This window comes from Leuconostoc mesenteroides subsp. mesenteroides (assembly GCA_009676745.1).
GTDB lineage: Bacteria > Bacillota > Bacilli > Lactobacillales > Lactobacillaceae > Leuconostoc > Leuconostoc koreense.
Genome location: CP046062.1, coordinates 1,646,010 through 1,761,352 on the forward strand (window position 1 = coordinate 1,646,010; position 115,343 = coordinate 1,761,352).

Genomic DNA, 115,343 nt, shown 5'->3' on the forward strand with positions numbered 1-115,343 from the left:
AACCATCACAATAACATCAGCTTCATTAATTGCTAATTCTACTTGGCCACGTATCTCGGCTAAAAACGGTGCATCACCGATTTCGATTCCACCGGTATCAATCATTCTAAATTCATAATTTAACCATTCAGCTGGTGCATACAAGCGATCTCGTGTAACTCCAGGCATGTCTTCAACGATTGCAATTCTTTCTCCCGCCATACGATTGAAAATAGTTGATTTACCAACGTTTGGTCGACCGACAATTGCTACTATTGGTGCTGACATTTTGGCACCTCCTTTGTATAAATAAATTTACCATAAAAAAAGAACTGGCGAACCAGTTCTTTTCAATAAAATTCTTAGAACTTACCATCAAAGAGGTCGCCCAATGTTGCAGCGGAATCATCTTGTTGCTTATAAGCAGCAATATCTGCACGTGATGCTGAACTATCCTTTGAATTTCCACGATCTTCACGTTCTGGCTTTTCTTCCAATGCCTTCATTGACAATGAAATACGTTCTTCAGCAGGCTTAACATCCAAAACTTGAACTTGAACTTTGTCACCTGACTTCAAAACTTCTGAAGGGTTTTCGATACGCTTGTGTGAAATTTGTGATACGTGAACTAGTCCTTCGATACCAGGGAAAATTTCAACAAATGCGCCGAAGTCTTTTACACGCTTAACAGTTCCTTCAAGAACTGTTCCGGCAGGAGCTTCTTCAGCAACTTTATCCCAAGGTCCAGGTTGTGTAGCCTTGATTGACAATGAGATACGTCCCTTTTCAGCATCTAAGGCTAAAATCTTAACGTTAACTGTTTCACCCTTTGTCAAAACATCAGCAGGGTTCTTAACACGATCATGAGAAATTTCTGAAACGTGTACCAAACCATCGACGCCACCCAAGTCAACGAATGCGCCGAAGTCAGTCAAACGAGCAACTTTACCTTCAACAACTTCACCAACGGACAACTTTTCAAATGCTTCTGCTAGTTGTGCTGCACGTTCTTGTGCTGCAACTGCCTTACGTGACAAAATCAAACGTGCCTTGGCAGCATCAATTTCAATAACTTGTGCTTTGATATCTTTATTCTTAAACTGGTTCAAATCTGATACGAAACGATCAGCAACCATTGATGCAGGCACAAAGCCACGAACACCATTAACATCGACAACTAAGCCACCACGTACAGCATTGATAACCTTGGCATCAACAGTATCACCTTCACCAAATGATAAGTTTTCCCATGCCTTACGTGCTTCTAAGCGCTTCTTTGACAACAAGTAAGATACGCCTTCCTTGTCGCTTGTTACATTAGAGATGACAACAGCTTCAACACTGTCACCAACCTTCAATTCGTCTGCCAGATTAATGTTACGATCGTCTGAGTACTCACGCGCTGGCACAACTCCTTCTTCACCGGTATGCAAACCAATAACTGCTTGGTTATCGTTATCAACGGCTAGTACTTCACCCGTAACGACATCTCCTACCTTAATTTGATCTGCACTCTCGAGAGCTGCTAAAAGCTCGTTGTTTGTTTCACTCATGACGTCAAACGTCCTCCTACAATTTACACTATGAATATAGTGTACCAAATATTTTAGTTCTTGTATAGTAAAAAACACGGTTTAACCGTGTAAATTAGAAACTAATTTTATTTTTGATAATATTGGCTATTTTAGTCACAACATCTTCAATGCTGTGGCCAGTTGTATCCACTAAAATTGCATCATTTGCTTGTGTTAATGGGCTAATTTGACGATGAGAGTCTTTATAATCTCTCGCTTCAATTTCACGCTTCAATGTTTCGAGATTGGTCGTCATTCCTTTAGCAATGTTTTCTTTATAACGTCGTTGGGCACGTTCATCAACACTGGCTACAAGAAATATCTTGACGTCTGCGTCAGGTAAAACTGTTGTACCAATATCACGGCCGTCCATAATCACACTGTTATTATTAGCTATTTCACGTTGACGATTGACTAAATTAGAGCGTACGTCCGCAAAGGAAGCCACCACAGATACATTGTTTGTTACTTCAGCAGAACGTATTTCATCCGTGACATCAATATCATTTAAAAATACACGTTGAACTGGTGTACTAGGTTCAAAGCGTATTTCCGTTTCTGATAATAAGTTTTTTATTTTTTCTTCATCATTGTAAGAAATGCCATTCTTTTTGGCAGCTAAAGTTATTGTTCTGTACATTGCACCTGTATCAACATACACACAATTTAGTTTTGTTGCTAAAATTTTGGCGATAGTAGACTTGCCAGCAGAAGCTGGGCCATCAATGGCAACTTGAAAATTCGTCATAATAATAAAAAGTCCTCTTACTGAATGTTTAATGCAGTACCAGCATACCGTGTATAATTATCCACCGTTAACCCTGGGTTTAACGCCATAACTTGGCTAGTTGTCATTCCGTGTGTAACTGCAAAGTTATACAATGTTTGACTACTACCCAAAACAGCAGTGGTAGTTGTAGAACTACTTGATGCTGAACTTGATTCAGTCACCTCAGTAGAAGATGAGCTAGCAGGTTCCTCATTGGAAGTATCTTCACTACTGCTTACTGGTTCTTCTTCAGAAGAACTTGATACGCTTGTTTCAGAAGATGTTGATTCAGAAGATGTTGATTCAGAAGATGTTGATTTAGTAGTTGATGATCGCTTCGTACTTGATGAAACGGCTGTTTGTGGTTTTGATGATTTTTGATTAGTAATCATCCCGTACACAGGTACAAAAGATATAATTGCAAGCGCCAATACAACAAGCAGAACACGAAACCCTTTATTCGAGGATTGTGAATCTGACTTTCGAGAAAATTTTGGTTCAAGCTTATCTTTTTTTGGCCGCTTTGATCGGCTCATGTTGTTTGGGTCAAAATCGTTCATAGAAACGACCTCCATTTTATTGGTTCACATAAAATTTTACCACACCAACAGCGACTTTGCTCATAATGTTTTGTTAAGAATGAAACCTTTTCTGAAGCGGTTGCACTGCTCTTAATATGACCATACTTATGATAAACCATATAATACCCTCAAGAAGATTAAACGGCAGCACCATACCAATAAAATAGTTTTTTAAACCAATGAATTTAGCAATATCGAAATTAGCAAATTTCGCATACAGAGGGATAGCTACAAACCAATTGATGATAATCGCAACAATTGTCATGACGATTGTGCTGCTCGTTAACGGTATAATTCTTTTTTTCCAGCTACCGTACTCCTCAAGGTTAGGCATGGTTACTTTTAAAATTGTGATAAAGGCTAATACGACCAATAAATTAACTGGTAGTCCTAAATAGGTATTAACACCCTCATTTGCCAAAATTAACTTTAATAAGGTACGAATTAATACAATCCATAGTGAAGCAGAATAATTTAACCAATATAAACCAATGACAACTGGTACGATTGAAAAATCTAGCTTTAAAAAATCAGCGCCGGGAACAATCGGCACTTGGGGAAACAGCATCAAGCCAAATGAAATAGTACTTAGTATTGCAATTAATGCAGTACGTTGCACTCGCGTTACTGGAACAATTAACATATTTCTTTCCTCTTGTTTGCTCACCTAATTGGTGGACACAAACAAAAAAACTACAGATTTTGTCAGGGTACAACAAAAAAATGTAGCTTTCACTTTCTTTTTTTAGACTTCTTTATACCCGACTTTACGGTCGGCTCTGGATTTTGACCAGATCAGCTGCCAAAGCAGGTCGCGGGCTTACCATGAAGTTCATGTCTCACCGCCGGTTGGGATTTACACCCGACCCTGAAGTTACTATTCAATTTGAAACTATTGTATCATGATGTTACTTACGACGCAACAATTTATAGTCTTGTGCTTTTAAGCGTTTGATCTCTACACTTGTTAATTTACGGTATTCGCCTGGCTGTAAACCAGTGACATCAAAAAAAGCATACTGCTCGCGCTTGAGCTTTTGTACCGGTAAACCAACCTTTGCGAGCATATTTTTAACCTGATGGTTACGCCCTTCATGGATAGTTAGACGGACCATACTTGTTCTTTTAGTCGGCTCAACTCTTTCAATAGAAACACGAGCCGGCGCGGTTTTACGACCTTTTAAAACCACGCCACGTTTTAGAGGAGCTAATTTTTCTTCAGTTGCAATACCTTCAACCTTTGCAACATAAGTCTTGTTGACTTTAGTTTTAGGATGCATTAATTGATTAGCCACCACACCATCATTTGTCAATAACAAAACGCCAGTTGTATCATAATCTAGACGGCCAACTGGATAAACACGTTGATCGACATCCTCTAAAATATCCAACACCGTACGACGCCCTTTTTCATCATCATTGGTGGTCACAACCCCACGAGGCTTATTTAACAGGTAATAAACTAACTTCTCACGCCCTTCAATTGGCGCACCATCGACCTGTACTTTATCATTTGTGGTAACTTTTGTACCTAATTCAGTAACCGTTACCCCATTAACTTGGACACGCCCGTTGATAATTAATTCTTCAGCGCCCCTTCGTGACGCTAGACCAGCTTGGGCAATAATTTTTTGCAGTCTCTGTGCTTCTTCAGACATTTTCTTTTTCACTTTCTGATTGATGTACATCAAATGCACTCGTAAATAAATCTTCATCAATATCATCACCTAAGTCTAACTTATTAAAATCAGGTAACGGAGGTAGTTCTTCAATCTTTTTCAACCCAAAATAATCCAAAAATTCATCGGTGGTACCGAACATGATAGGGCGTCCTGGTTCATCCTTTCTGCCAACTTCGTGGATTAACTGTCTTAACGCCAGTTTCTGTAATGTTCCTGAGGATTGCACCCCACGAATTGAATCAATTTCAACACGTGTAATTGGCTGTCGATAAGCGACAATAACTAATGTTTCGAGTTGTGCTTGCGATAATGTTGCATTTACAGGTGAATCAAAATACTTTTTTACTGTGCCACCGAGTTCCGGTTTAGTCACTAGACGATACACATCGTCATTTTCACGAATTTGTAATGCACTGCTTAGGTCAGTATCATACTTTAACACAAGTTCTTCAAGTAAGCCTTGTATTGCTGAACGATCAAATCCAGTGATCATGCTCATATTTTTCATGGAAATGCCTTCATCACCAGATACGAACAGTAGTGCTTCTATTTGACTTAAATTATTCATCTTCGTCAAATGCCTCAATTTCTACATAAATTTCTTGTTGTTGGTACTCTTGATGTAACTTTAACTTTTTATCTTTGGCCATTTCTAATAACGCTAAAAAAGTGACTACTAAATGCTCTCGCTCATAAATATCATCAAAAAAAGAAACAAATGGAATCATATCACCCGCTTGATACTGTAAGACATGTTTATTGATGTTGTTAACTGCTTCCTCTAGAGAATATGTTTCTGCAGTAACGTGCCTTCTGGTAGGGGTTTCCTGTTTTTTTCGCCGTAATAGTTGAGCAAATGCTGTTTGTAAATCTCCTAAGGATAAACCAGGAGTTAAAGCTATTGGGTGTTCCAAATGGTCAGGTGCCTTCATTTGAGCACGTGAAAAAGATTGTTGTTTTAATTGTTCCCGTTCACGCAAAGATTCACTTGCTACTTGAAATTGTTTGTAGGTCAATAATTGTAACATCAGCTCTTCACGTGGATCAGCATACTCTTCATCTACAGCATAATCTTCTGGTTCTTCTTCTGGTAACAAATCAGCTGATTTTATCTTAACTAAAGTAGCAGCCATCACCAAATATTCACTTGCTACATCAAGTTGCATTGCCTGCTGTGCATGAATAAAATCTAAATATTGAGATGTAATATCAGCAATTTGCAAATCAAAAATATTCATCTCGGATTTCTTAATTAAGTGTAATAGCAGATCAATTGGTCCTTCAAAATCACTTAATTTAATTGTTAGACCGTTTTTCGCGATGTTGATTTTCTCCATTTGTTAATTAACTTTTGATTATCCAAGGTACCCATTAGGAAAGCTTCAAGATGCTGCTCTTGATAATCAGAAAGCATATCAAAATAGTTTCTGACACTACGTGACTCTGGTGTTAGGGCAACATGGCGGATTATGGCGATGTTATTACTATAATCTTCAACACCTAAAACACCAAGGACTTGTCCTTGGGACTCTTTTTGCCAAATATATAACGATCTCGCTTTATTATCATGATACCATGCTATTTCCGCATTTAAATGAGATATTTCACGTAGCCCTGGCAGCAACGATAAAATACCCATAACGGTTTTTTCATCTGATTGTCTTGATTGTGTCAACATAATTTTCACGCTCTGGGGTGGTATTCATCATACACTTCACTAAGTCTTTTTTTCGAAATATGGGTATAGATTTGTGTTGTTGAGATATCCGCATGCCCCAATAATTCCTGAACTATACGCAAGTCAGCACCGTTCTCTAAGATATGAGTAGCGAAAGAATGCCGAAGCGTATGAGGAGAAACATCTTTAGTTATTCCAGCAGTTATGACTAACTTTTTTATAATCTTCCATATTCCCTGTCGTGAGATTTGATTTCCACGATCATTTAAAAAAACATACGGGGATTCATTGCCTTTAAGTAAAACAATGCGACTTTCATTAAAATATCGGGTCAGCCAATCGATTGCAATTTCACCAATTGGAATAATACGTTCTTTATCACCCTTTCCGAGCGTTTGAATCAATCCCAATTGTAAATGGAGGTCACTCATTTTTAGATTAACCAATTCACTGACACGCAATCCAGTGGCGTACATCACTTCTAACAATGTTCTATTTCGAAGACCAAGTGGTGTATCTTCTATCGGCGCTTGTAATAAACGATCAATTTCCTCTATACTCAAGACTGCGGGTAAGTGCTCTGCTTTTTTTGGTGGGCGAACATCATTCATCGGATTATGAGCAATAATTTTTTCTCGCACTAAATAACCAAAAAAGTTACGCAATGTCGTAACCATTCTAATCACTGAACTATTGGATTTGCCTAAATTTCTGAGTCGATTTAACCAGGACAAAATAATAATATGATCGACCTGCTTAAGTGTCAGTTTCTCGCTTTTTAGATATTCACCAAACTGTACCAAATCTTGGTGATAACTCTTAATCGTATTTTCAGATAAACCACGTTCAATTCGAATGTAGTGTAGATAATCCACTACCGCATTGTCAATTTCTTGCATTATTTCTCAACTAATTTTATACCATCGTCAATTTGTTCAATGAGTCTATCCTTGTATAAATGGCCTAAGGCTCGTTTGAACTGACTTTTACTAAAGCCGAATTGACGCTTAATAGCTTCTGGATTACTTTTATCATTAAATGGTAGAAAATGATCCGCCCGTCTTTGCAATTGCAATAATAAGAACTGTGCATCCTCATCCATTGTCTTATAAGCCAAAGGTTTCAGTGAAAGATTTAATGTACCATCATCACGGACACCAATAACACGCGCATCAACAACTTGTCCTAAACGCGGTTCATCATCACGTTGCGAAGGATGAATAAATCCGAGATAATATTCGTCAGTAATAACCAAAGTACCTGCCATTTTGTTACGATAAACTGTGGCTTTAACCGTAGTCGACTTCATACTTTCGGGCGCACGACGCGACACAGCACTAATAATATGCTGTTGTGCTATTTCACCCCACAAACGGCCCTTATGATCCTCTTTAATAGCAATCATTAACTTGTCACCTTTTTGTGGCCAAAGTGTTGAAATTGTTGGTAGGTCGTCAAGAGAAACAACAATATCTTTATTGGGTAAACCAATTGAAACGAAGACGCCCAAATCATGTCGATTAGCTACAACCGTTCCCCAGCCGTATACTGATTTCTGTGCAGCAGGTGTTTTCTTGGTAATTTGTAATTTGTGTCCTTCATTTTCATATGCAAAACCAGTCACAAATCCACCGACTTTGAGTGGCTTCTCAAGTTCTACCTTATCAATTTCATACGTAAAGCCATCAACTTGTGCAAAGAAATATTTGTCATTTTCATCAGTAACGTTTGCTTTAATTATTGTGCCAACTTTTGGATTCATATTGTTTTCCTTAACGTACGCAACATCACGCACTTTTTATAATACTTATAGTCTACCATGTGTAGTTTACATAATCTATAACGAGCACTTAAGCTTTCAACAGATTTTTCACTTGATTAGCAACAAATTTGCCATCTGCTTTTCCCTTGACTTGAGGTGTGATAATCCCCATCACTTTACCCATATCTTTGGGAGATGTAGCACCCGTCTTTTCGATTGCGTCCTTCACGAGTTCAATGATTTCTTCGTCACTCAATGGCTCTGGTAAATACTTTGCTAAAACAGCTAGCTCTGCGTGAATACCAGCAGCTAAATCTTCTCGATTCCCTTTCTCGAATTCAGCCAACGAATCTTGACGCTGTTTAACTTCACGTGAAAGTACTGTTAATTCTTCTTCCTCTGTTAAATCATGGCCTAAATTAATCTGTTCGTTCATAACCGTTGATTTAACCATACGAATCACCGATAAAACATCCTTATTCTTGTCTTTCATAGCCTGCTTCATATCAATATTTAACTCTTCTAATAAACTCATGTGTATCAACCTTTCAAAATTCAATCTACTGTTATTCTACCATAAAAGAAAAACGCCACCTAAGTGACGTTTTAGAATCGAATTAACGACCCTTCTTCTTGTTACGCTTTTGAGCTGCTTCAGACTTCAATTTACGAGCAACTGAAGGCTTAACATAGTATTCGCGCTTACGGTATTCTTGGAGAGTACCGTCTTTTGAAACACCACGCTTGAAGCGACGCAATGCATCATCCAAAGATTCGTTCTTACGTACGATGACCTTTGCCATGTGATAACCCTCCTTTCTCGCATTTTATTTCGTTAAACGACATGCAGTAAATACTTATCTATTATGACAGACTTCCGCGTAATCGTCAATACTATAAACACTTTACTCATGCATTTTATAGCAATAATTAGTAATCAAGCTTGGATGTATGCTTTGTATCCGTCATACGATAATAAACTAGCAAACTAATAAGTACAACTACTGTGACATAGACGAAAAAAAGATTTTCGTGATTTATTTTTTTCAAGTACAAGGCAACATATTCGACTGTGCCACCAAAAATGGCAACCGTCAAACCGTAAGGTAACCCAACACCTAAAGCCCGAATTTCAGTTGGAAACATTTCAGCTTTAACAATCGCATTAATTGAGGTATAACCTGTAACGATGATTAATCCAGCCAACATGAGAAAGAAAGCCCCAATCCCCGTTTTCACATGTTGTAAAGTGAGAAATATTGGAATTGTAAATATCGTCCCCATAACTCCGAACCAAAACAATAAGGGTTTGCGACCTATTTTATCTGATAATGCACCAGCAATAGGTTGTAAAACCATAAAAATAAATAATGCTGCAAAGTTAATCAACGTAACTTCTTGTGTTGGTAACCCAACAGAATTAATCATAAACTTTTGCAAATACGTCGTATAAGTGTAGAAAGCGATTGTCCCACCGAGTGTTAATCCAACTACCGTCATGACGGATTTTGGATACTTTAACAAAAGTCGTAGACTACCATTATTGTTTTTCTTTTGTAACTTAAATTGGTCAGATTCTTCCATGCTCAAACGGAGGAACAATACTACAATAGCTCCCAGAGAACCAATAACAAATGGAATACGCCAACCCCAGTCAATCAACATATCTTCTGATAGCATCGACTGTAAAATTATTTGAACACCTAGGGCAATGAGCTGACCACTAATTAATGTCACATATTGAAATGAGGCATAAAAGCCACGGTGCCCACGGCTGGCCATTTCGGAAAGGTAGGTTGCTGAAGTACCATATTCTCCACCCAACGATAATCCTTGTAATAGCCTTGCTAGCACCAAAATGATTGGCGCAGCAATGCCTATTACATGGTAGCCAGGTGTTATCGCAATGACAAGCGATCCTGCAGCCATAATCAATACTGATAAGGTTAATGCTGCTCGGCGACCATGTTGATCTGCATATTTACCTAACACTAGACTTCCCAGAGGTCTCATCAAAAATCCGATTGCGAAAATTCCTGCCGTACTTAATAGTGCAGCCGTTTTGTCATGGCTAGGAAAAAATGATGGGGCAAAATAGATAGAGAACGATGCGTAAACATACCAATCAAACCACTCAATTAAATTACCTAAGGATCCTTTTAAAATATTGCTAACAATCTTCTTTTCTGTACGTTGCATACACTCACCTCATAATGTTTCCTTTACTGTAACGAACCCCCAAAAAATAATCATCGTCATATTGCACAACTTTTTAATTTTTATTTGTACATAATAATTAAAAATGGCATAATAGTAACAAAATAATTGGAGATTAATTATGAATGTTAAAGAGTTGTTATCTAATTCAGTACTAGCAGACTACCCAATTTTAGCAGGTGCCGAAGGACTCAATCGTGAGATCAACCAAGTGGGTATGATTGATGCACCAGATTTTGATGAATATATTGCTCCAGGTCAATTATTACTCACTACCGGATTCTTGTTCAAGGAAGATTGGACATTACTACGAGACTTAATTATCGCACTAGATTATCATAATGCGGCTGGCTTGGGAATCAAAATGAATCGTCATCTATCACAATTACCTCGTGATATTATCATATTAGCTAACAAACGTCGCGTACCAATTCTCATGACCCCAACTGATGAATTGATGCCACAAACAATTCAAAATATTACTGATATCATTCTGAACACACATACAGGTGAATTGCATCAAATTGTTAATATTAATCATCAGTTGTCAACGATGCAAACTAATAATACTTACCAGCATCTATTAAATCTTAGCGCGGAAATTTTAGGAGCACCATTAACCTTACTGGACTCACATTTTCGCGCCCTATATGCTAGCACTGATTTACTGCCACAACGTGATTTTTTCACCAAATTTTTACGAGAAGAATCTGAGATTGATTATTTAAATTTAACTCAAAAAGTTCACGTTACTTTCAATAATACAATTTTTGAGATTTCTCCAATTTTTTCTGCTCTAAACGAAAACAAAGCCTTTGTAGCAATTATGAGTCCAAATAAGACATTATCAGATTTTGAAATTTTAAAACGCGAACAAGTAATCACTGCATTAGGATTCTCGAATTCGAGAACTGATTTGTTAAATGAAACTGAGTTTCGGAACCATTCAGGATTCTTTTTGAACATTATGCAACACGGACTAAGCGATGATGCAATTGACAATTATCTAAAAAACGCAAATATTGACTCTAAAAATCCCTATCGCGTAGCGGTTATTGATTTTACAGTTAAAAAAGCAGTCATTGAAACGCATCAATTTGAAATATTACAAGCACTGACACGCTGGTTCGTTAACGAATCAAATTGGTCTGTACTCCTTTTTTCTTACAAACAACAACTGATTTTGTTAGTTGATAATAAAATTGACACACGCACATTTCTCGAAGAATTATACGATTTTCTAACATCGCAATCCAAATTAGCACATAATTTTACTATTGGCTTTTCCCGAGTTGCTGAACCTATCCGTGCATTAGCAGAGCTTCATGAACAGGCAAACCACGCACTTCAATTAACATCAGTAGCACATCCGATTATGCAGTTTAGACCTAAAAGTGCACAAGAAATGTTAAATTTGTTACCCAAGCAAGAGAGTGATGCTTTCGTGGATAGGATACTGGGCCCAATTTCAGATAACCCTATTCTCCTCAAAACTTTGAAAACCTATATGTTTTTACACCAAAATGTGACAGCCGTGGCCTCTGATTTGTTTGTGCACAGAAACACCATTAATTATCGCTTAAAAAAGATATCTGAATTATTAGATGTTAACCTCGACATGCCCGATGTTTTAGTTGATATTCAATTAGCTTTTTTGTTACTTGATTAAGCACAATGCACAATAAATCATATTATCTTTGTTCACTTGTTAATGAGTAATTGATGATAAAGATGTTAGAATTGTTATCAATCGAGGAGGCATGATATTTATGAATCAACAAAAAAACACAACAATGAATGCCGATGGCACCATACGTGGTTTGAAAAAAAAGCATGTGCAAATGATTGCCATTGGAGGTACAATTGGTACCGGACTTTTCTTGGGAGCTGGAAACTCTATTGCTAAAACCGGGCCATCAATTTTGATTGTATACGCGGTGCTTGGTGCATTTTTCTTTATGATGATGCGAGGAATTGGCGAAATGCTTTATGCAGATCCTTCCCAACATACATTTGTTTCTTTTATTAGTAAGTATGTTGGTGCTGGAGCAGGATATTTCGCTGGATGGTCCTATTGGATTGGACTACTTTTCGTAGCTATGGCAGAATTAACAGCCGTATCAACTTACGTTAAGTTTTGGTTCCCAAGTTGGAAGACGTGGATAATTCAAATTTTATTTTTGTTAGTTTTAACTATGATTAACTTAATTGCCGTCAGAGTATTTGGGGAAACAGAATACTGGTTTGCCATGATTAAGATCATTGCTATTGTGGCAATGATTGTAACAGGTCTAGTATTAATTTTCACAGGATTCAAGGCGCCCGCAAGTGGAGGTCATACTGTCGCGTCATTTGGTAATGTATTCTCAAACTTTTCACTATTTCCAAATGGCGCTTCGATGTTCTTCGCAGCTTTTCCAATGGTATTTTTCGCTTTTCAAGGTATGGAATTTATTGGTATCACAACAGCTGAAACGGAAAACCCACGTGAGGTTCTGCCAAAAGCCATTAATACAATTATTATCCGTATTTTGATTTTCTACTTAGGTGCTATGATTATTATTATGTCAATCATTAATTGGCATGTCATCGCTAAAACGCCTGAATCAAGTCCCTTCGTCATGGTATTCCAGTTGGCTGGATTCAAAGCGGCTGCTACGATAATTAACTTTGTCGTATTAACATCTGCTGCTTCAGCATTAAATTCCGCCATCTATTCCGCCGGTCGACATTTCTACCAATTAGCCGAGGAATCAAATTCACAATTTATGATTAATTTTCGTGAAATTTCATCAAATGGTGTTCCAGCTAAGGCAATTATATTCACAGCCATTTTAGTGTTACTATCACCTGTAATTAATTCAATACCACAAATTACTAGTGCATTCGGTTTAATCACGTCAATTTCTTCAAACATGTACATTATCGTTTATGCAATGACAATGTATGCTCATCGTAAATTCCGTGAATCAACTAATTTCGTACCAGATGGTTTCCTGATGCCAGGATACAAGTGGACTAGTCCACTAACATTACTGTTCTTCGTCAGTATTTACGCCAGTTTGTTCTTTCAAGCTGACTCTCGAGTGGCTGCCATCGGGGCAATCCTTTTCACAATAGTATTCGGTTACTTTTCTCACCGAAAGTTTTCCACTAAAAATGCAGTAACCGTATAAAAATAAAAGATGAGACAACACGATGTTGTCTCATCTTTTTACTATAACTCTGGCTCGTAGAAACGTCCCACAGTATGTTCAATTTTCCAAGTGGAAGAGAAAGCTTGTTCATCAACCTCTTTGATTGCTTCTCGTAACTCAAATCTTTCCTGCTGCGTGATGACGGTTAGTAACACCGAACGCTCTCTTCCAGTGTAACCACCACGCGCTTCATCGATAATAGTTACACCCCGCCTAAGCTTATTTTGAATACTATCCACCATTTCATCTGGTTTAGTAGTAATAATCATCACTTGCATTTGCTGCTGGCGTGTGTAGAAAACATCAATCATTCGTGAACTAATAATGACACCTACAATTGAATACAAAGCATACTTCCAACCATATGTTAGACCGGCACCAATCATAATCAAAGCATTGAAAGATAAATTGATCGGTCCCATTTTAAAACCATAATGCTTCTTAACTAAGAGTCCGATGACATCTAAACCACCTGTTCCGACACCATAACGTAGTGCAGTACCAACTGCCATACCATTAAGCGCACCACCAAACATAGCATTTATTAACGGATCAGTCGTTAAAACACGCGTGGTATCAAAAACGGGTATCAACGCTGAACTAAGCAAAACTGCTAACGTTGTAAAGATGGCAAATCGCCATGACAGCTTCCACCATGCAATGGCTAACATTGGTAAGTTAACCAAAGCTAGCGCCAAAGCAACGGGAACCCTATCGCCTGTTAGAGTTGAAACGAGCTGTGCAAATCCTGTGAATCCCGAGGAGTAAATATGTCCTGGATGCCAGAAATAATTCATGGCAAAAGCAACAATTGCACCGTAAAATACCGCACCACCAATACGACTAGCATATTGGTTTTTCATAAAATTGTGAACTATTTTTTGCATAATCAATATGCATGTTACACGAAAAAATCCAGTGTGTAACAGACATTTATCTCCAAGTTTTATCTAAACTAATAATAACACGAATTTGTATGATGACAATCACTCTTCGTCTGGAACAAATAATCCTAATTCGTTTAGTTGCTTGTCTTCAACGCGAGTTGGTGCCTCAGTCATTGGTTCAGTAGCTCGTGAATTCTTTGGGAAAGCAATCACTTCACGAATATTTTCTTGGCCAGCTAGTAGCATTGCTAAACGATCTAGCCCTAGTGCAATACCACCCATTGGTGGGAAACCATATTCCATACCTTCAAGCAAGAATCCGAAAGCTTCATGTGCTTTTTCAGGAGTAAATCCAAGTGCTTTTAACATTTTCTCTTGAACATCCATACGATGAATACGAATTGATCCTGACCCTAGTTCGTAACCATTTAGTACTAAATCGTAGCTTTGCGCATGGGCCTTATGAGGGTCTTCACCATCATTCAAATAGTGTAAGTCTTCTTCATTTGGCATCGTGAATGGATGATGGGCAGCAATCCAGCGATCAAAGTCTTCAGAGTATTCAAACAGTGGCCAATCAACAATCCAGGCAAATGCCCAAGGGTTTGTTTCATCAATCAAATCTAATACTTTAGCTGTTTCACGACGCAAATAATCTAGCGTTGCTGAGACGATATCAGCACGTCCAGCACCAAATAACAATAAATCTCCGACTTGAGCATCTGTCGAAGTAATCAGATCTGCCTGTGCTTCATCATCAAAGAATTTAGCAATAGGACCGGTCAAACCTTCTTCCGATACTTTCATCCAAGCCAACCCTTTCGCGCCAAAACGCTCAATGTATTTTGTTAACTTGTCAATGTCTTTACGTGAATAACGGTCAGCTCCACCGGGAACGGCCAATGCCTTAACAACACCGCCACTTTTAATAGCATTTGCAAAAACACCAAATTCACTATTTTGTACCGTTTCAGACAAATCTTTGATTTCGTAGGCTATACGTAAATCTGGCTTATCAGTACCAAAACGATCCATAGATTCTTGCCATGTCAAAGTTGGAATTTTAGATGTATCAAGATCAAAATTTACAACATCATGCATCATCGACTTAACCCATTCATTGACCAACTCACGGATTTCATCGGCTGTCATAAATGACGTTTCTACGTCCATTTGTGTGAATTCTGGTTGACGATCACCACGCAAATCTTCATCACGGAAGGCACGGGCAATTTGGAAATAACGATCGAACCCTGCCCCCATCAACAATTGTTTGAATAACTGTGGTGATTGTGGCAAAGCGTAAAATGATCCTGGGAAAACACGAGATGGCACTAAATAGTCACGAGCCCCTTCCGGTGTTGACTTTGCCAATACTGGAGTTTCAATGTTGATAAAATCATGAGTATCCATAAAATGCATAGCACTACTCATAATTTTTGAACGAATACGTAAGTTTTTTTGCATCTCAGGGCGGCGCAAATCTAAGTAACGATACTGTAGCTTCAATTCTTCATTGGCATTCACATCATCTTCTATATAAAATGGTGGTGTTTTTGACGTTGACAAAATTTCTGCCTCTGTCACATCGACTTCGATTGTGCCAGACTTTATTTTTGTGTTAATTTGATTTTCAGCACGTTCAATAACATGACCAGTAATCTTTAGAACATATTCACTACGAACTTTTTCCGCCACTGCTAATGCATCTGCATTTGTTGCGTTAAAAGTTAATTGAACGATACCTTCTCGATCACGTAAATCAACGAATATTAAGTCTCCAAAATCACGTCTTTTTTGTACCCACCCGGTCAATGTGACTGTTTGACCTAAATAAGTTTCATCAATTAATCCTGCGTAATTAGTACGTTTCATTCCTTATTCCCTTCTGCATCCATGATAACTGGTAAATTAGTATATAGTTCTGACAATTGGACAGATTTTTGTTCGCCATTTGTCATATTCTTGATGTTAACAATTTGTGCTTCAAGTTCTTGCTCACCAATTGTTATGACATATTTGGCATGATGACGATCAGCTGCTTTGAATTGTGCTTTCGCTGATTTTGACAAATAATCCCGTTCTGCAATATAACCAAATGAACGAACTGCTTGAACAATTTTTGTGGCGATAACATCCGTAGTCTCTCCAATGTTAACTACGTAAAAATCTAAATGGGGTTCGCTAGTTGGGGCAACATTTTGTGCTTGCAATAAATCTAGCAAACGTTCTACACCAATACCGAAACCAACCCCTGGTGTTTCCGGTCCACCAAATTCCTCGACTAAACCAGAGTAACGACCGCCACCAGCAATTGTTGCAGCGCCTTTTAAGCTTTCATCTGTAGTCATAATTTCAAAAATTGTGTCGTTATAATAATCCAACCCTCGAACCATCGTTGGGTCAATATCAAAGTCTAAATTCAATGCGGTTAAAATATCTTGTAACTTTTCCCAGTGTTCGGTCGATTTTTCAGACAAAAGGTCTAATATTGATGGTGCATCTGCAACAAAAGCCTGATCACGGGGATCTTTAGAGTCCAATACACGTAGTGGATTTTTTTCTAAACGAGCTTGTGAATCTGCGGATAGTTCATCAAAATGTGGCTTCAGATAATCAATTAATGCTTGTCGGTAAGCATCTCGGGACTCTTTGTCCCCCAATGTGTTAATCGCAACTTTCAAATTTTTTAACCCAAGTGTTTGGAAAAAGTCAATAATCATTGCTATTACTTCAGCATCTAATGCGGGCGAATCAGATCCAAATACCTCTGCACCTATTTGATGGAATTGTCGGAAACGACCAGCTTGTGGTCGTTCATAACGAAACATCGGTCCCATATAAAATGCCTTATAAGGTTTGTCAAATTCCGGCCCATATAATTTATTTTCCACATATGCCCGGACAACACCTGCGGTACCTTCTGGACGTAAAGCAATATGACGATCGCCCTTATCATGAAAATCATACATTTCTTTTGTCACAACATCAGATGTGTCGCCAGCTGATCGTGAAAAAACTTCGAAATTTTCAAATAATGGTGTACGCATTTCTTTGAAATTATAGTCACCAAACAAAACACGAGCAACTGCTTCTACATGTTGCCACTGTGCTGTCTTCTGCGGCAGTAAATCTGCTGTTCCTTTGGGACGTTGAAATATTGGTTTTGCCATAACTGCTATCGTTTTTAGTGTTTCTTATCAGAATTTCGAAGTATACAATATATCCATCGTTATTCAAAAATACTCAACAACTAAAAACGTATTTCCTCCATTATTTTTCATCTTACTATTTAATTAAAACCCGAAAAAAACGCCCTCAACGATTTCTCGTTAAGGGCGCAAATGCACGGTACCACCTTAGATTTTAACATTTTCATGTTACTTTAATTGCTTAACGCGCAACCACGAGCTATCTTGATCAATAGCAACCTCCAAGGTGTCCAAAATTACGTCTTTGTTTTGCTCGCATCTTCCGCAAAATTTCTTTATGTCCAGACGATAATTTTTCCAATTCATCGGTTCTAATATAAATAATCATAGCTGTAAGGCTGAATAATGTCAAGTAGAATATTTAATCTGTTATCTTACAAGTCAGCGTATGTGCTTTCATTTGATTAATTGGTAGCGCAATTTCTTCCTATCTCTGGCAATTCATGGATTTCGGCAATGGCTTGAATACAACAGCAACTAAAACTATAATGAAGGAATTAGGTATGTTGTCTTAATTTTATTGATTCGTTGGAGGAAATAATGGACAAAAATAGTAATCCACACGTATTAAAAAAAATACCTTTATCTTTACACCACCATATGACGATTCCTTGGGCTAGTTTGATCAAAAGCGAAAATATTCCAGCTAAAAGCGCTAGTCTTCAGGAACGCGCATCAATTGTTGGTCGGATTGGTATTCTCATGCTATCTTGCGGCACTGGCGCATGGCGTGTACGAGATGCAATGAATAAAGTGGCTAGAAAACTAAATCTCACATGCTCTGCCGATATCGGACTAATTTCATTGGAGTATACTTGTTTTAGCAATAATCAGAGCTATACTCAAGTATTATCCCTACCAAATACAGGCGTAAATACCGACAAGCTAAATATTTTAGAGCATTTTGTTAATAATATTCAAGATGATTTTTCATCTTTAACTATCGGTCAAATTCATCATACGATTGACGACATTCAAAATCGCCCCAAACAATATACACCACTCATCTCCGGCCTTGCTGCTGCTCTGGCATGTAGCGCATTCATTTTTTTACTTGGCGGCGGTATTCCAGAAATGATCTGTTCATTTATTGGTGCGGGAATTGGAAACTATGTCCGTTCAATTTTAGGTAAGCATGCGATAACGACTATTGTAGGTATCTCTATCAGTGTTGCCACAGCATGTGTCACCTATATGATTGCATTTAGAACATTCGAATTCTATTTTCATATTTTAGCTCAGCATGAAGCCGGATATATTGGTGCCATGCTCTTCGTTATCCCTGGCTTTCCTTTTATCACTAGTATGTTAGATATCTCGAAGTTAGACATGAGATCCGGTTTAGAAAGACTATCTTATGCCATAATGATCACGTTAATTGCTACATTAGTGGGCTGGTTAGTCGCATCGCTAGTCCATTTTCGCCCAGAAAATTTTTCGCCACTTGGCTTGTCATCAATCACACTAATGCTACTTCGTATTCCTGCTAGTTTTTGTGGTGTATTTGGTTTTTCGATCATGTTTAACAGCTCAAAAAAAATGGCTGCTGTGGCTGGATGCATTGGTGCAATTGCCAATACTTTACGACTAGAATTAGTCGATTTAACTACTATTCCTCCTGCAGCAGCAGCATTTATTGCCGCTCTGATTGCAGGATTAATCGCATCAATGGTCAATCGTTACAATGGTTACCCAAGAATTTCCTTAACTGTTCCTTCAATCGTCATTATGGTGCCAGGTTTGTATATCTATCGTGCTGTATATAATATCGGCAACAATCAAATTGGCACTGGCGCGCTATGGATGACCAAAGCTGCTTTGATTATAATGTTCTTGCCACTTGGGTTGTTTGTAGCACGCGCTCTATTAGATAAGGACTGGCGGCATTTTGACTAATATAAACAAAGAAGCAGTGACACGTTAAATTAGCGTATCACTGCTTTTTGTAACAAATTCAATAGCCTTTGTCTAGATTAACGACATTTTGGATAAATGTACCGTCAGCCATAAATGAAGGAACATTTTTTTCAAACAAACGAAATAATCCACCGACACGGCCAGCACTTTCGTGTTCCCCCCAACTTGTATGTTGTGTCAATAAAATTTGTGGTCGCTCAAATAATGGATGATCCATTGGTAAAGGTTCAGGTGTTGTAACATCTAATGCAGCATATTTAACACGAGAATCATCAATTGCTGAAAGTAAATCGTCCTGATTCAAAGTTGTGCCTCGCCCAATATTGATAAACAAAAATAATTGATTAAATTGTTGGAAAAAATGATCATCAAAAAAATTTTCAGTTTCTTTTGTACCGGGTAACCCGTCAACAATAACTTGCGCTTTAGCTAGCGCTTCTTGATAGTCAGAAATTGGATAAATTGCATCAAAACCTTCAACTGGACGACCTGTGGTATTCACACCAAAAACTACACCGCCCAATGATTTTACAGCACGAGCAATTTGTTGTCCAATTCGACCCGTACCAAACACCAAAACTGGCAGTTCACTCATCAAATACTGATCTGTAAATGGCTCCCAATGTTTTCGTGTAGCGTAAACATTTAAACCACGAGCAAAATGAAGAATATAGCCCAAAACAGTTTGAGCTATAGGGACAGCTTTCAATCCACTTGCATTTGTCACGATAATCTGTCGCTCTTTTAGTGTCTTCAAAGGTAAGTAGTCAACACCAGCAGATTGCGCTTGAATCCATTTTAACTTAGATTCTGGATTAGCAAGGATTTTACGCCCAATTTCTGTGTCCCACGCATAACTTATCAATACTTCAGGTATTTGCTCATCCGTAATCGTGTCCGGTGTCACAACGCTAATATCATATTGGGCAAGAAATTTTCTGTTTTCTTGCGTTATTGCTTTCACTGCTAATAATAATGCCATTTTAATTCATCTCCAATAATAATTGATTTATCATTGATATGACAAATCAATTTAGTGATGTTGTGCAATGAGCCGATTCATAGGCTTCATCCCCATCTTTAATTATACGAGATTTCTAAATAATTAACATTAAAAAGATTTATGGTTAGCTATTGCACAATTCTCTTCTAAGGGTTATAGTAGTTTTATCATATTTTTCTAAGAAAGAAGGACGTATTATGTCAGAACAGCGAAAGGCTAAACCTGAGGATTTTGATTGGAATAACTTGGGATTCGAATATCACGATCTTCCTTATCGTTTTCGTGCCTACTATAAAGATGGCGAATGGAGCGCAGGCGGTCTTGAAACAGATTCAACCATTCCAGTCAATGAGGCAGCAACCGGACTTCATTATGGTCAAACTATTTTCGAAGGGTTGAAGGTTTATCGCCGTAAGGATGGCGGTGCAAACATTTTCCGTCCTGACCGTAATGCAAAGCGTCTACAAAATTCAGCCGCTCGCTTGATGATGGCTCCCGTCCCCGAAGAACTTTTTGAGCGTGCTTTAAAAGAAGTTACGAAAGCAAACAAAGATTTCATCCCTCCTTATGGGACTGGTGCAACACTTTATCTACGTCCTTTTGAATTTGGTGGTGGCCCAGTTGTCGGCGTGCAGCCAGCAGATAACTATGTCTTTGAAGTATACGCAACCCCTGTTGGTGCTTACTACAAGGGCGGATTAACACCAACAGCTTATGTTACTAACCATTATGATCGTGCTGCTCACGGCGGTACTGGTGCAGCCAAGGCTGGTGGTAACTATGGTGCTTCAATGCTTGCTGGCCATGAAGCTCATGCTGCTGGTTATTCTGATGTTGTTTATTTAGATCCTCGTTTGCACGAGAATATTGAAGAATTGGGATCAGCCAACTTTTTCGGTATCACCAAGGATGGTCGCTTCTTAACACCAAAATCGCCCTCAATTTTACCCTCTGTAACCAAGTATTCATTGCTTCAAGTAGCCGAAGAACTTGGCCTAAAAGCTGAAGAAACAACTATTTCCATCAATGACCTAGATCAATTTGCCGAAGCTGGTGCGATGGGAACTGCTGCAGTCATTTCTCCTGTAGGTTCAATCACACATAACGGTAATAAGCACGTATTCTATTCTGAAACAGAAGTTGGTCCTTGGACACAAAAGCTTTATGATCGTTTGACGGCCATCCAATATGGTGATCAAGAAGGTCCTGAAGGCTGGGCAATCAACGTACCGCTTGATTAATATACTAAAAAACATCTTAGTGATGTTTTTTTATTTTTGTACGTAAGAAGTATTGACAGTACTGTGAATTCTTGATATTATAATATAGTTGTTTGATTCAAGCAAATAACAATTGATCATGGCTCGTTGGTCAAGTGGTTAAGACGCCGCCCTTTCACGGCAGAATCGAGAGTTCGATTCTCTCACGAGCTACTAATTAAGTTACAACTTTGGTTGTAGCTTTTTTGTTTCTATAAATTAAAAAATAAGAGCCTAGCGTAGGCTCTTATTTTTGCTTAATCACAAATGATTTTTTGTTTTTTTGTTTAGCTGCAGTCACTTTTGCCCTTGATTCTTTTTTATGAGTTGCAGGCCGATGATGCTTACTTTTATTTTTATTTTTGGGCCGTTCACTTATCTCAGGAACGCGCGGATTAATATTTTCTAGAACGAAGTACGGTGCACCAAAATTCACATATTCATACAGATAATCCTGTAAATGTTGAATTGTATCATGATTGTTCACTGCTCTATCATTGTTATAGAAGCCCTTCAAGCGTAATTGCTCAGCGGAAATATCCCCCACAATATAATCATACTGCGCCAATAGCGGTGTGTATCTTATAGCCAATTTATCTTCATCAAAGGCATCTTTAAAATCTTCAACTATTTCTAGCGTTAAACGGTCAATTTCAACCTCGTTACCCAGCTTTTTAACTTTATAACTCCCTTTACGTTCCTCTTGTTGTTTTCGTGTACGTTCTTTTAATGTGTCGTGATCCATTATTTATCCTTATATTTATTCGCATAATATTTTGCCATCAGTTCACGCAAAAGTAGATTTAATTCTATTTTTGCCGGCGCTTGTGCTACATCTGGGAAAAAAGAAATCCACTTGTAATGATCGAGTGTTGCTATCTTATACAAATTGTCTTTATCGATTGTCTCTCCATTATACAAAACTTTACCATTCTTTTGTCGTTCAATGCCATCAAAGCGCATATAACCGAAAACTTTGCCTCGAAATCCACTACCTTTCATATGATATTGTGCTAGGTTTGTCATCTGTTCGTCAATACTATGCAACAAGGAGAGTAATTTGTCTCCAGATAAGGTAATTAACATTGGGTTAATTGAGTGCGGCATACTTTCTAATAGTTCATATCGACTTAGTTGTCCCTTTGGTAACTCCTCACTAAACATTCCTGTAGAAATCATCGATACTGGTACATTATAGTACTGTTTCAACGCACGTAGACCATCATAAACTTGTTCATCTGGCGTTATTTCACGAGGCAATGTGCACACGTACTGTTGTTCAAGTAATTCTCGCCCTTTAACAATCCAACTCCGTATTGTTTTATAATCATCATCATTTTCTGCTAATTCATAAGTAGGCGTTGTTATCGCTGACTTATGAATAATTCGATGATTCTTAATGGTTATTGCGATATCACCAACATTTTCGCCATAACGTCCTGCCGCTGCTAATAGAGTACCATTAACCATTTTACCTTGCGGTAACAAATGATGCGTATGGGCACCCATAATAACATCTACATCATATTTCTGAGCAATATGTTCATCTGTTGGCAAACCCAAATGAGAGAGTAACAAAATAATATCTACTTGCTTACGCAAAACTGGTAGGTACTTGTCTAACGTCAAATCAACAGCAACAGGATTCCAGCCAAGTGCCGGATAAGTTAGTTGGTATGGTGCCGTTAATCCGATGACACCTATTTTCGTGTTATTTTTAGTGGTTAAAATTTTATAATTTTTAGCCCATTTAGGTTGTGTATCATGAGGCATTTCTTTTAAATTAGCCAATAATACATCAAAATTAGCATTATCGTACAAGTGATTCATGGTGTCATGTGAGAAAACAAGTCCCTCGTTGTTCCCAATAGTCACACCGTCATAATGTACGTCGTTCATTAACGAAACATTGCTCCATCCCTGGGTTGCTTCAGTCAATGGATGCAACCTATCGATTGCATCACCAATATCAAACGTAAAAGTTTCATCATACTTAGCCTGGCTTGCTAATAGATAACGTGATACACGAGGCCAATTTTCGAAATGCGAATGCATGTCATTTGTATGTAATAAGTGAATTGTCCCCATTGGTTTCCTCTTTAGATGATCACAAAATGATTTATATTTTAATTTTACACCTATCTACGCAAAAAGACGTCAACTGACGTCTTTTTATTGTCCAAAACGATACAAAAAATGACTAAAATCGTCCAAATTTGCAGGAAAAGCATTTAACCCCCAAATGAATTGCTCTTTTTCTCCTGGTACTTTGAAACGAACACCCCACTCATCATTTTTACTAGGATCATCATAAGATGGACCACGGTACTCAGTCATCCAAGTCGCAATATAAGCCATTGCCTCTTCTGAAAAATGGTCCCAAACCTTTGTCATATCAACCCAATCCTCACGATAGCGCCAGTTAAAAGGCTCCCCTTTGTCATTTAAATGCGGATTATAAAACATAAAGTCCTTATCTAAGATATCCTTTGCTTCCTGCGCTTTAATATCACTTTGCCAAAAAGCATGCCCTTCTTGACGTTTTACGTATATGTAATCAAAGCCCGTAACCAAATTACCCCGATAAAATACTAAAAAGTCTAATCGTTCTTGTACCATTCTATTCCTCAATAACTACTAAGTCCTTAGACAACGCCGCTGTCAAATTTTCAAAACCGTCAGCTGTCACAACAACGTCATCCTCAATACGAACGCCCCCCTGATTAGCTAGATAAATCCCAGGTTCAATTGTTAACAAATGTCCAACTTGCATTTCATCACTAGAACGGGGGCTAATTGCTGGACCTTCATGAATATCCAAGCCAACGCCATGACCACCACCGTGATTAAACTGCTGTCCATAGCCATGTTCTGTAATATAATCACGTGCCACTTTATCAATTTCGCTACCCGATATTCCTGGTTTAACAACATCAATAGCATTTTGATTAGCCTGTTTAACAATTTCATAGATATTCTTCAGCTCATCACTGACATTTCCCACAGCAATCGTTCGCGTTACATCTGAAGTATAGCCATCAACATAGTATCCAAAATCGATGGTTACTAACTCGCCATTTTCAATTACTTTGTCAGTCGCTTCACCGTGTGGTAACGCTGATCGGTATCCAGAAGCAACAATTGTATCAAAGGATGCTTTTTGTGCACCGTATTTTTTTTGTAGTCTGTCTAATTCATTAGCAACTTCACGTTCTGTCTTGCCCGGCTTTATAAAGGATAGCAAGTCTTTAAATGCTTTCACTGACGCATTGGCTGCCTTACGTAAAGCTTCTAATTCTTGTACATCTTTGACCTCACGTAACACCTCAATAGCTTTTGGCAATGCATCAAAATCAATATCCGCTGGCAATAACTCATCCAAATAATCATAAATATCATAAGGTAAACTTGCTTCGAAAGCTAACTTTTTGATACCAAATTCTTGCGCTGTTTTTACGGCGACACCATAATAATCACGTGTGACTTTAAAATCAACACCTTCAGGTAACCTATTCTTGTAATCCTCTTCATAACGGGCATCTGTAATTAAGCGAGCATTCTTCTTGCCGACAACGACAATGCCATCACCAGTGCCACCTTCAAATCCAGTTAAATATTTTGTGTTAAAACCTTGATAAACAATCATACCGTCCAAGTTAAGTTTGGCCAGTAGCTTCTGCAATTTAGCAATACGCGCTTCATAGTACTTCGACATAAAAATCCTCTTTCCTATAACTGATTTAATTATACCATCTGTAATCTTAATCATAAGTAAATAAAAAGGCTAACATATTATCTGCATAATACGCTAGCCTTTTCAATAATTATTACTTACTTTGCAGCAGCAACAATTTCGTTATATTGTTCACGTGTGTAAACAGATACTTGACGCTTTTCGCGACCTTTACGTTCAAACTTAACAACACCATCTGTCAAAGCAAATAATGTGTCATCGCCACCCTTTTTAACGTTTACGCCTGGATAAATATGCGTACCACGTTGGCGGTAAATGATTGAACCAGCAGTTAAGTCTTGTCCGTCAGCAACCTTAGTTCCTAAACGACGACCAGCTGAGTCACGACCGTTGGCTGAAGATCCGCCACCTTTGTGGTGCGCGAACATTTGTAAGTTTTCTTGATTCATCAACATAAGTCTATTCTCCTTTACAAGTAATGATTACGCGATTGAATCAATCTTCACGCGTGTATATGGTTGGCGGTGGCCTTGCTTAGTATGTGAATGCTTCTTGGCACGATACTTGAAAGTAACAACTTTCTTTTGCTTGCCTTGCTTTTCCACAGTACCTTCGACCTTTGCACCTTCAACAAAAGGTGTACCAATCTTTGAATCAGTTAATACAACTTGGTCAAAAGTAACCTTTTCACCTGCTTCTGCATCTAACTTCTCGACGAAGATTGTGTCGCCTTCAGCGACTTTGTATTGTTTGCCGCCAGTTACAATAATTGCGTATGCCATTATTGGTTTCTCCTTATACTTAGACTCACCATCACAGGCGGTTGGGCCCTAGTCCCAAGCATGCTTTGACCTGTTCTGAGTGGTTGTAGCTATGCTAACAACCGTTTAATTATACCAAAAATAGATTATCCAGTCAATAATTTCCAAAAAAAATTTCCAGGTATCCATAAGAACCCAGTAACCATCATATCAATTCATCGCCATTACTAAAGTCGAATAAGTTTAATCCATTACTGGCAACCGTATTGGTATTGATTCGCCATAACTCTGTAAATTCTCTGAACAAGTCAGATTGCGAAATGTTCATATTGTCTGCCAACCATTTAGCCATGATAGCCCAAAAGCCAGCATTGATAACTTCCCATTGATATTGTTGCGCCCTTCGTTCTTCATCATTTAACGTACTAGTGCGGGTTGCCATTTGGGTACGTAGTCTAGTATATAAAGCATCACTGAATGGTTTGTCAATATCATGGTTCAAAACAGCATTATAAAAAGCCGCTTGTTTACTCACAGTGTTGATCATATCGGTTATTTTGAAAGTTTGTTGTGTATGCTCTAGTAAGTCATTAATCAAAGAATCATTAATCTCAGATATAAGATGTTCTTTGTTACGATAATATTTATAAAATGTTCCTCGCGTAATATTCGCACGATCCAATAGGGTTGTGATAGAAAAGTCTGGCTGCGTTGAAAGTAATATAATTGTTTCAGCTTGGATAATGTGTTTCGTACGTAAAACACGTGCATCAGTTTTATTTGACATAAGTTTACTCCTGACTAAAATATTATGGCTATCCCCCACTTCATTTGATATATTCTTTAATCATTAACTTCAGTTAATAATTATTAGCCAATCAGATAATCTAATGGTTCACTCTTAGTAAATCATAACATATTGAAATCAAATGAATTGTTACTTTTTAAGTCAAAGGCATCGATTGGATACTCAATAACCTTTGCCAATAAAAAAGCGCCTTGATCCGGCACTTGTTACATAGTTTACTATTATGTAATAAACCACTGTATTAACAGACATAATTATCCCCGTCTATGTATGGTGATCCCCCAATAATGAAATGAATAAGGATCTTATGAAATAAAATAGAATATAGAAAAGATCACCCTATGCTTATGATAGCACTATTTTTTAAAAAGGTACAAATTAATTTGACGAGTATTCTAAAATTTCAATTATTTAGGTAAAAATCGTGAGACTTATTTTAAATATTTTTAACTAATATGATAAAAGTTGTGATTTTATTCACTTCGTTGTATTATTAAAGCGTACAATAATAAAAAGGGAGAAGAGTATCATGCAAGAAACAAATTTCATCAAGTATTTAAGCTGGATTGCGACCATCATGGCTGTATTAATGTATGTTTCGTATATCCCTCAAATAGCAGATAATTTAGCTGGATCTAAGGCAAACCCCTTACAACCGCTGGTAGCAGCTATCAATTGTACCTTGTGGGTTATATACGCACTAAAAAAGAAACACCGCGATATACCTGTTGCTTTAGCTAATTTTCCAGGTATAATATTTGGCTTAATCACCTTCGTAACCGCCATTTAATTTTTGAACAACTTATATTGTGAATTTTTAAACATTTACAACGTTTGTGTTCATTAAAATCAGGGGAATTTTTTTATAATGTTTCCCTGATTTTGTATTGTTTTGTTTGTGAGATTTTTTATAAATAACATGATAACTAATAAATGTCGTAATTATAAAAACTTGCATCAAAAATTCAAACCTTGATAGATCAATAAGTATGACAAGAATGCGACTACCAACCACTTTAAAAACTATTATTCTGACTAATTCATAAAAAATAACTTTAGTACTAAAGTGTGTAAAAGTAAAGCATTAAAAATATCGTAATAAAAAGGCCGGCTAGATTAATTTCTAACCGGTTTTACTATATCATTGTACAAATAAATGTTCGTTACCATTAAGCATAATTTATTGTTTTTGTATCTCTTCAATGGTATCTTAAAGGGTATATGTTTATTATTATGTGGGAGAATAAGCTATTATTTACTATTTGTCATTGTTTTTCAAACAAAGTCAATTAAGATTAACATCAGTAAGCTCTTTAACATGCTGAAATTCATTTTTGTAGTAAATAAAGTGCTTAATGGAGATGACGATGTTTCATACACTAAAAAAGTGCATAACAACCAACAATATATTTAATGTAATTATTATAATTTTATCGGCATGTTTACTATTTGGTATTTCAATTTGTCAGTCTACATTGACGTGGAGAACTGATACTTACTTTCATTTGAGCCGTATATACGATGTGACAACTTATATCAAATCTTTCCATCAGCCACTAATGGTTGATATTCACGCCTTTGCTAATACTGGCCAAGCCATAAATGGTATGTATCCAGGTTTTAGTTTATTGCCATTTATTATTTTGACAGCTTTCCTAAAACCAATTGCTCAATACGAAACAATTATTTTTCTTTTTATTTTATTAGGTAGTATCCTAAACTACTTTGTATTCCAAAAGCTGCATGCATCCAAAATTCAATCACTTACTAGTGTATTGGCAACGTTCACTTTCATTAATATTTTTTATTCGTCATCTCTGAGTCTTTTTGGTGCATGGAGCGTTTACTTTTTGTTACCTTTATCAGTATTATCATTAAAAAAATTAGCTGAAAACAGCAGTTTGATATACGTAACCAGCTTAGCATTTGCAGTGTCCTTTGTATTAAACACCCACCTTGTTAGTGCAATTATATTAGTTTGCATCCTTTTTATTTATTTTGTTTTCTTAATGGTAAAAAGTAATAGTAAATCAATTTTTTTATTTCAAATAATTAGCGCAGCATTATTCAGCATCGTGCTATCTCTGCACACTTTGACGAGCATCCTCTCTTTTTCTAAAACACACCTGTCAACTGTCCAAGAAATGCCTTTAACATCTGGTACGTTAAATATTGAATCCATGATTCATTCTTTAACCAATCCTACAATATTTGGCTCCGCAACACCGCCCATATTTGGTATTTTATTGATTGCTGACATATTACTGTTGTCAAATCTTAAACAGTTCAATAAAAATGCCAAGATTATCATATTCTTTATTTTTGTTGCTCAATTGCTAATTTCACCATATTTCCCATGGGCATTGCTTCAAAATACACCAGTGTCAATCATTCAATTTCCGACCAGATTAGTACCATTTATATTAGCTATCATGACACTTGTTTTATTCACAGCAAAGAAACTGGACAAAGTAGGATTTCTAGTTCCTATTATCTTTTTTAGCCTCAGTATAACATTCAGCTATCAGACGAGTAATTACGTCGCAAAAAAAGCCTTCCCTAACTTTAAAGACGTTAAAACGTTAAAAGAAAATCATCTCGATTCAATTCCTAAATACCGAGAAAATACAAAAGTTGATAATGAAACGCTGTCTGACCCAGTATTTTACAGCTTATATTCGTACCCTGAGTATATACCTCAGACAAAAGCTAAAAATGATCCTGAATTTTATTCGCGCATGAATTCTGTTAATAATCACGAAGTGTTCGTTAATAACAAAAAAATTTCCAATGTTGAAACGGCATTTGAAGCCAACAAAATCAAATTCACTTTTGATAAAACAGAAAAGGGCATAATTAATTTACCCGTTTGGTATTATCCCAATATGAATTATGTTATTGTAACTGATACTGGTAAAACCTCTGTCAAAACAAATCATAGACATACTTTAGAAATCAGAAATATTGCGACCAAACACGTGACAGTTATAATTAATAACCCTAAATTCATAAAATACTCTTATATCATTTCAATTGTAGGATGGTCTGCTGGCCTCTTTAGTTTAATAATTGGTTTGTTTAAAACATATGGGAAATCAAAAAACACAATATTCAGCCATAAACATTAAAGTTTTTTTACACTTGTAAAAAACTTTAACAAATAATAAAAAACCGCCCACTCGAATTATCAGTTGGCGGTTTTTTATTATTTACTTTTCTTATCTTCTGACTTACCAAATCTATCAATAATCAGTATGATTGATTTAGTTCATGTTTAAATAAAACGATAGCTTGAACTGTTGCTTCGACTTAAAAATACGATTCTTATAACTCTTGCAACACTAGCATTATTGCTAGTTAGCGTTCAATTAATAGTTAAAATACCTAAAAATTTATTCTGACAAAGTAACTACTTTCAAAATTCAGAACCAAATAAAATGTCACTGTACTCATCAATTTGTAGTAAAAAATACGATTTCCGACAATTTTAAACGATTTAGAAAGAATTACAAAACGTCTCACAAACGCCTACATAGCAATACTTAAGCAAACAAAAACCGTCTTATCAACATACGTGATAAGACGGTGTAAATGCGCTGAGGGGGATTCGAACCCTCGACCTGCCGGGTAGAAACCGGCTGCTCTATCCAGCTGAGCTACCAGCGCGTACTATAATATAATAACATTTTATTACGTTATATGAAAGTGTTTTTTTTAATCTTAAATTGATTTATACTAACAGTAGATAACATTGGGAGAATACTACATGAGAAAAGCATTTATTGCCTTGGGTGTCGTGATTGCAGCGCTGCTCATCGCCTTTATAACTTTTAATCAACAGCCAAAGTACGCAGATGTTTCCATGCCAAGATCTGACTATACTCATTTACAAGAATCACGTAAAAATATAAAAAGGTTGATTAATGATTTAAGCAAATTTAATTACAAAAAAGACAGCACAATGGCAGCAATTGAAAAAGATGCTAAAACCATTGCTAACGAAAACAGCAAAGATTTAAGTAGCTCTGATGCACAGACACTTCGTGATGCCTTGTATGGCCAAAATGGTATTGTCACGATTGTTAAAGCTGCACAAACTGGTAAATACAACATTGACGCTAGTGTCGCATCCCGTTTCCATACTGGATTTGATTCGATTATAACCATGTCTGTCAATGCAATCAATAAGAGTTCTGCTCAGCGTGCAAATATTGTTACTCAAATGAAAAAAGACTTAAATATCGAAGAAGCCATATACCAAATTGGTGCTAAGCATGAAGAATAAAAAGTGATTTTAATCAATCACTTTTTTTATTTTTGCTTTTTTATAATAAACGAATCTTATTTGAAAATAACCCCTACTTCCTTGAACAGATTGACTACATTTAACTATTTATTATCCTGATATCTCATGTTAAAATGATTACCTATTATTTTTTATCCCAAAACTAGGAGTGATAATATGATGAATGTCCGCACGGTGAAGTTAGCAGACGCACCGACACTATTAAGTATCTACAAACCTTACGTCGAAAAGACAACCTCTACTTTCGAGTACAATGTTCCTACTATCCAAGATTTTAAAGACCGAATCACTAATACGGTTGAGAAATACCCTTATATCGTTATAGAAGAAGACGACACAATTTTAGGTTATGCATATGCTCATGAGTTCAATAGCCGTGGTGCGTACAAATGGACCGTTGAAATTAGCGTATACGTCGCCCAAGAGGCTCGTAATCGCGGAATAGGTAAAATGCTATATTCCGAAATTGAAAATATATTAAAAAAGCAAAATGTTGTTCATATTGTTGCTTGCATTACTGAAGAAAATGAAACAAGCAAAAAGTTCCATGAGAGAATGGGTTATGAAAATGTTGGTTTATTTAAAAAAATAGGTTTTAAATCTGGAAAATGGTTAGATAACTTTTGGATGCAAAAAACACTCTGTCCTTCTGATCAACCGAAAGAGTTTGTGCCTTTTAGCGCATTATAATTTATCCACAGCAATTTAATACCTAACATAAACTTGGTCAATGGTTTGCCACAAGTAGTATTATAATAGTTATATTTAATTTGGGAGTATAGCTATGGAAAATAAACATCTAGGTATCATTTCTGGCCTGTCTGCATACCTTCTATGGGGCATGCTGGGTGTGTTCTGGGAACTATTAAGTGTTGTTCCAGCAATGGATACACTAGCTTATCGAATTGTTTGGTCACTTGTGACCATTAGTGTGGTGTTGACTTTTCAAAAAAGCTGGAAAGAGGTTTGGCACGTCATTATCCAATTAATCGAAAATCATAAGATAGGTTGGATTATATTGAGTGCCTTCCTAATCTCAATTAACTGGTTTTTATATATTGATATGGTAACTCATGAGCAAGCTACTGAAGCAAGTCTTTCTTACTACATCATGCCATTAATGAATGTGGTTGTCGCGGTTATTTTCTTACATGAAAAACTATCAAGGTCCAAAATGGTCGCCTTAATACTTGTTATTATTGGCGTTGTCATCCTAACTATTCAAACGGGATCACTACCTTTAAATACGCTACTAATGGCGGCTACATTTTGTTTCTATGGCTTAATCAAAAAACAAGTACCCTTACCAGCTACAATTTCATTAACACTGGAAACCCTCTTCGTTGCACCTATTGCTTTAGTTTATCTGTTCTTATCTCCACATGTGATGATACAAAATGAGCCTAAGATTACAATTCTATTGATTATGAGTGGTATCTTAACGGTTATCCCCTTACTCTTATTCGCTGTTGCCAATAAAAATACTGACTTTATCACGTTGAGTTTTATTCAATATCTTAATCCAACTATTCAATTGCTTATGGCCATTTTTGTTTTGCATGAAGCCTTTAACTGGCATAAGGTCATTGTGTTTGCTTTTATTTGGACTGGCATACTCGTATTTATTATTGGTAGTTTGAATAGCTATCATAAATTGAAAAAAACAATTTCATAATAAAAAAAGCATCCATCATATCAGTTGGATGTTTTTTACATGTCGCTGCATTGATATTTACTTGTCACAACTCAAAGCCAATTTTATATGCTATTCTCCTGCTGTCATCTTTATTCCAATAATTGCAATAATTAGCAGAACAACAAAGAACCATGTCGCACTTGAAAATTTATCGTGAAAAAGGATAACCCCTACAAGGACTGAACCAACAGCGCCAATCCCTGTCCAGATTGGGTAAGCGAGACTAAATGATAAGTGTTTAACAGCTTGCAGCAGACAAAGCATGCTAGTAATTAGACCTACTACAGTAATAATAGCCCAACCCACTTTAGAAAAACCATCACTTAACTTCATAGCGGTTGACCATAATATTTCCGAAATACCGGCAAATAACAAAAAGATCCAAGACATGGGTTATTCTCCAAAATTAAAATAGTTAAATAATCTAATGCGTTCGATGGCTTTTAAACAATGTTAACCGTTTAATCAATATTTTGTTTTTTAAAATAATTAAAGTTAGCAATGTAAAGGTACTGATCAAAAATGAAATTATTTGAACCGGCGTCCTCACATATTTCACATCAATTTTACTAATACCTTTTTCTATAGGAACAACGATGGCATTGTTTTTATTATATTTTTCAGGCATTTTTTCCCCATTCACGTATACTGTGAATCCAGGGTAAAAAATATTTGGCAAAACAACATTAGTATACTTTTGTACTGAATCAATGCGATAATGTATACTACCATATTCTGTTTTCCAACTTGTTTGTTGTATATCTTTCTTTGGATTCATCAAAGGAATAGAATGTTGTTCTAACTTATCCTTGATTTTGAATGCATTATGTGGCAAATAATCATATACATAATTATTTAGTGTAGCATTTTGAAAATCATCCCAAGAAACTATATTAACAGCATTGCCATTCGGGTTCCGCTTAATACTAAAATTAAGACTAGTTACTGAGAGCAATCCAATAAAACAAAATAGTGTTATCAGAACATAGCGACTTTTTCTATTTTCAACAATGTTAACGATGGCAATTGCGCCAAGAAAAGCTGAAATAAAAGTTGCAGTATAAAGAAATCTACCAACGAACTGTATGAACCCTAAATATTTATCAAAAATTGGCCAAGGAAAAATATTAGTAACAAGTATTAAATTAATCAGTAAAACAACTGATAAGTATTTCAAAGCAGGGTGGAACTTGCTCCAACCATTAATAATAAAGAATACAATAATTAACCCTGATAAACCTAAGCTGTACGAAGCCAACTTATCTGTCAAAAATACACTCATTGTAGGTAAAACGGTATTTGACAGCAGCAGTTTATTGACAGAAATATTTTTAACAAACAACAAATTTTGTAGAAGTGGCGCTAAGAAAAACGCTGAAAGTAACGCTGAAAGTATTCCTGCATAAAATAACTTTAATATACGCGTTAATTTGATCTTCTTGGCTTCTTTAACAGTAAATGTCATTGAGAATGAAAAGACCATCATCAGGACAACAACTACCGCATCAGGTAGATCACATAAAATGAGTCCAGCAACCCCTAAAGACAGTATCCACCATTTTTTATGGTCTTTTAATGCAATCTGATACATTCCATAAAAAGCAATTGGCATAAAAATAAAAATAAAAGATCCACCAAAGCTACGGTAAAACAATGTTATAGAAATCGTAAAATGACTAAATCCATATAGCGCGCTACTTAATAACGCAATGAACCGACTTTTTGTTATTTTTAATGTACAAATATACATTGACATAAATGTTGAAAAAAAGATTAAAGCAATAAATGCTAAATAACCGGCGTACGCATTTCCAAAGATTATGTGCAAGAACACCTCTGGCAGCATAGTTATTACTGGGTAAAAAAGATTTTGTGGATATCCAAATGATCCAAAAGTTTTAGTCATCACACTGGGAATTGCTTGATCCAAATGACCATGACTTATATTTAAATAACTTTCTGCGACACGAGCCATATGGAAACGCCCATCCCACCCCTCTTGATGAACATAGGCCGGTCCATGCAAATAAGGTAAAATAATCAAAAGACTGAATAATGAAAAAAGTAAGCACACACTTATGTTTAAATGCTTACTGACTATATACTTAACTTTATTTATCATACTATTCTACTTTCCCCAAAAAGAGCGAAATAACTTTCATTAACATTTTCCAAATAACAAATAAACTCATCTGTATCATAACAGAAGTAATAGTATTTTTAAAGAAAAAGTTACTGTAGTATTTTCTGAAGTAATTTAAATTTAATTTTTAATATTGAAAAAATAAATTCCATATAGAGTACCCCATATACCATTTTTATGATATCCTTTATTTATTGGTACCAAAATGATACTGACTTTAAAAAGGAGACAATTTCATGGATTGGAAAAATTATTCTTTGCAAACTCAAAATGCTGACTGGGCTTTTTTGGACGAAATGTTAAGACGATCAAAAAGTCAAAAATTCGAGTTATCAAATTTTTTTGAAAATTATCAACACAAAAGATATGTCCTTGAAAATTGGAGTCGCAACCATTTACACAAGCATGTACTCTTTTCAAATTTTGATGAAACTATTCAGATTGAATGATTTTAAGAATAACCTTTTCACAATCTTTTTTTGTAATATGAGTGAGGAAGACCGTTTTTGTCTTCTACCGTGCTACTTTCTAACCTTGTATTAAAGTTATTCAAAATAAAAAAGCGTTAATATAACAACGCTTTTTTATTTTGAATACTGGTAAGAAAGGAGCTAGCGGGATTTGAACCCGCACACCGCGAAATGCGGCTCGACGGATTTCGAGTCCGTTGCAGTACCAGATTGTGCCATAGCTCCATAACGAAGCATCTGATTAGATGCTTACTAATTTAAAATAAATGTTAATTTGCTGATGCCTTACGACGCTTTGCAGCCTTTTCACGTTCAGCTGTGTTCAAGATAGCTTTACGGATACGTACATTTTCAGGAGTTACTTCAACATATTCATCATCATTCAAGAATTCCAAAGAAGCTTCCAAATTCATGATACGTGGTGTCTTAATTGAAGCAGTTTGGTCCTTGTTTGATGAACGAACGTTTGACTGTGGCTTCAACTTTGTAACGTTGACAGAGATATCATTGTCACGCGCATTCATTCCAACAATCATTCCTTCATAAACTTCAACACCAGCACCAACAAACATTTGTCCACGATCTTCGACACCCATGATGGCATAGTTTGAAGTTGTTCCTTGGTTAATAGAAACCAAAGCACCATTACGACGTCCTGGTTCCCAGTTACGAACAACTGGACGATATTCAGCATACGTATGGTTAAAGATACCATATCCACGCGTAGCTGACATAAATTCAGTTGAGTAACCAATTAAGCCACGTGAAGGTGCCATATAAGTCAAACGTGTTTGTCCATTACCAACAGACTCCATATTGACCATTTCACCCTTACGTTGGTTTAATGAATCAATAACTGTTGATGAATACTCATCAGGTGTATCAATTTGAACTGATTCATAAGGTTCTGATTGAACCCCATCAATTTCACGGTAAATAACCTGTGGACGAGAAGCTTGCAATTCAAAGCCTTCACGACGCATTGTTTCAATCAAAATTGACAAATGTAACTCACCACGACCAGACACTGACCAAGCCCCAGCTTGCCCAATATCTTCAACTCGCAATGACACATCAGTATGCAGTTCACGACGCAAACGGTCTTCGATTTGACGTGCAGTAACAAACTTACCTTCTTTACCTGCAAACGGACTATCATTTTGACGGAATGTCATTTGCAAAGTAGGCTCGTCGATACGTAAAATTGGTAGTGCATCTGGATGTGCAGGATCTGCAACAGTTTCACCAACAGAGATATCTTCCATACCAGAGACAGCAATCAAATCACCAGCTTTAGCTTCTTGAATATCTACTTGATCTAATCCAATGAAGCCAGCAAGCTTAGTTACACGGAAACTTTGTGCTGAACCATCTAACTTCAAAACTTCAACGTTGTCACCAATTTTAATTGTTCCACGCTTAACACGACCAATGCCGATACGACCAACGAAGTCATTATAATCCAGCATCGCAACTTGGAATTGTAGTGGTTCATCTGAATTATCAACTGGTGAAGGAATTGTATTAAAGACAGCATCAAAAATTGGCTTCATTGTATGTTCTTGATCATCAACATTTGGTGACAAAGAAGACGTACCGTTCATTGCTGAAGCAAAGATAACTGGGAAGTCCAAATCTTCTTCATCAGCACCTAATTCAATAAACAAATCCAATACTTCGTCAACGACTTCTTCAGGCCGTGCACCAGGACGGTCGACCTTGTTAACGATAACGATTGGTGTTAAATGTTGTTCGAAAGCTTTTTTCAACACAAAACGAGTTTGTGGCATTGTACCTTCAAAAGCATCAACGACCAATAAAACACCATCAACCATACCCATGATACGTTCAACTTCACCACCGAAGTCCGCGTGTCCAGGTGTATCCAAAATGTTAATTTGCTTGTCCCCAACCTTCACGGCTGTGTTTTTTGACAAGATAGTGATACCACGTTCTTTTTCAATATCGTTAGTATCCATTGCACGATCACCCAATTCCTTGCGTGAATCCAATGTGTCTGATTGCTTCAAAAGTTCGTTAACCAGCGTCGTCTTCCCGTGATCGACGTGGGCAATGATAGCGATGTTACGAATGTCTTCGCGATTTGCCAATTTTCTAGTACTCCTTTAATTTAAATGCTGCCACATACAAAAGCTAGGGACACTTCGTTCCCTAGCTTCTATGCAACGCCAAAATATCGCGATGCGCTCGATTCGTAGCAACTAATACTATGTTAGATGATAACATATCTAACTGCTTTCCGTCAATGTCTGAAACGATTAATCCTAAAGTTTTTGCTAAAACCTGGCCAGCAGCAAAATCCCATGACATCATTTTTGAAGAATAGCCTACAGCCTGGCCTCTTAAGACACGGATAAAAGACGGGCCAGCAGCACCAATAACACGGTATCCCAAAGCATTTTTAGCAATTTCGTCATATCCAAACATACCATAGAGCAAGCGCGCACCACTCAATAACACAATTCCTTGGTTGAGTGCATCATTTTCTGGCGGATCTAAACGCAATTGATTAGCGAAAACACCGATTTGAGGACCACCATGATAAACAATATTATTTACCACATCCATAATCCATCCCAAAATAGGCTGATTATCAACATAAAGTGCTATCATAATCGCAAAGTCATCGTGCTGCTTATAAAAATTCATAGTACCATCAATTGGATCGACAAACCATACATGACCAACCATACTAATTGGTCTATCACCAAATCCTTCTTCGCTCACAATTTGTGCATCCGGATCGAAATTTCGAATATACGTGTTGATTACTTGCTCATTGCTTTTATCAACATTCGTTACTAAATCACGTGCATCGTTTTTAGTAGCTACGTCTAAATGCTGATTCATCGCTGCCATTGTAGACTTTTGTAATTCATCAAGCCACGTTAACACAGTTTGGTCGATTTCTTGAATTTCGAATGAGCTTATTGTTTTCATAAACGTACTCTGTCTTTCGTCGAATTTTGAACAAATTTTATAGTTTTGTATATACTATGTCCAGTTTGGCGTTCAAAATCTTTATCAAATTTTTTCTGCTCACTTTTGGCAGGCATTATTTTTCTATATGCATCGTAATTTTTTAATACCTCTGCACGAGAAGTTCCTTTTTCATAAATATCTAATACACTATTTATAAAATTTGTTACAATAATAATATCTTGGGTTGTCCAATCACCATCGATTGGTAATACATAATTTTCATTCATAATGTTATTTTAACATGTTATAACGTTTGATATACTAGATTATGAGGTAAAAAAAATGACAATCAGATTTACTATGGATAAAATCACACGGGACGGAGATCCCGTCCTGCGAAAGACGGCTGCGTCCGTTCCTTTCCCTTTGAATGAAGAACATGCACAACTTGCTAAAGATATGATGGCATATTTAGTTGTATCTCAAGATGAAAAACAAAATGAGAAATACGGTCTACGTCCAGGTGTTGGATTAGCTGCTCCACAAGTAGGCTACTCTTTGAGCATGTCATCAATTTTAATACCTGCACTCGACCCAGAAGACACAACCGGCGAACCTTATTTTAAAGGTACAATTTTCAATCCGGTAATTATTTCAGAATCCGTCAAACGCGGTGCCTTAAATGTTGGTGAAGGTTGCCTGTCAGTTGATGAAGATGTACCAGGCTTTGTTCCTCGTGCTTATCGAATAACGGTTCGCTATCAAGATGAAAACGGTAATAAACAAACAATTAAATTGCGCGATTATCCTGCTATTGTTTTTCAACATGAAATTGACCACTTACACGGGCACTTATATTATGATCACATCAATATGCAATCGCCTTGGGAAGTCGATGAAGATACAAAATATATTGACTAATTTGGCCAATCAAAAAGCTCTGCAGTAATTCTCTGCAGAGCTTTTTGATTACAACTTATCGAAGAAACTTTTTTTCTTAGTTGTACCGTCAGTCGCTTCTTTGAAAGCCTCCAACGCTTTTTTCTGATCTTTATTAAGTCGTGTCGGTACTTCGACAGTTACAATAACAAATTGATCTCCGTGTCCATTTCCACGCAAACGTGGAGCACCCTTACCACTCAACCGGAAACGTTTGCCTGTTTGAGTACCTGCTGGGATTCTCAATTTCACTTCACCGTGAACGGTCTTGACTTGAATTTCATCACCCAATGCTGCTGTCACAAAGCTTATCTTTTGTTCTAAGTAAACATCTGCACCATCACGTTCAAACCCATCTCTTGATGGTGATACTTGGAAGACAACGAACAGGTCTCCTTGTGGTCCACCATTAACACCACTTTCACCTTGTCCACTCAAACGCATTTGCTGACCGGTTTCAACACCAGCTGGTACAGTAACCTTAATTTCGTGTTGCTTACCATCTCCACGATTAAACTTAATAGTCGTTTCTTTACCAAAAATGGCTTCCTCAAAAGTCAAATTCATGCGATATTGCAAGTCTTGTCCTTTGCGTGGTCGATTAGGATCAAAGCCGCCACCGAACATTTGACTGAAAATATCACCCAAATCTGAAAAATCATTGAATCCGCCTTGACCACCAAAACCACCTTGACCGCCGAAGCCACCTTGCCCACCATTTGGGCCAAACTGATCATACTGAGCTCGTTTTTGTTCGTCACCGAGTGTCTCAAAAGCTTCTTGAACTTCTTTATACTTTTCTTCAGCACCAGACTCATGGTTCAAATCCGGATGGTATTTTTTGGATAGCTTACGATAAGCCTTTTTTATTTCATCTTGACTAGCGTCTTTACTAACGCCGAGACGGTTATAATATTCAGTGTTATTCACGCGCCCGCTCCTTCTAATTTATGTACACAAACCGCACTCAATGAATGCGGTTTGTTTTAAAATATATTACTTCTTGTCATCCTTGTTTGGATCAACTTCTTCAAAATCGCCATCAACTGTGTTATCGTCGGCAGAATTTGCATCTCCTTCAGCACCGTCCTTTGGTGCTGCTTGTTGATACAATTTCATTGCCAATTCTCCGGCTACCTTAGTCAATTCTTCTGACTTAGCCTTCAAATCTGTCAAATCAGCATCATCAGCTGCGGCATCTTCTTTAGCTTTCTTCAAAGCTTCCAAAGCGTCTTGCGTTGGCTTCTTTTCATCATCACCCAACTTGTCACCAACTTCTTCCAAAGTCTTTTCAGTTTGGAAAATCAATTGATCGGCTTCGTTACGTGTATCGACAGCTTCTTTCTTCTTAGCATCAGCTTCTTCGTTCGCCTTGGCGTCATTCATCATCTTTTCAATTTCTTCGTCTGACAAACCACCAGCAGCTTGGATTGTAATCTTTTGTTCCTTCTGCGTTCCTAAGTCCTTAGCAGAAACATTAACAATACCATTACGGTCAATGTCAAATGTCACTTCAATTTGAGGCACACCACGTGGTGCGGCTGGAATATCTGCTAATTGGAAACGACCCAATGTCTTGTTGTCGGCAGCCATTGAGCGTTCACCTTGCAACACATGGATATCAACGGCTGGTTGATTGTCAGCTGCTGTTGAGAAGACTTGTGACTTTGAAGTTGGAATTGTTGTGTTACGTTCAATTAACTTAGTGAACACACCACCCATTGTCTCAATACCCAATGACAATGGTGTAACATCAAGCAAAACAACATCCTTAACATCACCAGTAATGACTCCACCTTGAACAGCAGCACCCAAAGCAACAGCTTCATCAGGGTTAATTGAGTGGTTAGGTTCCTTACCTGTCATCTTCTTAACAGATTCTTGTACGGCTGGAATACGAGTTGAACCACCGTTCAAGATGACCTCATCGATGTCAGAGAATGATAATCCAGCATCTTTCAAAGCACTCAAAACAGGTTGTTCAGCCTTCTTAATCAAATCGGCTGTTAATTCGTTAAACTTTGCACGTGTCAAAGATGTTTGCAAGTGCAAAGGACCGTTATCACTTGAAGCAATGAATGGCAAATCAATTTGAGCTTCGTTTGCAGATGACAAAGTCTTCTTAGCAGATTCTGCGGCATCTTTCAAACGTTGCAATGCTAATTTATCATCCGTTAAATCAACACCATTTTCTGACTTAAATTGTTCTGCCAAATAGTCAATAACCTTGTTATCAAAGTCATCACCACCAAGATGCGTATCACCATTGGTTGACAAAACTTCAAACACGCCATCTCCTAATTCGAGAATTGAAACATCAAATGTTCCACCACCCAAGTCATAGACGAGAATCTTTTCATCCTTATCCAACTTGTCCAAACCATATGCCAACGCAGCAGCTGTAGGCTCGTTAATGATACGTTCTACTTCCAAACCAGCAATCTTACCAGCATCTTTAGTAGCTTGACGTTGTGCATCGTTGAAGTACGCTGGGACGGTGATAACGGCTTTTTCGACCTTTTCACCTAAGTAATCTTCAGCATAACCCTTGATATATTGCAAAATCATCGCTGAAATTTCTTGTGGTGTATAGTCCTTACCATTGGCATTAACTTTATACCCGGCTTCACCCATGTGAGACTTGATTGAGATAATCGTATCAGGGTTTGTAATTGCTTGACGCTTTGCCACATCGCCGACTTGGTTTTCACCATTTTTAAATGAAACAACTGAAGGTGTTGTACGACCACCATCTGGGTTTGTAATAATCTTGGGTTTGCCACCTTCGAGGACGGCAACAGCTGAATTTGTTGTTCCTAAATCAATACCAATAATTTTTGACATATGTATATTCTTCCTTTACTTTTAAAATCGTTTTTAACTTTTTAAGGTGTAGTATCTCATCGATTGAATCACCATGCAAAATAGTACTTATTTTGCCACTGCAACCATTGCTGGTCGAATTACGCGATCTTGTAGTACATAACCTTTTTGCAAAACTTGTGCAATCTGATCAGATTCAACTTCATCTGACTCAACACTTTGAATTGCTTGATGTTTGGTTGGATCAAAAGGCGCACCAACTTTACCTGTTGACGTAATACCATTGTCAGTTAAAGCTTGATTCAGCGTCTTAAGTGTCATCTCCACACCTGCTTTAATTTGCTTCGACACTTCATCGTTAGCGTCAACTTGAAGCGCTCTTTCCAAATTATCAACAGCTGGCAATACTGCACTGGCTAATTTTTGTCCATCATACTTGCGTACACTTTGTAGTTCACGTGCATTACGTTGTTGTATATTTTGAATCTCTGCTTGTGAACGTAATAACTTTTCTTCAAGGTTGGTAACTTGTTCTGTTAGCTTATCAATTTCCGCTTGTTGTGGATCAGGTTCCACCTGTAAATCATCAGCTTCAGATTCAATTTCCTCAGTTAACTTTTCATCAGTTTGATTGGAAATGTTCTTATCTTCTACAATTTCTTCGTTTTTTTCTGTCACAGGTGTGACCTCCTAGCTATGTATATTCAATCATTTTGCGACTTAACGCTTCACCAAACGCGTCTGTAATCAACGTATTGGTACTATATGGCATCGGAATCGGACCAAGTAAAGCAATAATACCACTTCCTTGATTAGGTACCAAAAATCCACGCGTAATCAAACTGAATTCTGAAAGTAATGGTTCACCAATCTCACGTCCAATTTTGACTTGAACATCTCTCGTTGGCGAAGCAATTTGTCTAACATCCTCAGCATTGTTCAAAAATTCCAACAGAGGTTTCACATCAGTGATATCTGTTTCTTTACTAAAGTCTAAAACATTTAAACGTCCGCCTATATGAACGTTATCACCATTCGATCGTGCCAATACGTCGCCAAAGAGTTGCAAAAAAGCAGCGGGTGTTTTAATCACGCGACTCATTTGCGTAGGTAACTCATCAGACTGCATCATACGCAGTACATCATTGATTGGTCGACCGACCATCTGGTCATTGATGTATGAGACCATACTTTCTAACGATTCAATCGCCATTTCATTTGGCAATTTAAATGTCTGGCTAGTTACTTTACCATCATTAGTGACCAATACTGCAATCAACTGGTGCCCCTCCAAGGGGACCAATCGAAAACCTGAAACCTTGATATCAATTCGCCTTGGCTTTAAAATCAAGGCAGTATAGCCAGTTAAATTTGATAATGTGCTAGCTGCTTCGTCTAGTAAATCATCTATCTCATGGAAGTTCCCACGGAATGATTGAATGACAGCTTGCACATCGCGATTAGTGGCTTTGCGTGTCATCATCAGGTGATCTAAATAATAACGATACCCTTCATATGATGGCACCCGACCAGCAGAGGTATGCATTTTTTTTATAAGATCATCGGATTCTAATGCCGCCATTTCATTACGAATTGTAGCGGAACTGATTTTAATGTCTAGATGTTCTTGCAAACTCTTTGAACCAACCGCATGCTCACGCTGTGTATACTCATAAATAATGGCGGTTAAGATTAACTTTTGTCGTTCTGTTAGCGCCATATTATCGACTCCTTTTAGCACTCACTATATCTAACTGCTAACACTTATTATAATACACTATTTAAGAAAAAATGCAAGTACTATTAGCACTCTTTTTATAAGAGTGCCAATAACCTGCACTTTTACACTTTTGTATTAAAATAATGCCTTGTTTGTCTTGCATCTTCATTCAGTTGATTTATCAGTAATTGAGTATTTTCAAATTTTTCTTCACCGCGCAAATAGTGACACCATTGTATTTGAACAAATTCACCATATATTTCTTCTTGATAATCTAGAATGTTAATTTCAACTGTAATTGGACGAGCATCACCAAACGTGACATTACGTCCGATGCTAGCCATTCCTATATACCAAGTATCATATATTTTTATTTTTACGGCATAAATACCAATGCCGGGCAACCATTCTTTTTCCGGCGTTTTTATATTAGCAGTTGGGAAGCCTAATTCACGACCTCTAGCCTCGCCATGAACAACTATACCTGTTGTCGAATGAAAGCGACCAAGTTGCTGTGCGGCGCCATCTACATTCCCCTGATCTAGCATAGATCGAATTGTTGAAGAGGAAACCTTTTGATTGCAGTCATCAAATTCTGACACAACAACAACGTCAAAACGATTAGTTGCATATGTCGCTAAATGTGTCATATCACTATATGTCCCAGCGGCACCATATGAATGATCAAACCCTGCTACCACCGTAACAGGGTTCAGTTGCATAATTACCTCATCTACAAACTGTTGACCATCTAATTTGGCAAGTTTAGAAGTAAACTGCATGACGTAAACACGATCAACACCAAGCTGACTCATAATGGACTTCTTTTCAGCTAGCGGTGTTAAATAACGCAATGGTTGCTTCAACGTCTGAAAAGCTACGATTGGATGTGGATCATAGGTCAGCACGGCTAAAGGCACTCTCTGTTTTTTAGCTTCTGCTTTCGCACGAGCTAAAACAGCTTGATGCCCGCGATGAACACCGTCAAAAAAGCCCATTACAACGACCTGTTGAACCGGCTTTTTAATATCTAAGTTTGGATAATGTAAACGAATTAATTCTGTCATAGTCATTGGTTATCAAATACATAACGAGAACGCCATAATTGCTCAGTCTCATCATAGTGATATACTGCTTTCAGTTTGTTTTGATAGTATAGTTGTAAATAACTGTTGTTTTCGGGCCAACTAGAAATTTTCTGACCATTTTTTACAGCAAACCATTCACTTTCACTCAAATTTTTAGTTGGCCACTTCAATACTTCTTTAATAGGTATTACATGTTTTAATACTTCTTCGTACGCTAATGTGGACAAAAAATCAAGGTCGTGGGCTTTAGAAATGTTAAAGCCGCTTCCCATCGTTCGAGTTAATGCTGTCATTGTTGCCGGGACAGCAATTGTTTTACCTGTGTCTACAGCTAAAGTACGAATATACGTACCTTTGGAAACAGTGGCTTCAAAATTGAATATCTGCTTACCATCGATAAATTTAATACTAGACGTCCGTTTAAAGTCATGGATTACTGCTTTACGAACTGGACGTTCAACAGTCTCACCATTTCGGGCATACTCATAGAGACGCTTACCATTAACTTTTACAGCAGAGTACATAGGTGGTTTTTGTGTGATTTCACCATTTAATTGCTGTATCGCTTGATCAATTTTTTGGTTTGAGAAAGGAGTTACGATATCCTGTTGATTAACAATCCTACCATCAAGGTCTTCTGTTTCTGTTGAAAAACCTAAGGTAATTTCACCAATATAACTTTTGGGCCGTGTTTGCAGTTCATCAATCAATTTCGTTGCTTTCCCTAAAGCAACTACTAGGACACCATCAACATTGGGATCTAAAGTCCCCGCATGACCAACCTTTTTTTGCCCAATAATACGGCGTACTTGACTGACAACATCAAAAGATGTCATACCACGGGGCTTATTGATAACTAACAAACCATCAACTATCTGATTCTCTGTCATTTTGCAATTCCCCTACTTGCCAAACATTTTGACCTGCGTACACGGAACCATACCGAATATTTGGTAGAGCTTGGTTAGCCCAAACAACATAAATACGCAGTGCATCATGATCAGCAGATAATACCTTCTGATTCGTCGTTCCAATAACATCACCTGCATGTAGTTGTTGTCCCACACCATATTGAGCCAACCGTACAACATTTGATGTGCCCACGACAGTTACAATTACCGTTTGTTCTGAAATATCAGTTAACGTCAAATAATCATTAGTGGATTCACTAACAATTCCCGAAACTGGTGCCATTAAATTACCACCGTGTGGCACTAACATAACGCCGGTTTTAGTTTTGAATTGTTCATCGTGACTATCAGTAATTTTTTGCAAATCCCCAGTCACTGGTGCCACTAAAACAGGTACATCATTGTTGCGCACTAATCTATTTGCATTGATTTGACCTGTGCTCTTCAATTGTGATAACTTTTTTTCTGAACCAAAAAGTCGTTTCCAGAAGTTCATCTTTAGCTGCGTACCTTTTCAATATATTTTGTCATTCGTTTCATTCCTTCTGCCAAGTCTTCATCGGATGCAGCGTATGAAATACGAATGTAAGCTTGTGCTGTATCGCTGAAGGCCGAACCAGGAATAACCGCCACTTTACCTTCTTTTGCTAACCGTAAAGCAAACGCATCACCGTCAGTACCTAAATCAGCAGGTAATTTAGCAAATAAATAAAACGCACCTTCTGGCTCAACCACATCAAATCCTAATGCCTGCAACTGTGCTAACACCTTATCTCGACGTTGACGATAAATATCACGCATTTTTATTGGTGTATCAGTGACATCACGTAAAGCGACCAAAGCTGCATCTTGAACAAATGTAGGTACAGCAAAAACCAACGCTCCATGTGTCTTTTGCAATTGTGCAATTGTTTCAGCTTGACCTAAAATAAATCCTACACGGTAGCCTGTCATTGCATGAGATTTTGATAAACCATTAATATAAATTGTACGTTCAGGAATATACTCAGCAAAAGATACATGTTCTTGATCGTAGGTCAGGACGGAATAAATTTCGTCCGAAATAACCCACAAATTATGCTTTGTAAATGTTTCAGCTAATGCAACAATCTCATCACGTGAATAAGTTACTCCTGTAGGATTCGTTGGATAATTCATTAAAATCGCTTTAACAGGTACTGTCGCATTTTGGATGGCTTCTTCAACCATGTCAGGTGTTAGTTTGAAATCGTTTACTGTCGTATCAATGGACAAACGCACACCATGTGCCAAATCAAGAGAAGAAAAATAAGGTCCGTAGGCTGGTTCTGGTACCAATAATCCATCGTTATCATTCAAGAGAGTTTGAAATGTAACGTTTATGGCTTCACTCACACCTTGTGTAATGATAATATTTTCTGGACCATCATAATTTAAATGATACTCACGATTAAAATACGCAACAGCAGCCATTCTCAGATCTGTTTCACCTTGGCTTTCAGCGTAGTGGGAGCGATCGTTTGTAATCGCATCAGTAGTCGCTTGCTTGATACGTTCATCAACAGCAAAACCAGGCTCACCAAAGGTTAACCGTAAAATATCTGGAATATCACGAACTTTTAATTGAAAATCCAATAGTTTGTCAGGCGCCATATCCAATACTATAGAATTGAAGGGTTGAGTTGGATTAGTCATATTAAGTCTCATTTTCTTTCAAAATTAATTGTATAGAACTATTTTAACACAAAAAGCGCTCATCCTAATGGAGAGCGCCCAATATTTCATAATTTATTAATTTTCAGTATGCAGCTTGCGAATCAAGTCCTCAATATGATTGCCATATTGAACAGACGTATCACGCACAAACTTCAATTCCGGTGTTTTGTAAACTGTCAATCGTGAACCTAATTCTTTACGAATTAATCCACTGGCAGCTTCCAAGCCGGCTTGAGTTTTCTTAGCATCACTGGCCAAATCAGATAAAATGGAATAATAAATTGTTGCTATCTGCAAGTCACCAGACAATTCAACGCTTGTTACTGTAACCTCTTTTACTCGCGGATCATTAATACGCTTAAGTAATAAATCGGTAACATCACGTTGTACTTCTTGAGCGAGACGACCTGCACGTTGTGGATTTGCCATAACTATTTTGCCTTCTCTTTCTTTTTATTAACAGACACAACTGACCAAAATATTCAACGTAGTTGTTCTCTTACTTAGGTTTAACTTCTTCCATTACGTAGGCTTCAACAACGTCCCCTGCGTGAACATCATTAAATTTGGCCACTGTAAATCCGAATTCAAATCCCATCTTTACTTCGTTAACTGCATCTTTACCACGCTGCAATGAACCAACTTCACCGTCAAACACAACTACATTATCACGTATAACACGTACCTTAGAGTCCTTAGTAATTTTACCTTCTTCAACCATGGCACCGGCAATTGTTCCGACCTTAGAGAATTTGAACAATTCTTTAACTTCGACTTTTCCAATAACCTTTTCTTCGTATACAGGTTCAAGTTGGCCCTTCATAGCTGCTTCAACATCGTCAATTGCGTTATAGATAACATTGTAGAAACGAATATCAACTTTTTCAGAATCAGATTGTGATTTTGCCAAAGGTGTAGGACGAACATTAAATCCAATAATAATTGCGCCAGATGCTTCAGCCAAAGTAACATCGGATTCATTAATCGCACCAACAGCAGTATGGATAATATCAACACGGACACCGTCAACTTCAATCTTTTTCAGTGATCCAGAAAGTGCTTCGACTGATCCTTGAACATCAGCTTTAACAATAACTGGAACCGTCTTCATCGCTTTTTCAGCCATTGTATTGAACAATGTATCCAAAGTAACAACTGATCCTGAATTGCGGACTGCTTCTTGTGCTCGTTTTGCACGTTCTTCACCTGCTGCACGAGCTGTCTTTTCATCAGCCATAACGATGAAACGATCACCAGCCTGTGGCACGCCATTCAAACCAGTAATTTGGACAGGCGTCGCAGGCAAAGCTTCTGACAGCTCAACACCACGCTCGTTTGTCATTGTACGTACGCGACCATACGTATTACCAACAACAATCGGATCACCAACATGCATTGTTCCTTGTTGTACAAGAACAGTAGAAACTGGTCCACGTCCCTTATCCAAGCGAGCTTCAATTACTGAACCACGCGCTGGCATATCAGGATTTGCTTTCAATTCCAAAACTTCAGCTTGCAACAAAATCATTTCAAGTAGTTCGTCAACATTTTGACCAAACTTAGCCGAAATTTTAACGAAAATTGTGTCACCACCATACTCTTCAGGCACTAAGTCATAAGCCATTAACTGATTCATGACATCGTCAGGATTTGCTCCAGGCTTATCAATTTTGTTAACAGCAACAATGATTGGTGTTCCCGCTGCTTTAGCATGATTAATGGCTTCAATTGTCTGTGGCATAACACCATCATCAGCAGCAACAACAAGAATTGTCAAATCGGTTACATTAGCACCACGTGCACGCATTTCTGTAAAGGCAGCGTGTCCTGGTGTGTCCAAGAATGTAATTAATTTATCACTAATACGTGTTTGGTATGCACCAATATGTTGTGTGATACCGCCCGCTTCACCTTCAGTAACATGGGAATTACGTAGATAATCCAACAATGTTGTCTTACCATGATCAACGTGTCCCATGATCGTCACAACTGGCGGACGAGAAACTAACTTGCTCTCATCAATATTTTCATCATCAAAGAATCGGTCAATATCGGCAACATCTTCTTCTTCTTTTACTTGTGCTTCGATACCATAGTCAGCTGCCAAAATTTCGATTGTGTCTTCATCTAAACTCTGGTTTTGATTTGTAACAATGCCTAGTAAGAATAACTTTTTGATAATTTCTGCTGTATCGCGATGCAACAACTTTGACAAATCTTGTACGTTCATACCAACACGATATTCCAAAACTGCTGGTAACGGTTGTTCTTTACGTACTGTTGCTGGAGTTGTTGGCTGGTGTTTGGCAGCAATACGACGTGACTTTTTAGAACCACGTGGACGATCATTACGGCGTGGTGTTTGTTGACCAGTACCATTAGTATTACGCTTACGTGAGTTATTACGCGCAGAATTGTTGCCAGAAGCAAGCGCACCACCAAACTTTCCAGTACCAGTGGTTGCTGATGCAGTAGCTGGTTTAGCTGCACTAGTTTCCTTTTTTACGACTGGTTTAGTTGCTGTAGCTGGTTTTTTAGGCTGTTTAGCAGCTGCAGAAGCTTGACGCTTTTTTTCATTTTCATTCACATATTGCTTCAAGCTGTTATCCGGCTTAGCAGAATAATCGACTTGCCCTTCACGTGGCTTTGTTGACCAATTTTTCTTCTCTCGAATCATTGGACGACCTTCAGCAGGCGCAACACGTGATCCTGGACGATTATTACGATTTCCACCATTATTTGGACGGTTTTGGCCACCAGTAGATGTATTCGCACGGCCCTGGTTATTACGATTTTGGTTTTGGCCACCAGTATTTGGACGATTATGATTGCTATTGTTAGGACGTGCAGGACGACTTGGACGTGAGCCTCCTTGGGCTGGCGTCGTACCATCTGCTAACTTTGCCGCATGACGACGTTGTGATGCGGGCAATTCCTTACGTTCTGGGACTGCCTGTTTTCGTGCAGGACGGTTTGAACCTGAGAATTTCTTTTCTTCTGTCATTTAGTTCCGCTCCTTTTCTGAAATTAATTGTTTGATTTTGCGACTAAAACCTTGATCAGCAATGGCGAAAACGCCTCGGTTAACACCAATAGCATCTGTTAATTGCTTTTTAGTATAGTCTTGTACTAGTTTGATATTATAGAAGTTTGATTTGTCGGTGAATTTTTTTGCTTGGCTTTTGCCACCATCACTAGGAAAGAAAACTAGAAAAACCTTTTGTCCACGAATAGCTGATAGCGTAGGTTCTGTTCCAAGTACCAGTTTACCAGCACGCATTGCTAAACCAACTAAATTCAATATTTGGTCATCTTTATTTATCACCAAACAACTCCCGACGTGCTTGTTGATGGTCAACGTAAGCAATGAGTTCATCGTAGAATTCATCTGCGACTTTCACACCAAATGCGCTATCAAAGATACGCTTTTCCTTAGCCATTTTTGCATTTTTCACATCTAGGCTAACATAAGCGCCGCGACCATTGGCTTTACCAGTTGGATCTAAAGTCACGTCACCTTCTTTACTACGTACAACTCGAACGAGTTCTTTTTTAGGAAACATTTCACCCGTTACAATGTCTTTTCTCATTGGTATTTTACGAGGTTTCATATGTACCAGTATGATCATAAATCAAGGAATTTATAATCATATTTCCTTTCAAATTATTCTTCGTTTTCGTCAACAGTTGTAGCAGCTGGTGTTGGATCTAAGCTAGTTGCTGCTTCACTTTCAGATTTAATGTCAATCTTGAATCCGGTTAAACGTGCTGCTAAACGAGCATTTTGACCTTTTTTACCGATTGCTAGAGACAGTTGATTATCTGGAACAATAACCGTTACCGCACGGTCGTTAGCTGGATCAAAAATGACATCGGTTACTTCTGATGGATTCAAAGCGTTCGCAATGTATTGTGCTTCGTCTTCAACCCACTCCACAATATCCATATTTTCACCAGCTAGTTCGTTAACAACGCTTTGTACGCGTGTGCCACGTTGACCAACCATGGCTCCAACTGGATCTAAGTCAGCATCATGCGTATAGACGGCAATTTTTGAACGGTCACCAGCTTCACGCGCAATTGACATAATTTGAACGGTACCATCATAAACTTCAGGCACCTCTTGTTCAAACAATCGCTTAACCAAATCAGCCGCTGTCCGCGATACAAAAACTTGCGGTCCTTTAGCATTGTTTTCGACTTTGTTAACCAATACCTTAATACGATCTCCCATATGATAACGCTCATTGGGCATTTGATCGTTCGGTGCCATTACGGCTTCTTGATTACCAGGCAAATTCACATATAGGAATCGTGCATCTTGTCGGTCCACTTCACCCGTTATAATTTCATCTTCGTAATCAGAAAACTTATTATAAATTGCTTGTCGACCAGCTTCACGCATTTTTTGTACAATCACTTGCTTTGCGGCTTGTGCCGCCATACGACCAAAGTCTTTTGGTGTAACATCAAAGCGAATCTCATCTCCCGCTTCATATGCTCGATTAATTGTCAATGCATCGGATAATGAAATTTCTATTTCTTCATCTTCAAAATCATCATCTAAAACAACGTGTTTTACTTGTTTAATACTAATGTTGCCCTTTTTATCGTCAAATGTTGCTTCGACATTATCAGCAGTATTGTATTGCTTCTTGTATGCAGCTTTCAGTGCATCCTCAAGTGCTTCGACAACAACTAAACGATCAATTCCTCGTTCTGATTCAAGAGCATTAAGTGCTTCCACTAATTCTTTACTCATTTGATTTTCTCCATTTTTAACGATTTAAAACTGGACATCCAGTATTGCTTTAGCTATTTCGTCAAAGGTTAATGGCAAACGCCCATTGGTTGTCGTCAGCGTCAAGCCGTCTTTGTTTAAATCAGCAATTTTTCCTTGCCACTTTTTTTGACCTTCTTTGGCAACAAACAAGGATACTAAAATATTTTCATTGGCCTCTTTAGCCCACTCAAAATGCCATAATTCCTTCAATGGCCGATCAGCGCCTGGTGATGAAATATCTAAAACATAGGCTTCGGGAATTGGATCTGGATCTACAGCATCTAACAAGTCATTAACTTCTTGCGTGAATAGTGTCAGATCATTCATCGTAATAAACTGATGATCAGGTTTATCCAGCAAAATTCGTAGAACTCTCTGTCCACCTTCTTTGGTAAACGTTAAATCCCACAGTAAATCATTATTTGCCTCAATGATTGGCGAAATCAAGTCAGTAACTGTCTGTTCGGTTTTGTTTGCCATTTATTTTCCCCTTTCGATGAATAGTTTTGTCAATTACGTTTACTAATATAGCGTTAACACTATCTTATATTGACAATAAGCGTGCTAATCCCATAAAAAATGAGCCGGCCACTTTTTCAAGTGACCCGCCCATTTACAATTGCTATGTAAATTAACTATATTTAGTATACCCTATTTATTAAAATAGTGCAAATTACAGCGAATTTACTTCAATAACGTAAAAAAGCCCGCAAGCTGGGGCTTTTTACTAGACCTTCAGATAAAGGAACTAAAGATAGACTACTAGTTCTTTTTACCAAGAAGCCTTACGAACACCAGGAATTTGACCCTTGTGTGCTAATTGACGGAAGTTCAAACGTGACATTCCAAATTCACGCATGTAAGCGTGTGGACGACCATCAATCCAATCACGGTTATGAACACGTACTGGAGATGAGTCCTTTGGCAAAGCTGCCAATCCAATATAATCACCTGCAGCCTTCAATGCTGCACGCTTGTCAGCATACTTTGCAACCAAAGCTTCACGCTTTTGTGCCTTAGCAATTTTTGACTTCTTTGCCATTACTTAATCTCCTTAAATGTTACTACTTTGCGAAGTTTTGGTGAGTACTTCTTTAACTCAAGGCGGTCAGGCGTATTACGACGGTTTTTAGACGTCAAGTAGATACGCTCACCAGTTTCATCATTTCCTAGAACGACGTGGATACGCATAATCCTTACTCCTTAGTGTTTTTCTTAAAATTTTTATTTGCTTGTCAATACAAATAACTATTATACATGAACCGATTACCAGTGTAAAGGTCTATGAATAAATTTATTAACATTTTATCCACAAAAAATTCACAATTTGAATGGATCGTATTTATTACTTATTTTTTAGAATTGGTTTTCCAATGGTGGAACTACTTGCTTTTTTCTAGAAACAACACCAGGTAGATCAATTACATTATTGTCAAGCTTTTGATCAAACGCTGCTTCGATTGATTGAGCAGCATCCCCAATGTACAAGCCTTTAGAGTTTGAATTCAAGATATCAGTAATCACAAACAAAAAGTCTTCATAACCTTCCTCTGCAATTGCTGCTTCAATTCCTGCCTGACGAGATAATACTTCATCAATATCAACAGTATTGACTTGACCAATTCGGAACTGGTGCCCACCCATTTCAAATGATTTGGCATCACCATCAATTAATTCTTTGTCAGTGCGTGACGATAAATCTGTTCCAGCTTTCAATAAATCTAAACCATAGGCAACATAATCTTCAAGACCGGCAATCTTAGCTAATTCTTCCAAAGCAGGTTGGTCGTATGATGTTGTGGTTGGACTCTTGAGTAATAACGTGTCAGATATAATTGCTGAAGCTAATAGACCGGCAATTTCTGCAGGGATAACAATATTTGCTTGTTTGAACTCATAGTACAAAATAGTTGCTACAGAGCCCCATGGCTTAGCAGTGATATACAGGGGTGTAGAATTTGTGAACGAAAACTTGTGATGATCGTAAATGTTTTCCACGGTAACGTCAGCTAAATTATCAATTGACTGTGCAGCTTCATTATGGTCAACTAAAACAACTGTCTCTGTATCAGCCTCAGAAATCACACGAAGTGGCTTAACTTTAAAATAATCTAACGCGAATTGCGTTTCAGCGTTGGGTTCACCTTGTGCGACTGCTTCTGTATCCTGCCCTTGTTGGTTCAATAAATAACTTGCAGCGATTGCTGATGCGATTGTATCTGTATCTGGGTTCTTGTGCCCAAAAACTAAAGTCTTAGCCATTAGTTTATCTCCTAGCATTTTATATTCTTATTTTAACAAAAACTAATCATTTTGTCTCAGAAATTGTTAGCGGTTTTATAATCCACGGTTCACCATTTTTATCAGTGTCAATAACGTACTGTCCATTGCCAATACGTTGTGACTCATGATAATCGCTTAATTGTAATTCTTGAACTTGATAACGCTTTGTCAAAATAGACAGTGCTTTCACATCGCTATCAAATATTGTCGCCGTGGCAACTTTATAAGCCACAGTTTTCTTCTGTGTGAAAATGAGAACGCCTTTATTACCACGCTTTGAATGATTAATTAACGATACTGGCATATACTTAAATGCGCCATTTTCAGCAACAATAGCAACACTTTGTTCATTATCAGTAATAAACAGTGCAGCTTTGATTGTGTCATCAGCACGTAAATCCATTGCTTTGACACCAGAGGTACGGGAACCGATTTCTGGCACCTCTTTTATCGCATACCGTAAACCGACACCATTATGTGACAACAATAGTACATTTTGGTTTTGAACATTTTGGAAGTATGTAACATTAACAACGTAGCTCACATCTTTTTTAAGCTTAATGGCCATCGAAGACTTCTTTTTATAGGCTTTTGGCACTATATCTGCTAAAGTTGTTTGTTTAATAAATCCATCATTTGAAACTATTGTAAATGCGCCACCCTGTTCGATACTGTCTACAGCAATTGCTTTAATCACAACTTCGTCTTTATCCCAATTCGAAAGTTGCTGTGAAAAATGTTCGCCAGTATCTTTCCACTTTGTATCAGGCAATTCATGTACCGGTCGATAAATAACATTTCCCTTGTTAGTGAACATAAACAAATGATTTGTGGTGTTTAGAGTCCCTTGGAAAACAACTAAATCATCTTCTGCTAAACCATTTTCATTATCCGAAGCTTTGAAGGAACGCAAAGATGAACGTTTGTAGTAACCATTGCGTGATACCAGCACTTGAACATCTTCTTCAGCAATCGTTACTGCTGTATCAATTACTAAATTCTCAACTTCTGCTTCAATGACACTGCGTCGTGGTGAAGAATAGGCCGCAGTAATTGCTTTAATTTCTTCACGAATAACATCTTTCAACGCTGACTCTTCGTGAATAATTTGGTTCAAACGATTAATTTTATCATTCAACTGAGAAAACTCTTCTTCTAATTGCGTCACATCTGTGTTAGTCAATCGATACAATTGTAACGTAACAATGGCTTCAGCTTGTGCTTGTGTAAACTCAAAACGATTAATTAAGTTTTGTGTAGCATCTTTACGATTTTTAGAGGCTCGAATGGTAGCAACAACTTCATCTAATATAGAAAGCATGCGGATTAAGCCTTCAACAATATGTTGCCGTGCTTGAGCCTTGGCTAATTCATACGCTGAACGCTTTAGTACAACCTCTTTTCGGAACGAAAGGAAAGCTTCTAAGCCAGCCTTCAAACCAACGTGTACGGGTCGTTGGTTATGAATAGCAACCATATTGAAGTTATAAGATATCTGTAAATCAGTTTTTTTGAACAAATAAGTCAAAATACCGTTGGCATTTGCTTCCTTGGATAGCTCAATAACAATAGACATTCCTTCACGATCGGATTCATCGCGGACTTCTGCAATACCAGTTACTTCCTTATTCAATCGGATAGCATCAATTTTTGATACCAAATTTGACTTAACAACCTCATAAGGCAATTCAGTAATTTCAATTTTCTTCTTGCCAGCGCGCAGATCAGATATTTCTGTCTTAGCACGAACAACAATTTTACCACGTCCTGTTTTGTAAGCTTTTTTTATACCATCTAGTCCCTGAATAATCCCGCCAGTTGGAAAATCAGGACCTTTTACATAGCGCATTAATTGCGATAAAGTAGCGGTTGGGTGGTCAAGTAAGTAGATTAATGCGGCATTGATTTCTTTCAAGTTATGTGGCGGAATTTCTGTTGCATATCCCGCTGAAATACCAGTTGCACCGTTAATAAAAAGACTAGGAATACGGGAAGGTAACACCGTTGGCTCATAAGTTGTGTCATCAAAGTTCAAAACCATATCTACAGTTTCTTGCCCTAAATCCGCCATCATTTCACCAGCAATTTTTGACAATCGTGCTTCTGTATACCGCATTGCCGCAGCCGGATCATTGTCCACTGAACCATTATTACCGTTCATGTCTATCAGCGGTTCACGAACTTTCCAATCCTGAGATAAACGTACCATGGCTTCATAAATTGATGAGTCACCGTGCGGATGGAAATTACCCATTACGTTACCCACAGATTTTGCTGATTTGCGATATGGATGATCATAGGTGTTTCCATCCTGATCCATTGCAAACAAAATACGCCGTTGCACTGGCTTCAATCCATCTCGAATGTCTGGCAAAGCACGTTCTTGAATTATATATTTTGAATAGCGCCCAAAGCGCTCCCCCATCACTGCTTCAAGTGAGAGTTCGGTTATACGATCTGCCATCTAAGTGCGGTTCTCCTTGATTAAAACATCTATAAAATAATTAATTACAAAAAAATGTAATAGCAAATTTTATCTAAAATATTAAGTAATACCTAATCATCTTTAAATAGTCAGCCATTCTTATCTAGTGACGATTGAAATCAATTGTCACCATTCTGCCAAGTCTTAATGACTGGCACACTTTTTTGTTCTTTAAATTTTGTGCCAGATTCATGATTGCGCGCTTTTTCAAAAACATCACTAGATTTTGTATCATCTCCATCAACAGTGTCTAGAATCGACCCAGCTTCATCCAATGTAAAATGAACATTGGCTTCAATCCATTCACGTCGCGGATCGACTTTATCACCCATCAACGTAGTGACACGTTTTTCAGCTGATACAGCATCATCAATTTTAACACGTATTAATGTTCTTGATTCGGGATTCATGGTCGTTTCCCATAATAATGGCGCATTCATCTCACCAAGTCCCTTGAAACGTGTTAATTCATAACGCGCGTCATTTTGATTCGTGATTGATTCTAACTCATCATTAGTCCAGGCAAATTGATCTGCCAGTTTCTTGGAAGAGTACTTGACGCGGTATAATGGTGGCAAGGCTATGTAGACACGTCCTGCTTCAATTAATGGCCGCATATACTTATAAAAGAATGTTAATAGCAAGGTTTGAATGTGCGCCCCATCATCATCGGCATCTGTCATAATGATAATTTTGTTAAATGAAGCATCTTCAACTTTAAAATCATTTCCAACACCACCACCAATTGCATAAATCAATGTTGATATTTCTTCATTTTTTAGAATATCTGCTAACTTAGCTTTTTCAGTGTTTAGTACTTTTCCACGTAGTGGCAAAATAGCTTGAAATTTACGGTCACGTCCTTGCTTTGCAGAGCCTCCGGCTGAATCACCCTCGACTAGAAAAAGCTCATTTTTATCAGCATTTTTAGACTGAGCAGGTGCTAACTTACCAGAAAGCAGACGATCTTTCGCCCCTTTAGTTTTACCTGTGCGACTTTCATCGCGAGCACGGCGAGCTGCTTCTCGAGCTTCGCGCGCACGAAGTGCCTTACGGATTAAGTTTTGTCCGAAGTCACCATTTTCCATTAAGAAGCGTCCAAGAATTTCATTAACAACAGAGTCAACGATACCACGTGCTTCCGGTGTTCCTAACTTATCTTTAGTCTGCCCCTCGAACTGCAAAAATTGTTCTGGAACACGCAGTGAAATAACAGCCGATAAACCTTCTCGGACATCCGTTCCTTCTAAGTTTTTATCTTTATCTTTCAGTAAGTTGACTTTACGCGCATACTCGTTAAATGCTTTTGTCCATGCAGTTCTGAAACCTACTTCATGGGTACCACCATCTTGCGTGCGAACATTATTAACAAATGATAGAAGCGTTTCTGAGTAGCCATCATTATATTGCGCAGCTACATCGACAACAATTCCTTCCTGCTGACCTTCAAAAGTCATAACGGGTCCGATAGTCTCTTTGTCTTCATTCAAAAAGCCCACAAAAGCTTCGAGACCTTTTTCATAATGATATTCTTCAGCACGGATTGGGTCAACGCGCTCATCCGTTAGTATAAACTTAACACCACTCATCAAAAATGATGATTCACGCAAACGTTCTGCTAAAATATCAAATTTATAAACTGTCGCACTAAAAATCTTCGCATCTGGCTTAAAAGTAACTGTCGTCCCTGTTGGTTCCTTAGTTTTACCCAAATCTCGTAAGGTGCCAACTGGCTTACCACCATCGACGAAATCTTCTTGCCATTTATGGCCTTCGCGAACAATAGTTACCGTTAAACTTTCTGATAATGCATTAACAACAGAAGAACCAACACCGTGTAACCCACCTGAAGTCGCATAGCCGCCTTGACCAAACTTTCCACCAGCATGTAAAACTGTTAAAATAACTTCTGGTGTGGGTTTTCCAGACTCGTGCATACCAATTGGCATGCCACGACCAAAGTCCTGTACTGTGATAGCATTATTCTTATGTATCGTAACACGAATTTCATTTCCATAGCCACCAAGCGCTTCATCAACAGCATTGTCTACAATTTCATAAACTAGGTGGTGCAAGCCACGACCATCCGTTGAACCGATATACATTCCTGGACGCTTACGAACGGCCTCAAGTCCTTCTAAAATTTTTATTGAATCTGAATCATAATGATTTTTTTCTGGCATATTAATCTATCCTTCGATACACGAACCAGTGTTCGTGCGCTAATGTCAATCTACTTTATCATAGATGAAAATTTTGTTTCTGACAAGTGTCAATATTTTATTTTTAACTAAGTTATGCCATATACTACTTAAATATATGGTAAACTTGTACTTGCTTTTATATTAAAGGGGTTTTTTATGTTTACTACTATATTAATGTTTATACTCTCTTACTTGGTAGGATCTCTTGTTCCAGGATTTTGGGTAGGTAAGATTTTTTACCATAAAGATATTCGTGATGAGGGGTCTGGTAACATTGGTACTACCAATTCATTTCGTGTTTTGGGTGTCCGAGCCGGTATAACTGTATTGGCACTTGATATGCTTAAAGGTACTGCAGCTGGCTTGCTGCCTTTATTATTCCATAGTAGCATTAATCCAATGTTAGTGGGTATTGGCGCTATACTGGGACATACGTTCTCCATCTGGATTGGCTTTAAAGGCGGTAAAGCAGTTGCTACTTCAGCTGGTGTATTACTAGCCTATAACCCCATATTCTTCATCATCATTATCGGTATTTTCGTTATTTTATTATCAATCAGTTCAATGGTATCCCTGAGCTCTATGATTAGTTTCTCATGCGCTGTCATCATATCACTATACTATCATGATTGGATACTGACGATGGTTGCAATCATATTGACCATTTTTGTTTTTTACCGTCACCGTACAAATATTTCACGAATCAAAAATGGTACAGAAAGTACTATACCATTTGGTTGGTACTATAACCACAAGAAAAGCGCTCATTGAGCGCTTTTTGTATCGAATAGAATTGTTACCGGTCCATCATTTGTTAAACTAACTTGCATATCCGCTCCAAATTCTCCAGTTTCAACCTGTAAACCACTTTTCCTTAATGTCATATTGAATCGGTCATACATAACAGTCGCAAATTCTGGCGCCCCTGCCTTAGTAAAACTTGGACGATTTCCTTTTTTAGTATCAGCAAATAACGTAAACTGTGAGATAGATAAAATAGTACCAGAAATATCTTCTATACTGCGATTCATACGGCCGTTTTCATCTTCAAAAATTCGTAAATTATGTATTTTTCGAACTAAATAATCTATATCTGCTTGTTCGTCACCGTCAGCAACCCCAACTAACAATAGATACCCTTTGTTAATTGCTCCTTTTACTTGATCGTCAACTTTAACACTAGCTTTATTTACACGTTGCAATACAACTTTCATATTATCTCCATTCTCAAACTACATTTCCTTTTTAACATAATACGTGAAAAAGGATACCCTATCAAGGCCATTTAAACGACTTCCGATTTTCATCAAAAAAGCCTCAAAATTTTCCACTTGAGGCTTACTAATATATTTTAATGAAATGTGCGTTCCACATCGTATACTGCTGGTAGGTTGTTTAAAGAATCCATAATTGCTGTCAGCTGTTCCGAATTTTTGACACCAATTGACAGAGAAACTTGCGCCATACCGTTTTTGGTTACATGACCGTTAACAGAATTCACATAGCGTGTTCGCCCATTAACACTGCGAAGTACATCGTTTAGCAAACCACCGCGGTTTTCACCATGCACAGTCAAATCAGCATCATAGTTAGGTTTTGACCCATTTTCATCTTCCCACTGTACGTCCACAAGACGCTGTCCTTGAAGTTGAGCGGCTCGAATATTGGGGCACCCTACGCGATGAACGGAAATACCACGTCCCTTCGTGATATAACCTTTAACATCGTCTCCTGGAACTGGCGTACAACATCGACCTAAACGTACTAATAAATTATCCACCCCTGCAATAACAATATCATCAGCAGTTGACTTTTGTCGTTTGGTAAAAGCTGTTTCCTCACGAGTAATCTCGTGTCCTTCCTCCAACATTTCACGTTGTAATTCTGCTGTAGCAGCCTCCTCATTGGCCTCACGTATTTTTTCGGTTAATTTATTCACCACACCAGGTACGGCAATATCACCAAAACCTATTGCTGCCAACATATCATCTGGTGTATGATAGTGCATCTTATCTGCGGCTTCTTGAATATTTTCTGACGTCAGAATATCAGACGGATTGAAATCATTATCTCTCAAATTTTTTGACAATAATTCACGCGCTGCTGCAATGTTGTCTTCTCGGTCCAGTTGCTTAAAATATTGCTTAATTTTGTTTCGTGCTCGGCGCGTCGAAACAATTTCTAGCCAATCACGACTTGGTTTGGCATTAGCAGAAGTGATAATCTCTATAATATCACCAGTCTTTATTTTATAATCCAGCGGTACGATTCGACCATTTATTTTTGCACCAGTTGTCTTAATTCCAATATTTGTATGGATTGAAAACGCCATATCCAATGGCCCAGCACCTTTAGCTAGTTCGAAGACATCACCACGAGGTGTAAACGCGTAAACACGATCAGAAAACAAATCACCCGTTACACCATCCATAAAGTCTTCGGCATTTTTGGCATTTTCTTGCAGTTCCAATATGCCTTGAATGACATTTAAAGCTTGCTGGCTGTTATCATCGACATTTGTTTCTTTACTTGATCCACCATTTTTTTTATAGGCCCAATGTGCAGCCACTCCATATTCAGCAACTTCATGCATATGATGCGTACGAATTTGGACTTCTAATGGACGTCCATGAGGACCGATAACTGTGGTATGTAAACTTTGATATCCGTTCGCTTTTGGCAAAGCAATATAATCTTTAAAACGACCAGGAATTGGTGTCCATTTTGAGTGTATTGCGCCTAATACAGCATAAGTATCTGGAATCGAATCCGTTAATACGCGAACAGCCAACAAGTCATAAATTTCTTCAAAAGCCTTATGTTTATCTACCATTTTTCGATAAATTGAGTAAATATGCTTTGGACGACCATACACATCAACATGAATTAATTCGAGATCTTTTATCGCACCATTAATCTGGTCTACTGCTTTTTGTACATAGCTAATTCGTTCTTCGCGCTTCATATTCATCAGAGAAGCAATATGATAATATTGCTCGGGATCAATATAACTTAGGGATAAGTCTTCAAGTTCCCACTTAATCGTACTAATACCAAGGCGATCAGCCAGTGGCGCGTAGATTTCCAATGTCTCTTTTGCAATGCGCTTTTGCTTTTCTTCACGCAAAGCACCTAAAGTGCGCATATTGTGCAAACGGTCAGCTAACTTAACAATAATGACACGTATGTCTTTTGACATAGCCAAAAGCAACTTACGGTGGTTTTCTGCAAGCTGTTCTTGTGAACTTTGATATTGAATTTTACTAATTTTCGTTACACCGTCAATAATTTGGGCAATTGTTTCTCCAAAATTATCTCGAACATCCTGTAACGTAGCCGTCGTATCCTCAACAACATCATGTAGATAGCCTGAAATAACCGTTGCCGTATCCATCTTTAGTTCTGCTAAAATACCAGCAACTTGAATTGGATGAATAATATAGGGTTCCCCAGACTTACGCTTTTGTTCTTTGTGCAATTCTGACGCCCATTCGTAGGCTTTCTTAACATTGATTGTATCTGATTCGGACATATATTGTCCGACCATCTCAAGGACTTCCGGTCCTGTATAATGTTTTGTCTTTGCCATATTTTAGCGTATAATGTGTGCCCGTTTATCAATGTTTCAATGTTGGATACACTACTGTCTTAAGTAAGCTATATCAACTGATTTCAATGATGTTACACACAATTCCCTTCATGGATTCCGGAACGTACAAAATCACTCAACAAAGCGATTTGCACCTTACTAACGCTTTACATTGCGTACTCTAATTATAATCAAAATTTAATTTTTTCACAAGCCACGTTTAAATCTGTGCACGAGTAAGTCATAAGCGCTAAAATTAGATAATAAACTTTACTTGTTTAATTATTTAAAAATAGGGAGATAACGTGCTTAGTCATGTCAAAAAATCAAGAAAAATCTCTTTGGAAACGCAACGTATTGGTTCTTTGGTTCGGTGTATTTATGACTGGAATTGCTCTGAGCGAAGTCATGCCTTTTCTTTCTTTATACATTGATACCTTAGGCCATTTTAGTAAAAATCAGCTAACATTTTACTCTGGGGCAATTTTCTCTGTGTCATTTTTAGTTATGGCGATTGTGTCTCCGCTATGGGGGAAGTTGGCAGATAGAAAAGGACGTAAATTAATGATGCTTCGTGCTGCACTTGGTATGGCAATTGTCCTATTTTTAATGGGATATGTCACCAATGTTTGGCAATTATTCATTCTTCGTGCTCTTCAAGGTGCCACCGGCGGGTATATTTCCAATTCAAATGCTCTAATTGCTACACAAACCCCCAAGGAGCACGCTGGTCATGCGCTTGGCATCTTGGTCACTGGTATGACAGCTGGTAATTTACTTGGTCCGCTATTCGGTGGTACTTTAGCCTCAGTCGTTTCATATCGCACGTCGTTTCATATCACCGGAATCATTTTATTTTTGGTATTCATTTTAACCATGTTTTTTGTTAAAGAAGAACCTCGCGTGACCACTCCTGATTCAAATCCAACGTCAACGGCTGATCTCTGGCACTCACTACCAAACAAGCAATTAATTTTTGGACTATTTATTACTACGATGTTAGTACAAACAGTCAATACCTCCATCAATCCCATTATCAGTCTGTTTGTCCGTGAGTTAACAAATAACAGTAACAGCACGACCTTTCTATCTGGTGTCGTAGCAGCAATGCCTGGTATTGCAACAGTTTTTGCAGCACCACAGTTTGGAAAAATCGGTGACCGCGTGGGTACACACAGAATGATAAAAATTGGTTTTTGTATCGCTATTGCTGCATTAGTCCCAACAGCCTTTGTAACAAGTGTCTCAATGCTGATGATATTTCGATTTATTATTGGTATTAGCGACGCTACTATGTTACCTGCTGTGCAGACCTTGCTCTCTAAACATTCACCCTCAGCAATGACTAGTCGAATTTTCAGCTATAATCAAAGCTTCCAATCAATCGGAAGTGTCATGGGACCAATGTTTGGCGCGCTAGTAGCTAGTGTATTTGATTATCGAGGTATCTTTATTTTCAGTGCTTTGCTCATTGTATTGAACGCCATATTGTTTAACTTTAACACTAAGTCTTTGAGAAAATAGGCATATAAAAAGGATGAATTCTATAATTCATCCTTTTTATATGCTTCAAGTTTTATCAAGTCAACAGTTGCTTCTGTCCATCTTTGTAATGGTACATAATCATGGCGCTTATTAAAAGATAATTTTTCTTTTGATAGCACAGCAACACTTTGATTATTTTCTGTCAAAAACACTTGACCAATACGTTTGTACTTGCCTTTTGTATGTTTCCCAGTTCGCCATCTGTGCAAAATCGCACCATTTTTAGGAACATAGTTGCCAGACAAATCTTGCTCAACTACGACACCGGTAAACAGATGCGTTTCATATTTGTCCTTACTCATAGTATTTGATACCCACCCCTAATTCAAATCTCGTACCGTCAATAGGCTCTGTAGGCTGTAAATGGAGCTCATAATCGATATTGGAAGCCACTAACCGGACATCTGTTTGTAGTGTTAGTTTATTAACATTATCCAGTAATCTTCTATCCTGCTCCGTCATTCTATTTAACAATGCTCGTACCGTCATACGTAGCCACTGAACCTGCATTACTTTGCTGATAAAGGCAACTTGTCCAAATGGCATAGGACGTAACCATGTATCATAACTAATGTTTGAGATTTCAACATGATCTACCCAGTCAGTACCATTTTGACACCAAATCACCTGATACACACCTGGATTTTCCAGATGTGTTTGTGTTAGCTCTTTTGGTAAACCAACAATTTGCGGCACAATTCTCATTTCACCAGCCATATGTTGGGTGATATTAATTGGATAAATTTGATGTCCATCAGAAAATATGTTTAAGGCAAATTCAGTTTGTGTTGTTTCCGGTCCAGTTGGTGTATGTTTTTCTTTTGGTAAAATCAACACGTTCTGATTAAACTCGCGTAATGCCGTAATTAACTTACGTCGGTTTCCTGGAACGATTATAGCTATCGGATTTTCTAGTTCAACAACTTTCATGACGTCCGAAATTTCCAATGGTTCCAAATATTGCTTATCAGCCAAATTTTGCATCAGCGTTGCATCACTAGCATTATTATTCATGATTACAGTATGGTATTGCAAACGTCGTAGTTCAGATAACACAACAGTTGTCGCATAACCACCAGATGCAGCATCCCCTAATCTAAAGGCGCCACTACCGATGACCAAAACAGTATTATCGCTTACCTGCTCAGACTCATTCTCTTCTTCGTAAGTCGAGTAATATTGACGTGCATTTTCTGGAAACTCACCAGCTGATGGTTCTAAGGCTTTGTATGTTGGGTTAATATTGTGTTCCTTTGTTAAGGCACGAATAATTTTAAAATCAGTATCCCAAAACCGAGCAATTAGACCATCGGATAGACCATATCTTTTACCACGCCGTAATGACACAATACTATCCACATCTTTTTCAATATCCAATTCTAATTGCAATAGATGCCTTAATTGATAAAAGTAAAATTCGTCAATATTGGTTAATTCGGCTAACTCGTCGATTTCATAACCACGCTTTATGGCTTCAATAAGTAGCAACACACGATTGTCTTCAGGATGAATCAGCTGTTGGATTAATGCATCATCACTAACATGTGCCATATTCGTTGGCGAAAATGTAGCGTTATTAAAATGTGCTGAGCGAATAGCTTTTTCTAGTGCTCCAATGAATGTACGCCCAAACCCAATCGTCGAACCAACAGACTTTTGTATACTATTCAACTGTCGATTCACTGAAACATTGGATTCTTCTAACTCACCAAATGGGAAAATTGGTAACTTGACTGTAATATGATCCATCATCGGTTCCATCATAGCCATTTTTTGACTAAAATCGTGCGAAAGCACAATGTCTTCTAACGCAATACCCATCGCCAAATTAATGGCTACTAACATGACTGGATATCCAGTTACAAGCGCCATACGACTGGACATTTGATCAATATATGGTGAAACTTTAATGATATAAATCGCACCATTCGTATCATCAAAGGCAAATTGAACGTGCATTACACCTTGTAATTCTAGTAAATCAGCAACTTGGAAGGCGTACATTCTCATTTTTTCCAAAATTTGATCTTGAATCGTTAACGTCGGTGACACGCTTAGTGAGTCAGCAGTGTGAATACCAATTGGATCCATGTCTTCGCTGGCACCAATTTTCATCTTGTTTCCGCGAAAATCTCGTAACACTTCTATGCCAACTTCTTTCAACCCGTTGATAGCTTTAGAAATAATGATTTCTTGCGTCATTGACTGTGTTTTGGCATTATCAATCGCTTCTTCAAATTCATCTAATCGCTCAACCATCTGGCGTGTATTAGTGCTTTTTGGATGCAACGATCTGACCATTAATGGGACCTGAAGTTCACGTAACAATTCGTTTGCATCGTCTTGCGCTTTTACGACATGGCTTGTAATGACCGGTAAGCCGGCTTCTGCCATAAACTCCGTAAAATCAGCAAGGTTATTGATCCGTAGCAACATATCAATGCTCAATCCAAGCGTTTGAGGTACTAAACCATCCCCATGTTCCCATGATTGAACAACATCTGCCCATAATCTTACAGCACGCACGCCACCAAAAAGCGGTAGTACCGTGTCAATATGGTTGTGCTTAATAACCTGCTTAACGTTTTCAACTGTCAAAGGCTTCCAAATCGTTTCAGCCGCTAAACTCTCTAGAGATAATGCGTAAGGATTTTCGTCAATTAGAAAGACATTAATACCATGTCCCTTTAATTCAGGCATGACTTGATAGATGGCTGCATCATGCTCCGATTCAAGACCAAAGTCATTTGATCCCGCACCAATGAATAAAATATTTTTAGCTGTGATGTTCGACATAATCTTCTACCGTTTCAAAAAAGTCTGCAAATACCGCTGTCGCTTCATATGGTCCTGGAGCAGCATCTGGGAAAAACTGTACACTAAATGCTGGATAATCACGGTGACGCAATCCCTGTACAGCACCATCTACTAAATCACGATAGGTCACAAATAATTTCTTGTGGTCAAGTAATTCTTCGTCAACTGCGTACCCTTGACCCTGCATTGCATAAAAAATTTGTCTAGAAATAATTTCTTGGATAGGATGGTTCATACCATGATGCTCAGATGGCAATGCTACCAATGTCGCATCATTGGCTAAAGCAAATAGTTCATGACCTAAACCAATACCCAATAATGGTGCTTTTGTTTGCAACACTCTAATTAACGTGAGAACGCTTTCCGGTAGTGAGCGCGGATCACCCGGACCTGTAGATAATATAATACCATCTGGATCTAAGGTTAATACTTCATCGACACTTGTTGTATATGGTAAAACGGAAACATTGGCATCGTAGTCCCCTAACATACGAAGAATACCATGTTTCAAACCAAAATCTATTACTACAATATGACGACCACGCCCGGGGTTAGCATATGGCTTAGAGGTCGCTGTATTTTGGACTTGTTTATTTGTTAAAACTGTCGCTACCAATTGGTCTACTGCATGATCATCCGCGTAATCGACAATTGTAGCTTTTTGTGGCCCAGTTTCTCGCAAATGTCTGATCAATTTCCGTGTATCAACTTGATACAATCCTGGAATATTGTGTTGCTTCAGGAAACGATCTAAGTTCATACGACGTTGTCGATTAACAGATACCTCAGCCAAATCATGTACAATCATGCCTCTTATCATTGGTTTCACCGATTCATAAGCCTCAGCATGAATGCCCGCTGCCCCAATAACAGGCATCGAAAAGACAATCATTTGACCATCATAAATTGGATCTGTGATAATTTCTTGATAACCAGTCATGGCCGTATGAAAAATGATTTCCCCAAAAGTAGTGGCAGGTGCACCAAATCCGTGACCCTCAAAAACTGTGCCATCTTCTAGGATTAAATGTCTGATCATAAGCTATAATTCTCCAAACTGCTGTATACAAATAGACCAGGTTGTATACAGCATTAAAGTAACAGATTATCTGTTAATTGCTTCCCCACAAAAATATCAATTGATCCTTAGGCACCAAAAAGTTGTTAATGAACAATTTCAACTGCATCTTTTCCGTCAATTTCTTGCACAAATACTTTAATTTTTTCATTCTGTGCAGTGGGAATATTTTTTCCAACAAAGTCCGCCCGAATAGGCAATTCTCTGTGTCCACGATCCACTAAAACAGCTAGCGAAATCGTTTTCGGACGACCAATATGAATTAGCGCATCCAATGCGGCCCGAATAGTTCGTCCTGTAAACAATACATCGTCAATTAAAACAATATTCTGTTCAGAAATATTCAATCGCTCTTCTGAGTTCAAACCTAAATCGTTATGCTGGTCAGGTTTATCATCTCGAAAATTAGTAATATCAATAGCCATGACCGGTATTTGAACACCTTCTAATTGTTCCAAACGGTCTGCAATACGGCGTGCAAGATACTCGCCGCGTGTTTTGATTCCCACAAGAACCAAATTTTTACCGCCCTTATTACGCTCGATTATTTCATATGTAATACGAGTTAAGGCGCGTTGTAATGAGGCATTATCTAAAACTTCTTTATTTGGCATATTCATCTTCCTCTCTGTTAATCGGTATTAATGTTGACAAAGCAAACTCAAAGTAATCTGGCAACGGACTATCAAACGACAGCTCATCGCCTGTTGTAGGTTGCTCTAAAGTCAATGTCTTAGCATGTAATAGTTGACCATTCAACTGTATACCATCTAACTTCTGTGCTGTACCATATACTGGATCCCCGACAATTGGATGACTGATGTAGCTCATGTGCACCCTTATTTGGTGTGTTCTGCCAGTTTCTAAATTCACTTTTAACAGCGTATAACCAACATATCGTTTTAAAACATTGAAATGCGTGACAGCTTCACGGCCACCTTCAATAACCGCTTGCTTTTTTCGATCAATTTTATGACGTCCAATCGGAGCTTCAATCGTTCCTGAATCCTCTGTAAATTCACCACGAACCAGCGCATAATACACGCGCTGATTTTTATGAGCTTTTAACTGTTCAGATAATGAACGATGAGCCTTATCATTTTTTGCGACCATTAGTAAACCACTAGTATCACGATCAATACGATGCACTATTCCGGGTCGAAACTCGCCATTTATGGTCGACAATGGTGAATGATAAAGTAGTGCATTGACCAATGTGCCAGAACTATGCCCTGCTGCAGGATGCACGACCATTCCTTGTGGCTTATTTACAACAATGACATCATTGTCTTCATAAATAATGTCAAGCGGAATGTTTTCAGCTTCAATTTTTGTTTCTTGAATCTCAGGTGGTGTAATAGATATTGTATCTCCACTGACAACTTTATATGAGCGCTTTACTTTGTGATTATTAACTAAAATCGTACCATCCACTAGCCAATTTGAGAGTGTAGTTCGTGAGTAACTCAGATTTTCTTTCGATAAGACAGCATCAACACGCCCATCTTGATCTGTTATATGAATTAATATTTTATTTGCCATCAGTATCCATGTAATCCTTAATTTGTTGCACAATATTTTTTGTAAGATAATACTTTCGTTCTCGGTCAGCACGAACAAATGATAAAATATGTCCTTTCAACTGCCACTGTTTGATATCTTTTAAAGAAATTTTTTCATACTCTGATAATAACACCCGCCCCAAAAAAAGATTGGGACCAGCAATGTAAACACGTCGACGAACGACCAATAGTACGCCTAATAAAATCATCACCATGATTAATAAAACTGGTAGGATTTCAAGTTTGAAACTCATTTCAGCCCAAACGACAATACTACCCATAAAAAATATACCCCACCACAACCAACTAATTATGCCCGTTGAATCTAGTGGTTGAAAAAAACCGCGTCTTGGTATCATGTGTTGCCCTTTTCTGTAAACGTATTCAACTAATATTTTACCAGATTTCAATTAAAGGAATATAAAAAATTACTGCTGGCGAAGTACTGTTTATTATCCTTAATGTGTGTTGCAATAGATATATATATAATATTTCAACAAAATTTGTTATACTTTCGGTATACATTTTATTAAAAGGAACCCATATGATTACACTATATGTTGATGCAGCGCGTGACGTATCTACTGGTCGTTCGTCAGCAGGCGCAGTTTTAATTATTGATAAAGTACAGAAACAACTAAAAACCGTCTTGAGAGAGACCGTTAATAATCATGAGGCTGAATTTTTGGCAGTTCTTTGGGCATTAAAGCAACTACCTAATAATAAAAATCTACACATATATAGTGATTCAAAAATTGTAACCGATGCCCTGCATAAATCTTATGCAAAACACTACCAAGGGCTTGTTGATGAAATCAACCTACAATTAACACCCTACCCTCTAGTTTTAATCAATTGGGTTCCAGAAAAAGAAAATCGTGGTGCTCATAATTTAGCTTTGCAAGCACTTAAAAAAGCGAACCGTTAAAGTTCGCTTTTTTTAATTGTTTACAATATAAGTTGGTACGCCCACCGAACGTCTTCATTTTCTTCTCCCTCATCAATATGCACAAGACCACGTTTCTCAAAACCATTACCTGTGATAACAGCTTGCATTGGTAAGTTGCCTGGATGCGTATCAATTCGAAAATCACTTATACCGTTTTCATAGAAAAATGTCAAAATAGCAGTCATGAATCGCTGTGCCAGTTTTTGCCCTCGGTACTTATCAAGGATAGCAAATCGATGAATACCAATGTAATCTGTTTCATCATTTAGCCATTGACCGTCCTCAATCAACGTATATATTGGATCCTCACCGGCTAATATTGCTGTGTATCCCGCAACCTGATGATTCACAATTAACACGAATCCTCTTTGCAATGCTAAATCTTCCGCAATCGTATTTCGATTAGGATATCCCGATTGCCACTGTGAAAGCCCTTGTTCCTTCAGATAATAACGGCCATTATTGATGATTGATACAATTGATTTTATATCCTCCTCATGCGCCCGTCGCATATAAACTGATGTCATATTCACGTCCTTATAATTAAAAATAATTTATTTTATCATAAAAATTATAATAGGACAATCATAATTTTTTTACCATTCTCTTTTCTTCACAGTAACTTTCCAAACGACTCATAGCTGTCTTTAGCATATCCAGAGATGCCGCATAACTAATTCGTACATATCCTGCCCCACCTGGTCCAAATCCAGATCCAGGAACGACTGCCAATCGTTGTCTATCTACCAAATCATAAGCAAACTCCGCATCATTTTGATTTAAATCTACAGGTATTTTAGCAAACATATAAAATGCACCACTTGGTGTTGCCATCTCAAAACCTAGTTTTGTCATTTTTTCAACTAAATAGTCACGTCGTTGTTTATATTGCGCTTTCATCCATAATGTATCGTCCTTACTTTGAGCACTTTTAAACGCTTCAGTAGCCGCTGCCATTGCAGGATTTGAAGGTGTCATGATGACAAAACCATGCACCATATTAATTTTCTTCATTAATGCCGCAGGACCCGCCAAAATACCGATTCGATACCCCGTCATGGCATGAGATTTTGATACGCCATTAACAACAATTGTTTGTTCTGGTAAAATGCTGGCCATGGAAACGTGAGGTGCATCATAGCTCAATTCAGAATAAATTTCGTCCGAAATAACTAAAATGTTTGTTTCTCTTATCACATCTGCTAAATCTTTCAACTGTTCTGCTGTGTAGGTCACTCCAGTTGGATTAGAAGGATTGGTGATAATAATTGCTTTGATATGATTTTCGGTAGCAATAATTTCGCGTAAATGATTTGGTGTTAATACAAATCCGTCTTTTGAAACGTCAATAAGCACTGGTTGTCCACCATTAATGCGTGTCATTTCGGCATAAACTGGATAGGCAGGCGTTGGAATCAGAATCTTATCATCAGGATTCAAAATTGCTGATAACAATGTATAAAGGCCTTCTGTAGCACCGACTGTGGTAATTATTTCTTCAGTTGGGTCAAAATTAAGCTCATATCGGTCATTTAAAAAGTCGCTAGCTGCTTGACGTAATGTGCTCTTTCCTGCTGAAACTGAATAATGTGAATCATCTGCATTAATCGCAGCTAAAGCAGCTTCTTTAATATGCTGAGGAACTGAAAAATCTGGCTCACCAATTGTTAGTTTTAGGATGTTGGGAATATTACTAACTGTTTCGTCAAATGAATGGATTGGGCTAGGCTTTACTTGACTTAAACTATCATTAAAAATGTCGACTTGTTCTAACTTTGACTTAATCATATTGAATCCTCATTTCATTGTTGTTTTATTCTAACAATGATGAACTATCTTTTCACGAAAAAATTGTACAAATAAAAAAATTGTCATTGGTCATATCGCACAAACAGTTACCATGAAAATAAAAACAAGAGATCAATGATCTCTTGTTTTTATCTAACACGCTTACCCCAGTATTGGAAGTAATCGACACGCAATGCCCCATTATATAGTTTGCGTCGCTTTGTTGCCTTTTCACCATAGGATTGTTCAAATTCCAAGTCACTAGTTAAAATATATTTGCTCCAACTTGGTAGATTACGATAGACCGACCCCATTTGCTCGTATAGCTCACGTGCGGCTTCGAGTTCTCCTAAACGCTCACCATAAGGCGGATTAGTCACCAGTACACCGTTAAGTTTATCTGTTGTCCAGTCTTTGGCAGCTAACTGCTTAAAAGTGATATCCTGACCAAGTCCTGCATGTTTGGCGTTTTCTCGAGCAATATCAACCATATTTTCATCAATATCAAACCCTTCAATATCAAGGGTTCGATCATAATCAGCCTGTGCTTCAGCTGCATCACGCACTTCGTCTGACAATTTTTTATCAAACCAATCCATACGCTCGATATCAAAGTCACGAATTAATCCAGGTGCGATATTACGACCAATTAATGCTGCCTCAATCGCAATCGTTCCAGAACCAGTTGTTGGGTCAACAAATGGACGATCCGGGTGCCAATTTGTTAGCAAAACTAGTGCCGCTGCAAAGTTTTCTTTTAATGGTGCACCACCCTTATTCACACGATAGCCACGCTTAAATAGGGATTCCCCTGTTGTATCCAAGGTAACCATCACGTGATCTTTATCAATCATCACTTCAAGTTGTGCAAAATAACCGTTTTCAGGCAAACGTGTTCGAATATGATAAGCTTCTTGCAATCTATTGACGATTGCTTTTTTAGTAATAGCTTGAACATCTGGCACACTAAATAATTCAGACTTTTTTGAACGTCCTGCAACGGGAAATTCTGAATCATAATTCAAATAATCTTCCCATGGTAACGCTTTAACGCCCTCAAATAGCTGATCAAACGTTGTCGCATCAAATTCACCCACAATAATCTTAATTCGATCCGCTGTACGAAGCCAAACGTTAGTGTTCAATATATCTTTTTGTGTACCATCAAAACGTACTCGATAATTTTCGACTTGATGTTCATAGCCTAAGCGTTCTAGCTCTTTACCAACAAGGGATTCCAAACCTGCTGCTGCTGTTGCCATTAAATGATATGTTTTTTCCATGATTTTCCTTTATAATTAGCGTATGAGATTAACTGATTTAGAAGATTTAACACAATATATGTCACTTGATACAAAATTATTCGTGCAAACTGAGGACTTTGTTAATCCAGTGACAGCGATAAAATATGCCAATAATCGTTCTGATATTATATTGTTAGCTAATGATCAGACTAATGCCTTGACACTATCACAACTATTCGCACGTTTACGAACACTACCGGCAAATACTGTTCTTATCACAGAAAATAACCAACCCATTTTTGGTTTTCATCTTGATAACCAGTACAATATTATTTTTAAATAGTTAATCAATAATATGATTATAGGTTACACCACGTCTGCGTTGTTTGGAGACTTGTGCTTCCTGTGGTGTAGTAATATTGTCACGTTGCCAGTTGGCCAAGATTGTTTCGATATAACGCAAACTACGAGCATTATTTGCGACAGCCTCTTGAATAGCCAATAACATCATCACTGGCTCAAAGTGATCCTGATCAAACCAATGCCCGACCGTTTGCATTTCCATGGGTGACAGCGGACGACCAAATTCTGCCTCTAATGTCTGCATTATCTCACGGCGAGCACTCTTGCCATCCGATACAATGTCTGATCGTTGTGTCGTTTGACCATCTAATAATTTTTCATACAATGGGGTAAAATCATAAGTTTCAGTCTGAATACTGCCACCTACTACCTGCATCAAATCTCGTCTGATCAAGCTCTGCAAACGCGTAATAACAATTTTTTCGGTCGTGTGCATTACTTGAGCAATAACTGCTGGTGTGGCTTGATCTCCACGTCCTTGTATACGCTCTACCTGCATATACAATGCTAAATCATCATTATCTAGACCAACATCCTGATAATGTAACAATAAGTCATTACTTACACCAGTGTTACCAGCTTGAATATACTGTTGTAATCTTTTTTCTAATGCCATATTTCCTCGGTTTTAAAAACGTCCAAATAAATTGGACGTTTTTTCTTATATAAATAGTGTATCACATTCAAGTACGAATACTATGCTACAAACCTAGGATTAAGGACGTAAACGGTTGGTCATTCGTGGAAATGGAATCGCTTCACGAATATGTTCCTCACCGGTTACAAATGTTACCATACGCTCCAAGCCCAAGCCAAATCCTGAATGTGGTACTGAACCATACTTACGCAAATCAAGGTACCAAGCATACTCATCCATGTTCAACCCTAATTTTTCAATTTCATTTTTCAGGTAATCATAATCCGTATCACGTTCTGATCCACCTATGATTTCTCCATAACCTTCTGGAGCTAATAAATCAGCTGAAACAACAATGTCATCTCGTGTTTGATGGCGCTTCATGTAGAATGGCTTAATTGCTTTTGGAAAGTTAACAATAAACACCGGTTTAGCAAAATGATTAGCCAAGAATGTTTCTTCGGGTGAACCAAAATCAACACCCCACTCCACATCAAAATTATTATCTTGTAACAATTTAACTGCATCATCATAGCTCACTCGTGGGTATGGTAACTGCGTATATGAGCGAAGTAGATCCTTGTCACGCTTAAGAATGTCAAGTTCTTGATCATTATTCTCTAGTACCTTTGAGATTAAGAAAGCAATGTAACGTTCTTGAAGTTCCAAGCTCTCCTCTTGATCCATAAAGGCCATTTCAGGTTCAATCATCCAAAACTCCGTCAAATGGCGTCTCGTTTTAGATTTTTCTGCACGAAATGTGGGTCCAAATGTAAATACCTTACCAAACGCCATTGCGCCAGCTTCAGCATATAATTGACCAGTTTGCGACAAGAATGCTGGTTCACCAAAATAATCCGTCTCAAATAATTCAGTCGTTCCCTCTGGTGCAGATCCAGTCAGTACAGGGGCATCTAATTTCGTAAAGCCTTCTTTGTTAAAAAACTCGTATGTTGCTGCAACAAGTGTATTACGAATTTTTAGCGTAGCAAATGGCTTCAAATGACGTAAGTACAAATGACGTTCGTCAAACAAAAATTCAGTTCCATGCTCTTTAGGTGTAATAGGATAGTCATGACTCTCACCAATTACTCTAATATCGGAAACAGCCATTTCGTAACCGAAAGATGAACGGTCATCCTCATGAATTTCACCAGTAACATAAATACTAGTTTCTTGCTTCAAACTTTTAGCAGTTTCAAACACTTCTTCTGAAACATCAGCTTTAGCAACAACCCCTTGGAAGAAGGCCGTGCCATCACGTAATTGTAGGAATGCTATCTTACCACTGCCACGCTTTTGACGGAGCCAAGCCCCTATAGTCACTGTCTTCCCAACAAAGTTTTTTGCATCAATAATCTTAATTTTAGGTGTTTCTTCAATCATCACTATATTAATCTTTCGTATATTTTTTAAAGAATTGCGTTAAACGTAAAACTGCTTCATTAAGGGTATCTTGGTCTTTAGCATAGCTCAAGCGCAGATAACCTGGCATACCGAATCCTTCACCGGCCGGTAAAGCAACATGCGCTTCTTCCAAAATTTTTGTTGATAATGCAACAGTATTGCTTACGCCAACCTGCTTCATTAATTTGTCATCAACTTTTGGAAATAGATAAAAGGCACCTTGCGGCTTCACATCAACATGTAGTCCACTAATTTGATTTATTGCATCAAAAGTCACATTTAACCGTTGTTCAAACGCTTGACGCATTTTTTCAACAGTGTCTTGCTCCCCATTCAATGCCTCAATTGCTGCATATTGAGCTGCTACTGTGGGATTGGACGTCATGTGGCCCAATAGTTTATTCATTGCCGAAATAATTTCTGAACTTGCCAAAGTCCACCCTATCCGCCATCCTGTCATTGAGTATGCTTTAGACACACCATCAACAATAATCATAGCACTGTTTTCAAGTTGTTGTAACTGTAATCCAGATGTAAATTCGGCACCATTATAAACAAGTTGACCATATATTTCGTCTAAAATAACATAAGTTCCATGTGCATTTGACCAATCTAGGATATCTTGAATCTCTTGTTTACTGTATACTTGCCCAGTCGGATTGGTAGGGGAATTAACAATAATCAGCTTAACTGTTTCTTTGATCTTATCTAAATCTGAAACAGTTAACTTCATCGACGAGCTTTCCGAATGAATCTCTATCAGTTCACCACCAGCCAGCTTAATTTGCTCAACGTAACTGACCCACTCCGGAGCTGCAGTAACAACTGCGTCACCAGGATTCAGTAAAACTTGCATCAATACGTACAATGATAATTTTGCCCCTGTCGTTACCGAAACATTTTGCGTAGTAATACCTGATTTATATCGTTGATCTACATTTTTAACAATAGCTTGCTTTAATCCAAGTAAACCACTAGCTGGTGTATAAAAACTGGTTTTTTGTGCTTGAATTGCTTCAATTGCTGCATCAGAAATATTTTTAGGTGTTTGAAAATCAGGCTCACCTACGCCTAAATTAATAACATCAATACCTTCTGCCTGCATTTGCTTAGCAAGGGCGTTCATAGCTAGCGTTGGGGAAGCAGTTATAGCAGCTACCCGATTCGAAAAAGTCTTCACTTTATAGTTACCTCTTACATACCTGAAATAGCACGATACGTCTTTCCTGATTTAAAGTCTAATGTTAAATAATTAAGTTTATTGTCCTGCCCTTTAAAACTAATTTCCCAAACTAATACACCTTGATATTCACTAATATTAGCTGAATATAACTTTTTTGGCTTGTATTTGTTAATTATCAGTTTTTTGAGCTGACTGTTTGTCATTCCTGTTGAACGATTATATGTTTTTATTTTATTATTACGAACAATGGCAACTTTTTGAGTACCAGCAGTTGTTTGACCTAAAACAGCATAAGTGGTCGTTTTTCGATAATCAACAGATACTTGTGTTACTGTTGCAATACTTGTCTTTTCACGCACCAATCTTTCAACTCGATTTTCTGCCTGGCGCATTGGAGCTAATGAAACGTAAAAATACCCTAAAATAAAAGCTGCTAGGATAATCAGAATGCCAATTACTATGAACCAGAAATGCGCCCAATGAATACGCGCTTGCCGATGTCTCTGGCGGATTCGAATATCATCTTTAAATTGTATCATTTTTTGAACCCTCCATAATGGCACGTACACATGATATTATACCAAAAATATAGTCGTTTTGATTTGAAAGTTAGAGGTCATGCAATAATCGCTCATATTGTTGTTCTAAACTCTTTTTCAAGTTCATCTTCTCAACGATAATTTGTTGCTTAAATCGATTACGTTGCATAGCATTCAGTTGAGAAACTAGTATACCATTTTGATGACGTTGCATTTGAGTTAAAACATAAGCCAGACGTGATACCGGTTGCCACACTTCACGTTCTGGTACAATGACAATTGCAGGTAATTCCTGCTCCCTGAGCCACATTGTTGAGAAAATTTTTGGGGTAACAATAATAATATTATTTCGCTTGGTTTGGCTCTGCCGTTGTATTTTTTCCAACGAGCCAGTAATTCCTTCCGCGACAATATTATAATTCGTCGTCACTGCATATTTTATTTTTTGATACCAATGATTAACCCGTTCTTCATCAGGAACAATTAACAGTATTTCTCCAACATTATGCTGTGTAATCGTCTGTAAATGTACTATTGGAGACGAACGCTGTAATTGTACAACATGAATTGGTTGTACATCATTATGAATAAATTCACGCTCAACCGTAAATGACTCTGGTACATCACGTAAAAATTCAGTAATTTCTGTTGGTAAAAACTCACTAATAATTAATAATTTATGAACATTAGCAATAAACTCTTCTTGATAAATTGCGCGCTCCAAAATATCAAATACAACTTCAGTTTGAGTTTGTCCGTTAACTTCGAAAAATTCGTTTGCCACTACAATGTCTTTTTGTAATTGTAAGCGTCTAATTTTCAACAATTGATCTCGAGTATTTTGGAACTCATGAGGGATACTATTTTCACTAATTTCAAATAATTCTTTTAAATGTAACGTTATCAATAAAAACCGTTCCACTCGCTTTAAATTGGCTCGTTGATTATCGGATTGCAATATTTGTTTTAGTAATTTTAATGCCTCACTTAAACTCTGACGAACAAATAAACGCTGTTTGTGCGTCAAACCAGCCAACTCCTGATGATTCAATCCTTTTAAGGTATTTTGATACGCCGTAACGTTTAAAGAAACGTGAAAATAATCATGTAAATCATCAACAAATTGTGTTGGCGTTTCCATGACAACAACTGGCCACTTTTCAATATTTTTCGATTCACGCAGTTTCTGACTTTGCACAAAGTATGTGTTAAAGTTCATGATGATGATATTAGCTTGGTGCGCATCTTTATAAGCCTTCTCAAAAAATTGTGCATGACTGTCACCACGAATGGATGACACGTAGTCACTATTTTGAACCCCTACCGAAATTTCTCGAAGTAAGCCTGTTTTGGTTTGGGTCAGCCAAACCAAAACACGAGCTTTAAAAAATTGAATTTGTAATGTATCTTTTTCTGTTAAAGTTTGTGCAAACTTTTTAACATCTATATACTCTGAAGGCTCATACAAAATAGCACTTTGTATCGATTGGCTAAATAGTTTTGTCAGATTAGCAATAATATCTACTTGCTGAGCTTGTAAACTCTCATCATTAGTCAATAAAACTGCTGTTTTCCCACTAAGAATAACGGGAACCAAATAGGCCAAAGTTTTCCCAACTCTTGGACCAGTCAAAATGGTCAGTAAACCATCGGTACGCTTATGTAAAAATTGATTGGTACGATCCATTAAACCGTTCTGTGCAACATTTGTTGTTAGCCACTGACCAAATAACTTTACTTTTTCATCACTTGTTTCTGGATAATCAATTTGCTCAGATTTAGAAGAATGACTGGCTTGTTCTATTATATTGGTTAACAAAGCAACTTGCTCAACAGTACCAAAATTTTGCTTGTTTTTTGAATGAACCAGCTTTAAAAATTGCTGTGTTTGACGTAGTAACGGCCAATCACCTTGTTGCAGTTGCTTTAATGTAATGTCCGGCAATTCTTCAAGCTTTTTCCAAGATTTCAAAAACAGTAAAGCAGTGGCATGCGCATCCGCATTGGCACGATGTGCATTTTTGAGCGTGATATTTAAGTACGTCGTTAAATCTAATAACCGATAGCCTGGTGCCGTTGGAAATAATATCTGAGCAAGCTGAACTGTATCAATAGCAGCAGAGCTTAAGAGTGGAAAACCAGTTCTTTCGAATTCGTCATTTAAATACGGATAATCAAAATTAACATTGTGCGCAATAATCACTGTATCTTGCAGTAAATTTTGCAATAACGGCGCAATTTCTTCAAAATACGGTGCATTTTGCACATCTTTTTGTGATATATGTGTCAGTTGTTGAATTTGACGATCAATTAATTGACCTGGATTGACAAAAGTTTCAAAATTATCGACAATTTGACGTTTCTTTATGAATGTCATACCAATTTGAATAATTCGTCCACCTTTTTTTACGCTGTGGCCTGTGGTCTCAAGATCAACAACCACGAATGTATCGTTGGCGTTCATAGAAAGCACCTTTCTAAACGTGCATGCTAGCACTTTTTATGTAAGAATTGCGCTGTTTACTACACATTAACTATGCGCACTAAACAACGCAATTCTCTTTTATATTTTACACTAAATACTACTGTGCGGTACAATAGTAAAGTACATCTGGAGAAATTTATGTTAAGTCAAATGAATGGCGTAGGTCAATCCCACGCAAAAGCAATATTAATCGGCGAACACGCTGTTATTTATGGTGAACCCGCCATTGCAATTCCCTTGCCAAATATGACGGTCACCGCTACATTGAGACCAGCATTCCGTGGTCAAACAATTGATGGTGCTGAATTCCATGGCGATTTAAGTGAACTTGGCGCAAACGTTGAAGGTATCCGACAGCTACTATTACGTTTAATTAATAAATTTAAAATGGCTCATACACCATTCCTGCTTTCTATTGAATCGAATGTTCCTCAAGAGCGAGGTTTTGGTGCTTCAGCAGCTCTGGCAACTGCAATTACAAGAGCCTTTTTCGATTACTTCAACACAACTTTAAGTAATACAGAATTAAACTACTTCACAAATATTGAGGAAGTTATTTCCCATGGATCCCCTTCTGGTTTAGATGCCACCACCGTTAATTCAAACAACCCAATCTGGTTTATCAAGAACAAAACAATGGAAAAATTCGAGATGAACTTATCAGGTACATTGGTATTAGCCGATACGGGTATCCATGGTCAAACAGTTCATGCTGTCAGTATAGTCAAAGAATTTTTGATGAATGATCAAGAACGCGCTTGGTCAACGATTAGTCATCTCGGACAAATTGCTGAGAAAATACGAATGGATATTTCTGAAAATAATCCAGAGCATCTAGGTATGATGTTTACAGCAGCACATCACGAATTACAATCATTGGGTATATCACATCCCAAACTCGACAAACTAGTTAATGCTGCGAATCATGCTGGTGCTTTAGGAGCAAAGTTAACAGGTGCTGGCATTGGTGGCGCTATGTTTGCTTTAGCTAGAAACAACAATGACGCAATCTCAATTGCCAATGCTCTCAATAAAGCTGGCGCACAAAATACATGGATTCAACCCTTATGAAAGCTACTGCCCATACAAATATTGCCCTCATAAAATACTGGGGAAAAAAAAATACAGAACTAAATCTACCGACAACTAGTTCACTTTCGTTAACACTAGACAAGTTTTACACAACCACTTCCGTGGAACCTGCAGATTATGATGGTTTCATTTTGAACAATCAAGTCGTTGACTCTACCCGTGTTCATCGCTTTTTAGATATTTTGCGGCAACAGTTGGGTGATTTTACACCACTGCAGGTGGTTTCTGAAAATCATGTCCCTACAAGTGCTGGATTAGCATCCTCTGCTTCCGCTTTCGCTGCATTAACAGGAGCTGTTACACAGGAGTTAGGAATAGACTTATCGAAGGAAGAATTGTCCCGCTTAGCCCGTCGTGGTTCTGGTTCAGCTAGTCGCTCCTTTTTTGGTAATTTTGCCATGTGGCATAAAGGTATTGACGACGCGTCTTCTTTTGCTGAGAGCCTTAACGCACCTGAATTGCCCATTGCCTTGGTTGTTGCTGAGGTGTGTGATGCGCCTAAAAAAATAACTTCAACTGAAGGAATGAAACGTGCTATTACTTCACCAAATTATGAGCACTGGCTATCAAAGTCGGCTAATCAATTCATTGATATGCAACATGCTATCCTAGATCAAGATATTGACAAAATTGGTGCTTTGGCTGAAGATAATGCCTTGGGCATGCATGCTTTAAATTTAACAGCTACAAGAAATCCATTCACTTATTTTACAGACAAAACACAATTAGTTTTATCTTTGATACAAGATATGCGCCATCAGGGGATATTAGCCTATGCCACAATTGATGCAGGGCCAAATGTTAAAATCATCACAACAACGCAAGAAGCACCCCAAATTGTGACCATTCTAAAGCAGGCCATGCCATCTCTGAAACTTGAAATTGCTCAAAGCGGGCCCGGAATTTCTTATGACTAAAATATTAATCCCTGGTAAACTCTTTTTGGCTGGTGAATATGCAATTACTAATCCTGGCAACGCTGCACTAATTGTTGCCATTACTACAGGGTTAGCAATAGAAATCAACACAGCCCGTGAATTTTCCACTATTACTTCTAATATCATTACAGATGATTTGACTTTAAATATCAACCAAAAAATACCAGAACAAACTGATGATTGGCGGTTTGTTCGCGCGGCCGTCAATCTAATGGTTCAATATATTCACCTAAAAAGAAATAGGCCCACATTACAAGAAATCAATATTGACATCAAAAGTAATATGAATCACCGTACAGGTAAGATTGGTCTAGGTTCATCTGCAGCAGTGGTTGTAGGTATTGTAGCGGCTTTAAATAACCATTTCAAACTCAACCTTACCTTACTCACTCAATTTAAAATTGCAGCGCTCGCACACTTGCACGTGCAGAAAAATGGCTCATTAGGTGATGTTGCAGCGATTACATATGGCGGTGTTATTGCATATCAAAGTCCAGATTTGTCTCAATATCAAACGGCAGACAAAAACTGGCTGCAACCTGATATTGTAGATGTTCCATGGAAAAAACTAAACATCGTTCCCCTGGAATGGCCGCAAAACTGGCAAATTCTCTTAGGCGCCACACATGAAAGTGCTGATACAAGTAAAGCACTTTCATCAAAAACTTTACCAACTTCTTTTTTCAAAGAAAGCCAACATATCACTGACGACGTTGTTCAATCAGTTATTAACAGTGACTACGAGCAATTTTCAAAGGCTTTAAGGTTAAACCAAACCGTCCTACGGAACACATTATCCCAGGAATACGTTACACCAAAACTAGATATACTACTTCAGACACTTGGCAGTATAGCAGGAAAAATCAGTGGGGCCGGATTTGGTGATAATGGCTTTGCTGTTGTTAATAAACCTACAGATTTACCAGAAAAGTGGCTTTCAGCTGAAATTGAGCCACATTACGTCCAAATTGCTCCACAGAATCGAGGTTAGAATGACTGAATCCGCTCAATCTCATCGTAAAGATGAACATCTATCACTTGGTGTCAAACTCTGGCGTCAAAATACAATACCTGTCATTGGTGCAACCTATGATGATGTACGTTGGTTACCCAATACTTTTCCCGAAATGAGTGTGTCAGAAGTGGATGTTTCAACCAAATTATTTGGTCACCACTTTAAATGTCCATTCTACATTGAAGCCATGACAGGCGGATCAGCTTTAACTGGTCGCATCAATATGGAACTTGCTGAGGTAGCTGCTGAATCAAATATTGCTATGGCAGTTGGCTCACAATCAATTGCACTAAAAGAACCAGAAACACGTGATACATTCACAATTGTTCGTAAGAAGAATCCCGATGGCTTTCTATTTGCCAATTTAGGGGCTGATCATCCTATTTCAAATGTTCGTACTGCCATTGATATGATTGATGCTAATGCCATCGAACTTCATGTTAATGCCGCCCAAGAACTCGTCATGGCTGAAGGTGATCGTGAATTCTATTGGCTAGACAATCTTGCTGAAATTATCGCAAAGTCACCCGTTCCAGTAATAATTAAGGAAGTCGGATTTGGCATGAGTCAGTCTACTTTCAAACAAATTGCTGATTTGAATCCAGCTGCTATTAATGTTGGCGGAGCAAACGGAACAAATTTTTCTATTATTGAACAAAGGCGTAATCGCCTTTCTGAAGCTGTTAATTTAGATCATTACGGATTATCAACCGTCGAAAGTTTGTTAGAAGCCAATCTGGCTAAAAATCGTTTTCCCCTAATTGCAACAGGTGGCATTCAAAATGTGAACCATGTGATTACTAGTCTCATGTTGGGTGCATCTTTAACTTCTAGTGCCGGTTTCATGCTCACAACACTAATGGAAAAAGGTCAAAAATCATTACTAGAAGAAATTCACGCATGGCAAGTAGCATTACCACGTCTATTCACATTACTTGGTGCTCAAAATATCACGGAACTACAACATAAACCACTAATATACAGCCCTAACTTACAAAATTTTATTGCACAACAAAAAGCATCTCAATGAGATGCTTTTAAATTTACTATTTTATTAAGTCGACTTTGTCAAAATCAACAATAGCAATTACTGGTAGGTTTCTGAAAAAGTTATTGTAGTCCATACCATAACCTACAAGAAATTCATCTGGCACTTCCAAACCGAAATAATCAACCTCAAAATCAACTACTCTAGCCTCTTTCTTATCAGCCAATGCCACTGTAGTAACACTTGAGGCACCTTTTAATTCGAAATAATTTTGCAGCCACTGCATTGTTCTACCAGAATCAATAATTTCATCAACAATAACAACATCGCGCCCAGTCAAATCCATACTAACATCATGAACTACTTTAACTTGTCCAGTTGATGCTGCGCCTGAATAACTTTTAACGTCTACAAAATCAAAATCAACATCCAGTGGCATCTTTCGAAGTAGATCGGTGGCGAAGATAACCCCACCTTTTAGTACGGCAATAAAAATAGGCCGTTCTTTATTTTCCTCGAACTTTGTAGTTAATTCATTAGCTACACGCTGAACCTGTGCTTGAATATCTGTTTCTGTCGCCAACACCCCTTTGATAGCTGGGTGTGTGATTAAAGGTTTCATGCTAGTCCTACTCTCTTAAAAATTTCATCAACATGTCGCAAATGATAATGATAATCAAATGCATCGTCAACTTGTTCTTTCGTTAAGTTTTTTTGGATGGTTGGATCTGCATCTACTAAGTCACGGAACATTAATTGCTCATCCCAGGAACGGGCGGTCAAAGGTTGAACAGTGTCATATGCTTGCTCACGTGACAGTCCCGCATCAATCAAACTTAACAGTAACCGTTGTGAATATATTAAACCATACGTGCGATCCATATTCTTTTTCATTGTTTCTGGGAATACACCTAAATTGTTTAGAATGCCAGTATGGCGGTTTAACATATAATCTAGTAATGCGGTTGCATCTGCAAGTATGATACGCTCTGCAGAAGAATGCGAAATATCGCGCTCATGCCATAGTGTAACGTTTTCCAGTGCAGTTACTGCGTAACCACGTAGCACACGTGCTAATCCAGTAATATTTTCATCACCAATTGGATTTCGCTTATGTGGCATAGCCGATGAACCCTTTTGTCCCTTAGCAAAACCTTCTTCAACTTCATGTATTTCAGAACGCTGTAGAGAACGAATTTCGGTAGCGAGCTCTTCCATTTGAGTGCCAATCAAGGCAATTGTCTGGATATAATCTGCATGCAAATCGCGTGGTAGCACTTGTGAACCAACTGGTTGAGGCTTTAGCCCAAGTTCTTTCATAGCGACTTCTTCAACACGTGGTGGCACGTTTGCAAATGTGCCAACCGCTCCTGAAAGTTTGCCGGTCTCCACTTCTGCCGCAACACGCTCAAAACGTTGTATAGCGCGTGTTGCTGAAGCATAGAAACGTGCCATTTTTAAACCAAAAGTTGTTGGTTCAGCATGCACCCCGTGTGTACGACCCATCATGACCGTGTCTTTATACTGCACGGCTAATCTTTTAATTGCTTCACGCCAGTCGTACAAATCTTTTTTTATCATATCATTTGCTTGACGCAAGCGTAAAGCTTGTGCTGTATCAACAACATCTGTTGAAGTTAGTCCGTAATGAATCCACTTACGCTCATCACCCAAGGATTCAGATACATTACGTGTAAATGCAACTACATCGTGTCGTGTAGATAATTCTATTTCTGCTATTCGACCTACATCAAATTTTGCATTTGCACGTATTTTTTCAAGATCCTCAGCTGGAATGTGCCCTTCAGCAACCCAACCAGCGTCCACAGCAATTTCAACATCTAACCATGTTTGATATTGATTTTTAAGCGACCAAATGTCGCGTAGTTGTTCTCGTGAATATCTTTCAAGCATTATTTTTATCCTTTGTGAAATAAAGTGAAGCAGCGAGTAATAAGCCACCTAACGTGTTGCCTAGAAATGCTGGCACAAGATTATGCATCATTTGCGCCAATGTAATCGTACCATTAAAATACGCAGCCGGTAGCAAGAAAAAATTAGCAATAACATGATTGAACCCAATTAACACAAAAACCATGACTGGAAACCACATACCTACTATTTTTCCAATAGCATCCTTAGCAACCATTCCTAAGTATACCCCCATTGCCACCAACCAATTTGCACCGATTGCTGAAATGAAAATCATCGGCATATTTGACGTTACTTTAGCCATTGCCATTGTCGCAACTTGTTTACCATAAATATCTACCTCAGTCAGTCCTAAATAGTGGCCAAAAATATAGGCGAATAAAATCGCACCAAGTCCGTTCAGCAAAGTTATAATTATGACTTCAAAAAAATAACGTAACCAATCCAAATTACGATTCAAAGCACCGTAACCAAGAATAAACATATTTCCAGTGGCTAGCTCTTGTCCAGTAAACACAATCATAATTAGTCCGACCGGAAATAAAGATGCACCGACCAAGGAGACAAGGGGCGAATGAATAGCAGTTAGTGGTGCCATTGCACGAATTGCTGCTAAAAATCCTAAGGAAATGGCAACTCCACCTAGTATTCCCAGCGTCAGTTTCTTCCTGAGAGGATAGCCAACTTTTCTTCGGGCAGTGTCAACCAGCAATGCTTGCATTTCATCGTTTGTGTGCATATTCATCTCCAGAATAACTTTATTTAATTTTCTCTACTCAATCATTTTACCAGTTCTTTTACAAGTTGCGTTCGTAATTAAATTAGTATTTTCTCACAAAAACAAAAAAGGTTCGGTTTATCCGAACGAAACAGTACTTTTTATAAATTTAATCGAACGTTTGGATTGTAAGCGTTCACAACCCTAAATAAAACTTTGAAAACAAGGCAGCAAAAATTGCACCGACAAATGGTGCTATTCCAGGAACTAGAATACCGTATTGAAAATCACTGGAAGCTCGTCTTTTCCAAGGAATAATAGTATACGCAATACGTGGCCCCATATCTCGAGCTAGGTTCATTGCAAATCCTGTCGTACCACCTAGGCCCATGCCAACAGCCCAAACTAAGAAAGCAACAGCTAATGGAACCATTCCCGGAACATCGCCTGCTCTTGCAGAAATAGCTAATATTCCTGTCAAAAATACGAATGTCGCAAACATCTCAACAAAAAAATTGCGTGGTAAATTACGAATCGCTGGTGCTGTTGAAAAGATGTTCCGAACGATTACTGGATCAATATCTTTTTCAGATAATTTAAATTGATCAGCATACATAATGTAGACAATAATTGAGCCGAAGACACCGCCCAATACTTCTACCAAACTAACAATTAAGAAATACTCAAAATGAATATTTCCTAAAACAAATTGGGCCATTGCCATTGCAGGGTTAATATAAACTTCTCCGAAGATAAACAAAACAATTGCAATTCCAAATCCCCAAGTTGTAATTGAAAACAGATGACCTGAGCCATGATATTTTGTACGATTCAACACTTCATCAGCATGGACGCCAACTCCGAAAATAATCATGAGCGCAGTGCCCATAAATTCAGCCAACAATTGATGTATCATTTTTAATCTCCTAAGGGGTTGAAAATTTGCATGTGAAGTTTTAGATTACAATCACCTAGACTATATTAAGGCCTAAAGCCTAGACTGTAAAGCATTTTCATCAATTTGTCAACAAACCGTCATATTTCTAGTTGCTTTACCAAAACGTAGCTTTTAATAGTTTAATAAAATGCTATAATTACTTTTGATGATTAAAATAAAGAGGACTATAAAATGAAAGCACAAGTTGTCTATGCAACACTTACTGGAAACAATGAAGATGTAGCAGATATTATTATTGAAGCACTTGAAAGTGCTGATATTACGGTAACAAAATCTGAAATTAGTCAAACCGAGGTTGATGAATTAGAAGATGTCGATATTGCAGTGGTTGTCCCCTATACATATGATCAGGGCTCACTGCCAGATGAAGGATTAGATTTTTATGATGATTTAGCTGATGCAAATCTTGAGGGTGTCGTATACGGTGTTGCAGGATCAGGGGATACTTACTATTTAGATGATTATTGCTTAGCAGTACCAAAATTCGAAAAACAGTTTTCACTTACCAACGCAACTAAAGGTGCAACTGGTGTCAAAATTAATTTAAATCCACAATCAAAAGATATCCCGACACTACAAAAGTTTGCACAAGATTTAATTGCTGCAGCTAAAAATAAAAAATAAAAAGAAGGCATTCATGCCTTCTTTTTGAATATAACTAATTTACTTAACGCAAAGTTAGAGATAATTACAAAAACATTTTGTATAACATTCCAAATTTGAGCATCTTGATTTAACAAGTTAACCCCAAAATAAAAAATAACAAAGCCAACTACCGCAGTAGCAATTCTTGCTACCAAGAACTGAAATATCTCATTAATTATTGTCTTAAGGTCGTGAGCTGTCGAGTGAAATACCCACGTCCGGTTTGTAAGATAGGCAAAAAAGATAGACCAAAACCAAGCAAAAAGATAAGAAACTGAAGAATTCATATGCCATACTTGAAAGGCCAACCAAAAAGTAATGATGTTAACTAACATTGTTAACCCACCAAATACCATATACAGAATCGCTTCTTGATACTGATTCAGTAATAACTTTATTTTTTCCATGAATTTCTCCTAAAAATAAAATGTCCCCCTAAATAGTTACTATTTATTTTCTTTTAAATCATTCGCAAATTCAATTATTGGGTTGAATGTTTTACCAGCCCGAAATCCTTTTTTGAAAATATCAAGTTTTTCTTGCTTTCGTTCTGTATTAGAAAACTTTATTTGGAAATATTCAGCCCACATACGTAATAATGCACGATTACGACGGTAGAAATCACGTTTTTTAGCATAGTATCTTTTATTGCGGTAAGAATAAAAGTAACGTGGTGTACGGTTTTCATTATCATTAAGTAGACTACTACCTACATTTTCTGCCATTTTGTGAGTCACCTTTGCTCTTGGCACAAAATATCCAGGGGCAATACGACCAGCACGTTCAGTATATTCAATATCATCACCCCAAATAAAGAAGTCGGTGATAGGCAAACCAATTTTTTTAACTACTTCACGTTTCATTAATAATGAAACAAAAGTTGCATTTTGTAGTTGCACAGGCTCCACTTGATCCTCTGGAATTACTTTCAAACGATTCATTGGTGCTGGTTGATTCATTAAAGCACGATGGCCATCAGTCCAACGAACATCACTAGACAAGAAACCGAACTGATCTTGCGTATCCGCAAAATTCAACAACTCAGTTAACGTATCTGGATGCACAACAGTATCATCATCCATCAACCAAACAAAGTCATCGGTTGTGTGCTCCATAAAGTAACGTACACCTTTATTAAAACCGCCAGCACCACCAATGTTTTCTGACAACCGCACATATTCAATTTGGTTACCAAGTGAAGTTAGATACTCTTGCGTATCTGATTTACTATTATTATCAACAACAATAATATGTGAGAGTTTGGTATCTTGGGTCTGCAAACTTTCAATTACCTCTTTTAGAAGAGTAAGACGATTAAACGTTACAATCACTGCACTGACATTCTGAGACATATTGTTTTCCTTAATTCAAAAATATTGTTAAATTTACAACTAATGTTAGTATAAACAAAAAACCAACGGTCGTGTAGAAAAAAATTTTTTTAGACATATTCCATTTTACATGAATCGTCACAAAATCTAATAAGAATTCAATGAGTTTTATTGCAGCGATCAAACCAAAAACAGAAATAAATATATTTTCTGCTCGGCCGTAACTAAAGTATACACCACTCATTTTAGCAGCGATTATTGTAACCATGCTTCCTATCACAATCCAAATAATCCGCATTTTAGTAGATTTGACAATAATACTATCGTTAATGAGGAGCAAACCTGTTCCGAGTAATGCTGCATTTAAACTGAATGGTAGATCAATGATTTTGCCTATATATTGAGACACAATCATTAAGGCTATTGCAATAATAATCAATAAGCGCTTATCAGCAATTTTTTGATGTACATAATGAGCTAATTTCATCGTAATGGGTGTCATCATTAAAAACCAACCAATTGGGTATTTTGTCCAGACTTCCCCCAAAGGCGTATGCAAATTCTCCTCATTACCAAGTGCACCGGCAGTGATAGCATCCCACCAGTTTCCCATGGCAAATTGGAATGGTGCACGCACAGTGATTATCTGCAATGTGATCAAAAATCCAATGACCGCTAATATGGTTGAAACCAATAAATAACAATCAAAGATGTCACCTGGCTTACGATTCTCCAATAATGTCAATTGTGAAAAGCCAACCAGGAGTAAAGGCCAAGAAAAGTAACTCACTAGCTTGCCTAATCCATGAAAAGCATGTAAATCACCTGCAACTCTTGTTAAATATACAACGCCAATTAAAGCAATAATAACCATTAAGAAGGCGTTTAAATATTTTTTTGTCATTTTATTTCACTTTCTGGAAAAATTTCGTTTTTAGTAAATAGTTTTTGCCTGTCGTAATATCATATTGCACGAGTTTAAAATCTCTCACAATTTTTTGTTGTTCTGTCGTCAAAGATTGTTCATTAATATTTTTTCCGTTTTTATCAATAAATGACAATTTACCATTATCATCACGTTTATAGTTATTAATTGTCGGCACTTTTTCAAGCAATTCAGTTTTCAATGCCCAGTACGGATCAACCTGCATATTATTCATTTTAAGCACCATTGCAGTAAAATCAGATGGGTCTGCATACTTTTCTGAAACATCAACTGTACCATTGGCCTTTTTGGCTGCATCATTTTGCCAAATAAAATAGGGTGTTGAATGTGCCGATAAAGCATCTGTAGATGTGTTGACAAAACTAAATATTCCTGGCCAATGATCCCCATACCAAACCAATGTGACCGGCCGCTGTAATTTATTTAGCTTATCAAGAAATGCTTGTGTAGCATTATCGGTGTAATGAAGTCCCTGCAGATAAGATTCTATCGTATCCAAATCTGCATTCGAATCAGTTGGTTCAATAACATTGTAATCACGTTTGGAAAATGTCCAAGGTGTATGATTTTGCATTGTTAATAATTGAATAAATTGGCTGTCGTTACCATCACTAATTTTAGAAAGTACATTTTTATATGCGGAATTATCACTAGCATGATTACCACCACCGACTGAAGCTGTATATTTAACTGGTGTATCACTATCCGTTGTATAGAAATAATTAATACCCATATTTTTGTAAACAGCACGTCGATTGTAAAATGAACCTACATATGGATGGACAACAATTTTTTTATCGAATTGTCCAGTAACCGTTGATTCTTCGTTAATACTACTTGTTAGCTGTGAATACGGCATTGTAATTGTTGGCTTGTAGGCTGTAATATTAAATCCTGTCAATGTAGAATATTCAATTCCTGCAGTACCACCGCCATAACCTGAAGAAACCATATGACCTGAACTTGTAGTGTTCATAGTATTATTAAGCTTTTTTAAGGGATTATCACTAATTGTCAATCCTGGTACATAACTTGGTTTTGTCAACGATTCACTAAGCGTATAAATAACTGTTTGGTTATTAAAATTTGTATTTTTTCGTGTTGCATTAATACTTTTTGCTTCGCTTTGATACTTTTTTATAAGCTTATTCATTGTAACCTGGCTATAATTCTTCGGCTGTTCCATGGCATCTGTTGTCCGTGAATTGAGTAACGCGACAATTCCACCATTAGAAACAGCATCATACAGTGAATCCCATACTTTAGGATCATCACCAAGTTTCATAAATGTTTCTTTGTTTTGATCAGAGTTTATTTGGAAGAAAGGCACTAACGACAACATAGAAATAACCATTAATACTGCACGCCAGCGAATTGACTTAAAGACAATCCATTTACTACGACGATAAATGATGAAAAGCAACACCACCATAATAATTAAAACTACCACAAAAGCTACTACTAATTTGATATCTAACATCCCAATCAAATTGCCCAAAGCAGTCACTTCTTGTAGACTCGCCTCCGTTATTGCTTCCTGTCTGACACTAATCAATTGATATTCAGCAATCGTTGTGATGGCTGTTAAAACCGACATTACAATGATTGTTACCGGTATCCGATTACTAATGAGCGTGATAAGCCACATTAATATCATTAGAACTAACACGTTTATGCCGGCCGAAGTCGTTTGATTAATGACAAATTGGATACCATTTGTCCAAGCACTACGCCCCCAATCACCGGTTCCATACTCGGGATTAGTGGTCATTACTCCAACTTGAATAATATAAAGTGATACTATGGCTAACCACAGGAACAAAAAATTAAGTCGTAAAAATTTAAATATTTTATACTTTGTCTTCATTTTATTTTCCATTCTAAAAAAAGGAACAGCGCTATGCACTCTTCCCCCTAACTAATATAAATTCTATTATACCGTAAAAATTTAATGCTGTCTGCCAAAGTAAGTAAGTACTATACTTTGCTTTTATTCAAAAACCGTATTTTATCTTTTTTTCGAAATACATACGTAACAATGCATAAAGCAACAAATAATAAAGAAAATATCATATTGTATTGTTTTTTAGATACAAGTACATTTTGGCTAGAACGAGAAACTGTCATGACTGGCATCAACTCAGGATACCCAGAAATACTTCTGTATAAACTGTTAAAAGAGAAATCAGCTTTACCTATATCAATAATTCCCTGTGTATAAATCACTTGATCCGTTGGATTAGTCAAAGTTAAAACATATTTCCCCTTTTTCATCGTATTGTCTTTTGTCTTTCCATTACTGTCAATTTCAATTGGTTCGTGCAACGTAGTATTCAGCAAAGACAACTGAAGTGGCAAATAATTTTTTACTTGTCGTGATGTATTGTCTGAAGAAATACGATACGCTGAATTATGAAAAACACCAGTATTTTTTGTTGTTTTAACATCAAATGTTATTTTTAATTTTTCATGAGCTTTTATTTTCACATCGCTTTGTCCTGCATAAGTCGTATATGGTTGATGAAGCGATATGTTCTTTTTTTCAACTAACTGTGTTGTCAACGAATAATTTGATAAATAACCAAAAACTAGCAAACCCATACTTATAGTAAAATATCTCATTGCATCTTGTTTTAATACACCACCAAATCGACTAACCACTCTCGCAGTGTCTAGTTCAGATAACGCATAGGAAAAAATAAATATAGCAAGCGGTACTGCTAATAAACTGTATCGATCTCTAACTTCCCACAAGCCCACTTGGAAAGCAAAAACGCCTAATACACCCAATACACTAAATAACACTACTGGTGGAATTGAACGATTATTTTTGAAATAGCGCCAAAGAAATGCAAAAATCATTATGTTTAATAATATGTAGAAGAATTGAAAAATATTTACTAGAGTCACACCAAATCGTTCTAAAATTGGTTGCTTTAATGTGTTTTTATTCCCGGCGTACCAATAAAAGAAATCCTGTATGGTTAGTCCCGTACCATACATATATGTTGCTTTTTTTAGAAAATGTTCTGATAAAGAGCCAACTGAATAGTTAAGTAGACGATGTTTGATGGAACTAAGATATAACCTATTTTTTTCTTTAGGGGGTACGCCCAGGTTGTTCATACAACCAGGCATCATTTCCATCAATTTGTCCGCTTGTGTTTGGATTCAAACCCATATTAATGTATCTTGTAGCTGGTGTTACAACCTGACTATTACGTTCATAATGTTGGGTTGTTTGTACAAGGCTAGACCCGAAATACACAATAATCACAGTGATTATTAAAATAGATATTTGTAACAATTTTTGAAAAACCGTTTGGTCCATCAAAATAATAGTAATCAGTAAAGCAATTATAATCACAACACTATTTTGTCTTAATATGAAAGTAACAGCTAAATCTAACGATGCCAAGAAAAACCAAAAAAATTTAAACCTTGACTGACTATGCCAAATACGGCAGAGTAGGCCAATTAGTAAGATCACTAATGTAGATGAAATACTATCATTATATACCCATTCTGTAAATAATGTTAACGGTAAATATAGCAGTAATGAGAATAACAATATATTTCCCAGTTTAGTATTGACGTGCTTTTTTACGGTATAGCTAGTGAAAATAATTGCACCATCCAACATCAATAATTGGATAATGTACGTAGCTCTGAGCTGATTAGCTACGTGAAAAAAATTAAAAAATCTGTATATAAAACTCCAGAAAATAGCAATGTTTACATTATTAGGATAAATTTTGAAATAATAATTCCAATCAAAAATATTATGTGACAAATTTTGCGCTTGAATATAAATATATCCGGTATCTGTAAAAGGTAAATTATGAGTAGATAAAATTATAGCAAACTGAATAAAAATAATTAAACCGACAAACAAGTAAAATAAAAATTTTTGCAGCTTTTTAGAAGTATTTTGAACATAATTTAAAAAAATGACTAAAAGTATAAATAACAGAGATGATCCACAAAGCAAAGTAAAAGAATTAAACAACTGATTTGATGACTGTTGAAAAGTTGCAATCAAAGACACTATAAAAAAGAAAGCAACTCCTATAGCAAGAACTGTTTTGTTCAATAATTTAAAAATCACAAAAATTTCCTCTTACTTTTCTTCTTTTGTGATATAGATAGGTCTTTTTTTGGTTTCCAAAAAAATAGCAGCCATATAACGACCTATAACGCCCAAGCTCAATAATTGAATGCCGCCAATGAACAATACAATCGTTACCATTGATGGCCATCCAGCCACACTATTATTATTAACCAACGCCCTAATAACTATAAAGGCAGCGCTCATTAGTGACAAAATAAATGAAAATAGTCCTAGCCCCGTTATCACAGTTAAAGGCACCGTGGAAAATGAGACTATTCCCTCAATAGCATACTTTGTCAATGACCAGAATGACCATGACGTATTCCCCGCAACACGTTCACGATTTTCAAATGGTATATATTTTGTGTTAAAACCGACCCAAGTAAAGATTCCCTTGCTAAACCGCTGATTCTCACTTAGCGACAAAATAGCATCTACCATCTGTCGAGTCATGACACGGTAATCTCGTGCGCCATCAACAAGGTGTGTTTGACTAATTTTGTTCATCCAAGTATAAAATTGCTCGGAAAACCATGAACGAATTTTTGCCTCACCATTACGATTGGCTCTACGGGTTCCAACAGCATCATATTCACCGTTTTGAACCTCTCTCAGCATCTCTGGCAAGAGTTCAGGTGGATCTTGCAAATCGACATCCATAACAGCTACATAATCACCATCCGCTTGCTGTAGACCAGCATAAAGGCCTGCTTCTTTTCCAAAGTTTCGAGAAAAACTAATATAATGCACATTGTCATTATTTTTAGACAAGTCTCGTAAAATAGATAGCGTATTATCTGTCGAGCCATCATCAATGAAATGATAATGTACATCAGCAGTCAGATTAGGTTTGAGCTTCTCAATAGTATTATAGAAAATGTTGATAGTTGCCTCTTCATTATGAACAGGAACAACTAATGATAATATATGATTCTTTAAGTGTGGTTGGACTGTACTTTCCATTATAATTCCCCTCATACTTTATGTACGCCCTGACGGGCTTGAGCTACTTTATTTGATCGTGAGCAAAATTAAAATTTTGATCAATGTCAAACTCTTGACGTACAGTATTAAATGCGTCGTTGAAGACCTGATCCATATCAAAATAACGATACTTTCCTAAGCGTCCACCAAAAATAATTTCTGGATGGCTCTTACGAGCTTCTGTGGCGTATGCTTTGTATATTTGTGTATTCTTGTCATTATTGACAGGATAATAGGCTTCTTTTGTTCGATCCCATTCTTGTGGATATTCCTTTGTGATGATTGTTTTACCTTCATCAGCAAGGCCATCTAAGTGTTTCCACTCCATTACACGTGTATAGGGTGTTTCAGAATCTGTGTAATTAATCACAGCATTACCTTGATAGTTGTCCGAATCAATAACTTCATGCTCAAAGCGTAATGAACGGTATTCTAATTCACCGAACTTATAATCGAAGAATTGGTCAATCATACCTGTGTACAAAACACGCGGAAATTCTGACAGCAATGTTTCCTTGTAATCAAAGAAATCAGTATCTGTCAAAACATCAACTAATCCATCGGACTCTGCGACCATATTTTCAAAAATTTGAGTGTAACCACCTACAGGAATACCTTGGTAACGATGATTGAAATAATTGTTATCATAAATAAATCTAACTGGCAATCGCTTAATAATAAAAGCTGGTAATTCAGTAGCTTTCCGACCCCACTGTTTTTCCGTATAACCTTTAATAAGTTTGTTATAGATATCTGTTCCAATTAGTGAAATTGCTTGTTCTTCTAAGTTACGTGGTTGGCGATCTCCAAGATCTTTCAATGCAATTTGCTTTTGCTCTTCAATCTTTGCATGTGCTTCATCCGGTGTTTTAGTCCCCCACATCTGATAGAAAGTATTCATATTAAATGGCAAGTTGTAAAGTGTTCCCTTATAGTTAGCAACTACTTGGTTTTGATAACCATTAAATTCCGCAAATTTACGAATATAATCCCATACCTCTTTATTATCCGTATGGAATATGTGGGCACCAAAGTCATGAACAGTAATACCATGTTCTGTGTGCGTATGCGTGTTCCCACCAATATAGGGACGTTTTTCAACTACAAGCGAACGCTTACCACGCTTAGCAGCCTCGTGTGCAAAAATCATACCGAATGGTCCTGCACCAACGATTAAATAGTCATAATTTTTTGTGTTAAATTGATTTGTCATTAGAAATGTACCTTTTTATTTGTATTTGGGAAAAACTTTCTTTTAAGAAAATTATACCCTTTATCTAACCAGTTTGTGCGCTCTAATTCTATTACTGGGCACTCTGCTACAGTGAGATTTTTCGTGTTAACCCAGGTATCCATTAATCGTTCACTTAGGAACCCATATACACGTTTCTCCTGACCTTCAAGCTTCTCTACATCTACCTTTGCTTCCACTTTACCAAGCACTTCAAAAATGAAATCTGTGTACTCATTGAAATACCTACGTGGCATGATAAACATGTTAAAAAGATGTGCCGATGTCGACTGTTCCATTTTTTCAAAAGCAGGTAAGTACTCTGGATAGTCCGTAGCAATAATTTCTTTCATTATATTATAAGGTTCGGCTGTGTGTGCGTGTAAGTAATGATCCCGTTGATTTTCAATATAGTAATTTCGTTTTTGAGGCAAAATGATGTCAGCCTCTTTCAGTAACTCCTGAGTTTGTGAATCAGTTAGAATTGCCGATAAATTGTGACCCTTTTTTTTACCCAAATAACGACGATAATGCAGTAACCCCACGACCGGTGTGTCTGTGTTGTGGCGAATCCAATAAATTGCGGTTAGTTCATTAAAGTTAGGATTTTTAGTTGAAATATTTTGTCCAACAGCATCAGATTGATACCCCTCCGGTATATGATCATGTTGTGCTGCCCCTACAAATATTGGTTGGTAGCCACTATCTTCTGGCATGATATAAGGTTTGTGTGTTGCAATGTATAAAGTCACAGTGCTAACTCCTTTTCTTGATTAATTAGCATTTGCCGATAAAAGAAAAACATCAACAGATATGGCCATAAGAAAATCTGAATAACAAACAACGACGATACAGCGACTAAAATAATCATAATCATAAAGCTAATTTGAGTGCCTAAATGCCATTGCCAATTTTCTGGTTGGCGTAGTTTAAGCTCGCGCTGTACCACCAACGAACGTATGATTAAACGAGCTAGCATCCACAATGCTGGTATCATGATAACTAAACCATATGTTGCAAACCAACCAATTCCATCACTGAGTACAGGATAACCGATATGCTTGTACACCTGCTGAAACTCCGGATTATAAGTCGTAGACTTTGGTACATAATCCATAATGAAATACCCAGTGAAACCATAGCCAACACCAAAGAGCGGGTGTGACAAGAATGTTAGCACTAATGCAATTGTGCCACCCAAACGATTAGAAGTCCCTTGTTTATTGAATAAGAAATTATAAAAAATATCATGTATTGGCTGCACAAAGAAATATCCTAACACAATACCAATAATAGCCATTATACCAAAAATAATTAAAATAATTTTATCATCACGCTTACTCCATAAAAACCAGAGTATCGCAGCTACTACCAGTGTGATCAACCCTGTTGTTGTTCGGGCAAGTACCAGAAACATTAAAATCGAACCAATAAAAGCCCAGCTAAACCATTTTTCTAGAGCAACATGCTTTTTAAAATGCCAAAAATTTTGTTTTGTTATTGCGATACCTAAAATAATTGGTAAATAAACGACACCTAATAGGTTGGCTAAAAAAGCCGCTTCAGGTTCAAAACCATTCAATCGATAATTGTTAACTGCGTAACTACCTGCTGCATAGAAATCGCGTCCCATCCAATGTCTTTCAAATAAACGAGCAATGGCATTGACGTACGGACGTATAGAAAAGTTATTCAGTGTCACCAACAATTGTGGGACCAAAACGATTCCCATGTATATCAGTAAACTAATCAGTCCACTTTTAATAAATAGCCGTTCCTCTTTATAATTAGTGACTGTCAGGGTGATTAATGCCCAAGACATATAGACAGTAACAATCCACCCCGCCAAAAAAATCATAGAACGAATAATACCAGTTGTTTGAATTGAGTCACCAGAATGTCGATAACTTAAAAACATTGCGATAAACTGCATAACCAAAAAAAATCCCGCTAGCAAAAAAGATTGCGCGCTAGGAATAATTTTTGCAATACGAGATGGAAAGCGATACATTTGCAGTAATATTAAAAGTGCAAATACTGGAAAAGCAATCATCATTGTTGTTTCAGCAAAACTATATGAAAATGTTTTAGAAAAAAATGTGATTGGTAGTAAAAAAGCTGCCACAGCGGTGCCTCACTTTGTTGTCTTAGTCATCATTCGCTTATAATTTTGAAAAATACCAGTAAGCATTACAATAAATGCGCCTAAGGTAATACCAAAGGCAAACCCAAATACGGCTAACTTTTTAGGGCTATAAACTGTGCCTGAGAGGACATCAGCTTTTTTAGCAGATGATAACAATAATGGCTTAGCCATATCAGGATATAATTTGCTTCCCTCGATTGAAAATGCTTTAGCATAAGCGTTTGCAATTGCAACCGACTTTTTGGCAGTTGCAGCAGAAGCACTAAACCGCATCATCAACGTTTGGTCTGGTTGTGAAACTGTAATCGCATTTACAATTTCTTTTTTTGTGACAGACACTGTGGATAGTTTTCTTGCTTGATCAACGACCGATGGATCACTAGCAATTTTTTTATATGTGTTAATTAACATTTGATCGGCTTGCACTCGAGAATTTGGATCCTTAACTCCCGTATTGTCTTTTGCAACAATAACATATCGTTCAGCCGTGTATGCTGTCAGCACAGAATGCTTTGCATATGTATAGAGAGATGCTCCCACAACAATTCCTAAAATAAGAATCCACCAACTGTTTTTCAACAGTCGTTTAACTAAATCTATCAACGAAAAACTCATTTTTTCTCTCCTAAAAATTAAAATGCACCGTCGCGCTTAAATATCGCAATTACTGTTTTGAACAAAATATAAAAATCAAATCGCAAATTAGCACGATCAACATAGTCTAATTCCATTTGTGCTCGTTCTGGATACTCAATGTTACTGCGACCACTAGCCTGCCACAAGCCAAATACACCAGGTTTTACTGATAAAAACTTATCAATATCTTCACCATATTCGACTAACTCATCTTCTACAACTGGTCTTGGCCCGATAATACTCATCGTTCCAGTCAATGTATTCCAAAACTGTGGTAATTCATCTAGAGATGTTTTACGCAAGAATGCACCAAATTTAGTGATTCGTGGGTCCTCCGCTGTAGGTAGCTTATAACCACTAGCCACAAACTTAGCATACAGATCAGCATCTTGTTTTAATATTTTGTCAGCATCGTCAACCATGGATTGGAATTTATATATTTTAAAACGTTTTCCATATTGACCAACTCGCTCTTGTGAATAAATAATTTTACTTGTTTTCTTATCTTTAATAATAATTAAGGCAATAATAGCAAACAGTGGTGACAATAGAAACATCGCCGCCAAAGATACGCTAATATCTAAACCCCGTTTTGCGGTTAAATAACCTAGTTTGCGTTTCAATTTTCCACCTCATTCGTGCACGTATGTGCATGATATAACTTCACCATTATACCAGAAAAAAGCGTTATTTCGCTATTTTATTTAGTACAGGTATTTTTTTAAGAATTGGTGCTCTTAAAATAATCAGGATTAAGACGTACATAAAGACACCTAGTACCAATTCTATTGCTGTACTTTTGATGTTGATTTCTAGATATTGACTAATCGTCGTAACCGAAACATACATACCCAATCCTGCAATGATATAACGCCACATTCCAGAAAAATGATGCCAAATATTCATGTCGTTACGTGTCACGTATAGCTGATAACCAATCACCAAGAACTCTGATATGGTCGTAGCCACCGCAGCGCCGTTCACTCCTGCGACATAAATTAACCAAAAATTAAGTAGCACATTGGCTAATGCACCAAAAGTGACCGATAGTGTAAATTCATTTAAACGTTTAGTTGGCACCAGATACTGCGTGCCGATAACCGTACTCCAGCCAATGAAAATAATGATTGGGGATAGAAGAACAATAACTTGACCAACTACTTTAAATTGCTCTCCTAGAAACCAAATGATGGCTGTAGGCGCAATGGCAGACATTCCAAAAGCCATAGGAACTGATAGTGCTGATACAAAATCCATCGATTGTGTAATATTCTGCTTCATTTTGTCAAATTGCCCTTTAGCAAACTGGGCAGACATTCGAGGTAGCATGACAGTTCCAACAGATGTAACCAGTGCCAGCGAGACTTTTATAATTCGATCAGCATTATCATAGAATCCGGCCGAATCTGTTGAATTAGTAAAGAACGGCAACATTGTTTTATTCAACTGTAAATAGACTTGCGTCGCAATAGTTGGTAAAAACATCATAAAGATTGGTTTCACGTGTTCTTTTAAGTTAAGTTGTTGCCAGTTTGGTAGTGAGATTTTTTTAAATAAATAAAACCACATTGATAAATTACCAAAAACTTGTGACAGCCCGAGTAACAAAATATAGTTGCCAATATCATTTGGTGTTTTCACTAAAACAAATATCAACACTGTCATTGCAATTTTAACGAGAGCATTTCTTAGGACCGTTTTCTTAAAATCCTCCATACCCATAAAGTACCAAGAAATATCAAGAATACCAGAAATAATGACCCACGTTTGAAGAATTAAATAAATTTGATTATCTTCAATACTGCTATTTAATTGCACACCATATTTCAAAAATAAAAAGTATAGTGCTAAGGAAAAAATCCCCGCAATTGTATGAATAATTTGGATTTCCCAAAATTTTTGCTGTCTTGCTTGCGCATTTTCTTTTACATAAGCAATTTCTCGGCTACCATATGTCACTATGCCAAGGCTTGCAATCAACAAGAAATAGGTTACAAATGAATTAGTCCAGCTTGCAATACCGACACCGTTTCGACCAAGAACTCGCGCTAAGTATGGCATAGTTATTAATGGTGCAATAATATTGAGTAACTGATATGCCGCAGTATATAAATAGTTTTTTGCAACTTGCATGTTGTTAAGTTGTCCTTAATTTAGTCATATGACCAATATACAGTTGGCTTAATAGTAGCCCCTTCATAGCATTATACCAAATTATGCGCTTTATGTTTATTTCATTTCCTGTACGACTAAATTTGAATTTTTATTATCTGAATTATCGAATACGATATTATCACTACTATCGTTACTGTATTTAGCAAATGTAGCTACTTGGCCAGTTTTTGGCCAGAATATTTCAATACTATATTGATCAACATAAAAATCAACTTTTTCTGACCAATCCCCCCACAAATTGATACTATAGTCCTTAGTATAAGAATCGTCTTTAACATAATCACTTTGTCGATGCACAGTCAATTTTTGGTCGAAATTATTAAAGTGAAAGGAAACATTGCTATCTCCATTTCTAGCATTAATAGTCAATTTTTGATTACCATTCACAACGGTACTAATTTTGTAAGCAGCTTTATTGGTTTTGATGTGACTTTTACTATGTGCCTTTACTAATGATGTTTTCTTTTTTGTATCAAATAGATCATTAGTTATCATTTGAGATGTTTTTAATTGATTATCTGAACTTAAAAACATTTTTCTAAATGCCGAATAATTACCTTTATACTTTATATCATTACTAACGTGGTTAATATACCCCCAGTTGCCCATCCATCCGAAGCCAAGCAATTCTTCATTATTTTCCTGATAATTGTGTGCCGCGTAATAGTCAGTCCCAAAATCAACACGTTCTGGATCAGTTTCGGCTTCAAACTGGCCGTTTTTTAATTGGCCAACAACATAGTATGAACCAGTACTTTTTTGAAAATCATCAGCGAAACCATTAGCACCAAAAAATAAAATCCATTGCCTTTGATTATTATTTTTTTGATAAATTGGCTGTAATTCAGGAACTTCTAAAGTACCCAAATCTCGTGGTGAATAAAAACTATCTGTGTACTGCCAGGTTGTGCCGTTGTTAGAAGTATAAAATCCAATTTTCATAAGATTATTATCATCCGCCTCAGCTACAGTCATAACAAATTGCTTGGCTTTAAAATCATATATCACATGAGGGTCTCGAAAATCTTTTCTTTTTTTATATGGTTTTGCCACTGGCTTACCATTATTGGCGACTTGCCAATTTTCACCCTGATTAGTCGAATACCACATATAAGTCCATTGATTTCCATTAATATATTTCGTCGCATAAGCCAGTAATGAATTTTTACCATGTCCAGATAAATCATCTACGTCTTTCACAATGGAACCTGTGGCAACTGATTCTTGTTGGGAAACTGGTTTGATATTGATATTATCTGCTAATTTGAATGTTGTTAAATCAGAAGATACCGAACGAGCCCAACGGGTTCTTTGTTGATTAGCTTTCAATCCCTTACCAGTATCTGCTAAATAGAACAGTTCATATTTTTGACCATTTTTTAAAATAGTTTGCGTATCATTTGATAGGCCATTTTTAGATAAGCCATTTAAATGCCATTTTTGAGGTAATTGCTGTTGTTCCGTATTTTTACTATTATTTTTCAAACATATTAACCAACCAATCGAAAACAATACTATTCCCGCCATAATGATTGATAATATTTTTCTCACTCTATGTCGTTGCATGATGTTTCCTCTCTATATAATGATAAAGTAAAATTATGAAAAATAGCAATCCTGCTTTAAATTCAGGATTGCTATTTATCTTATTGTTTTTTATAAATGTTATTATTTCTTAACGTAAGTAATATGTGCCATCATTACCAAAATTGTATTGCTTGCCATCTATATTTTGAATACCTTGCAATGCTCGGCCATTAGCATCTGTATAATACTTCTTACCCCATGCTTCACGCCAGCCTGCATTTTGACGTACACCATTGACAAACCAGTAATATGTGCCCATGTAATAACGGAACCCTGTATATGGTTGACCATTTTCAAACCAATTATAACCACCATTCGCCTTTGAATAGCTTGGTGAGTACAAATAGCCACTAGCCGCACTCTTCAAATTATACGTACCATTTGTTCCAAAGTCATACGCTTGTCCATCAATAATTTGGATACCTTGCAATGCTCGACCACTAGCATCCGTATAATACTTCATGCCCCATGCTTCACGCCAGCCTGCATTTTGACGTACACCATTAACAAACCAGTAATACGTGCCCATGTAATAACGGAACCCTGTATATGGTTGACCATTTTCAAACCAATTATAACCACCATTTGCTGTTGACAATGATGGTGAGTACAAGTAACCACTTGCTGTACCCTTCAAGTTAAATGTACCATTTGTTCCAAAGTCATACGCTTGTCCATCAATAATTTGAACACCTTGTACTGCACGACCATCAGTGCCCACGTAGTACTTCATACCCCAGGCTGTTTCCCACTTATTCTCTTGTCGCTGTCCTGACTCGAAGAAGTAGTAAGTATTTTGATAGTAACGGAAGCCAGTATACTTTGAACCATTTTCGAACCAATACCACTGATTGTTATCCGTAACATCTTGTAAGTAACCTGATGCAAAACCACGCTTAGCGTATGTTTTGTCATTACCAAAGTCATAAGCAATACCATTGACTGCAAACTGACCTTGCTTTACACGACCATCATTACCGAAGTAATATTCCAATCCCCATGTAGCTTTGCGAATATCATTTTCTACCCGCTTGTATGTCACTGGATCAAAGTAGTAGTAAGTATTGTCATAAGCTTGCACACCACTTTGGCGAACACCATCTTTAAACAAGTAATTTGCATCATTCGTATAGTCATATTGGTAACCATTAGCTACTTGATCATTGACATAAAACTTATTATCAATCCAACCGATCTTTTTACCCGTTATGTTTGATGTTTCTTTTGTGCCAACTAGTTCGGCAACGCTGCCTTTACCGTTATAAGTCCATGTGCCTTGTGCTAAAACAGTATCTAGTACTTTTGTTGTTTTACCATCAGCACCTAATTGAACTAGGAATGATGGTGCTACCGTAGAATTAAGTCCAACACCAGCTTTTTCAGCACGATTACTCATGTATGACGTAACCAACAACAAATCATTATGTCCTTCAACAGGAACTGCATAATATGAATACGTATCGGTTCTAGATGATGCTAATTGCGTTCCGGTGATCACACTACCACTACCATTCAATGGTGTATAGGGTCCCATCAAGCTATCAGAAACATACCCCATCATACCAACGTTAATATCTGGATCAACTGTTGGCACAACGCTCTTACTCAAACGTGTATCTGTAAAGAGATAGTACTTTCCATTCAATGGCACAATATTAGCACGTTCGATTTCATCAGTAATACCGTTAGCCGCTAGAAGTGGCGAATAAATTTGACCAATAGTTGGATTGTTTTGTTGTCCTGTAAGCTTCACTAATCCAATTGCACCGTTGGCTTTTTTAGATAATTTCAACTTATCAGCATTTGACAATGTTGCTTTTCTTGCCGTCTGATTAAATTCATCAGTTCCGCCATAGTAGTCCATATTGTCAACTGCATTATCACTTTGATAATTCTCAGTTCCCGTGTTGGATTCAAAAGCTAAGTATCGTTCCCCATCAACTTCAATTACATGCGGATCACGTAAAGTAAAATTATCACCTGTTTCATAGTATCCTGCATCAATCCATTGTTGCAAAGTTTGATAATGCTCTTCATCTCCTGCAAAGAGTTCATGATCATTAGTAACTTTTGTTACACGAACTTCAGTATCTGTATATGCCATTGACAAGTTGGCTGTCGATAAACGTTGTACTGTATGTGGTTGGTCGGTTTTTGTATAGAATAACTGGATACTGTCATCATCATTGACAGTTGCCGATCCAGACCACTGCTGCTTATCCCACGTTGCATTGAAACCAAACACTGGTCCAGCATTCTTCCAGTTATTGATTGCTGTATCGCCATTTTTAGTGTAAAGCATGTAGATATGTTGATCATTGTCCTCTTTTGGAGAACCTGCTAAAGCAAAAACAATGTTGTACCCATGATAATTTGCTGTAACACCAGTTTTTGCATCTTGTAGCGCCCAAGAATCCCATACATCCAAATCTTGTACTTCACCATTTTGTGCATCTGACGTTGCCATTGCTGGCAAATTCTTAATTGCATCAGCATTAAAATACGGTACAGACGTGTCTGGATTAACATTCGCAATGTTATCAGCAACATCTTTTAAGTTAGCATATGTCATGTTGGTAGTTGACGTACCATCATCATTTTTAGTAACTAATGTTGTTTTAGAGTTTAAATCTTTTGACACGCTGTCGTCTAGTGTTACAACCGAAGTGTTCGCTTTTTTATCAGCACTAGTAGTATCATTTGCTGATGCTACCACATTTGTTTTGTCATCAGTTGTTGCACTCTTGTTATCCGCAACTGAAGTTGTTTCTTTATCATCAGTTGTTTCTTTATTAGCAGCTACTGTCTTAGTAGTGCTATCTGTAGCCTTGACTTGATTGGCTTCAGTTGTTGTTGCCTCAGGAGTCGTTGATTTGACTATCGTTTCTTTATTAATATCTGATGGAGCTGTTGTGTCAGTATTCACATCAATTGTTTTGCTCAGTGTTTCTGTGTCAGTTGTTGGATTATTACCAACTGTGTCTGCACTAACAGAACTTACGCCCATGGAAATAGCTGCTACTGTTGCTGCTCCAGCTACCCATATCTTCCCCGCCTTGTATAACTTCTTTCTCATCGATAAGAACTCCCAATTTAGAATTATTGCATCTCGTGCAACTACGTTAAGTATAAACGCTCATCATTTCAAAAGTATTACAAAAGTTTGTTAAACGTATAACATAGTTCATTATTGAACATAATTAAACTGTTTAAAGACTAAAATAATAATATCAATATAAGTTTTTTCATATCAACATCAATCCCATTATCGACATTTTCGTTTTAAATGTATATAATTTCTCTTAAATATTTAGCACATAACATTTTTCATGTGTTTTATTGAACTATAAAAAAACTAAATTCCTTTTACTTATTGTAAGTAGATATGCAGAATCAAGTCACAAATTATCGTGCTTTCTAAATTAGAATAGCAACGTATCAAAACAAAATAAAAAAGGCTTTCGCCTTTTTTTAACGTAAGTAATATGTGCCATCATTACCAAAATTATATTGCTTGCCATCTATATTTTGAATACCTTGCAATGCTCGGCCATTAGCATCTGTATAATACTTCTTACCCCATGCTTCACGCCAGCCTGCATTTTGACGTACACCATTGACAAACCAGTAATATGTGCCCATGTAATAACGGAACCCTGTATATGGTTGACCATTTTCAAACCAATTATAACCACCATTGGCCTTTGAATAGCTTGGTGAGTACAAATAGCCACTAGCCGCACTCTTCAAATTATACGTACCATTTGTTCCAAAGTCATACGCTTGTCCATCAATAATTTGGATACCTTGCAATGCTCGACCACTAGCATCCGTATAATACTTCATGCCCCATGCTTCGCGCCAGCCCGCATTTTGACGAACACCGTTTACAAACCAGTAATAAGTACCCATGTAATAACGGAAACCTGTATATGGCTTACCATTCTCAAACCAGTTATAACCACCGTTCGCTGTTGACAATGATGGTGAATACAAGTAACCACTTGCTGTACCCTTCAAGTTAAATGTACCATTTGTGCCAAAGTCATACGCTTGTCCATCAATAATTTGAACACCTTGTACTGCACGACCATCAGTGCCAACGTAGTACTTCATGCCCCAGGCTGTTTCCCACTTACTTTCTTGGCGAGTGCCTGTTTCAAAGAAGTAGTATGTGCCCATGTAGTAACGGAACCCTGTGTACTTCTGACCATTTTCAAACCAGTACCATTGGTTATTGTCTGTTACATCTTGCAAATATCCGGATGCAAAGCCTCGTTCATAATAAGTTGTATCATTACCAAAGTTATAAGCAATACCATTGACTGCAAACTGACCTTGCTTCACACGACCATCATTACCGAAGTAATATTTCTTTCCAGTATTATCTTGATGGATTTCATTATCAACTCTTTTATATGTTACTGGATCGAAATAATAATATGAATTTGCATAGGCTTGCACACCACTTAAGCGCAAACCATTTTTAAACAAATAATAACTAGTATTAATATAGTCATATACATAGCCATTGGCTAATTCATTGTCAACATAAAACTTATTATCAACCCAACCAATTTTCATATCAGTTAATTCTGATGTTGCTTTATTTCCTACGAGTTCCTCAACGCTAGCACTTTTGCCATCATAAGTCCATGTGCCTTGTGCTAAGATGGTATCCAATACCTTAGTACTCATACCATCAGCACTTAATTGAATCAAAAATGATGGTGCAAACGTTGCATTCATTCCCGTACCCGCTTTTTCATTACGATTACTCATATATGAAGTAATTAATAGCAAATCACTGCGTCCCTCAACGGGTACTGCGTAATATGAATACGTATCGGTTCTAGAGGTGAATAATTGTGTTCCGGTAATCACACTACCGCTACCATTCAACGGCGTATAAGGTCCAAATAAACTATTCGATACATAACCCATCATACCAACATTAATATTAAAATCAGCTGTTGGTACAACACTTTTACTCAAACGTGTATCTGTAAAGAGATAGTACTTTCCATTCAATGGCACAATATTAGCACGTTCAATTTCATCAGTAATACCGTTGGCTGCCAAAAGTGGCGAATAAACTTGAGCAACTGTAGGATTATTTTGATCTTTAGTCAATTTAACCAGACCAATCGCACCATTAGCCTTTTTGGATAGTTTTAGTTTATCTGGATTCTGTAATGTATCAATTTTTGCTTGCTGATTAAATTTTGTTGTTCCACCATAATATGTATCATCATTTACGGCGTCATCACTTTGATAATTGTTTGTCCCAGTATTAGCTTCAAAAGCTAAATAGCGTTCTCCATCAACTTCAATTACATGTGGATCACGTAGTGTAAAATTATCACCCGTGGTATAGTAACCTGCGTCCACCCATTGGTCGAAAGTTTGATAGTTTTCACCATCCCCTTCAAAAATAACGTAGTCACTATTGACTTTGGCAACGCTCACTTCTAAATCATCATACGTCATTGATAAGTTTGCCGTCGCTAGTCTTTGAACAGTCATCGGTTGATCTGTTTTTGTGTAGAACAATTGAATACTATCATCATCATTGACAGTTGCCGATCCAGACCATTGTTGTTCATTCCATTTTGCATCGAAACCAAAAACAGGGCCAGCATTTTTCCAATTATTTAATGCCGTATCGCCATATTTTGTATAGAGCATATAAATATGTTGATCATTATCTTCTTTAGGATAACCAGCCAAAGCAAATACAATGTTGTAACCATGATAATTTGCAACAGCACCAGTTTTTGCATCTTGTAGTGCCCAAGAATCCCAAACGTCTAGGTTTTGAATTTGACCAGTCTGTGCATCTGCCGTTGTCATGGCTGGCAAATTTTTGATTGCATCAGCATTAAAATATGGAACAGACGTATTTGGATTTAAACTAGCGATATTGTCAGCCACATCCTTTAAGTTAGCATAGGTTATATTAGTTGTTGACGTACCATCAGCGTTTTTAGTGATAACAGTTGTTTTTGAATTTAGATTTTTTGAAACACTGTCATCTAGTTTTTCAACAGAAGGAGTTGGTTGTTTCTGGCTAGACGTATCATTTGTATCAGTTACTTTCGCATTATCTGTAGTAGTTTCAACCAACTGATTGTTATTACTATCTTTATTTATTTCCCCTACTGAAGTAGTTGATGTTGTATCTGAACTATTTTTACTCTGAGCTTTTGTTGATTCATCGTTCTGACTATCAGTATTACCAATAAATTCAGCCGCACTATTTGATGATACTATTGCCTTAGAATTACTATCATCAGTCTTTGTTGAATCTTTAGTTGTAGCAGTAATAACATTCGCATTACTAGTACTTACTTTGTTGTCATCTGATTCCGTAGAGGAAATACTTGATTCGGTTGCGCCAGATGTTGTAGTCGGATTTTCGGTAGTTGTGCTGTTCGTAGTATCAGCACTAACAATATTGGGTGCTATCACGACTGCAGCTGCAACTGCAGCTCCGGCTACCCATAGTTTTCCAGCCTTATATAACTTTTTTCTCATATGAAATCTCCACTTTATAGTACTTATAATATACCTTTTGTTAAGTATAAACGCTTATCATTTCAATAGTATTACATTCTTTTGTTAAGCGCATATCATATATAAAAAAAGACGTTGAATACGCCTTTTTTTGTTTAATCTATACAATTTTATTTAGCAACGGAATTTTATGAATAATTAATACAAGGACAGTTGATACTAACCATACAATGATTGGCAAAATGAACATGTGTTTTAGTGAGCTGTCCACAATATGTAACTTTCTCTCAGCAAAGTAAATGAAGAATTCATGAATGACATACACACCAAGTGATGTACTGGCTATTTTTTGCAAAGCAAGCTGCATTTTAGGACTCGGTTGATATGTCACCAAATGACTTTTAACAAATTCAAATACACCAATGGAAAAGATAAATCCAAATAATCCCCAAATATCATAGACGCCACGTGCAAATTGATCTCTTTTGATGGAAAGATAAATTGTTAACATTATCATGATAACTACTGATGCCAAAGTAGACACATATAATATATTTTTTTGCCATTTTTGTAAAACTGTATTTTTCAAATACCAACCAGCCACGAAGAAACCGATACCACCAGCAGCACCTATTTGTATGCCATGTAGAAAAAAATTATCTGTTTGTAAACGAACTTCATAGTAGTAACTCAACAGATTGACAAAGATCATATTTACTGCCAATAAATATAGAGCTGGTATTTTATCAGCTTTATTCGTAATTTTAGCTAACAGCGGTGCACTAATATAGAATCCAATGACAAAATAAAAGAACCAAAATATTGGCTGAATACTATTGTGCATAACTGCATCAATAAATTGACCAATATGATAATCAGTTGGTTGATGAAGTATAAATGGATTCAAGATGTACCACACCAATGACCAAAAAATGAATGGCAAAAATACCTTAGTCATTCTTTTTTTAAAAAAAGTTACTGTATCATATCGTTCATGATAATCTAACAAATGGGCACCAGACATCATAAAAAAGATTGGCACTGCCCAAATAAAGGCAACTTGAAGTATTACCGCTATAATCCAACGCGGATCACTAGTTTGATTTGAAAAAGCATATTCTGAAGTATGAAGGAAAACAACTGCTATCGTAGCAAGTATTGTCAGAATGTCCATGTAATAATAACGCTTCATATTAATTCACTCTCAATATTTTCTAATTTTTTGCAATAAAAAAGGCTTTCGCCCCCATGTATTAGCGCATGTAATATGTGCCATTATCACCAAAGTAATAGTCTTGACCATCAATTTTTTGATGTCCTTGAACAGCACGACCTGTGCTATCTGTCCAGTATGTGTAACCCCATGCGTATCGCCACCCTTCATTTTGACGAACACCGTTCACAAACCAATAGTAAGTACCCATATAATAGCGGAACCCAGTGTATGGTTTCCCATTTTCAAACCAATTATAGCCACCATTGGCAGTTGATTGTGCTGGTGAGTACAAGTATCCACTAGCCATCCCCTTCAAATTGTAGGTACCATTTGTACCAAAGTCATAGGCTTGACCATCAATAATTTGAATGCCCTGTAGTGCGCGACCAGTATTATCAGTATAATATTTCATCCCCCAAGCTTCACGCCAACCACTATTCTGACGAACACCATTGATAAACCAATAATAAGTGCCCATATAATAGCGGAACCCAGTGTATGGTTTCCCATTTTCAAACCAGTTATAACCACCATTGGCAGTTGATTGTGCTGGTGAATAAATATATCCGCTGGCTATTTTCCCATTTTGATAGAAAATACCATTATTGTAACCATTGGTGTTAACCGAAATTAAATTTTGATAATCTATCGAAACGTCAAATGTTCCTTTTATTCCAGGAAAACTAGTATTGCTGTTCCATTGCCACATTCCATATGACTGATTCCATAAGGAACTAGCACTTGGTTGATATGGATATTGTGCTATCCATACACGATTATTGCCTATAAATGAAAAATTCAAATTCGTTTCATTTACATAAGAAACGTATGTATAAGTAGAAGTATTTGTATATCCAGCAGCTTTAACTTGTTCGTTGAAAGCCGCTGCATTCTCAGTTACACTACTACTTTTTGTGTATGATTCTTCCAAATCATCGACCATTAATGTATCTTTTGGTAATTCTAACGAGGCTGCGTAACTAGTAAAATACTTAGCTTCGTCTTGCGCATTCTTTTTTGAAGCATACCATGAGTAATGATATGCACCGACTTGTAGTCCCGCTTCTTTAGCATTAGTAATCTGCGATTTGGCATATGGATTTCTATATGAATCAGCTTCTGAAAGTTTCACAATTACGGCTTTAACACCATAATCTTGCATTTTTTTATAATCAGCTACGGAAATCGTCCCATTGTTGGAGGAAACATCCACAACATCCATTCGAGGTAAACCAGAAGTCCCTGCTGTGATAGCAGGTACGCCATCATCTGCACGAGCCTGACCAACAGCTACCAATGAAGCAGCAATACTCATCGCTGCAATGCTCGACCAAAAAGTTATTTTATTCATCTACACACTCCCACATATGTACACTGACCAATGCCAGTAATTTTTTAATTATGAAAATTAGCCTTTGCGTAATCAACAATTGACACGTTTTGTTGAGAAGCTTCAGTGATAATTTTCTTGATATCGCTTGGTGCCCACTGATCCGCTGGTAATCCCGCTGCAATAAGTTGTTTACGTGTAGCAGCAACCATTTCTGGTGTGACTTCAATACCTTGAACGGTTTTATTTGGATCATAGGTTGGACTATCCGTTGTATTAGAACTTACGGAACTAGAAGAGGATGAACTATCTGAAGTTGCTGACTCTGAAGTTGACGATGTTTCTAATGAGCTAGATGATGTCATTTGCTCAGAAGAGGAACTAACAGATAAAGAACTTGATGAGGATGACTCTTCAACCGAATTATTTTGCGAAGTCTTCGATGAACTTTTCGATATTTTAACTGTTGTTGACGACTTTAATGTTTTCGAAGAACCATTATTTTGATGGCCTAAGGCTATTATCCCCACAATAACAACCATAAAAGCAGCAATGATAGCAAATATTTTTTTCATTAGTACCTCTCTCCCATAAGTAAAAACAATTAGCGATACTTTAACCCTAAGTATTTATTTTGACATAAGGGTTACTTTTTTACAATAGTTTGAAAACAGCTGTTACCCAATTGTTGAAAATTTATAGTCACTATCAATTATCTTTTTATTATTTAAGCTTGCCATACCAATTAAAAATAATATCGTAGGCCGCATTTCAAAATAGTTAACCAAAGTATTCATATCTTTAATCGATAAATTCTGCACCTCATCAATAAAAATGAAATCAAATTTTTGTAACTTTTTTGACTTAATTTTCTTCATAAACTGACGAATTGGGATGATTTTCCAGTCATAATTTCGTCTCAAGCTTGATTGAGCAGCATTTAATTTACCAACATGGACAATTAAGACAGTATTTTTTCGATTTATCTTCTTAACAGTATCGTACAACATCAGTGATTTTGCATTCCCAGATGGCACGTTAACTACATAAAAACCTGACTTGTTTATTGTTAACATATTGTTCTGAAGTGCTTGTTGCTGCTGAGTCAGAAGATAATTACCCGCTAAAAAATCATGTGTTTCTCGAAACGGTGAAACTAAATATAAATTAACCTTAAACAAGTTATCTAAATTACCTATATCGGCACTATCAAAAGTAGCTATTATCCGATAAAATGCTGATGTCAAAAATAAATGTGTTGATGAAATATTTGTTATCGATAGTTCATCTGTTTCAGTTAATGTGTAGATAATGTCGGAATCGGAATTATAAGTAAACGACTTAACTTCTTTAGCAACTTGTGACAAATAATATTTATTGTTGACTAATTGTTTCTTGATTTTTTCTTGATCATAATCAGCTTGGCTTTTGAGCTCAATATTAACTACACGTTGCTTTTTGTCAAAAGCTAATAAATCAAATTCTTTACTAATTTTTGGCATACTATAACCAATATAAAAATGATTTAAAGCTACCTGTTCATCCATAAAATGGCGTACCAACCGCTCAATCCCCTCCAGTTCTCTTTCACGAATTTGTAGCACACCTAGATCATTTAAATATCGTTCGATGCGTAGTGTGTTTTCAACTGGGTAATTAAGTTCGTCATACGACCTGATCCCAGTAATTCTGCTGGGTTAGGTGGTATTGGTCCTGAAGGCATAACGTTCAGGTTATCCATGGCTGTACGATGAATGATTGATCCAATTTCTTTTTCAGAATCACCAAGATAATTGGTTAGTCCACTGGCATTTTTATTCAATCCAAATGTCACAGCAACCGTAGGTCGGCGTAGGTCCGAATCAACTAGTAACACTTTTTTTCCTTGTTGCGCATAGGCTACGGCTAGATTAGCAGTCACTGTTGACTTACCTTCCGAAGGTAATGCTGAAGAAATCAATAACGTTTTGATTTCACTTTTTGCTACTGAAGCGAATTCGATATTCGTACGTAAGGTACGGAATTGTTCTGACACAGGATTTTTTGGTTCTGCTGCGGTAATTAAGCGAGCACCTTTGGTCATTGTCTCAACAGATAGATCATCTTTACCAACAGCTCGTCCTTTACTAAAAAAACTCATTCTGCTCTCCTAATCTCTTTAATCGCGATCCAAACGGCTCAAACGTGACCGTG

Annotated in this window: 110 protein-coding genes, 3 tRNA genes, 1 pseudogene, 1 riboswitch and 1 other annotated feature (2 of these 116 cut by a window edge); of the genes and pseudogenes, 21 read left to right on the top strand and 93 right to left on the bottom strand. The window is 37.2% G+C overall.

The features are described 5' to 3' along the window. From GJV51_08210 to GJV51_08275, 14 genes are all read right to left on the bottom strand, one after another. A protein-coding gene (locus tag GJV51_08210; GenBank protein ID QGM25962.1) for a ribosome biogenesis GTPase Der crosses the window boundary here: on the bottom strand, positions 1-267 show its beginning. It extends 1,044 nt beyond the left edge of the window; 267 of the gene's 1,311 nt are visible here — the first part of the coding sequence; it begins with the start codon at positions 265-267; its stop codon lies off the left edge, out of view. A 74-nt stretch (positions 268-341) separates the two neighbouring features. Continuing rightward, positions 342-1,532: a 30S ribosomal protein S1 gene (gene rpsA / locus GJV51_08215; protein ID QGM25963.1), complete on the bottom strand. Its 1,191-nt coding sequence runs from the start codon at positions 1,530-1,532 to the stop codon at positions 342-344. Between the two features lie 94 nt (positions 1,533-1,626). Next, complete coding sequence (locus tag GJV51_08220; GenBank protein QGM25964.1) at positions 1,627-2,301, bottom strand: (d)CMP kinase; 675 nt, start codon at positions 2,299-2,301, stop codon at positions 1,627-1,629. Positions 2,302-2,318: 17 nt separating this feature from the next. Beyond that, positions 2,319-2,882: a peptidoglycan-binding protein LysM gene (locus tag GJV51_08225; GenBank protein QGM25965.1), complete on the bottom strand. Its 564-nt coding sequence runs from the start codon at positions 2,880-2,882 to the stop codon at positions 2,319-2,321. Positions 2,883-2,955: 73 nt separating this feature from the next. Continuing rightward, the gene (locus GJV51_08230) at positions 2,956-3,546 is read right to left on the bottom strand and encodes an ECF transporter S component (GenBank protein QGM25966.1); all 591 of its coding nucleotides are present in this window, start codon (positions 3,544-3,546) and stop codon (positions 2,956-2,958) included. 101 nt (positions 3,547-3,647) lie between these two features. Beyond that, a riboswitch (FMN riboswitch) is annotated at positions 3,648-3,783 on the bottom strand. A gap of 28 nt (positions 3,784-3,811) precedes the next feature. Beyond that, entirely contained in the window at positions 3,812-4,561 is a 750-nt protein-coding gene (locus GJV51_08235) for a pseudouridine synthase (protein QGM25967.1), read from the bottom strand. Continuing rightward, positions 4,554-5,153, bottom strand: a complete 600-nt coding sequence (gene scpB, locus GJV51_08240) for an SMC-Scp complex subunit ScpB (GenBank protein QGM25968.1) — start codon at positions 5,151-5,153, stop codon at positions 4,554-4,556. The genes GJV51_08235 and scpB overlap by 8 nt, the downstream gene beginning before the upstream one ends. Continuing rightward, complete coding sequence (locus GJV51_08245) at positions 5,146-5,922, bottom strand: chromosome segregation protein ScpA (GenBank protein QGM25969.1); 777 nt, start codon at positions 5,920-5,922, stop codon at positions 5,146-5,148. The genes scpB and GJV51_08245 overlap by 8 nt, the downstream gene beginning before the upstream one ends. Continuing rightward, positions 5,889-6,263 carry a riboflavin biosynthesis protein RibT gene (locus GJV51_08250; GenBank protein QGM25970.1) on the bottom strand — a complete coding sequence of 125 codons (375 nt, stop codon included), beginning with the start codon at positions 6,261-6,263 and terminating at the stop codon, positions 5,889-5,891. The genes GJV51_08245 and GJV51_08250 overlap by 34 nt, the downstream gene beginning before the upstream one ends. 5 nt (positions 6,264-6,268) lie before the next feature. Then, entirely contained in the window at positions 6,269-7,165 is an 897-nt protein-coding gene (gene xerD, locus GJV51_08255) for a site-specific tyrosine recombinase XerD (protein ID QGM25971.1), read from the bottom strand. Next, positions 7,162-8,025, bottom strand: coding sequence for an RNA-binding protein (locus GJV51_08260; protein ID QGM25972.1), 864 nt, complete (start codon positions 8,023-8,025; stop codon positions 7,162-7,164). The genes xerD and GJV51_08260 overlap by 4 nt, the downstream gene beginning before the upstream one ends. Positions 8,026-8,113: 88 nt before the next feature. Then, positions 8,114-8,560 carry a GatB/YqeY domain-containing protein gene (locus tag GJV51_08265; protein QGM25973.1) on the bottom strand — a complete coding sequence of 149 codons (447 nt, stop codon included), beginning with the start codon at positions 8,558-8,560 and terminating at the stop codon, positions 8,114-8,116. 82 nt (positions 8,561-8,642) lie between these two features. Next, entirely contained in the window at positions 8,643-8,828 is a 186-nt protein-coding gene (locus GJV51_08270; protein QGM25974.1) for a 30S ribosomal protein S21, read from the bottom strand. A gap of 127 nt (positions 8,829-8,955) precedes the next feature. Further along, complete coding sequence (locus GJV51_08275) at positions 8,956-10,224, bottom strand: MFS transporter (protein QGM25975.1); 1,269 nt, start codon at positions 10,222-10,224, stop codon at positions 8,956-8,958. A gap of 139 nt (positions 10,225-10,363) precedes the next feature. Here GJV51_08275 and GJV51_08280 point away from each other — a divergent pair, with 139 nt between their 5' ends. Together GJV51_08280 and GJV51_08285 are read left to right on the top strand one after the other, a co-directional pair. Then, the gene (locus tag GJV51_08280) at positions 10,364-11,911 is read left to right on the top strand and encodes a PucR family transcriptional regulator (GenBank protein ID QGM25976.1); all 1,548 of its coding nucleotides are present in this window, start codon (positions 10,364-10,366) and stop codon (positions 11,909-11,911) included. 100 nt (positions 11,912-12,011) lie between these two features. Further along, entirely contained in the window at positions 12,012-13,418 is a 1,407-nt protein-coding gene (locus GJV51_08285; GenBank protein QGM25977.1) for an amino acid permease, read from the top strand. A 41-nt stretch (positions 13,419-13,459) separates the two neighbouring features. Here GJV51_08285 and GJV51_08290 read toward each other — a convergent pair whose 3' ends face one another. The 3 genes from GJV51_08290 to GJV51_08300 all read right to left on the bottom strand — a co-directional run bounded on the left by GJV51_08290 (position 13,460) and on the right by GJV51_08300 (position 17,499). Beyond that, on the bottom strand, positions 13,460-14,326 hold the full coding sequence (locus GJV51_08290) for a DUF2179 domain-containing protein (protein ID QGM25978.1): 867 nt from the start codon (positions 14,324-14,326) through the stop codon (positions 13,460-13,462). A gap of 99 nt (positions 14,327-14,425) precedes the next feature. Beyond that, a complete protein-coding gene (aspS, locus tag GJV51_08295) occupies positions 14,426-16,201 on the bottom strand; it encodes an aspartate--tRNA ligase (GenBank protein ID QGM25979.1) in 1,776 nt (591 codons plus the stop codon). Further along, complete coding sequence (locus GJV51_08300) at positions 16,198-17,499, bottom strand: histidine--tRNA ligase (protein ID QGM25980.1); 1,302 nt, start codon at positions 17,497-17,499, stop codon at positions 16,198-16,200. Before GJV51_08300 ends, aspS begins: the two co-directional genes overlap by 4 nt. 579 nt (positions 17,500-18,078) lie before the next feature. Between GJV51_08300 and GJV51_08305 the strand changes: the two genes are divergently transcribed. Then, complete coding sequence (locus tag GJV51_08305) at positions 18,079-19,434, top strand: hypothetical protein (protein ID QGM25981.1); 1,356 nt, start codon at positions 18,079-18,081, stop codon at positions 19,432-19,434. Between the two features lie 58 nt (positions 19,435-19,492). Here the strand turns inward: GJV51_08305 and GJV51_08310 are convergent, their stop codons facing one another. After that, on the bottom strand, positions 19,493-20,437 hold the full coding sequence (locus tag GJV51_08310) for a phosphoglycerate dehydrogenase (protein ID QGM25982.1): 945 nt from the start codon (positions 20,435-20,437) through the stop codon (positions 19,493-19,495). A 218-nt stretch (positions 20,438-20,655) separates the two neighbouring features. Between GJV51_08310 and GJV51_08315 the strand changes: the two genes are divergently transcribed. Together GJV51_08315 and GJV51_08320 are read left to right on the top strand one after the other, a co-directional pair. Continuing rightward, positions 20,656-21,699, top strand: a complete 1,044-nt coding sequence (locus GJV51_08315; protein ID QGM25983.1) for a branched-chain amino acid aminotransferase — start codon at positions 20,656-20,658, stop codon at positions 21,697-21,699. Positions 21,700-21,819: 120 nt separating this feature from the next. Beyond that, positions 21,820-21,891 (top strand) — tRNA-Glu (locus tag GJV51_08320). 73 nt (positions 21,892-21,964) lie between these two features. Here the strand turns inward: GJV51_08320 and GJV51_08325 are convergent. The 7 genes from GJV51_08325 to GJV51_08355 all read right to left on the bottom strand — a co-directional run bounded on the left by GJV51_08325 (position 21,965) and on the right by GJV51_08355 (position 26,959). Beyond that, on the bottom strand, positions 21,965-22,462 hold the full coding sequence (locus GJV51_08325) for a DUF1027 domain-containing protein (protein QGM25984.1): 498 nt from the start codon (positions 22,460-22,462) through the stop codon (positions 21,965-21,967). Next, positions 22,462-23,805 (bottom strand): bifunctional metallophosphatase/5'-nucleotidase, encoded by a 1,344-nt coding sequence (locus GJV51_08330; GenBank protein QGM25985.1) that lies wholly within the window; start codon positions 23,803-23,805, stop codon positions 22,462-22,464. Before GJV51_08330 ends, GJV51_08325 begins: the two co-directional genes overlap by 1 nt. Positions 23,806-23,889: 84 nt before the next feature. After that, positions 23,890-24,336 carry a hypothetical protein gene (locus tag GJV51_08335; protein QGM25986.1) on the bottom strand — a complete coding sequence of 149 codons (447 nt, stop codon included), beginning with the start codon at positions 24,334-24,336 and terminating at the stop codon, positions 23,890-23,892. 1 nt (position 24,337) lies between these two features. Beyond that, positions 24,338-25,432, bottom strand: a complete 1,095-nt coding sequence (locus tag GJV51_08340; protein ID QGM25987.1) for a M24 family metallopeptidase — start codon at positions 25,430-25,432, stop codon at positions 24,338-24,340. 116 nt (positions 25,433-25,548) lie between these two features. Next, positions 25,549-25,866 carry a 50S ribosomal protein L27 gene (gene rpmA / locus GJV51_08345; protein QGM25988.1) on the bottom strand — a complete coding sequence of 106 codons (318 nt, stop codon included), beginning with the start codon at positions 25,864-25,866 and terminating at the stop codon, positions 25,549-25,551. Positions 25,867-25,893: 27 nt separating this feature from the next. Next, positions 25,894-26,193 carry a 50S ribosomal protein L21 gene (rplU, locus tag GJV51_08350; GenBank protein QGM25989.1) on the bottom strand — a complete coding sequence of 100 codons (300 nt, stop codon included), beginning with the start codon at positions 26,191-26,193 and terminating at the stop codon, positions 25,894-25,896. Between the two features lie 11 nt (positions 26,194-26,204). Further along, positions 26,205-26,288, bottom strand: a sequence feature (ribosomal protein L21 leader region). An 89-nt stretch (positions 26,289-26,377) separates the two neighbouring features. Further along, entirely contained in the window at positions 26,378-26,959 is a 582-nt protein-coding gene (locus GJV51_08355) for a TetR family transcriptional regulator (protein ID QGM25990.1), read from the bottom strand. Positions 26,960-27,509: 550 nt separating this feature from the next. On the opposite strand from GJV51_08355, the gene GJV51_08360 reads away from it, so the two are divergent. Together GJV51_08360 and GJV51_08365 are read left to right on the top strand one after the other, a co-directional pair. Beyond that, the gene (locus tag GJV51_08360; GenBank protein QGM25991.1) at positions 27,510-27,770 is read left to right on the top strand and encodes a hypothetical protein; all 261 of its coding nucleotides are present in this window, start codon (positions 27,510-27,512) and stop codon (positions 27,768-27,770) included. A 733-nt stretch (positions 27,771-28,503) separates the two neighbouring features. Continuing rightward, complete coding sequence (locus tag GJV51_08365) at positions 28,504-30,108, top strand: hypothetical protein (protein QGM25992.1); 1,605 nt, start codon at positions 28,504-28,506, stop codon at positions 30,106-30,108. 464 nt (positions 30,109-30,572) lie between these two features. Here the strand turns inward: GJV51_08365 and GJV51_08370 are convergent. Next, positions 30,573-30,646 (bottom strand) — tRNA-Arg (locus GJV51_08370). A gap of 100 nt (positions 30,647-30,746) precedes the next feature. Here GJV51_08370 and GJV51_08375 point away from each other — a divergent pair. From GJV51_08375 to rarD, 3 genes are all read left to right on the top strand, one after another. Next, entirely contained in the window at positions 30,747-31,265 is a 519-nt protein-coding gene (locus GJV51_08375; GenBank protein ID QGM25993.1) for a molecular chaperone, read from the top strand. 177 nt (positions 31,266-31,442) lie between these two features. Beyond that, positions 31,443-31,976 (top strand): GNAT family N-acetyltransferase, encoded by a 534-nt coding sequence (locus GJV51_08380; GenBank protein QGM25994.1) that lies wholly within the window; start codon positions 31,443-31,445, stop codon positions 31,974-31,976. A 94-nt stretch (positions 31,977-32,070) separates the two neighbouring features. Continuing rightward, the gene (gene rarD / locus GJV51_08385; GenBank protein QGM25995.1) at positions 32,071-32,961 is read left to right on the top strand and encodes an EamA family transporter RarD; all 891 of its coding nucleotides are present in this window, start codon (positions 32,071-32,073) and stop codon (positions 32,959-32,961) included. A 90-nt stretch (positions 32,962-33,051) separates the two neighbouring features. On the opposite strand, the gene GJV51_08390 is transcribed toward rarD, so the two are convergent. Together GJV51_08390 and GJV51_08395 are read right to left on the bottom strand one after the other, a co-directional pair. Then, positions 33,052-33,372 carry a QacE family quaternary ammonium compound efflux SMR transporter gene (locus GJV51_08390; protein ID QGM25996.1) on the bottom strand — a complete coding sequence of 107 codons (321 nt, stop codon included), beginning with the start codon at positions 33,370-33,372 and terminating at the stop codon, positions 33,052-33,054. A 34-nt stretch (positions 33,373-33,406) separates the two neighbouring features. Further along, entirely contained in the window at positions 33,407-35,104 is a 1,698-nt protein-coding gene (locus GJV51_08395) for a hypothetical protein (protein QGM25997.1), read from the bottom strand. Positions 35,105-35,361: 257 nt separating this feature from the next. Between GJV51_08395 and GJV51_08400 the strand changes: the two genes are divergently transcribed. Beyond that, positions 35,362-35,574, top strand: coding sequence for a hypothetical protein (locus GJV51_08400; GenBank protein ID QGM25998.1), 213 nt, complete (start codon positions 35,362-35,364; stop codon positions 35,572-35,574). 157 nt (positions 35,575-35,731) lie between these two features. Here the strand turns inward: GJV51_08400 and GJV51_08405 are convergent. The 4 genes from GJV51_08405 to GJV51_08420 form a co-directional block, all read right to left on the bottom strand. Continuing rightward, a tRNA-Ser gene (locus tag GJV51_08405) sits at positions 35,732-35,820 on the bottom strand. A 44-nt stretch (positions 35,821-35,864) separates the two neighbouring features. Then, entirely contained in the window at positions 35,865-37,706 is a 1,842-nt protein-coding gene (gene typA, locus GJV51_08410) for a translational GTPase TypA (GenBank protein ID QGM25999.1), read from the bottom strand. Positions 37,707-37,767: 61 nt separating this feature from the next. Further along, complete coding sequence (locus tag GJV51_08415; GenBank protein ID QGM26000.1) at positions 37,768-38,556, bottom strand: inositol monophosphatase family protein; 789 nt, start codon at positions 38,554-38,556, stop codon at positions 37,768-37,770. Further along, on the bottom strand, positions 38,553-38,825 hold the full coding sequence (locus GJV51_08420; GenBank protein ID QGM26001.1) for a hypothetical protein: 273 nt from the start codon (positions 38,823-38,825) through the stop codon (positions 38,553-38,555). Before GJV51_08420 ends, GJV51_08415 begins: the two co-directional genes overlap by 4 nt. Positions 38,826-38,880: 55 nt before the next feature. Here GJV51_08420 and GJV51_08425 point away from each other — a divergent pair, with 55 nt between their 5' ends. Next, a complete protein-coding gene (locus tag GJV51_08425; protein QGM26002.1) occupies positions 38,881-39,459 on the top strand; it encodes a peptide deformylase in 579 nt (192 codons plus the stop codon). Between the two features lie 48 nt (positions 39,460-39,507). On the opposite strand, the gene GJV51_08430 is transcribed toward GJV51_08425, so the two are convergent. From GJV51_08430 to parE, 19 genes are all read right to left on the bottom strand, one after another. Then, positions 39,508-40,407: a DnaJ domain-containing protein gene (locus tag GJV51_08430; GenBank protein QGM26003.1), complete on the bottom strand. Its 900-nt coding sequence runs from the start codon at positions 40,405-40,407 to the stop codon at positions 39,508-39,510. Positions 40,408-40,473: 66 nt separating this feature from the next. Then, a complete protein-coding gene (gene dnaK, locus GJV51_08435; protein QGM26004.1) occupies positions 40,474-42,321 on the bottom strand; it encodes a molecular chaperone DnaK in 1,848 nt (615 codons plus the stop codon). Between the two features lie 87 nt (positions 42,322-42,408). Beyond that, positions 42,409-42,978 carry a nucleotide exchange factor GrpE gene (gene grpE / locus GJV51_08440; protein QGM26005.1) on the bottom strand — a complete coding sequence of 190 codons (570 nt, stop codon included), beginning with the start codon at positions 42,976-42,978 and terminating at the stop codon, positions 42,409-42,411. A 16-nt stretch (positions 42,979-42,994) separates the two neighbouring features. Next, the gene (gene hrcA, locus GJV51_08445; GenBank protein QGM26006.1) at positions 42,995-44,020 is read right to left on the bottom strand and encodes a heat-inducible transcription repressor HrcA; all 1,026 of its coding nucleotides are present in this window, start codon (positions 44,018-44,020) and stop codon (positions 42,995-42,997) included. A gap of 122 nt (positions 44,021-44,142) precedes the next feature. Beyond that, entirely contained in the window at positions 44,143-45,093 is a 951-nt protein-coding gene (ribF, locus tag GJV51_08450; protein QGM26007.1) for a riboflavin biosynthesis protein RibF, read from the bottom strand. Beyond that, positions 45,090-45,998 carry a tRNA pseudouridine(55) synthase TruB gene (truB, locus tag GJV51_08455; GenBank protein QGM26008.1) on the bottom strand — a complete coding sequence of 303 codons (909 nt, stop codon included), beginning with the start codon at positions 45,996-45,998 and terminating at the stop codon, positions 45,090-45,092. The genes ribF and truB overlap by 4 nt, the downstream gene beginning before the upstream one ends. Further along, positions 45,976-46,515, bottom strand: coding sequence for a PTS sugar transporter subunit IIA (locus GJV51_08460; protein ID QGM26009.1), 540 nt, complete (start codon positions 46,513-46,515; stop codon positions 45,976-45,978). Before GJV51_08460 ends, truB begins: the two co-directional genes overlap by 23 nt. A 2-nt stretch (positions 46,516-46,517) precedes the next feature. Next, entirely contained in the window at positions 46,518-47,693 is a 1,176-nt protein-coding gene (locus tag GJV51_08465) for an aminotransferase class I/II-fold pyridoxal phosphate-dependent enzyme (GenBank protein QGM26010.1), read from the bottom strand. A gap of 96 nt (positions 47,694-47,789) precedes the next feature. Then, complete coding sequence (gene rbfA / locus GJV51_08470) at positions 47,790-48,143, bottom strand: 30S ribosome-binding factor RbfA (protein QGM26011.1); 354 nt, start codon at positions 48,141-48,143, stop codon at positions 47,790-47,792. A gap of 70 nt (positions 48,144-48,213) precedes the next feature. After that, a complete protein-coding gene (infB, locus tag GJV51_08475) occupies positions 48,214-50,718 on the bottom strand; it encodes a translation initiation factor IF-2 (protein ID QGM26012.1) in 2,505 nt (834 codons plus the stop codon). After that, positions 50,719-51,039, bottom strand: a complete 321-nt coding sequence (locus GJV51_08480) for a 50S ribosomal protein L7ae (protein ID QGM26013.1) — start codon at positions 51,037-51,039, stop codon at positions 50,719-50,721. After that, positions 51,029-51,325, bottom strand: coding sequence for a DUF448 domain-containing protein (locus tag GJV51_08485; protein ID QGM26014.1), 297 nt, complete (start codon positions 51,323-51,325; stop codon positions 51,029-51,031). The genes GJV51_08480 and GJV51_08485 overlap by 11 nt, the downstream gene beginning before the upstream one ends. Before the next feature lie 53 nt (positions 51,326-51,378). Beyond that, a complete protein-coding gene (nusA, locus tag GJV51_08490; GenBank protein QGM26015.1) occupies positions 51,379-52,476 on the bottom strand; it encodes a transcription termination/antitermination protein NusA in 1,098 nt (365 codons plus the stop codon). Between the two features lie 24 nt (positions 52,477-52,500). After that, positions 52,501-52,977, bottom strand: a complete 477-nt coding sequence (locus GJV51_08495) for a ribosome maturation factor (GenBank protein QGM26016.1) — start codon at positions 52,975-52,977, stop codon at positions 52,501-52,503. 292 nt (positions 52,978-53,269) lie between these two features. Beyond that, positions 53,270-53,539 (bottom strand): 30S ribosomal protein S14, encoded by a 270-nt coding sequence (gene rpsN / locus GJV51_08500; protein QGM26017.1) that lies wholly within the window; start codon positions 53,537-53,539, stop codon positions 53,270-53,272. Further along, positions 53,539-53,688, bottom strand: a complete 150-nt coding sequence (gene rpmG, locus GJV51_08505) for a 50S ribosomal protein L33 (protein QGM26018.1) — start codon at positions 53,686-53,688, stop codon at positions 53,539-53,541. The genes rpsN and rpmG overlap by 1 nt, the downstream gene beginning before the upstream one ends. 165 nt (positions 53,689-53,853) lie before the next feature. Beyond that, the gene (locus GJV51_08510; protein ID QGM26019.1) at positions 53,854-54,759 is read right to left on the bottom strand and encodes a manganese-dependent inorganic pyrophosphatase; all 906 of its coding nucleotides are present in this window, start codon (positions 54,757-54,759) and stop codon (positions 53,854-53,856) included. Between the two features lie 46 nt (positions 54,760-54,805). Next, a complete protein-coding gene (gene parC, locus GJV51_08515) occupies positions 54,806-57,244 on the bottom strand; it encodes a DNA topoisomerase IV subunit A (protein QGM26020.1) in 2,439 nt (812 codons plus the stop codon). A 140-nt stretch (positions 57,245-57,384) separates the two neighbouring features. Beyond that, positions 57,385-59,448 (bottom strand): DNA topoisomerase IV subunit B, encoded by a 2,064-nt coding sequence (parE, locus tag GJV51_08520; protein ID QGM26021.1) that lies wholly within the window; start codon positions 59,446-59,448, stop codon positions 57,385-57,387. 177 nt (positions 59,449-59,625) lie between these two features. Here parE and plsY point away from each other — a divergent pair, with 177 nt between their 5' ends. After that, positions 59,626-60,240 (top strand): glycerol-3-phosphate 1-O-acyltransferase PlsY, encoded by a 615-nt coding sequence (gene plsY / locus GJV51_08525; protein QGM26022.1) that lies wholly within the window; start codon positions 59,626-59,628, stop codon positions 60,238-60,240. On the opposite strand, the gene GJV51_08530 is transcribed toward plsY, so the two are convergent. Both GJV51_08530 and GJV51_08535 read right to left on the bottom strand, forming a co-directional pair. Beyond that, positions 60,234-60,683, bottom strand: coding sequence for a D-tyrosyl-tRNA(Tyr) deacylase (locus GJV51_08530; protein ID QGM26023.1), 450 nt, complete (start codon positions 60,681-60,683; stop codon positions 60,234-60,236). The genes plsY and GJV51_08530 overlap by 7 nt on opposite strands. A gap of 137 nt (positions 60,684-60,820) precedes the next feature. Then, a complete protein-coding gene (locus GJV51_08535) occupies positions 60,821-63,058 on the bottom strand; it encodes a RelA/SpoT family protein (GenBank protein QGM26024.1) in 2,238 nt (745 codons plus the stop codon). Positions 63,059-63,373: 315 nt separating this feature from the next. On the opposite strand from GJV51_08535, the gene GJV51_08540 reads away from it, so the two are divergent. Continuing rightward, the gene (locus GJV51_08540; protein ID QGM26025.1) at positions 63,374-64,582 is read left to right on the top strand and encodes an MFS transporter; all 1,209 of its coding nucleotides are present in this window, start codon (positions 63,374-63,376) and stop codon (positions 64,580-64,582) included. 20 nt (positions 64,583-64,602) lie between these two features. On the opposite strand, the gene GJV51_08545 is transcribed toward GJV51_08540, so the two are convergent. The 6 genes from GJV51_08545 to GJV51_08570 form a co-directional block, all read right to left on the bottom strand. Then, a complete protein-coding gene (locus GJV51_08545; protein QGM26026.1) occupies positions 64,603-64,905 on the bottom strand; it encodes a hypothetical protein in 303 nt (100 codons plus the stop codon). Then, positions 64,898-67,399 carry an ATP-grasp domain-containing protein gene (locus GJV51_08550; GenBank protein QGM26027.1) on the bottom strand — a complete coding sequence of 834 codons (2,502 nt, stop codon included), beginning with the start codon at positions 67,397-67,399 and terminating at the stop codon, positions 64,898-64,900. Before GJV51_08550 ends, GJV51_08545 begins: the two co-directional genes overlap by 8 nt. After that, on the bottom strand, positions 67,380-68,459 hold the full coding sequence (locus GJV51_08555) for a carbamoyl phosphate synthase small subunit (protein QGM26028.1): 1,080 nt from the start codon (positions 68,457-68,459) through the stop codon (positions 67,380-67,382). The genes GJV51_08550 and GJV51_08555 overlap by 20 nt, the downstream gene beginning before the upstream one ends. A 125-nt stretch (positions 68,460-68,584) precedes the next feature. Next, the gene (pyrR, locus tag GJV51_08560; protein QGM26029.1) at positions 68,585-69,112 is read right to left on the bottom strand and encodes a bifunctional pyr operon transcriptional regulator/uracil phosphoribosyltransferase PyrR; all 528 of its coding nucleotides are present in this window, start codon (positions 69,110-69,112) and stop codon (positions 68,585-68,587) included. Then, a complete protein-coding gene (locus GJV51_08565; GenBank protein QGM26030.1) occupies positions 69,102-70,040 on the bottom strand; it encodes an RluA family pseudouridine synthase in 939 nt (312 codons plus the stop codon). Before GJV51_08565 ends, pyrR begins: the two co-directional genes overlap by 11 nt. Continuing rightward, entirely contained in the window at positions 70,030-70,419 is a 390-nt protein-coding gene (locus GJV51_08570; GenBank protein ID QGM26031.1) for a hypothetical protein, read from the bottom strand. The genes GJV51_08565 and GJV51_08570 overlap by 11 nt, the downstream gene beginning before the upstream one ends. Positions 70,420-70,604: 185 nt before the next feature. On the opposite strand from GJV51_08570, the gene GJV51_08575 reads away from it, so the two are divergent. Further along, the gene (locus GJV51_08575; protein ID QGM26032.1) at positions 70,605-70,988 is read left to right on the top strand and encodes a reverse transcriptase-like protein; all 384 of its coding nucleotides are present in this window, start codon (positions 70,605-70,607) and stop codon (positions 70,986-70,988) included. A 20-nt stretch (positions 70,989-71,008) separates the two neighbouring features. Here GJV51_08575 and GJV51_08580 read toward each other — a convergent pair whose 3' ends face one another. From GJV51_08580 to GJV51_08590, 3 genes are all read right to left on the bottom strand, one after another. After that, positions 71,009-71,536 carry a GNAT family N-acetyltransferase gene (locus tag GJV51_08580; GenBank protein ID QGM26033.1) on the bottom strand — a complete coding sequence of 176 codons (528 nt, stop codon included), beginning with the start codon at positions 71,534-71,536 and terminating at the stop codon, positions 71,009-71,011. 58 nt (positions 71,537-71,594) lie between these two features. After that, positions 71,595-72,797, bottom strand: a complete 1,203-nt coding sequence (locus GJV51_08585) for an aminotransferase class I/II-fold pyridoxal phosphate-dependent enzyme (GenBank protein ID QGM26034.1) — start codon at positions 72,795-72,797, stop codon at positions 71,595-71,597. A gap of 149 nt (positions 72,798-72,946) precedes the next feature. Then, positions 72,947-74,080, bottom strand: a complete 1,134-nt coding sequence (locus tag GJV51_08590; protein QGM26035.1) for a class I SAM-dependent RNA methyltransferase — start codon at positions 74,078-74,080, stop codon at positions 72,947-72,949. A gap of 58 nt (positions 74,081-74,138) precedes the next feature. Here GJV51_08590 and GJV51_08595 point away from each other — a divergent pair, with 58 nt between their 5' ends. Continuing rightward, entirely contained in the window at positions 74,139-74,384 is a 246-nt protein-coding gene (locus GJV51_08595) for a hypothetical protein (protein ID QGM26123.1), read from the top strand. Here GJV51_08595 and GJV51_08600 read toward each other — a convergent pair whose 3' ends face one another. The 5 genes from GJV51_08600 to GJV51_08620 form a co-directional block, all read right to left on the bottom strand. After that, positions 74,385-75,020 (bottom strand): DnaD domain protein, encoded by a 636-nt coding sequence (locus GJV51_08600; GenBank protein ID QGM26036.1) that lies wholly within the window; start codon positions 75,018-75,020, stop codon positions 74,385-74,387. A gap of 99 nt (positions 75,021-75,119) precedes the next feature. Next, positions 75,120-76,427 (bottom strand): asparagine--tRNA ligase, encoded by a 1,308-nt coding sequence (gene asnS, locus GJV51_08605; protein ID QGM26037.1) that lies wholly within the window; start codon positions 76,425-76,427, stop codon positions 75,120-75,122. Positions 76,428-76,434: 7 nt separating this feature from the next. Further along, entirely contained in the window at positions 76,435-77,628 is a 1,194-nt protein-coding gene (locus GJV51_08610; GenBank protein QGM26038.1) for an aminotransferase class I/II-fold pyridoxal phosphate-dependent enzyme, read from the bottom strand. Between the two features lie 14 nt (positions 77,629-77,642). Continuing rightward, entirely contained in the window at positions 77,643-78,170 is a 528-nt protein-coding gene (locus GJV51_08615) for a hypothetical protein (GenBank protein ID QGM26039.1), read from the bottom strand. A gap of 70 nt (positions 78,171-78,240) precedes the next feature. Beyond that, the gene (locus GJV51_08620; GenBank protein ID QGM26040.1) at positions 78,241-80,634 is read right to left on the bottom strand and encodes a DNA polymerase III subunit epsilon; all 2,394 of its coding nucleotides are present in this window, start codon (positions 80,632-80,634) and stop codon (positions 78,241-78,243) included. 159 nt (positions 80,635-80,793) lie between these two features. Between GJV51_08620 and mvk the strand changes: the two genes are divergently transcribed. From mvk to GJV51_08640, 4 genes are read left to right on the top strand one after another with little or no spacing between them, the layout of a single operon-like run. Beyond that, a complete protein-coding gene (gene mvk / locus GJV51_08625; GenBank protein QGM26041.1) occupies positions 80,794-81,726 on the top strand; it encodes a mevalonate kinase in 933 nt (310 codons plus the stop codon). After that, positions 81,723-82,664: a diphosphomevalonate decarboxylase gene (gene mvaD, locus GJV51_08630; protein QGM26042.1), complete on the top strand. Its 942-nt coding sequence runs from the start codon at positions 81,723-81,725 to the stop codon at positions 82,662-82,664. Before mvk ends, mvaD begins: the two co-directional genes overlap by 4 nt. Next, the gene (locus GJV51_08635) at positions 82,657-83,676 is read left to right on the top strand and encodes a phosphomevalonate kinase (protein ID QGM26043.1); all 1,020 of its coding nucleotides are present in this window, start codon (positions 82,657-82,659) and stop codon (positions 83,674-83,676) included. The genes mvaD and GJV51_08635 overlap by 8 nt, the downstream gene beginning before the upstream one ends. A 1-nt stretch (position 83,677) precedes the next feature. After that, on the top strand, positions 83,678-84,730 hold the full coding sequence (locus GJV51_08640) for a type 2 isopentenyl-diphosphate Delta-isomerase (GenBank protein QGM26044.1): 1,053 nt from the start codon (positions 83,678-83,680) through the stop codon (positions 84,728-84,730). Positions 84,731-84,746: 16 nt separating this feature from the next. Here the strand turns inward: GJV51_08640 and hpt are convergent, their stop codons facing one another. From hpt to GJV51_08660, 4 genes are all read right to left on the bottom strand, one after another. Beyond that, entirely contained in the window at positions 84,747-85,310 is a 564-nt protein-coding gene (gene hpt, locus GJV51_08645) for a hypoxanthine phosphoribosyltransferase (GenBank protein QGM26045.1), read from the bottom strand. Continuing rightward, complete coding sequence (gene purB, locus GJV51_08650; protein QGM26046.1) at positions 85,307-86,602, bottom strand: adenylosuccinate lyase; 1,296 nt, start codon at positions 86,600-86,602, stop codon at positions 85,307-85,309. The genes hpt and purB overlap by 4 nt, the downstream gene beginning before the upstream one ends. Next, positions 86,595-87,359 carry a formate/nitrite transporter family protein gene (locus GJV51_08655; protein QGM26047.1) on the bottom strand — a complete coding sequence of 255 codons (765 nt, stop codon included), beginning with the start codon at positions 87,357-87,359 and terminating at the stop codon, positions 86,595-86,597. Before GJV51_08655 ends, purB begins: the two co-directional genes overlap by 8 nt. 175 nt (positions 87,360-87,534) lie before the next feature. Then, positions 87,535-88,254: a glycerol transporter gene (locus tag GJV51_08660; protein ID QGM26048.1), complete on the bottom strand. Its 720-nt coding sequence runs from the start codon at positions 88,252-88,254 to the stop codon at positions 87,535-87,537. A 213-nt stretch (positions 88,255-88,467) separates the two neighbouring features. Between GJV51_08660 and GJV51_08665 the strand changes: the two genes are divergently transcribed. Beyond that, a complete protein-coding gene (locus GJV51_08665) occupies positions 88,468-88,920 on the top strand; it encodes a flavodoxin (protein ID QGM26049.1) in 453 nt (150 codons plus the stop codon). Positions 88,921-88,931: 11 nt separating this feature from the next. Here the strand turns inward: GJV51_08665 and GJV51_08670 are convergent, their stop codons facing one another. The 22 genes and pseudogenes from GJV51_08670 to GJV51_08775 all read right to left on the bottom strand — a co-directional run. Further along, complete coding sequence (locus GJV51_08670) at positions 88,932-89,348, bottom strand: GtrA family protein (GenBank protein QGM26050.1); 417 nt, start codon at positions 89,346-89,348, stop codon at positions 88,932-88,934. A 39-nt stretch (positions 89,349-89,387) separates the two neighbouring features. Beyond that, a complete protein-coding gene (locus tag GJV51_08675) occupies positions 89,388-90,293 on the bottom strand; it encodes a glycosyltransferase (GenBank protein ID QGM26051.1) in 906 nt (301 codons plus the stop codon). A 10-nt stretch (positions 90,294-90,303) separates the two neighbouring features. Further along, positions 90,304-91,176 carry a fucose 4-O-acetylase gene (locus tag GJV51_08680; protein ID QGM26052.1) on the bottom strand — a complete coding sequence of 291 codons (873 nt, stop codon included), beginning with the start codon at positions 91,174-91,176 and terminating at the stop codon, positions 90,304-90,306. 1 nt (position 91,177) lies between these two features. Beyond that, a complete protein-coding gene (locus tag GJV51_08685; GenBank protein QGM26053.1) occupies positions 91,178-93,085 on the bottom strand; it encodes a sulfatase-like hydrolase/transferase in 1,908 nt (635 codons plus the stop codon). A gap of 110 nt (positions 93,086-93,195) precedes the next feature. After that, positions 93,196-94,344, bottom strand: coding sequence for a hypothetical protein (locus GJV51_08690; GenBank protein QGM26054.1), 1,149 nt, complete (start codon positions 94,342-94,344; stop codon positions 93,196-93,198). Then, complete coding sequence (locus GJV51_08695; GenBank protein ID QGM26055.1) at positions 94,319-95,326, bottom strand: hypothetical protein; 1,008 nt, start codon at positions 95,324-95,326, stop codon at positions 94,319-94,321. Before GJV51_08695 ends, GJV51_08690 begins: the two co-directional genes overlap by 26 nt. Before the next feature lie 12 nt (positions 95,327-95,338). Next, a complete protein-coding gene (locus GJV51_08700) occupies positions 95,339-96,292 on the bottom strand; it encodes a glycosyltransferase (GenBank protein ID QGM26056.1) in 954 nt (317 codons plus the stop codon). Positions 96,293-96,335: 43 nt separating this feature from the next. After that, positions 96,336-97,526 (bottom strand): UDP-galactopyranose mutase, encoded by a 1,191-nt coding sequence (gene glf / locus GJV51_08705; GenBank protein ID QGM26057.1) that lies wholly within the window; start codon positions 97,524-97,526, stop codon positions 96,336-96,338. Next, the gene (locus tag GJV51_08710; protein QGM26058.1) at positions 97,526-98,296 is read right to left on the bottom strand and encodes a DUF4422 domain-containing protein; all 771 of its coding nucleotides are present in this window, start codon (positions 98,294-98,296) and stop codon (positions 97,526-97,528) included. Before GJV51_08710 ends, glf begins: the two co-directional genes overlap by 1 nt. Next, a complete protein-coding gene (locus GJV51_08715) occupies positions 98,293-99,669 on the bottom strand; it encodes a hypothetical protein (GenBank protein ID QGM26059.1) in 1,377 nt (458 codons plus the stop codon). Before GJV51_08715 ends, GJV51_08710 begins: the two co-directional genes overlap by 4 nt. Before the next feature lie 9 nt (positions 99,670-99,678). After that, complete coding sequence (locus GJV51_08720) at positions 99,679-100,305, bottom strand: capsular biosynthesis protein (protein QGM26060.1); 627 nt, start codon at positions 100,303-100,305, stop codon at positions 99,679-99,681. A gap of 17 nt (positions 100,306-100,322) precedes the next feature. Continuing rightward, the gene (locus GJV51_08725; protein ID QGM26061.1) at positions 100,323-100,949 is read right to left on the bottom strand and encodes a sugar transferase; all 627 of its coding nucleotides are present in this window, start codon (positions 100,947-100,949) and stop codon (positions 100,323-100,325) included. Positions 100,950-101,013: 64 nt separating this feature from the next. Next, positions 101,014-102,459: an oligosaccharide flippase family protein gene (locus GJV51_08730; GenBank protein QGM26062.1), complete on the bottom strand. Its 1,446-nt coding sequence runs from the start codon at positions 102,457-102,459 to the stop codon at positions 101,014-101,016. Between the two features lie 96 nt (positions 102,460-102,555). After that, positions 102,556-104,067: a glycoside hydrolase family 32 protein gene (locus GJV51_08735; protein ID QGM26063.1), complete on the bottom strand. Its 1,512-nt coding sequence runs from the start codon at positions 104,065-104,067 to the stop codon at positions 102,556-102,558. Positions 104,068-104,176: 109 nt separating this feature from the next. Beyond that, entirely contained in the window at positions 104,177-107,164 is a 2,988-nt protein-coding gene (locus tag GJV51_08740; protein QGM26064.1) for a hypothetical protein, read from the bottom strand. Between the two features lie 395 nt (positions 107,165-107,559). Continuing rightward, entirely contained in the window at positions 107,560-110,625 is a 3,066-nt protein-coding gene (locus GJV51_08745; protein ID QGM26065.1) for a hypothetical protein, read from the bottom strand. A 139-nt stretch (positions 110,626-110,764) separates the two neighbouring features. After that, positions 110,765-111,796, bottom strand: a complete 1,032-nt coding sequence (locus GJV51_08750) for an acyltransferase family protein (GenBank protein QGM26066.1) — start codon at positions 111,794-111,796, stop codon at positions 110,765-110,767. A gap of 61 nt (positions 111,797-111,857) precedes the next feature. Continuing rightward, complete coding sequence (locus GJV51_08755; protein ID QGM26067.1) at positions 111,858-113,171, bottom strand: 1,4-beta-N-acetylmuramidase; 1,314 nt, start codon at positions 113,169-113,171, stop codon at positions 111,858-111,860. A 44-nt stretch (positions 113,172-113,215) separates the two neighbouring features. Continuing rightward, positions 113,216-113,725: a hypothetical protein gene (locus GJV51_08760; protein QGM26068.1), complete on the bottom strand. Its 510-nt coding sequence runs from the start codon at positions 113,723-113,725 to the stop codon at positions 113,216-113,218. Positions 113,726-113,827: 102 nt separating this feature from the next. After that, positions 113,828-114,829: a hypothetical protein gene (locus GJV51_08765; GenBank protein ID QGM26069.1), complete on the bottom strand. Its 1,002-nt coding sequence runs from the start codon at positions 114,827-114,829 to the stop codon at positions 113,828-113,830. Further along, positions 114,790-115,290, bottom strand: a pseudogene (locus tag GJV51_08770) (polysaccharide biosynthesis tyrosine autokinase). Before GJV51_08770 ends, GJV51_08765 begins: the two are co-directional and overlap by 40 nt. 18 nt (positions 115,291-115,308) lie before the next feature. Continuing rightward, on the bottom strand, positions 115,309-115,343 hold the 3' end of the coding sequence (locus GJV51_08775; GenBank protein ID QGM26070.1) for a capsular biosynthesis protein. 859 nt of this gene lie beyond the right edge of the window; 35 of the gene's 894 nt are visible here — the last part of the coding sequence; the start codon falls outside the window, past its right edge — the gene reads right to left on this strand; it ends in the stop codon at positions 115,309-115,311.

Excerpts from the sequence above, each read along its gene's own strand:
- rpsA (QGM25963.1), bottom strand. The coding sequence starts at position 1,532 with ATGAGTGAAACAAACAACGAGCTTTTAGCAGCTCTCGAGAGTGCAGAT.
- GJV51_08220 (QGM25964.1), bottom strand. The coding sequence starts at position 2,301 with ATGACGAATTTTCAAGTTGCCATTGATGGCCCAGCTTCTGCTGGCAAG.
- GJV51_08225 (QGM25965.1), bottom strand. The coding sequence starts at position 2,882 with ATGAACGATTTTGACCCAAACAACATGAGCCGATCAAAGCGGCCAAAA.
- GJV51_08230 (QGM25966.1), bottom strand. The coding sequence starts at position 3,546 with ATGTTAATTGTTCCAGTAACGCGAGTGCAACGTACTGCATTAATTGCA.
- GJV51_08235 (QGM25967.1), bottom strand. The coding sequence starts at position 4,561 with ATGTCTGAAGAAGCACAGAGACTGCAAAAAATTATTGCCCAAGCTGGT.
- scpB (QGM25968.1), bottom strand. The coding sequence starts at position 5,153 with ATGAATAATTTAAGTCAAATAGAAGCACTACTGTTCGTATCTGGTGAT.
- GJV51_08245 (QGM25969.1), bottom strand. The coding sequence starts at position 5,922 with ATGGAGAAAATCAACATCGCGAAAAACGGTCTAACAATTAAATTAAGT.
- GJV51_08250 (QGM25970.1), bottom strand. The coding sequence starts at position 6,263 with ATGTTGACACAATCAAGACAATCAGATGAAAAAACCGTTATGGGTATT.
- GJV51_08260 (QGM25972.1), bottom strand. The coding sequence starts at position 8,025 with ATGAATCCAAAAGTTGGCACAATAATTAAAGCAAACGTTACTGATGAA.
- GJV51_08265 (QGM25973.1), bottom strand. The coding sequence starts at position 8,560 with ATGAGTTTATTAGAAGAGTTAAATATTGATATGAAGCAGGCTATGAAA.
- GJV51_08270 (QGM25974.1), bottom strand. The coding sequence starts at position 8,828 with ATGGCAAAGGTCATCGTACGTAAGAACGAATCTTTGGATGATGCATTG.
- GJV51_08275 (QGM25975.1), bottom strand. The coding sequence starts at position 10,224 with ATGCAACGTACAGAAAAGAAGATTGTTAGCAATATTTTAAAAGGATCC.
- GJV51_08280 (QGM25976.1), top strand. The coding sequence starts at position 10,364 with ATGAATGTTAAAGAGTTGTTATCTAATTCAGTACTAGCAGACTACCCA.
- GJV51_08285 (QGM25977.1), top strand. The coding sequence starts at position 12,012 with ATGAATCAACAAAAAAACACAACAATGAATGCCGATGGCACCATACGT.
- GJV51_08290 (QGM25978.1), bottom strand. The coding sequence starts at position 14,326 with ATGCAAAAAATAGTTCACAATTTTATGAAAAACCAATATGCTAGTCGT.
- aspS (QGM25979.1), bottom strand. The coding sequence starts at position 16,201 with ATGAAACGTACTAATTACGCAGGATTAATTGATGAAACTTATTTAGGT.
- GJV51_08300 (QGM25980.1), bottom strand. The coding sequence starts at position 17,499 with ATGGCAAAACCAATATTTCAACGTCCCAAAGGAACAGCAGATTTACTG.
- GJV51_08305 (QGM25981.1), top strand. The coding sequence starts at position 18,079 with ATGGACAAAAATAGTAATCCACACGTATTAAAAAAAATACCTTTATCT.
- GJV51_08310 (QGM25982.1), bottom strand. The coding sequence starts at position 20,437 with ATGGCATTATTATTAGCAGTGAAAGCAATAACGCAAGAAAACAGAAAA.
- GJV51_08315 (QGM25983.1), top strand. The coding sequence starts at position 20,656 with ATGTCAGAACAGCGAAAGGCTAAACCTGAGGATTTTGATTGGAATAAC.
- GJV51_08325 (QGM25984.1), bottom strand. The coding sequence starts at position 22,462 with ATGGATCACGACACATTAAAAGAACGTACACGAAAACAACAAGAGGAA.
- GJV51_08330 (QGM25985.1), bottom strand. The coding sequence starts at position 23,805 with ATGGGGACAATTCACTTATTACATACAAATGACATGCATTCGCATTTC.
- GJV51_08335 (QGM25986.1), bottom strand. The coding sequence starts at position 24,336 with ATGGTACAAGAACGATTAGACTTTTTAGTATTTTATCGGGGTAATTTG.
- GJV51_08340 (QGM25987.1), bottom strand. The coding sequence starts at position 25,432 with ATGTCGAAGTACTATGAAGCGCGTATTGCTAAATTGCAGAAGCTACTG.
- rpmA (QGM25988.1), bottom strand. The coding sequence starts at position 25,866 with ATGTTGATGAATCAAGAAAACTTACAAATGTTCGCGCACCACAAAGGT.
- rplU (QGM25989.1), bottom strand. The coding sequence starts at position 26,193 with ATGGCATACGCAATTATTGTAACTGGCGGCAAACAATACAAAGTCGCT.
- GJV51_08355 (QGM25990.1), bottom strand. The coding sequence starts at position 26,959 with ATGTCAAATAAAACTGATGCACGTGTTTTACGTACGAAACACATTATC.
- GJV51_08360 (QGM25991.1), top strand. The coding sequence starts at position 27,510 with ATGCAAGAAACAAATTTCATCAAGTATTTAAGCTGGATTGCGACCATC.
- GJV51_08375 (QGM25993.1), top strand. The coding sequence starts at position 30,747 with ATGAGAAAAGCATTTATTGCCTTGGGTGTCGTGATTGCAGCGCTGCTC.
- GJV51_08380 (QGM25994.1), top strand. The coding sequence starts at position 31,443 with ATGATGAATGTCCGCACGGTGAAGTTAGCAGACGCACCGACACTATTA.
- rarD (QGM25995.1), top strand. The coding sequence starts at position 32,071 with ATGGAAAATAAACATCTAGGTATCATTTCTGGCCTGTCTGCATACCTT.
- GJV51_08390 (QGM25996.1), bottom strand. The coding sequence starts at position 33,372 with ATGTCTTGGATCTTTTTGTTATTTGCCGGTATTTCGGAAATATTATGG.
- GJV51_08395 (QGM25997.1), bottom strand. The coding sequence starts at position 35,104 with ATGATAAATAAAGTTAAGTATATAGTCAGTAAGCATTTAAACATAAGT.
- GJV51_08400 (QGM25998.1), top strand. The coding sequence starts at position 35,362 with ATGGATTGGAAAAATTATTCTTTGCAAACTCAAAATGCTGACTGGGCT.
- GJV51_08415 (QGM26000.1), bottom strand. The coding sequence starts at position 38,556 with ATGAAAACAATAAGCTCATTCGAAATTCAAGAAATCGACCAAACTGTG.
- GJV51_08420 (QGM26001.1), bottom strand. The coding sequence starts at position 38,825 with ATGAATGAAAATTATGTATTACCAATCGATGGTGATTGGACAACCCAA.
- GJV51_08425 (QGM26002.1), top strand. The coding sequence starts at position 38,881 with ATGACAATCAGATTTACTATGGATAAAATCACACGGGACGGAGATCCC.
- dnaK (QGM26004.1), bottom strand. The coding sequence starts at position 42,321 with ATGTCAAAAATTATTGGTATTGATTTAGGAACAACAAATTCAGCTGTT.
- hrcA (QGM26006.1), bottom strand. The coding sequence starts at position 44,020 with ATGGCGCTAACAGAACGACAAAAGTTAATCTTAACCGCCATTATTTAT.
- ribF (QGM26007.1), bottom strand. The coding sequence starts at position 45,093 with ATGACTATGACAGAATTAATTCGTTTACATTATCCAAACTTAGATATT.
- truB (QGM26008.1), bottom strand. The coding sequence starts at position 45,998 with ATGACAGAGAATCAGATAGTTGATGGTTTGTTAGTTATCAATAAGCCC.
- GJV51_08460 (QGM26009.1), bottom strand. The coding sequence starts at position 46,515 with ATGAACTTCTGGAAACGACTTTTTGGTTCAGAAAAAAAGTTATCACAA.
- GJV51_08465 (QGM26010.1), bottom strand. The coding sequence starts at position 47,693 with ATGACTAATCCAACTCAACCCTTCAATTCTATAGTATTGGATATGGCG.
- rbfA (QGM26011.1), bottom strand. The coding sequence starts at position 48,143 with ATGGCAAATCCACAACGTGCAGGTCGTCTCGCTCAAGAAGTACAACGT.
- infB (QGM26012.1), bottom strand. The coding sequence starts at position 50,718 with ATGACAGAAGAAAAGAAATTCTCAGGTTCAAACCGTCCTGCACGAAAA.
- GJV51_08485 (QGM26014.1), bottom strand. The coding sequence starts at position 51,325 with ATGAAACCTCGTAAAATACCAATGAGAAAAGACATTGTAACGGGTGAA.
- nusA (QGM26015.1), bottom strand. The coding sequence starts at position 52,476 with ATGAGTAAAGAATTAGTGGAAGCACTTAATGCTCTTGAATCAGAACGA.
- GJV51_08495 (QGM26016.1), bottom strand. The coding sequence starts at position 52,977 with ATGGCAAACAAAACCGAACAGACAGTTACTGACTTGATTTCGCCAATC.
- rpsN (QGM26017.1), bottom strand. The coding sequence starts at position 53,539 with ATGGCAAAGAAGTCAAAAATTGCTAAGGCACAAAAGCGTGAAGCTTTG.
- rpmG (QGM26018.1), bottom strand. The coding sequence starts at position 53,688 with ATGCGTATCCACGTCGTTCTAGGAAATGATGAAACTGGTGAGCGTATC.
- GJV51_08510 (QGM26019.1), bottom strand. The coding sequence starts at position 54,759 with ATGGCTAAGACTTTAGTTTTTGGGCACAAGAACCCAGATACAGATACA.
- parC (QGM26020.1), bottom strand. The coding sequence starts at position 57,244 with ATGGCAGATCGTATAACCGAACTCTCACTTGAAGCAGTGATGGGGGAG.
- parE (QGM26021.1), bottom strand. The coding sequence starts at position 59,448 with ATGCCAGAAAAAAATCATTATGATTCAGATTCAATAAAAATTTTAGAA.
- plsY (QGM26022.1), top strand. The coding sequence starts at position 59,626 with ATGTTTACTACTATATTAATGTTTATACTCTCTTACTTGGTAGGATCT.
- GJV51_08530 (QGM26023.1), bottom strand. The coding sequence starts at position 60,683 with ATGAAAGTTGTATTGCAACGTGTAAATAAAGCTAGTGTTAAAGTTGAC.
- GJV51_08535 (QGM26024.1), bottom strand. The coding sequence starts at position 63,058 with ATGGCAAAGACAAAACATTATACAGGACCGGAAGTCCTTGAGATGGTC.
- GJV51_08540 (QGM26025.1), top strand. The coding sequence starts at position 63,374 with ATGTCAAAAAATCAAGAAAAATCTCTTTGGAAACGCAACGTATTGGTT.
- GJV51_08545 (QGM26026.1), bottom strand. The coding sequence starts at position 64,905 with ATGAGTAAGGACAAATATGAAACGCATCTGTTTACCGGTGTCGTAGTT.
- GJV51_08550 (QGM26027.1), bottom strand. The coding sequence starts at position 67,399 with ATGTCGAACATCACAGCTAAAAATATTTTATTCATTGGTGCGGGATCA.
- GJV51_08555 (QGM26028.1), bottom strand. The coding sequence starts at position 68,459 with ATGATCAGACATTTAATCCTAGAAGATGGCACAGTTTTTGAGGGTCAC.
- pyrR (QGM26029.1), bottom strand. The coding sequence starts at position 69,112 with ATGCCAAATAAAGAAGTTTTAGATAATGCCTCATTACAACGCGCCTTA.
- GJV51_08565 (QGM26030.1), bottom strand. The coding sequence starts at position 70,040 with ATGGCAAATAAAATATTAATTCATATAACAGATCAAGATGGGCGTGTT.
- GJV51_08570 (QGM26031.1), bottom strand. The coding sequence starts at position 70,419 with ATGATACCAAGACGCGGTTTTTTTCAACCACTAGATTCAACGGGCATA.
- GJV51_08575 (QGM26032.1), top strand. The coding sequence starts at position 70,605 with ATGATTACACTATATGTTGATGCAGCGCGTGACGTATCTACTGGTCGT.
- GJV51_08580 (QGM26033.1), bottom strand. The coding sequence starts at position 71,536 with ATGACATCAGTTTATATGCGACGGGCGCATGAGGAGGATATAAAATCA.
- GJV51_08585 (QGM26034.1), bottom strand. The coding sequence starts at position 72,797 with ATGATTAAGTCAAAGTTAGAACAAGTCGACATTTTTAATGATAGTTTA.
- GJV51_08590 (QGM26035.1), bottom strand. The coding sequence starts at position 74,080 with ATGGAAAAAACATATCATTTAATGGCAACAGCAGCAGCAGGTTTGGAA.
- GJV51_08595 (QGM26123.1), top strand. The coding sequence starts at position 74,139 with ATGTCACTTGATACAAAATTATTCGTGCAAACTGAGGACTTTGTTAAT.
- GJV51_08600 (QGM26036.1), bottom strand. The coding sequence starts at position 75,020 with ATGGCATTAGAAAAAAGATTACAACAGTATATTCAAGCTGGTAACACT.
- asnS (QGM26037.1), bottom strand. The coding sequence starts at position 76,427 with ATGATTGAAGAAACACCTAAAATTAAGATTATTGATGCAAAAAACTTT.
- GJV51_08615 (QGM26039.1), bottom strand. The coding sequence starts at position 78,170 with ATGATACAATTTAAAGATGATATTCGAATCCGCCAGAGACATCGGCAA.
- GJV51_08620 (QGM26040.1), bottom strand. The coding sequence starts at position 80,634 with ATGAACGCCAACGATACATTCGTGGTTGTTGATCTTGAGACCACAGGC.
- mvk (QGM26041.1), top strand. The coding sequence starts at position 80,794 with ATGTTAAGTCAAATGAATGGCGTAGGTCAATCCCACGCAAAAGCAATA.
- mvaD (QGM26042.1), top strand. The coding sequence starts at position 81,723 with ATGAAAGCTACTGCCCATACAAATATTGCCCTCATAAAATACTGGGGA.
- GJV51_08635 (QGM26043.1), top strand. The coding sequence starts at position 82,657 with ATGACTAAAATATTAATCCCTGGTAAACTCTTTTTGGCTGGTGAATAT.
- GJV51_08640 (QGM26044.1), top strand. The coding sequence starts at position 83,678 with ATGACTGAATCCGCTCAATCTCATCGTAAAGATGAACATCTATCACTT.
- hpt (QGM26045.1), bottom strand. The coding sequence starts at position 85,310 with ATGAAACCTTTAATCACACACCCAGCTATCAAAGGGGTGTTGGCGACA.
- purB (QGM26046.1), bottom strand. The coding sequence starts at position 86,602 with ATGCTTGAAAGATATTCACGAGAACAACTACGCGACATTTGGTCGCTT.
- GJV51_08655 (QGM26047.1), bottom strand. The coding sequence starts at position 87,359 with ATGCACACAAACGATGAAATGCAAGCATTGCTGGTTGACACTGCCCGA.
- GJV51_08660 (QGM26048.1), bottom strand. The coding sequence starts at position 88,254 with ATGATACATCAATTGTTGGCTGAATTTATGGGCACTGCGCTCATGATT.
- GJV51_08665 (QGM26049.1), top strand. The coding sequence starts at position 88,468 with ATGAAAGCACAAGTTGTCTATGCAACACTTACTGGAAACAATGAAGAT.
- GJV51_08670 (QGM26050.1), bottom strand. The coding sequence starts at position 89,348 with ATGGAAAAAATAAAGTTATTACTGAATCAGTATCAAGAAGCGATTCTG.
- GJV51_08675 (QGM26051.1), bottom strand. The coding sequence starts at position 90,293 with ATGTCTCAGAATGTCAGTGCAGTGATTGTAACGTTTAATCGTCTTACT.
- GJV51_08680 (QGM26052.1), bottom strand. The coding sequence starts at position 91,176 with ATGACAAAAAAATATTTAAACGCCTTCTTAATGGTTATTATTGCTTTA.
- GJV51_08685 (QGM26053.1), bottom strand. The coding sequence starts at position 93,085 with ATGAAGACAAAGTATAAAATATTTAAATTTTTACGACTTAATTTTTTG.
- GJV51_08690 (QGM26054.1), bottom strand. The coding sequence starts at position 94,344 with ATGAACAACCTGGGCGTACCCCCTAAAGAAAAAAATAGGTTATATCTT.
- GJV51_08700 (QGM26056.1), bottom strand. The coding sequence starts at position 96,292 with ATGGAAAGTACAGTCCAACCACACTTAAAGAATCATATATTATCATTA.
- glf (QGM26057.1), bottom strand. The coding sequence starts at position 97,526 with ATGACAAATCAATTTAACACAAAAAATTATGACTATTTAATCGTTGGT.
- GJV51_08720 (QGM26060.1), bottom strand. The coding sequence starts at position 100,305 with ATGAGTTTTTCGTTGATAGATTTAGTTAAACGACTGTTGAAAAACAGT.
- GJV51_08730 (QGM26062.1), bottom strand. The coding sequence starts at position 102,459 with ATGCAAGTTGCAAAAAACTATTTATATACTGCGGCATATCAGTTACTC.
- GJV51_08735 (QGM26063.1), bottom strand. The coding sequence starts at position 104,067 with ATGCAACGACATAGAGTGAGAAAAATATTATCAATCATTATGGCGGGA.
- GJV51_08740 (QGM26064.1), bottom strand. The coding sequence starts at position 107,164 with ATGAGAAAGAAGTTATACAAGGCGGGGAAGATATGGGTAGCTGGAGCA.
- GJV51_08745 (QGM26065.1), bottom strand. The coding sequence starts at position 110,625 with ATGAGAAAAAAGTTATATAAGGCTGGAAAACTATGGGTAGCCGGAGCT.
- GJV51_08750 (QGM26066.1), bottom strand. The coding sequence starts at position 111,796 with ATGAAGCGTTATTATTACATGGACATTCTGACAATACTTGCTACGATA.
- GJV51_08755 (QGM26067.1), bottom strand. The coding sequence starts at position 113,171 with ATGAATAAAATAACTTTTTGGTCGAGCATTGCAGCGATGAGTATTGCT.
- GJV51_08760 (QGM26068.1), bottom strand. The coding sequence starts at position 113,725 with ATGAAAAAAATATTTGCTATCATTGCTGCTTTTATGGTTGTTATTGTG.